Source organism: Flavimaribacter sediminis (genome assembly GCF_019492055.1).
Lineage (GTDB): Bacteria > Pseudomonadota > Alphaproteobacteria > Rhizobiales > Rhizobiaceae > Flavimaribacter > Flavimaribacter sediminis.
On sequence record NZ_JAICBX010000001.1, the window covers coordinates 1,085,800 to 1,201,142 of the forward strand.

Here is a 115,343-nt window from a genome sequence, read left to right on the forward strand (position 1 = left end):
GAGATGGAAAGACGTATCGACGAATTTACGCGCAACGCTGGCGGGACGTCGGTGCTTGAAGCGGCGGAATAGGAAAGACAGGGCGGGACACCGCGGAACTGGACTTGAGATGGCAAAGATCAAGGTCGACGGAAACGAAATAGAGGTGCCGGACCACTACACGCTTCTCCAGGCGTGTGAGGAGGCGGGCTCGCAGGTGCCGCGTTTCTGCTTCCATGAGCGGCTTTCGATTGCGGGCAACTGCCGCATGTGCCTCGTTGAGGTGAAGGGCGGTCCGCCAAAGCCTGCGGCGTCCTGCGCCATGGGCGTGCGCGATCTTCGCCCGGGCCCGGAAGGGCAGCCGCCGGAAGTCTTCACCAACACCCCGATGGTCAAGAAAGCCCGTGAAGGCGTGATGGAGTTCCTGCTCATCAATCATCCGCTGGACTGCCCGATCTGCGACCAGGGCGGCGAATGCGACCTGCAAGACCAGGCGATGGCCTTTGGCGTGGATTCCTCGCGATTCCACGAAAACAAGCGCGCCGTGGAAGACAAATATATCGGCCCGCTGGTCAAGACGATCATGAACCGTTGCATTCACTGCACGCGCTGCGTTCGCTTCACGACGGAAGTTGCGGGCATTTCAGAACTCGGGTTGATCGGCCGTGGCGAGGACGCGGAAATCACGACCTATCTCGAGCACGCCATGACGTCGGAAATGCAGGGCAATGTCGTGGATCTTTGCCCGGTCGGCGCCCTCACATCCAAGCCCTACGCCTTCATGGCGCGGCCCTGGGAGCTCACGAAAACCGAGACCATCGACGTGATGGACGCCTGCGGATCGGCCATTCGCGTGGACACGCGCGGTCGCGAGGTCATGCGCATCCTGCCGCGGATAAATGAAGCCATCAATGAAGAATGGATTTCCGACAAGACGCGATATGTCGCCGATGGTTTGCGCACGCAGCGTCTCGACCGTCCATTCGTGCGCGTGGACGGCAAATTGAAGGGTGCAAGCTGGCCCGAAGCTTTCAACGCGATCAAGCAGGCTGTAGACGCCGCGACGCCGGAGAAGATCGGCGCGATTGCCGGCGATCTTGCGGCCTGCGAGGAAATGTTCGCCCTGAAGCAATTGATGCAGTCTCTGGGATCGGCCAATATCGATTGCCGCCAGGACGGCGCAAAGCTCGATCCGGCGAAGGGTCGGGCAAGCTACATCTTCAATCCCACCATTACGGGCATTGAGGACGCCGACGCGCTGCTGATCATCGGCGCCAATCCCCGTTTCGAGGCGACGGTGCTCAACGCGCGCATCCGCAAGCGCTGGCGCCTGGGCGACTTCCCGATCGGCGTGATCGGCGAGCAGACGGAGATGAGATACGAATATGAGTATCTCGGCGCCGGCCCGAAGTCGTTGGGCGAACTCGTTGCCGGAACAACAGATTTTGCTAAGACGCTGAAGGATGCGGAGCGGCCGATCATCATCGTCGGGCAGGGCGCTTTGACCCGGGCTGACGGTATGGCTGTCCTCGAACATGCAGCAAAGCTCGCCGTCGATGTCGGCGCGGTCACGGAAGACTGGAACGGTTTTGCAGTCCTGCACACTGCGGCGTCGCGCGTCGGCGGCCTCGATCTCGGTTTTGTCCCGGGCGAAGGCGGCGTCGGCGCGGCGGATATGCTCTCGGAAATGGACGTGCTCTTTCTGCTCGGCGCAGATGAAATGGACATGTCGCATCGGCAGTCCGGCTTCACCGTCTATATCGGCAGTCACGGCGATGTTGGCGCGCATCACGCCGACGTCATTCTGCCGGCTGCGACCTATACGGAAAAAGCCGGCACCTATGTCAATACGGAAGGCCGCGTTCAGATGGGCGTTCGCGCCGGATTTGCGCCGGGTGAGGCAAAGGAAGACTGGGCCATCCTGCGCGCGCTTTCCGATGTGCTGGGCAAGACGCTTCCGTTCAATTCGCTTGGTGAATTGCGGCTCCAGCTTTATGCGGCGCACCCGCATCTGGCGGTGGAGGACGCCGTAGAACCCGGATCGAACGAAGATATCGCCGCGCTCGCCTCAACATCGGGTGATTTCGAGACGGCCGGCTTCGAATCGCCTATTGCGGATTTTTATCTGACCAATCCGATCGCCAGGGCTTCCGCCGTAATGGCGGAATGTTCGGCGCTGGCCCGAAGTGAAAGCGCCGTGGCGGCGGAATAGGACTAGAACAGGACAATGGAATCGTTTCTGACAAATTACGTGGTTCCGGCGCTGATCATGATCGGTCAGTCGCTGTTGCTGCTTGTCGTCCTTCTCATATTTATCGCCTATGTGCTCTACGCCGACCGCAAGGTCTGGGCGGCGGTGCAGATGCGTCGCGGCCCCAACGTCGTGGGCCCGTTTGGACTGCTCCAGTCCTTCGCCGACCTGTTGAAGTTCGTCTTCAAGGAGCCGGTCATTCCAGCCGGCGCCAACAAGGGCGTTTTTCTGCTTGCGCCGCTGGTTTCGGTAACGCTGGCGCTCGCCGCCTGGGCGGTCATTCCGGTCGCCGACGGCTGGGCGATCGCCTCGATCAATGTCGGCATTCTCTACGTCTTCGCGATCTCGTCGCTTGAAGTCTACGGCGTGATCATGGGCGGCTGGGCCTCCAACTCGAAATATCCGTTCCTCGGAGCGCTGCGCTCCGCCGCGCAAATGGTTTCCTACGAAGTGTCGATCGGCTTCGTCATCATCACGGTGCTCCTGTGCGTCGGTTCCCTGAACCTGACCGACATCGTGCTGTCGCAGCAGGACGGCCTCGGCACGATGCTGGGTTTGCCCAATACGTTCCTGGACTGGCACTGGCTCGCGCTGTTCCCGATGTTCATCGTGTTTTTCATTTCGGCTCTGGCTGAAACCAACCGTCCGCCGTTCGACCTGCCTGAGGCCGAATCCGAGCTGGTGGCCGGTTTCATGGTCGAGTACGGCTCGACGCCGTACATGATGTTCATGCTCGGCGAATACGCCGCCATCGTTCTTATGTGTGCGCTGACGACGATCCTGTTCCTCGGTGGATGGCTGCCCCCTGTCGATTTCTGGCTGATCAACTGGATCCCGGGCGTCTTCTGGTTCGTCCTCAAGGTGTGCCTGGTGTTCTTCATGTTCGCCATGGTCAAAGCCTTCGTCCCGCGATACCGCTATGACCAGCTCATGCGCCTTGGCTGGAAGGTCTTCCTCCCCATCTCGCTTGCCATGGTCGTTATCGTCGCCGCTGTTCTGAAACTCACCGGCTGGTCGGCCTGAATCGGGAGAATTGAAAAATGTCACTCGCCCAAGCCGCCAAATCCCTGTTCCTGAAGGAATTTGTAGAGGCGTTCTTCCTGTCGATGCGGTATTTCTTTGCGCCCAAGTCGACGTTGAACTATCCGTTCGAAAAGGGGCCGGTCAGTCCGCGTTTTCGCGGCGAACATGCGCTGCGCCGCTATCCGAACGGCGAAGAACGGTGTATTGCCTGCAAACTGTGCGAGGCCATCTGCCCGGCGCAGGCCATCACCATCGAGGCCGGTCCGCGCCGCAACGACGGCACCCGCCGCACGGTGCGCTACGACATCGACATGGTGAAATGTATTTATTGCGGTTTCTGCCAGGAGGCCTGTCCCGTTGACGCCATCGTCGAGGGGCCGAATTTCGAGTTTGCGACCGAAACGCGCGAGGAACTCTACTATGACAAGGAGAGGCTTCTTGCGAACGGCGACCGTTGGGAGCGCGAGATCGCGCGCAACATCGCCATGGATGCGCCCTACCGGTAAGCGTCCGCACATGGACTGTCCGCGTCGCGGCTGTCCGAAACGACAATTCTGAGGCCGGCGGGAACCGGCGAATTCGGGGATCCGGCGCATCACGCGCCGCGCACTCCGGGGGAAAGACAAAAAGGCACGGCTCATGGGTCTACAGGCTCTGTTTTTCTATCTGTTCTCTGCGATCATGATAGCGGCCGCATTGATGGTGGTGTTTTCACGCAACCCGGTGCATTCCGTGCTGTTTCTGATCCTGACGTTCTTCAACGCGGCCGCGCTCTTCCTTTTGACCGGCGCGGAATTTCTCGCGCTGATACTGGTCGTGGTCTATGTCGGCGCAGTGGCCGTGCTGTTCCTGTTCGTGGTCATGATGCTCGATATCGACTTCACCGAGTTGCGTTCGGGCGTCATGCGCTACGCCCCGGTCGGAACCTTGATTGGCATTGTGCTGTCGGCCGAACTGATCTTCGTCCTGGGCGGGAACGCCTTCAAGGTGGAGCCGGAGGCGGATCCCGTACAACCCATTCCCGATCTGAACGCGGTGTCGAACACACAGGCGCTGGGCGACGTCCTGTACACCGACTTTGTGCACCTGTTTCAGATTGCGGGCATGGTTTTGCTCGTCGCCATGATCGGCGCAATCGTGCTGACATTGCGACACAAGGAAGGCATAAAGCGGCAGGATATCGCCGCGCAGGTCGCGCGCTCTCCGGAAACCGCGGTTGAAGTTATTGACGTCAAGCCCGGACAGGGCGTCTAGGGGAGGGAACGAGGCAGCATGGAAATCGGACTTTCCCATTATCTGACGGTTGCGGCGGTCATGTTCACGATCGGCATTTTCGGCATTTTTCTCAATCGCCGGAACGTCATCATCATCCTGATGTCGATCGAACTCATCCTGCTTGCCGTCAATATCAATTTCGTGGCGTTTTCCGCCTATCTCAACGATCTGATGGGGCAGGTCTTCGCCCTGTTCGTCCTGACGGTCGCTGCTGCTGAAGCGGCTATCGGGCTCGCCATACTCGTCGTCTTCTACAGGAACCGGGGTTCCATCGCCGTGGAAGACGTCAACATGATGAAGGGCTGACCCCTAATGTATCACGCCATCGTTTTCCTGCCTCTAGTTGGTGCGATCATTGCCGGATTCTTCGGGCGATCCATAGGCGCCAAGGCCTCGGAATACATAACTTCCGGCATCATGATCTTCGTCGCTTTCCTGTCCTGGATCGCATTCTTCCAGGTGGCGCTCGGCCATGGGGAAATGATCCAGATCGATGTGCTGCAATGGATCCGCTCGGGAACCCTGTCCGTCGATTGGGCGCTGCGCGTCGACACGCTGACCGCCGTCATGCTCGTGGTCGTCAATACGGTGTCGTGCCTCGTGCATATCTATTCGATCGGCTACATGCACCACGATCCGCATCGGCCGCGCTTTTTCGCCTATCTCTCGCTCTTCACCTTCGCAATGCTCATGCTGGTCACGTCCGACAACCTGCTGCAGATGTTCTTCGGCTGGGAAGGCGTGGGGCTCGCGTCCTACCTGCTGATCGGCTTCTGGTTCAAGAAGCCGTCCGCCAACGCAGCCGCCATGAAAGCCTTCATCGTCAACCGCGTCGGCGACTTCGGCTTCGCGCTTGGCATCTTCGGCGTCTTTGTGATCTTCGGCTCGATTTCGTTCGACACGATTTTCGCCGGAGCGGCGCAATTCATGCCGGGCGAGGCGAGCGACACCGATCAGATCGTGCTTGAGTTCCTCGGCACGGGCTGGGACCGCGGTTCGGCGCTGACGGTCGTTTGTCTGCTTCTCTTTGTCGGCGCGATGGGTAAATCGGCGCAGTTCCTGCTCCATACGTGGTTGCCTGACGCCATGGAAGGCCCGACTCCGGTTTCGGCGCTCATCCACGCGGCAACGATGGTCACGGCGGGCGTTTTCATGGTGGCGCGCATGTCGCCGATCTTCGAGCTTTCCGTCACGGCCCTCACGTTCGTCACCATCATCGGCGCAATCACCGCCTTCTTCGCGGCGACGATCGGTCTCGTTCAGAACGACATCAAGCGCGTGATCGCCTACTCAACCTGTTCGCAGCTTGGCTACATGTTCGTCGCGCTCGGAATGGGGGCTTTCGGGGCGGGCATCTTCCACCTGTTCACCCACGCCTTCTTCAAGGCGCTGCTGTTTCTTGGCGCCGGTTCGGTCATTCACGCCGTGTCGGACGAGCAGGACATGCGCCGCATGGGCGGCTTGCGCAAACACATTCCGATCACCTACTGGATGATGATCATCGGAACGCTCGCGCTGACCGGCTTCGGCATTCCGTTCACGCCAATCGGCACATCGGGCTTCATATCCAAGGACATCATCATCGAGACCGCCTATGTCGGAACCAATCCAGCCGCCGGATTCGCCTTCATCATGGTTGTCGTCGCGGCGCTCTTTACGAGCTTCTACTCCTGGCGGCTGATCTTCCTGACGTTCCACGGCAAGCCGCGCGCCTCGGCCGATGTCATGCACCATGTGCACGAGTCGCCAATGGTCATGCTCGCGCCGCTGTTCGTGCTTGGTCTCGGCGCATTGTTCGCGGGCGTCATTTTCCAGGGCGATTTCTTCGGCCATCACTATGATGAGTTCTGGAAAGGGGCGCTGTTCACCTTGCCGGAAAACCACATCCTCGAGGAATTCCACCACGTTCCGGGCTGGGTGAAGTTCAGCCCGTTCCTGGCCATGGCGATCGGCTTTGGCATCGCCTGGTACTTCTATCTGCGCTCGCCGGAGACGCCGAAGCAACTCGCTTCGCAGTTCGAGATTCTCTACAAGTTCCTGCTCAACAAGTGGTACTTCGACGAAATCTACGATTTCCTCTTTGTCCGCTCGATCAAGAAACTCGGATATTTCCTCTGGAAGAAGGGCGACGGCTGGCTGATTGACGGCTTCGGGCCGGACGGCATCGCCGCCCGCGTTCAGGACATCACTCGGCGAACCGTGCGTCTGCAGACCGGTTATGTTTACCACTACGCCTTCGCCATGCTGCTCGGCGTGGCCGCGCTGTTGACTTGGATGATGCTCGGAGGAGCAGCGTGATGTTGACCGACTGGCCGATTCTTTCCATCACCACCTTCCTTCCGCTCGTTGGCGCGATCATCATTCTGCTGACGCCGGAAGATTCCGACTTCGGTCGACGCAATATCCGCAACGTTGCGCTGGTGACAACGGTCTTCACCTTCGTGTTCTCGGTGATTTTCGTCTGGGGCTCGTTCGACAGCAGCAGCGCCGATTTTCAGCTCGTCGAGAAGACGCCATGGCTTGGAACCGGCATCTCCTATTACATGGGCGTCGACGGTATTTCGATGCTGTTCGTCATCCTCACGACCTTCCTGATGCCGCTCTGCGTTCTGGCGAGCTGGAAGACGATCAATGTTCGCGTCAAGGCGTACATGGTTGCGTTCCTGCTTCTGGAGACGCTGGTCATCGGCGCGTTCTGCGCCCTCGACATCATCCTGTTCTACGTCTTCTTTGAAGGCGGCCTGATTCCGATGTTCATCATCATCGGCGTCTGGGGCGGTCCGCGCCGGATCTATGCGAGCTTCAAGTTTTTCCTGTACACGCTGGCCGGATCGGTGCTGATGCTGGTCGCCATCATGTACATGTACTGGAACGCCGGCACCACGGCGATCCCGGAAATGCTGGCGCATGATTTCCCACCGGAGGCGCAAACATGGCTATGGCTGGCTTTCTTCGCGTCCTTCGCGGTGAAGCTGCCGCTGTGGCCGGTCCACACCTGGCTTCCCGACGCCCACGTTGAGGCGCCCACCGCAGGCTCGGTGGTGCTCGCCGGCATCCTGCTGAAACTGGGTGGCTACGGGTTCATCCGCTTTTCGCTGGCGATGTTCCCGCTTGCTTCCGTCGACCTCTATCCGCTGATCTTCACGCTCTCGGTCATCGCCGTGATCTACGGCTCGCTCGTGGCGCTCATGCAGGACGACGTGAAGAAGTTGATCGCCTATTCCTCCGTCGCCCATATGGGCTACGTCAAGATGGGCATCTTTTCGGCCAACGAGCAGGGCCTTCAGGGCGCGCTCTTCACCATGCTCTCGCACGGCCTGGTGTCCGGCGCGCTGTTCCTGTGCGTCGGTGTGATCTACGACAGGCTGCACACACGCGAGATCGCCGCCTATGGCGGACTGGTCAACAACATGCCGAAATACGCCGCAGTGTTTATGGTTTTCACCATGGCCAACGTCGGCCTGCCGGGCACATCCGGCTTTATCGGGGAATTCCTCGTTCTGGTCGGCGTGTTCCAGGTCAACAGCTATATTGCGATCTTCGCGACCACAGGCGTCATCCTCTCGGCCGCCTATGCCCTGTGGCTCTATCGGCGAGTCATATTCGGCGCGCTGGAGAAGGAAAACCTGAAATCCATGCTCGACCTGTCCACCCGGGAGAAGATCATTCTCTACCCGATGGTCGCGTTGATCATCTTCTTCGGCGTATATCCGATGCCGGTGTTCGATATCACCGCTGCGTCGGTGGACGCCTTGCTCAACAATTATAATGCTGCGATCGAGGCCAGAAACGGCCTTGCGCTGGCGAACTGATCGACCGGGATTGACTCCATGACCGCAGACCTAATCACGGCAAGCCTGGAACTCTCGATACCGGAAATCATTCTGGCCGTGGGCTCGATGGTGCTCCTGATGATCGGCGTCTTCTCCCGTGGCCGGTCCGCGTCGCTGGTAAGCGGACTTGCCGTGGCGTTGCTGATTGTCGCCGGCCTGTGGCTGGTCACGTTGTCCGGCGAAGGCGAGGCGTTTGGCGGCGCCTTCCGTGACGACTCCTTCGCCAAGTTCATGAAGGTGCTGACGCTGATCGGATCGATCAGCGCCCTGGTCATGGCTGTCGGCTCGACCCCGGAAGAACAGATGGACCGGTTCGAGTTTCCGGTTCTGGTTGTGCTCGCGACGCTCGGCATGATGCTGATGATTTCAGCGAACGACCTGATCACGATGTATCTTGGTCTGGAGTTGCAGTCGCTTGCGCTTTACGTGGTTGCGGCGATCAACCGCGACAGCGTGCGTTCGACAGAAGCCGGCCTGAAGTATTTCGTGCTTGGCGCGCTGTCGTCCGGCATGCTGCTCTACGGCGCATCGCTGATATACGGCTTTACCGGGCATTTGGGCTTTCCGGGAATTTCCGAAGCGCTGGCGAGCGGCGACCGGACGCTCGGCATCGTGTTCGGACTGGTGTTTTTGCTCGTGGGCGTCGCTTTCAAGATATCGGCCGTGCCCTTCCACATGTGGACGCCGGACGTTTATGAAGGCGCGCCGACACCGGTCACGGCTTTTTTCGCGGCCGCTCCAAAGGTCGCCGCCATGGCGATGCTTATCCGTATCGTCATCGAAGCTTTTGATCCGATTGTCGCGGATTGGCGCCAGATCATCGTCTTCCTCGCCGTAGCGTCCATGGCGCTGGGGGCCTTCGCGGCCATCGGGCAGCGAAACATCAAGCGACTGATGGCCTATTCCTCGATCAGCCATATGGGATTTGCGCTCGTTGGTCTGTCGGCCGGCTCGATGATCGGCGTGCAGAGCGTGTCGCTTTACATGCTGATCTACATGGTCACCACGCTGGGAACATTCGCCTGTATCCTTGCCATGCGCCGCAAGGAAGAAGGCAATGTGGAGCAGATCGACGATCTGTCGGGCCTCGCCACCACCAATCCGGTCATGGCGACGATGCTGACGATCTTCATGTTCTCGCTTGCCGGAATACCGTTTCTGGCAGGCTTCTTCGCCAAGTATTTCGTGTTCCTGGCGGCGATCGAGGCCGGTCTCTATATTCTCGCTGTCATCGGCGTCCTCACCTCCGTTGTCGGCGCCTATTACTATCTGCGGATCGTCAAGATCATGTGGTTCGACGAGGCGGCTGAAGGCTTCATGCCGATCGGCGGAGAATTGCGGCTGGTGATGATCGTTTCCGGCGTCTTCGTCTTGCTCTACGCCTTTTTCGGCGGGCCGGTCATGCGGGCGGCGGAGATAGCGGCGAAGTCGTTTTTCTGATTGTGATCAAAGCCGAAGACTACCGTCATATCGCGCTGGATGACGTTCAATCGACAAATACGGAATGTCTGGAGAAGGCGCAGGCGGGGGATCCGGGCAACCTGTGGATCACGGCGCGGCGTCAGCTTGGCGGGCGCGGTCGGCGTGGTCGGCCATGGGTGTCCGAAGCAGGCAATCTCTATGCATCGCTGCTGTTGATCGATCCTGCGCCGGTCCATGCGCTTGCTTCACTGCCGCTTGTCGCCGCGCTTGCCGTGCATGGCGCCATCGCGCGCGCGCTGCCTGATCCGGAATCGTCGCTGAAGATCAAATGGCCGAACGATGTGCTGCTGAATGGCGGAAAGATTTCCGGCATCCTGCTCGAATCGGGCATAGTGCCGGATGGGCGGCGCGCCGTGGTTATCGGTTGCGGCGTCAATGTAGCGCATGCGCCGAAGGAGGCTATGTACGCCACGGCGACGCTGCGCGATGCAGGCGCCGCTGTTTCGGCAGAGGAGTTGTTCGCCTATCTCTGTCAATCCATGGCCCGGGAACTGGCGAGATGGGGGGAGGGAGCCAACATGTCGGAAACACGGGAATTGTGGCTGCGTTGGGCCACGGGCGTAGGAAAACAGATCACAGTCAATATGCCGAACGCCTCGATTGAAGGAATATTCAGGGATATCGACGACACAGGTTGTCTGATACTGGAGAAGCCCGACGGCTCCCTGCAGTCGATCGCCGCGGGCGATCTTTTTTTCCTGTAGGGCAAGCGCTATCTCCTGGGTCAAGACACGGCTGGAATACAATGACAGAAAAAGACGAACTAATATTTCTTCCGCTCGGCGGTGTTGGCGAGATCGGCATGAATCTCGCGCTTTACGGCTACGGCAAGCCGGACAAGCGGGAATGGATCATGGTCGATTGCGGCGTCACCTTTCCCGGGCCTGATCTGCCGGGTGTCGACCTTGTTCTGCCCGACATCCGCTTCATCGAGTCGGAAAAGATCAATCTGAAAGCGATCGTGATCACGCATTCGCACGAGGATCACTACGGCGCGATCGCCGATCTCTGGCCGACCCTCAAGGCGCCTGTCTATGTCTCGCCCTTCACCGCAGGCATGCTGGAATCGAAGCGCGCCTACGAGGGCGACGCCGAAGCCGTGCCGGTCAACCTGTTCAAGGCCGGCGACATTTTCGAAATCGGGCCATTCAAGATCGAGGCCATTCCCGTCAACCACTCGATCCCCGAGCCCTTTTCCCTTGCGATCACGACGCCCTTGGGCGTGGTCGTCCATACCGGCGACTGGAAGATCGATCATGCGCCGTCCATGGGGCCGCTCACCGACGAGAAACGTTTTCGCGAAATAGGCGACAATGGAGTTCTCGCGCTGATTTGCGATTCCACCAATGCAATGCGCGACGGCGTATCTCCCTCTGAACAGGAAGTCAGCGACAGTCTGGAAAAGATCATCGAAGCTGCGGAAGGCCGCGTCGCGATCACTACCTTTTCCTCTAATGTCGGGCGTATCCGCTCCGTTGCGAAAGCGGCCGAAGAGGCAGGCCGCAAGGTTTTGCTGCTTGGCAGTTCCATCAAGCGCGTGGTCAATGTCGCCGGCGATCTCGGCTATATGGAAGGCTTTTCCGAATTCATCAGCGAGGACGAGTTCGCCTCGACCCCGCGCGATCGCATAGTGATCATTCTGACCGGCAGCCAGGGCGAATCGCGGGCGGCGCTCGCAAAACTCTCCCGCGACGAGATGCGCAATATTTCCCTGTCGAAGGGAGACACCGTCGTGTTTTCCTCGCGCACGATACCGGGCAACGAAAAGGCGGTCCTCGATATCATGAACGGTCTGATCGACCAGGGCGTTCACATCGTCACTGACAGCGATGCGCTGGTCCACGTCTCCGGACATCCGCGCCGCAATGAACTGCAGCAGATGTATCAATGGGTGCGGCCGGAGTTCCTCATACCCGTCCATGGAGAAGCCGCGCATCTCACCGCCCAGGCAGAGCTCGGCGAACAGTCGGGCCTCAAGGTCGTGCCGCATGTCCGCAACGGCGATGTCGTGCGGCTGGCGCCGGGCGAAGCTCAGGTGATCGACGAAGCGCCGCACGGGCGACTCTTCAAGGATGGCGACCTGATCGGCGATTTCGATGAAATGGCAATCGGCGAGCGGCGCAAGTTGTCGTATGTCGGCCATATCGCCGTCAATGTGCTGGTCGACGCAAAGAATGTGCTGATCGATGATCCGGATGTCGTTTGTCGCGGCGTGCCGGAGATCGATGATACGGGCGCCTATATCGAGGAAACGCTTCGCGACGCGGCGATAGCAGCCGTGGAAAGCATTCCCCGCGTGCGTCGCCGCGATCTCGAACTGGTGCAGGAATCGGTGCGCAGGGCCGTGCGCGCAGCAGCGCGGAACGCCTGGGGCAAGAAGCCGGTCATGACCGTCTTCGTTACGCGAATCCGCTAGGAGGAAAACCTATGATCGGCAGACTGAACCATGTCGCGATAGCTGTCCCTGATCTGGAAGCCGCGGCGAAGACATACCGCGACACGCTGGGCGCTCACGTCTCGCAACCGCAGCCGCTGCCCGACCACGGCGTGACCGTTGTGTTCATAGAATTGCCCAACACGAAAGTGGAGTTGCTGGAGCCTCTGGGCGAGGGGTCTCCGATCGCGAAGTTTCTTGAAAGCAACCCGGCGGGCGGCATGCACCACATCTGCTACGAGGTCGATGACATTATCGCGGCGCGCAACGCGCTCGCCGCGGGCGGCGCCCGGGTGCTGGGCGACGGGGAGCCGAAAACCGGCGCCCACGGAAAGCCCGTGCTCTTCCTGCATCCGAAGGATTTCTGCGGCGCATTGGTTGAACTTGAAGAGGTCTGACCGATGTCGCCTGTCACCGGTATCGCGATCTATGTCGTCATATGGTGGATCACGCTGTTCGCCATCCTGCCGATCGGCGTGAAAACACAGGCCGATGAAGAGGATATAACGCTCGGCACGACCGAAAGCGCGCCTCACCGGCACAGGATGGGTTTCAAGCTGATCCTGACCAGCCTGGTCGCTGCGGCGATCTTCGCGCTCTATTATTTTCTTGTCGTCGTCTTTGAGCTGTCGGTGGATTCCATCCCGAGGATCGTTCCGGATTTCTCTGGTCGCGGTTGACGTCGGGCTGTTCAGTCGCGAAAGGATTCGAAGCGGTCCTGCAGCTCTCGCATGACCCCGATCCGTTCAGCGACATCGTCTCCCAGACGCGCGATCAGATCATCAAGCAGCAGTCCGTTAAGGCTCAGAAACGGTGTTTGCAGATCCCAGAACAGGTGCGAATCCGTGCTCACGCTCAGAACTGCGTCGGTATAGTCGCGCGCCCAGTAGCAGTGATTGTCGCAGATAATGACGACTGACAGCCCCTTTTCACTGGCGATCTGGGCGAGCTGATAGCTGAACCGCGTATAGCGGCGCATTTCGTAAAGAACGAGACAGGTGTTGCTGCAGTCCTCCGCGAGCATCTCGCTGAAGGTGCCGTTGCGGCCGTCCAGATAGCGCACCTCCGGCCGCACATAATCCAGCCGTCCTGCAAAATCCGAAGCAATGCCGGCGATTGTCTGGAAGCCGGTCACGAAAACCCTTGATGACGTGGCGAGAGCCTCGATTGCCTGTTGCCAGGGCGCGGTTTCGCGCATCTCGTAGACCCCGAGGATCGCGGCCATTTCCAGGTCGAAGTTTTCCCACAGGCGGCTGCCTGCCGCAGCGTTCTGTCGGATCCGGTCCACGCGATCGGATATCAGGAGCGGCGTCGCATCGATATCTGTGCGCATCTCTGCTTTTAGATCGCTCAGCCGCTGATATCCGAGCGATCGCAGGAAACGTCCGACCGTCATCTGGCTGACCCCGACCTGCTTGGCGATGGACGCTGCGGTCTCGTATGGCAGGGAGTTCATATTGGCGAGCATGTAGCTCGCGATCGACTTTTCCGATTTTGTCAGCTTGGCGAAATCGACCGTCAGGCGGTCCGCCAGGGGGGTGCTCATGAAACCTCTCCCGGTGTTTTGCCAAACCATGGTTTGGCTTTCTCCAACTGCCCGGCAAGACGCAGGAGCGTCGCCTCGTCGCCGAAGGCCGCAGAAAACATTACGCCGACGGGCAGGCCATCGGATGTCCAGTGCAGCGGCGTCGACATGCTCGGCTGGCCTGTCAGGTTGAAGAGTTGGGTAAACGGCGTAAAGGCCTGCAGGGCTGCCGCATAGGCGGCCTGATCCGGATTGTTCGTGTGCTGCACGCCGAGCGGCGCAGGTGGTTGGGCGAGCGTCGGGCTCATCACGACGTCATGGCGCCTATGGAAGTCAGCCATCCGTCGCCCCTGCATGTGGATGCGCGCCAACGCGTCCGGATAGGCCTCGACCGGAAGCGTGCTCGCAAATTCGACGGCGCTCCAGGTCGCCCGGTCGATGTCGTCGGGTTTGATGTCGCGGCCGAGTTCGGCGGCCCTGTTCTTGACGGCGCGCGAGACATTGGAGGCGACCAGCACCCAGAGCGCGTGTCCGAGTTCTTCCCAGTCTCCCGGCGGCTGTTCGTCAATCACAGTATGGCCAAGCTGTTCGAGCAGGCTTGCGGCGTCCTCTGCGGCCCGGGCGCACTCGGGATCGACAGCTGCTCCCGAAAGCGGCGCGCGCTGAAAGGCTATTCTGAGTCGGCCAGGGTTCGTCTTCACCTCATTGAGGAAACGCCCTCCATAGTAAGGCGCGCAATAGGGGTCGCCAGGCGCCGGGCCGTGCGTGGCGTCGAGCATGGCGGCTGAATCCCTGACCGTGCGCGTAACGACGTGTGACGCGGAAAGGCTTCCCCACCCTTCGCCTGCCAGCGGTCCGTTTGGTGTTCGCGCCCGACTGGGCTTGAGCCCGAAGAGCCCGCAGCACGAGGCGGGAATACGAATGGAACCGCCGCCGTCGCTTGCATGGGCGATCGGTACGATGCCCGCAGCGACGGCGGCGGCCGCGCCACCCGACGAACCGCCTGCGGTTCGGTCGAGGCTCCATGGATTGCGGGTTGTCCCGCAGAAGGTGCTCTCCGTTGATGCGGCGAGCGCCATTTCCGGCGAAGTGGTCTTGCCGAAAATGACCACGCCGGCGTGCTTGTAGCGCTCTACGAGCGTGGTGTCGGCCTTTGCCATGTTGTCCGCGAACAATTTGGAGCCGTGGGTCGTCAGGGTCCCGGACAGCATTGCCGAAACGTCCTTGAGGAGAAACGGCACGCCCGCGAAGGGGGCGTTGGCCGGCAGGTCTTTCAGCATGTTTTCGCCGAACGCGTACAGTTTTTGCGATAGCGCGTTGATGGCCGGATTGACGTCTTCCGCGCGTTCGATAGCTGCTTCCAGGAGTTCGTGCTGGCTGATCTCGCCCTTGCGCACAAGATCCGCAAGACCCAGACCATCATGGTCGCGATAGTCGCTGAAACCGGCCATTCGCCCCTCATTGTATTAATAAGATAACATCTATTGACTTTATGTGATACTTATAACACGATCGTCAACAGTTAGTTATTGCTCCCGAGTAAGAAGAGACGGAGCAGCAGGGTGAACAGCAACAGAAGTGAGATCATAATCATGAAATTTCCACCATCGATCAGCAGGGCGTCCGCAACCGTCGCGCTCGGACTGGGCGTCGCAGCCATGGCTTCGCTGCCGTCTCTGGCGCAGGAAAAGACCATCATCTGGGGCAAGCCGGCCGAAATTACCGGCTTTGACGCCCATGTGGCGGGCACCGTCGCATCCTGGGAAATGTACCAGATGATTTACGAGACACTGCTCGAGGCCGATGAAACACTTTCGCTGAAAGGCGCGCTGGCCGAGAGCTGGGAGCAGACGTCTCCGACAAGCTACACCTTCACGATACGCGATGGCGCGACTTTCTCGAACGGACGTCCGGTGACGGCCGACGATGTCATCGGAAGTCTGGAACGCATCAAGAATCCGGAAACAGCCTCCTACTGGTCGGCGCAACTCGGCGACATCGCAAAGATGGAAGCGGTCGATGACCGCACGGTCACGGTCGAGCTGGCTGAGCCGCATCCCGCCTTTCTGCCGGCGCTCGCCCATATCACGGCGGCGATCCTTCCGATCAAGGAACTCAAGGAGGGCAGTTTCGATCCTACGTCGCAGATGCTTGGCTCCGGCCCGTTCATGGTCGAGGAGCACAAACAGGACGAAGCATGGACGCTCGTGCGTAATCCCCATTACTGGCGCGAGGGGTATCCGCTCGCAGATCGCCTGGAAGTGCCGATCATTCCCGACCAGTCGGCCCGCATTGCCGCGCTTCGCAACGGGCGCGTCGATTTCTCAACGTTCGCCGATCCCGACTCGCCGCAAATGCTCGCCAAGGACGATAATATAAAGTCCAGTGCCCAGCAGACGACCAACTACTATCGCGTGGACGTCAATGCGCTCAGTGAAGACTCCGCGTTTCATGACAGAAAGGTGCGGCAGGCCATGAACCTGGCGCTGGACCGCCAGGCGATCGACGACTTCGTGTTCGCCGGCACGTCCGAGGTCGACTATCCTGTTCCGGGCGCCTTCGGAAAGGACGCCTGTCGTTCGCTTGACGCCTACGCGCTGCCTCGCGAAGAGCGTATTGAAAAGGCGAAAGCGCTGCTCAAGGAAGCCGGCAACGAAAACCCGGAAGTCGGATTGATCGCGGCGTCTTCCAATCCGGTCCTCGGGCGCATTGCGCAGGTCGCGCAGCAGAGCCTGGGAGAGGCGGGCTTCAACGTCACGATCGAATCGATCCCGACGGCGGAATATCTCCAGCGCGTGTTCACGGACGGCGATTTCGACTTCTCGGTCTCTTGGCTCGCAGGCTACACGGATCCGACCATGGTCATCGCCTGGTGGAACCCGGAATTCGCTATCTGGAACCAGGTCTTCCAGGAAAGCGTGCCGGAACTTTCAGCCGCTCTCGACGAAGTCAAGACCATGCAGGACAGCCCCGAGCGGGACGCCAAGCTCGCTGAAATCTGCGGCATGATCGATGAGAGCGCCAACCTGCTGGCGCTGGTTTCCAAGACCGACTATGTCGTCTACCGTGACGACAAGATCGAAGTGAAGGTTCCGGAGAAATCCGGATCGTCCGACACTTTCCAGTACATCGAGGAATTCAAACCCCTCGATTGATCTGGGCGCGTGTGGGGGGCGGGATTATCGCGATCCCGCCTCCTGCAGCCATCGCTTCATTCTTGTTTGAAATCGCCCTGTCCTGAAAACGGAAAGTTTGGTGGATGCGCCTGATCGGCTACCTTTTGCCCCGGATTGCCATAGCGCTCGTAACCACGCTCGGCGTCTCGATCCTCGTGTTTCTGGCTCTGCGCTTCATTCCGGGCGGGTACGCGGATATTCTGCTCGGACCGTTCGTAACGCCTGAAGCCCGCGCCGCGATCGCCCAGCGCTATGGACTTGACCAGCCTGTCGTCTTCCAGTTCGCTCATTGGCTTTTCTCGCTTCTGCAAGGCGATTTTGGCGTGTCGATGGTCACCCAAAAGCCGGTGATCGACGAGTTCCTGAGGCGCGCGCCGGTCACGCTCGAACTTGCGATGATAGCCCTCTTCGTCGCGCTCGCCTTCGGCGTTCCTCTTGGCGTCGCTTCCGGTGTCGCCGGTCGCGCTCGCGGCGGCTTCGGCCGCGTCATCGGCGCGGTTGGCGCCAGCGTGCCGGATGTCGTGCTGGGCAGCGCCCTCATCTTTGTGTTTTCCGTATGGTCGCTCTGGTTCCGGGTCGGCGGCTATGTTCCCTTCAGCGAAGCTCCGGTCGAGAACATGCGGGTTATGCTGCTGCCGGGCCTCACGCTCTCGGTATTTGGCGTCGCCCTTATCCTGCGCACCACGCGCGATGCGGTGATGCAGGTCATGACGGAGGGCCACATCACCACCGCCGTCGCGCGCGGCGAACGCCCGCGCGATATCATCCGGCTGCATGTATTGCGCAACGCGGCTATCCCGGTCGTCACGGTGGTGACGACCTATTTCGGTTTCCTGCTCAGCGGCGCGGTCGTGGTCGAAGTCTTGTTCTCTATCCCCGGCATCGGGCTTTACACATTCAACGGTCTCCTCAACCGGGACTACGCAATCGTACAGGCCGGCGTGCTGATTGCGGCTCTGGTCTTCATTTCCATCAACATGGTGTCCGATATTCTGTATGCGGCGATTGACCCGCGGGTCGGAACGGGGACCAGGCGATGAGCGCGTTGCGATTGACCGGAGCGGCGCTCGGCCGTCTGATGCGTGAAGACAAGCTGTCTTTTCTCGGCCTTGTCATACTCGTGTTGCTGATTCTCGTCGGGCTCCTTGGGCCCTGGCTGCCGTTGGGCGATCCGACAAGGATCGCCGCAGGTCCGCGGCTCGGTCCGCCCTCCTGGGCTTTTCCCTTCGGCACCGACGAACTCGGGCGCTCCTATCTGCCGCGCGTCGTTGAGGGTATTCGCGCCACGTTTTTGCTTTCCATCGTCGCAGTATCGATTACCGCCGTGATCGGCTCTTTCTTCGGGATGCTGGCAGGCTATTTTCGCGGTATGACGGACCATCTCGTCGCCCGCGGCGCCGATATCCTGTTTGCCTTTCCGGCCATCATCGTTGGCCTTCTTGTCGCGGCCCTGATGGGGCCAGGCCAGATTTCCGCGGTCGCTGTCATTTCCATTGCAACGATACCGCTGTTTATCCGCGTTGTGCGCTCGGTGACGCTCAGCGTCGCCGGCCGCGGATTCGTGACCGCGTCCGAGGTTGCGGGCGCAACGCCGTGGCGGGTGATGATCGTGCATATCCTGCCCAACATTATTGGAGCGGTCATCGTCCAGCTCACCTACGCCATGTCGATCGGCATGATCATCGAGAGCACGCTCAGCTATCTCGGCCTCGGCGTTCAGCCGCCGCAGGCGTCGCTCGGATCGCTGCTTCGCGAAGGCAGCGCCTATCTCACGATTGCGCCTTGGCTCGTCCTGTCCGCCGGAATTGTCCTGTCTCTCGCCATCATGTCCGTCAACCTGGTCGGCGATGCGATTCGCGACGCCATCGAGCCGTTGAAGGGCAGGGCGCTGTCATGAGCGCGCTTGTAGAAATCCGCGATCTCGTCATCGCCTATGACGGGGCAGGCGCAATGACCCTTGGTCTCGATAGCGCCGAGCTTACCGTCGCCCGCGGAGAAACGCTGGCGATCGTCGGCGAGAGCGGCTCCGGAAAGACCACGATCGGAATGTCGATCGGGCGTCTGCTTCCTCCGGAAGCGCGGATCGAGAGCGGAACGATCACGGTCGACGGCGTTTCCGTGGTCAACGCCGACGCCGAAGCGTTGCGCCAGCTTCGCCGCGACCACCTCGGTTTTGTTTTCCAGAATCCGATGACGGCGCTCGATCCGACCATGCGCATAGAACGTCAGATGGTCCGGGCGATCGGCGGGAAACCCTCGCGCGACGCCATCGCTGCACTGCTTCGCAGGGCGGAACTCGACGATCCGGACCGGGTGATGCGCTCGTTTCCGCACGAACTCTCCGGAGGCATGGCGCAGCGCGTGATCATCGCCATGGCGATCGCACGGTCTCCAAAACTGATCATCGCGGACGAACCGACCGCTTCGCTGGACGCCTCGATCCGGGAAAAGGTCATGGAAACGCTCGGGCGGCTGCGCGAGGAGAATGGCGCGAGCATGGTGATCCTGTCCCATGACTTGCGGCTCATATCCCGCCATGCAGACCGTGTCGCGGTCATGTATGGCGGTCGCGTCGTCGAGATCGGACAAAGCGCAACCGTGCTGGAGCGGCCGGCCCATCCCTATACGCGCGCGCTCATCGCCGCGGCTGCGGGCAACGAGAAACCCGGCGAGCGCCTGGAGCCCATACTTGGCGCGCCGCCTGTTCTTAGAGGCCCAGGCCTGAAATGCGCCTACGAGCCACGTTGCGGCATTGCGCGACCCGAATGCGCAAACAACCGGCCCGAGGCGCGTCCCGTGGCGGCGCGCACCGTTTGCTGTCACTTTGCGGAGGAGGTGGCTGCAGCAACGAGCGATACGGAGGAGGCGCGAACAGAATGACCGAAACCGTCGTCGATCTGCAGCATATCGTCGTGACCTATCGCGCCGGATTTCTCGGCGGCGAGGCCTTTGACGCTGTTCGCAAGGTGAATCTGTCGATCAGAGCGGGAGAGACGCTCGGGCTCGTCGGAGAGTCCGGTTCGGGCAAGACGACGCTTGGTCGTGTCTGCCTTGGTCTTCTTGCCCCGACGCAAGGCGTCATGAGTTTTGGCGGCGCTCCGTTCGGCACGCTGCGGCAGCGTCGCGGACAGCTTTCCGTCGTCCTGCAACATTCCGAATGGGCGCTCAATCCGCGGCTGCGTTGCGGCGTCTCCGTGGAAGAACCGCTGATCATTCTCGGCGTAACGGCGGAAGAACGCAGGCGGCGCGTGGCGGCCATTTTCGACAGCGTCGGTCTCGGCGACGGGTATGTCGACCGTTTTCCGGGTCAGTTGTCGGGCGGTCAGCGCCAGCGCGTCTCCATCGCCAGAGCCCTGGTGACCGAGCCACGTTTCATCGTGTTCGACGAGGCTGTGAGCGCGCTCGACGTGTCGGTTCAGGCCCAGGTGCTCAATCTCATCATGGACCTTCAGCACAAATACGGTTTCGGCGCGCTCTTCATCTCCCATGATCTGGCTGCGACGCGCTATGTCAGCCATCGCATTGCGGTGATGTACCGGGGGGAGATTGTCGAGGACGCGCCCTCCGAGCGGTTCTACGGAACGCCCGACCATCCCTACAGTCAAATGCTGATGAGTAGCCTGGCGTGATGCGCAGATTCTTCTCCCATTGTCGAATTGCGATGAAGCTGGTTCTCGCCATGCTGGTTTCGGTTTCTTTCGCCCGCGCCGACGAAGCAGAATTGCAGCGCACCTGGGACGCCGCACGGGTCTATTTGCCGGCCGCAACGCCGGCGGGTTTCGTCGAGTCCGGCGTCGGCGATATCGATGCTCGGATTGATCCGGAATCTCCACCCGTCGCAGTGATCGTCTATGCGCATGGCTGCAGCGGTCTGAGCCGGATCACCGATACGACCGGGCGGTTTCTGGCGCAGGCGGGTTACGCGGTTGTTGCTCCTGACAGCTTCGCGCGGATCGACAAGCCGAAAAGCTGCGATCCGGCGACCCATCGCGGCGGATTGCATCGCGCTGTTCTTGGCTGGCGCCAGGACGAGATCCGTCATGCGGTCGAGCAGGCGTCGCTTCTTCAGTCGTTCAATGATCTGCCAGTGGTGATCATGGGGCATTCGCAGGGAGCGATCACCGTCGCCACGATAGTAGATGTCCCGGCGGCTGCCCGCATTGTCGAGGGCTGGACGTGCCATGCAGGCTGGCCGGAATATCACGGTCTCAACAGCGATCCGGACCAGCCGGTTCTGGCGCTGGTCGGCACGCTTGATCCCTGGTTCAAATCGCAGGTTCTCAGTGGCGACTGCGGCGCCTTCATGAGCCAAGACAATGGCTCACGATCGATCGTTTATCAAAAACCGGATTACCTTGCCGACAAGCACTGGCTGTCCGTGGACCGGGCGGTTCAAGCCGAGATACTCGAATTTCTCAACCGTTCGCTGACGATATGGAGGAACGAAAATGCTGGATGACAAGACGGCGAACGCGCTAATGGATGCAGTCGAGGCGGGGTTCGAGGCGCAGATTTCGCAAACTGCGGATCTGGTGCGCTTTCCGTCCACCCGAGGCGCTGAGGCGCCTGCCCAGGACTATATGGCCCGGCAGATGCGCGAACGCGGCCTCGATGTCGACCGGTTCAAGGTCGATATCGATGAGATCAGACACTGGCCCGGTTTCTCACCTGTTCATGTCGATTATGATAACGCCTGGAACGTTGTCGGGTCGCGACGCGTCGAAAATCCGAAAGGCAGGTCGCTTATTCTCAACGGACATGTCGACGTTGTGCCGACGGGACCGCTCGATATGTGGAGCACTCCGCCGTTCGAGCCGCGGATCGAAAACGGCTGGATGTACGGTCGCGGCGCAGGCGATATGAAAGCCGGCCTCATCGCTTGCCTGGCGGCTATGGATGCGGTTGAGCGGGCGGGCTTCGGTTTTACTGCGGATGTGTTTGTCCAGAGCGTCATCGAGGAGGAATGCACCGGCAACGGCGCGCTCGCCTGCCTTGCCCGCGGCTACAAGGCCGATGCGGCGCTCATCCCCGAACCTCAGAACCAGAGCATGATCCGGGCGCAGATCGGGGTCATCTGGTTCCAGGTTAACGTTCGCGGCATACCGGTTCACGTCGCAGACGCGGGAGAGGGCGCCAACGCCATCGAGGCGGCCTACACGGTCATGCAGGCGCTGCATGAACTGGAGCACGACTGGAACAGCCGCAAGGATCATTATCCGCCCTATGAGACGGTGGATCATCCGATCAATCTGAATGTCGGCCGCATCGAAGGCGGCGACTGGGCGTCCAGCGTGCCGGCGTGGTGCACGTTCGATGTCCGTGTGGCGATTTATCCGGGTCAGGATATCGCCGAGGCGAAGCGCGAAATCGAGGAAACGGTCCGGCTCGCTTCGCGCAGGAACGCCTTCCTGCAGAACAATCCGCCGCAAATCACCTACAATGGCTTCGAAGCAGAGGGCTATATCCTCAAGGACGCCGAAGAGCCGGTCGGACTGCTCGCAAGGTCCCACAGAAAAGTGTTTGGTGAGACGCTCATGGAAACGGCGTGCACGGCGACAACCGACGCCCGTTTCTTCGGGCTGTACGCGGATACGCCGGCGCTCGTCTATGGGCCGATCTCCGAAATGATCCACGGTTTCGATGAGCGTGTCAGCCTCGATTCGCTGCTTGGCGTCACGAAGGCCATGACCCTGTTCCTGGCCGACTGGTGCGGCGTGGAACAAGCGTGAACGGCAAAAAGGCCTGCCGGGCAGGCCTTTTTGCATCAATGTATATCTTGGTCTGAATGCGAGCTTGAAGCTCATCTGAAAATCAAAAAAAAACAAGGCGTTGAGCCTTGTAAATTTGTCGCGTGATCTAGAAACCGGACTGCTCCGGTGGCTGCGAGTCAATTCGCGCCTTAGATCCATCCTCCCAAGACTTTGACCGCGAAACGTGCGGGGATCTTTTCTCCCTGCCTCATTGGATCGGCAACCTAACGGATTGCGAAGCTGATGTCACCCGAAAAGTGACAATAATGTCGCTGTCCAGAATTTTTTTGGGCAAATTCCGAATCATCAGGGAAATATTCCCGTTTTTTGTTTGTCGCCGCTGGTCGGGCTGGACTGGCAGTGTCGAAACACCGGACCTCATGCTCGTTTTGCGCGTCTTTTCATCCGCATTGGAAGTGTTTATGAAAGCGGCTGATTTTCACAGAGACGGCGCGCCTGATTCCAATGCGGCGCTCCGTCGGCAACGGACCAGGCCATGCGTTTATCCCGTTATTTTCTCCCCATACTGAAGGAAAACCCCAAGGAAGCGGAAATCGTTTCGCACCGGCTGATGCTGCGCGCAGGCATGATCCGCCAGCAGTCGGCCGGCATTTATTCCTGGTTGCCGCTTGGAAAGCGCGTTCTGGAAAAGGTCAACACGATTATCCGGGAAGAACAGAACCGGACCGGCGCGATGGAAGTCATGATGCCGACCATCCAGTCCGCGGAACTGTGGCAGGAGAGCGGTCGCTACGACGACTACGGCAAGGAGATGCTGCGGATCGAGGACCGCCAGAAGCGCCCCATGCTCTACGGTCCCACCAATGAGGAGATGATCACCGACATCTTTCGCGGCTATGTGCGATCCTACAAGGATCTTCCGATCAATCTGTATCATATCCAGTGGAAGTTCAGGGACGAGATCCGTCCGCGCTTCGGCACGATGCGCTCGCGCGAGTTTCTCATGAAAGACGCGTATTCCTTCGATATCGACCGTGAGGCTGCCCGGCACTCCTACAACAAGATGTTCGTTGCCTATCTGCGCACTTTCGCGCGGCTTGGATTGAAGGCGATCCCCATGCGGGCGGAGACCGGCCCGATCGGCGGCGATCTCAGCCACGAATTCATTATCCTGGCGAAGACGGGCGAGTCCGAAGTCTTCTGCCACAAGGATTTCCTGGATTTTGATATTCCCGACGAAAGCGTCGATTTCGACGATGTGTCCGGCCTGGAAGCCATCGTCGACAAATGGACGTCTCTCTACGCCGCAACGTCGGACATGCATGAGGCTTCCGTGTTCGAGAGCATCCCTGAAAGCCAGCAGGTCTCGGCGCGCGGCATCGAGGTCGGGCACATCTTCTACTTCGGCACGAAATACTCCGAACCAATGGGCGCGACCGTAACCGGACCCGACGGCAAGGAACATGCTATCCACGGCGGATCCTACGGCATCGGTCCGTCGCGTCTTGTTCCCGCCATCATTGAGGCATTCCATGACGATAATGGAATCATTTGGCCGGAAAGCGTGTCCCCCTTCGACCTCTGCATCATCAACATGAAGGCCGGCGACGGGATATGCGACGACTATTGCCAGAAGCTCTACGACGCGACACAGATGGCGGGCCTGGATCCGCTGTATGATGACCGTGACGAAAGGGCAGGGGTCAAGTTCGCGACCGCCGACCTCGTCGGCGTGCCGACCCAGGTGATCGTCGGTCCGCGCTCCGCCGCTAATGGCGAAGTCGAAATCAAGGATCGAAAGACCGGCGAGCGTGTGACCGTCACGGTCGAGGAAGCCGTCAACCGGCTGACCTCCGGCAGACAGGAATAATCGATGACTGGAGAGGTTGCGGACAACACAATGGCGGCGGGCGATGCGCCGAAGCCCGCGCGTCCGATCCGTCCTTTCTCGACCTTCGAGCGAATGATCGCCTGGCGCTATCTGCGTTCGCGTCGACGCGAGGCGTTTATCTCGGTCATCGCCGGGTTTTCATTCGCCGGAATTATGCTTGGCGTCGCCACGCTGATTGTGGTCATGGCCGTGATGAACGGCTTCCGCGCCCAGTTGATCGACCGCATTCTCGGCGTCAATGGTCACATGATCATCCAGCCGATGGATCAGCCTCTGACAGACTATACGGGCATTGCAGCCAGGCTCGACGCGCTCGACGGGGTGAAATCCGCGATTCCCCTGGTCGATGGCCAGGTTCTGGCAACCGGTTTCCAGGGCGCGGGCACAGGCGCCCTCGTTCGGGGCATCGGAGCCGATGATCTCGCCGATTTGGAAGGCGTCGCAGACCACATCCAGACCGGAGATCTCGTTGGCTTCGCATCGGGAGAAGCGATCGCCATCGGCGCCCGCATGGCGTCCAGTCTCGGCGTTCTTGTCGGGGATACGGTGACGCTGACCACGCCGGAAGGCGATATCACGCCGCTCGGCGTGATGCCGCGCACCAAGGCCTATCCGGTTTCAGCCATTTTCGAAGTCGGCATGTCTGAAATCGATTCCTCGATCATCTTCATGCCGCTCGCCGAATCCCAGCTCTATTTCAACACCGACGGTCTCGTACAGTCGATCGAAGTGGTGCTCGACAATCCCGATGATATCGACGTCATGCGTCCGATTGTCGAGGAGGCGATGGAGCAGCAGGTGTTCATCACCGACTGGCGTCAGCAAAACAGGACGTTTTTCTCCGCACTGCAGGTCGAGCGCAACGTCATGTTCATGATCCTGACGCTAATCGTTCTCGTCGCCGCGCTCAACATCATTTCCGGCCTCATCATGCTGGTCAAGGACAAGGGCCACGACATCGCGATCCTACGCACGATGGGCGCGTCATCCGGCTCGATCATGCGCATCTTCTTCATGACAGGCGCGGCGATCGGCATGGTGGGCACTTTGGCCGGCGTGCTTCTGGGCGTCTTCATCTGCCTGAACATCGAGTCGTTCCGGCAGTTCTTTTCCTGGATTTCCGGAACCACGATCTTCGACCCGGAACTCTACTATCTCAGCCAGTTGCCAGCGGATATGGATCCGGGCGAAACGATCGCCGTCGTCGCGATGGCGCTCGGCCTTTCCTTCCTTGCAACCCTGTTCCCGGCATGGCGCGCATCGCGCCTCGATCCAGTGGACGCCCTTCGTTACGAGTGATTTCATGAACAGCGCCGCCTACGTATTGCAACTCGACAATGTCGAGCGCCACTACCAGCAGGGAGAAAACATTCTCTCGGTTCTCGGCGGCGCGAACCTGGCTTTGCGGCCGGGCGAGACCGTTGCGCTCGTCGCGCCTTCCGGCGCCGGAAAGTCGACGCTGCTGCATATCGCCGGGCTGCTTGAAAGGCCGGATGGCGGCGAGGTCTATGTCAACGGCCGCGCGAGCGGGTCCCTGTCGGACGAGCAGCGCACGGCCATGCGACGTTCGGATATCGGGTTTGTCTACCAGTTCCATCATCTGCTGCCGGAGTTCACGGCGCTCGAAAACATCATGATGCCGCAGATGATCGCCGGTCTATCCCACGAGGAGGCGGCTGTGCGTGCGCGGCAGTTGCTCGACTACATGCGCATCGGCGCGCGGGCGGACCATCGCCCGTCGGAACTCTCCGGAGGCGAACAGCAGCGCGTCGCGATCGCCCGGTCGGTCGCCAATGCGCCGCTTGTTCTGATGGCCGACGAGCCGACCGGCAATCTTGATCCCGCGACCGCCGGCTACGTCTTCGAAGCGCTTGAGGCGCTTGTGCGCCAATCGGGCCTGGCGGCGCTGATCGCCACGCACAATCACGAGATCGCCTCGCTCATGGATCGTCGAATCACCCTGCAGGACGGGCAGGTCGTGGAGATGGTCGCAGAGCAGGCCTGATCCCGGAAGTCGGGCCTTCCCCACAATTTTATCCCGAATGTAAACCGGATATTAACCACGGTACGGTAATCGCTTGACTGTCGAACATAAAAAGAACAAACTGGAAACATATCCAGTATAAGGAGGAACATATGTTCGATCTTGCTAAAGACTGCGCCGCCTTCGCCTCGATGGTCCTCTTCGTTTCCAGCATCACCATCGTCATGATGGCGCTCTGATTGTCCCTTTCCTGACCGGGTATTTGCTGCGCGGTCAGGCGCTTCCAGAAAACTGAAGACAACGCATGCGACTTGTCGCCAGCCCATGGACATGGAAGCTCCGCCGGGTGAAAATCGACCCGATTCCAAAAGAGACGGCGGAGTTCCATGACCGACAGCGAGTCTGCACAAACAGCGCATTCAAACGGACCGGGCTTCGTGCATTTGCGCGTACATTCGGCCTATTCGCTGCTCGAAGGCGCGCTGCCTCTCAAGAAAATCGTTGCGGCGGCGGTCGCCGACCTCCAGCCAGCGATCGGCATCGCCGACACCAACAATCTGTTTGGCGCGCTTGAGTTCGCCGCAAGCGCCGGCGACGCGGGCGTGCAGCCGATCATCGGCTGCCAACTCGACATCGAGATGGGCGACGGCGATCCGTCCGCGTCCGGTGGTTCCCGCAACCGCATCGCCCGGCGGCCGTCGCTTGTCCTGATCGCGGCGACGGCTGCGGGATACAGCCGGCTTGTCGATCTGGTGAGCCGCGCCTATCTCGACGGCGAAAGCAACGACACGGCGCATATCATGCTCGAGTGGTTGCAGGAGGGCGTCGAGGGGCTGATCTGCCTCACCGGCGCGTCCGGAGGGCCGATCGACGCTGCGCTGACCGCCGGCGACGCGTCGCTGGCCCAATCCCGGCTTGAAACGCTGGCGGCGCTTTTTGGCGATCGCCTCTATGTCGAAATCCAGCGCCCCACCGATTACAGCCGGCAGCATGAAAACGCCATGCTCGACATGGCCTATCGCAACAGGCTGCCGATCGTCGCCACCAACGAGGCGTTCTTTCCCGGTCCGGACGAGTTTGACGCGCATGACGCGCTTATGGCGGTGGCGCACAACGCCGTTGTTTCGGACGACAATCGCGTCCGCGTCACGCCCGACAATTTCCTGAAGACCCGCGAGGCGATGCTCTCGCTTTTCAAGGACCTGCCCGAAGCCACTGAAAACACAGTAGAGATAGCCCGGCGCTGCTCCTACATCCTGGAAACTCGCGATCCGATCCTGCCGCGCTTCACCGGTGGCTCGACGGACGATCCGGAAGCAGCGGAACGGGCCGAGGCCCAGGAACTGCGCCGACAGGCGGAGGAGGGGCTCACGGCCCGTATCGACGCGCTCGGCTGCGCGCCCGGATTTACCGTGGACGATTACCGCGAGCGCCTGGAGACGGAACTCGGCATCATCGAGCGCATGCGGTTCCCCGGCTACTTTCTCATCGTCGCCGACTTCATCAAATGGGCCAAGGCGCATGACATCCCCGTCGGGCCCGGCCGCGGTTCCGGCGCCGGTTCGCTTGTCGCCTATGCGCTCACCGTCACCGACATAGACCCGCTGCGCTTCTCGCTTCTGTTCGAACGCTTCCTCAATCCCGAACGCGTCTCGATGCCGGACTTCGATATCGACTTCTGTCAGGATCGGCGAGACGAGGTCATCCGCTACGTTCAGAAGAAATACGGGCGCGACCAGGTCGCCCAGATCATCACCTTCGGATCGCTGCAGGCGCGCGCGGCGTTGCGCGACGTCGGCCGCGTCCTGGAAATGCCTTATGGGCAGGTGGACCGGATCTGCAAGCTGGTGCCCAACAATCCGGCCAATCCGACGCCGCTGCACAAGGCGATCGAGGAAGAGCCGAAGCTGCGGGAAGAAGCGGCGGCCGAGCCGGTTGTCGGCCAGTTGCTCGACATCGCCCAGAAACTCGAAGGCCTTTACCGGCACGCCTCGACCCACGCCGCCGGCATCGTGATTGGCGACCGCCCCCTGTCACAGCTTGTTCCGATGTATCGCGATCCGCGTTCGGACATGCCAGTCACCCAGTTCAACATGAAATGGGTGGAGAAGGCGGGTCTCGTCAAATTCGACTTTCTTGGCCTTAAAACGCTGACCGTGCTGCAGACGGCGGTGAGCTTTCTGAAGGAACGCGGTGTCGACATTCTTCTCGAAGCCCTCCCGCTCGACGACGAAGAGACCTACAAGATGCTGTCGCGCGGCGAGACTGTGGGCGTATTCCAGGTTGAAAGCGCGGGTATGCGCAAGGCGCTGATCGGCATGCAGCCGGACCGTATCGAGGACATCATCGCGCTCGTCGCGCTCTATCGACCGGGGCCGATGGAAAACATCCCGGTCTACAATGCGCGCAAGCACGGGGAGGAGGAGCTCTCCTCGGTTCATCCGAAGATCGACTATCTGCTTGAAGAAACCCAGGGTGTCATCGTCTACCAGGAACAGGTGATGCAGATTGCGCAGGTGCTTTCCGGCTACTCGCTCGGCGAGGCCGACCTTCTGCGCCGCGCCATGGGCAAGAAGATCCAGGCGGAGATGGACAAGCAGCGGGACCGCTTCGTCAGCGGCGCCGTGGAAAACGGCGTGTCGAAGCAGCAGGCCGACTTCATTTTCGATCTACTGGCCAAATTCGCCAATTACGGCTTCAACAAGTCGCACGCCGCAGCCTATGGTCTCGTGTCCTATCAGACTGCCTATCTGAAGGCGCACTACCCGGTCGAATTCCTCGCCGCCTCCATGACGCTCGACATGTCGAACACCGACAAGCTGTCGGATTTCCGGCAGGACGCCAAGCGTCTGGGCATTGATGTAATCCCGCCGTCGGTTCAAACCTCGTTCCGGATTTTCAAGACGGGAGAAAACCGGATTTATTATTCGCTCGCGGCCATCAAGGGTGTCGGCGAGGCGGCCGTGGACCACATTGCCGAGGTTCGCGGCGAGAAACAGTTTGCGAGCATCGAGGATTTCTGCCTGCGCATAGACCCGAAAGTCATCAATCGCAGGGTTCTGGAGAGCCTCGTTTGCGCCGGCGCCTTCGACTGTTTCGGTCGCGACCGGGCGGAGCTTGTCGCCGGTATGGATCGATTGCTCGGTTTTTCGCAGAAGGCGTTCGAGGATCGGGTCAGCGGGCAAAGCGACATGTTTGGCGCGGGCGCTGCTACTGGTCCGGAAGTGATTCAATTTCCCGCCGTAACGCCATGGGTTGCTTCGGAAAAACTGCATCGGGAGTTTCAGGCGCTGGGCTTTTATCTCTCCGCGCATCCGCTGGATTCCTATGCCGAACTGCTTGACCGGATGCGGGTGCAGACCTTCGCCGAATTCTCGCTGGCCGTAAAAAAAGGCGCTGCGGCCGGGCGGCTCGCCGGAACCGTCACGTCGAAGCAGGAGCGAAAGACACGCACCGGCAACAAGATGGGCATTGTCGAGTTCTCGGACTCGTCCGGTCAGTATGAAGCCGTGCTGTTTTCCGAAGCGCTGGCGCTCTATCGCGCCCAACTCGAACCCGGAAGCTCGCTGGTCATCACCGTCGACGCCGAAGAGCGGCCGGAAGGCATCAGCCTGCGGATACAGACCGTGCAGTCGCTCGAGGAAAGGGCGGTGCAGGAACAGAAGGCTCTGCGCATCTTTGTTCGCGACAGCGGCCCCTTGCGGCAGATCGCCGGCCATCTCAACACGAAAGGCGACGGTCAGGTGTCCTTTGTCGTCATCAAGGATGACGGCAAGCGCGAGATCGAGGTCGAACTACCTGAACGATACAGGATATCCCCACAAGTCGCCGCCGCACTCAAATCCGCGAACGGCGTCGTCGACGTCGAACTCGTCTGATCGAAGCTTCAATCCTTCGACGACTTGGATTACCTTTCTAGGCAGAACCGGAATATGTCAGGGAGAAAATCACGTGGCTTATTCGATCGTAGCGACAAGGCCGGGCGGACCGGAAGTCCTGCAGAAAAAGGAAACCGAAGTCCCGCAACCGGGCGCCGGCGAGGCGCTGTTGCGGCACACCGCCATCGGCGTCAATTTTCTCGACGCCTACTTTCGTTCAGGCCTCTACCCGTGGTCGGTCGAGTCCGATCTGGTGCTCGGGTCCGAAGCCGCCGGCGTGGTTGAGGCTGTCGGATCGTCCGTCGGCAATGTGTCGCCGGGCGACCGGGTCGTCTACACCGCACCGAATGGCGCTTACGCAAGCCACCGGGTGATAGACGCAAAGACCCTCGTGAAGATTCCGGACGGAATAAGCGACGAAATCGCCGCGGCTTCGTTTCTCAAGGGCCTGACAGCCTACTACCTGCTGCATGGCAGTTTCGCAGTGAAAGAAGGCGACACGGTGCTCTTCCACGCCGCCGCCGGCGGCGTCGGCCTGATCGTCGGACAGTGGCTTGCGGCAAAGGGCGTTCGTGCGATCGGCACTGCGGGCGGGCCTGAGAAATGCGCCCTTGCGCTGGATCACGGCTATTCGGACGTCATCGACTACCGCAAGGACGATTTCGTCGAGAAGGTAAAGGAATTGGCGCCTGACGGCGTCGAAGCCGTTTACGACGCCGTCGGCAAGACCACCTGGCGGGGATCGCTGAAATGTCTGAAACTGCACGGAACATTTGTCAGCTTCGGCCAGTCGTCCGGCGCCATCACCGATTTCAACATCAGCGAGCTTGCGGCTGGTTCCTTCCACGCGACGCGACCGACGCTGTTCCATTTCGTCGGATTGCCCGGCTGGCTGGACAAGGCCTCGGCGGCGCTGTTCGACCAGATCGGTTCGGGCTCGGTCAGGATCAACATCAACCAGTCCTTTGACCTTGCCGACGCGGCCTCAGCCCACACGGCGCTGGAAGGGCGTCAGACCACCGGGTGCACCATTCTCACGCCGTAAATCGCTGGCGGTGACGTCGGACTAGTCGGTTGCGTCATTGTCGCGCTGGGGCCGGGCGTTTCGGCCTTTGCCGAACGTATAGCCCGTTTCCACCGCATTGTCGCCGAAGCGATTGTGGATGCGGTCGATCGCGCGTTCGGCGATGGCGCGGCGTTGCGCCGCCTCGTCGATGAGATCGGGTGGATCCGCGAGGTCGGATTGCGTGAGATCGGACACGCCGATCCCGATGAGACGATACTTCGTGCCGTCGAGTTCCGGCGACAGCAATGACAGTCCGGTTCTGAAAATGCGATCCGCCAGACAGGTCGGGTCGTCCAGGCGGCGATTGCGGGTGCGGATGCGAAAATCGGCTGATTTCAGTTTCAGGACAACGGTCTGACCGGCCATATCGTTCTTTTTCAGACGCCGGGAGACCTTTTCCGACAGGCTTCTGAGAATCGGGACCAGGGTTTCGGCGTCTGCGTAGTCATGGTTGAAGGTGGTCTCCGACGAAACGCTCTTGGCGCTGTCGCGGGTGTGTACCTGCCGTGAATCCTGCCCCCGCGACAGATGGAAGAGACGCTGGCCGATGAGGCCGTAACGCCGCATCAGGTCGCTTTCCTCCATGGTCTGCAACTGACCGATCGTCGTGACGCCGTCCTTCTTCAACGTTGCTTCGAACGCCTTGCCCACGCCCCATATCGTCGTCACCGGCCGCTCTCTCAGGAAATCGATGGCTTCGGCCCTGCCGATTACGGAAAAACCGCGCGGCTTTTCGAGATCGGAGGCGACCTTGGCGAGGAACTTGCAGTAGGACAGCCCGACCGACACGGTAATGCCGACTTCGTTCTCGATACGACGCGCCAAAGCGGCGAGGGTGCGGGCGGGCGGATTTCGGTGCAGCGTCTGCGTGCCTGAAAGATCCAGAAAAGCCTCGTCGATCGATATCGGCTGAACCAGCGGCGTCAGCTCTTCCATCATGCTGCGGACGTCACGTCCGACGCGGCTGTATTTTTCCATGTCCGGCTTGACCACGACCGCTTCGGGGCAGGCTTCGAGCGCCTTGAACATCGGCATCGCCGATCGCACGCCCTTGATGCGCGCCAGGTAGCAGGCTGTCGAGACCACGCCGCGGCGTCCGCCGCCGATGATGAGTGGTTTGTCGGCCAGTTCCGGATTGTCGCGTTTTTCGACTGCGGCGTAGAAGGCGTCGCAATCGATATGCGCGACTGTCAGATCATAGAGCTCATCGTGTCGGACGATCCGTGGACTGCCGCATTTGCGGCAGCGCCGCGACGGCTGCCCCTGATATTCAAGACAGTCGCGGCAAAAGCCGGCTGCGGGATTGTTTGGCGCATGTTCCATGGCGATGATCGTGCGGAACAAATATTGAACATCATGGTTGTAGGCGCAATGCCTGCGGGCATCAAGCAGAAATGTGGCGCAGAATCAGCCGCGTGACCTCGGTCCAGTTGGCGGCGAGATGCACATCCTCGCCGGGATCCGGCGCCATCGCGCGAAACGTGTCGTTCGCCATAAAGTTGATCGCCATGGAATGCGGTATGTGTTTTTTCACGGAATGCAGATTGTAGATCATGTCGTCGATCAGAATGACGGGATGCTCGCTATCCGCGTGGATTTGCCTGATCAATTCGCCCTTTGAAGATTCGCTTGCGACGAGTGGATAATGCATGCCGAATTCATCCAGCAAGGCCCTGCGCGCGGCGAAGTATTTTGGCGGCATCGCCGATAGAAAAACGATGTCCGCAACGGTAGAGAGCCTTGCCAGCGATTCGACGACGCCGATGGTCGGCGTCTGCCATTTCTGTTGTGCTGCGAAGAAAGCGTCCATCAGCGTCGACACCGTCATGGACGGCGCCGCATTGCCGCCGGCAATCGACACGACATTGCCTGTCAGCTTGAAGGAGCGCGGTATCAGTTCGTAGCCGTTCTTTTGCAGAAAGGCATTGAACGGATCAAGGAAGTTCAGCGCGACTTCGTCAACATCGCTGACGATGAGAGGCCGGTTTCCGTCCAGGACTGGAATGTCGATTTTTGGGTTTTGTCGCCTCGTCACGGATTTGCCCCCGGGAGAGGGCCACCATTTTCCGAATACCATGCATTTACAATTGTTTGAGGGGAAATTTGACGATCCTCGCAATAGGCGAGAAGCGTCGGTTCATGGTTTGCCAGAAAATCGAATACACCTGCGGCGAAGCCCGGCTGGGCGGCAGCGTCGCGCAACGTTTCCGGTGTCAAACCGGACAATGCCCAAAACCTGGACATCATCTCCTCATTCGCGGAAATCCAGCTCAGGATATCCGCGCAGAGCGCCATTGTCTGTTCGTTATCCATGCACTGTGTCGACAAGTGGGCGAATTTGCATTTCCTCAACCTTATTTTTCAAAACTTTGGCGTTTCGAACAGAAATTAGTCCCGCGAGATCAAATCCTGTAGGATTATATCCTGGTGCGTAATAGAGAATACGGAGCGTTTTATGCCCAAGCGTGTCATGATTGTCGAGGACAATGAGCTCAATATGAAGCTCTTTCGCGACCTGATCGAGGCTTCCGGATACGAGACAATACAGACGCGCAACGGACTGGACGTGCTGGACCTTGCGCGCCAGCATAAACCGGATCTTATTCTTATGGATATACAACTTCCGGAGGTATCCGGACTTGAAGTGACGAAATGGCTCAAGGACGACGATGAGTTGCACACGATACCGGTTATTGCGGTGACGGCTTTCGCCATGAAAGGAGACGAAGAGCGCATAAGACAAGGCGGCTGCGAGGCCTATATGTCTAAACCGATTTCAGTACCCAGGTTTTTGGAAACGATAAAAAACTATCTCGGCGATTATTGACGACACTGCGCACGTCGCCGGATGGAACGGGAATATTGCCATGACGGCGCGAATACTTGTTGTCGACGATATAGCCGCCAATCGCAAAATGCTGGCCGCCAGGCTCCAGGCCGAATATTTCGAGGTGGAGACCGCGGCTGACGGCAGACAGGCGATCGACATTTGCACCACGTCGGCGGTCGATCTGGTGCTGCTTGATATCATGATGCCTGGTATCGACGGCTATGAGGTCTGCAGGTTCATCAAGTCGGATCCCCGGACCATGCATATTCCCGTCGTCATGATAACGGCGCTGGATCAGCTTCAGGATCGCGTGAAGGGGCTCCAGGCGGGCGCCGACGATTTTCTGAGCAAACCTGTCAATGAGACACAGCTCGTCGCGCGCGTGAAAAGCCTCGTTCGTTTGAAGACGATGACCGACGAACTCCGGGTGCGCGCCCAGACGGCGATGAATATCGGCATCGAGAAGTTCATCAACTCCAATGCGGAACTGGACTCGAGAAAAGGCGTCACCTTGCTCGTTTCGGAACGCGGTCTGTCGCGAACAAGGCTCAAGACGGCGCTACGCAGATTTGCCGATGTCACTGAAGTCGCCGATCCGGGAGAAGCGCTGTCGGCGGCGACAGGCGCGGATTTCGAGCTTGTCATAGTCGACGCACGGCTGGCTTCACACGATCCGCTGCGACTGTGCTCCCAGTTGCGCTCAAATGAAGCAACGCGTTTCATTCCTCTGCTGCTGATCTGCCAGGAAGGCGATGACGGACTTGTCCACAGGGCGCTCGACCTTGGCGTGAACGACTATCTTGTCGCTCCGGTCGATCCCAATGAGTTGATTGCGCGTTGCAGGACGCAGTTCAAACGCAAGCGGTTCAATGATCATTTGCGATCCAGCGTGCAGAATTCGATCACGCTCTCGGTCACCGATCCGTTGACCGGGCTCTATAATCGTCGCTACCTCGACAGTCATCTGGAGACGTTGGTCAAGCGGGCTCAGGAACGGGGCAGGGCGTTGTCTATCATCATGCTGGATGTCGACCGGTTCAAACTCGTCAATGACGAACATGGCCACGACGCCGGAGATGCGGTGCTTACGGAATTCGCGACACGCATACGCGGCGTCATTCGCGGCATCGATCTGTCCTGCCGGATTGGCGGCGAGGAGTTCGTAATCGTGCTTCCGGATACGTCCGCCAATGATGCGCGCATGATCGCCGAGCGTCTGAGGCAGGCGGTCGAAAACGCGCCGTTCCGGATCGGGAAGGAGATGTCGGCTCTCAATCTGACAGCTTCCTTCGGTGTTTCGGGACTTGTCGAGGGCGACAGCGCCGCCAGCCTGATCAAGCGGGCCGATACAGCGCTTCTGGCGGCGAAACGGGCGGGCCGTAACCTGGTGATTTCCAAGATGAGTTGAATGGCGCCGCGGATGTCACGGAACTTTCAGGAATTGCGCCTATTGTACCGGATGTCTTGATTTTTGATGTCGCGCGACAGGCCTGTATTCGCATCGCCGCATCCGTAAATTTACCATTTTTACGCATGCCGAAGCGAATCAGTTAAGAAATCGTTGATTTTTTTGCCGTGTTGCGCAAGAGTTGAGGCAATTGCAGTCGATGACTGATCCGCAAGCAGCAGACTGCTGAACAATTCAGTTACCCCATGGTGCTCAGGTCCGCCGCATCTCCTGGGTCGTGGGGTCGGCTGGTCGGTGTCCGGTTTGTGGCCTCCTCGTACCGCAGCCGGCGCCGATCGGCCCCCATATAAAAAGCCGCTTCTGAATTTCTGAAGCGGCTTTTTTTATCGACGTTTGGCGATGCCGCTACTTGATTTTGGCTTCTTTGAATTCGACGTGCTTTTTGACGACCGGGTCATACTTCGTCTTGACCATCTTTTCGGTCATCGTGCGGCTGTTCTTCTTTGCAACGTAGAAGTAGCCGGTGTCGGCAGTCGATACCAACTTGATCTTGATTGTGGTGGCTTTGGCCATTGTTCTGTCCGCTTTCTAAAAACGAAGCCGCAGGCAGCGTAACGCTCCGCGGCTGAAATCTGGCGGGATAACTACAAATGCCTGACGAAAAGTCAAGCTCTATTCACCGCGCAGGGCGGATTAGGATGCGACCCATCGATAGGGCAATGTAGATCAGGAAGAAGAAAGCGAGGCCATAGGCGAAGCCGTGCGGGCCCATCGCGCTGATCGAGGAGCCCAGAACCTGCGGCCCGATCATCATGCCAATTGAATAGCAAAAGATGAAAGCGGCGTTGGCGGAGGCGAGCTCGCCGCCGTGCAGGCGCGCTCCGAGGTGGGCCAGGCCGACCGTGTAAAGGCCGGCGACGACGGCGCCCCAGACGAACAGCACTGCGGCGAGCAGCCACCAGTTAATTGAAAGGACTGGCAGGAAAAGGGCTCCCGCCAGGCCGACAACCGCAAAGAGCGTCAACAGGGATCGCCGATCACGGACGCGGTCGGACAGAATGCCAATCGGGATCTGGAACAGCACATTGCCAAGACCGATCATGGTCAGGAGCAGGGCGCCGTCGCCCTCGGTGAATCCTATCCTCAGCGAATACACCGGAAAAAGCGCGAACCCGCCGGATTCGACGGCTCCGAACACAAAAACGGCCGCCGTCGCGGTTGGCACGAGATACACATATTTGAAAAATGGTCCGATAGAGCGGCGCTCCAGCCGTGGGCTTTCGTTGCGCGCCATCATCACAGGAATAGCCGAGGCGAGAATAATCGCGGAGCCGACCAGAAAAGGCACAATGCCTTCGCTTCCGAGAATGGAAAACAGCATTGGCCCAAGGGCGAAACCGAGCGACAGCACGGTTGCGTAGAGCCCGAGAATGAAGCCGCGCCTGGATGGCGGCGCTGCTGTATTGATCCAGAATTCGGAAAGCACGAACAGCAGGGTTATGGCGCCGTGGAAAGTGACGCGCAGCGGAAACCACATCCAGAAATGCGGGGCGAGATAGAAGCCGATCGCCGACAGGGCCGCAATGACAGCGCCGGCGAGCATGGTGTCGGCGACGCCGAAGCGCATGGCGATCGGCGTGCAGAATGGCGCTATCGCGAGCGAGGCTATCCCGGCGACCGCTGAATTCAGCCCGATAAGCGAGGCCGAGACGCCTTCTCTCTCCAGAATGAAACTCAAGAGCGGAAGCCCGAGCCCGAGCGCGATACCGACAGCGCTGATCGATGCGATTGCGGCGCTGACTGGCAACCAGGCTATTGGGGCTTCGGCTTCGGCGATAGTGACAGTGTCGTGGGCCCGCGAGTCCATGACGAGGCTCTAAAGAATTTCGCGGCTGCGCCGGCCATAGCGTGACTGATAGAAGGGAACAGGTCCGCCAAAGGGCAGATCGGCGTCCCGCAGCATCGCTTGCCGTAAATCCTCGATAACTGCGAGGGTAATGCGCGGCATGCTTACCTCTTCCATTTCGGAAAACCGCACCCAGCGCAAATCCACGAGTTCGTTGCTCGCCTCCGGCCTTGCATAGCCGATTTCGTCCCGAAAACAGGCGAAAAAACGAGTGTCAAACCGCCTTTTCTGCCTGGGCGGCGTAATGGCCCGGGCGATATAGCGCAATTTGGATTGCATTGGAGCAAGACCCCTGTCGGCGAAATCCTTCCAGACGCCGCGATTTATCGTGCGTCCCTCGGCGGCGATCAGAAGACCGACCTCCTCGTAGGTTTCGCGTATGGCGGCGGTCGCCAGGGCCTGGGCCCGAACGGGAGAGGCGGGGCTCGCCATCTTCTGCATCAGCTTGGCCGTCACCGTCTCCTCGAGATGGTTTGCTACCGGCACGCGTCCGTCATGCGGATCGCGGCGGCCACCGGGAAATACATAGAGATCCGGCATGAAGGCGTGCGCGACATGGCGCTTGCCCATCAGAACGGCCGGCTCGTCGCCGGACCGGTCTATGACGATCAGCGTCGCGGCGTCGGTCGGGCGCAGCAGCGGATAGTCGCCGGTCCGCTTGCTGGCGTCGGCGTCCATGTCGACCTTGTTTGCGAAACGATTGGGAAATTCTGGTGTGTCCATATTCAGGCCAAGCCCCGTCACAGGCGTATCATTCGTACCTGTCCAAATCGGCGACCTCATCCGCTTCCCCGCCGAATCCATGCATATAGTTGGCCCATTGCATGCCTATGACAGCGCCTTTTACGGGCTGCATCAGCGCAAGCGCCATGACGATCGTCATCGGAGCCCAGATCGCCAGGTGCTGCCAGGTGTTGAGAATCACGAGTTCCTCGAAGATCATGAATGCGGCGACAATGACATGGCCGGTTATGAAAATCACGAGATAGGGCGGCAGGTCGTCGGCGCGCTGGTGATGCATCTCCTCGCCGCAGCATTCGCAGCTATGAACGGGTTTGAGAAATGACTTGTACAGCCGCCCTTCGCCGCAATGCGGGCACCGTCCGAGCCAGCCTCTTTTCATCGCGCCCCAAAGGTCGCGTTTCTTCGGCGACGCTTCATCGCCATATCTGATTTCAACCGACATTCCATTTACCCCCTTCGCCGCCCGCGGCGAACCGAGCCGCGTTGCTTGCGGGAACTGCTGTTCGCCTTGTGAAAGGAACGCGTCGCCGTCGGCAACTTGCGACCCTCACTCAGCATTTCAAAACGAAGCGCGCCCGCAAGGGGTATGGCTTCGGCCAGCCGCACTTCCACGCAGTCGCCCAACCGATATCCCATGCCGGACTTTTCTCCAACCATCGCCTGATGCGATTCGTCGTAGATATAGTAGTCCAGGCCGAGCGTGGAAACGGGTACAAAGCCGTCTGCGCCAAATTGAGGCAGGCTGACAAACAAACCCGATTTTGTGACGCCGGAAATCTGGCCGTTGAATATCTCACCCACCCGGTCCGCCAGGTGATGGGCGATCAGACGGTCGACCGTGTCGCGTTCGGCGGCCATGGCGCGGCGCTCGAAGGCGGAGATTTCCGCTGCGATCTCCTCCAGATTCTCTTCTTCCCTGGCCGTCACTCCGCCCTCGCCAAGCCCGTAAGCCGCAATCAACGCGCGATGCACAATCAGATCGGCGTAGCGGCGGATCGGCGAGGTGAAATGCGCGTACTTCCGAAGATTCAGGCCGAAATGGCCGATATTGTCAGGGCTGTAGACGGCCTGGCTTTGCGAACGCAGCACCATTTCGCTGACCATCGTCTCGTAGGGCTTGTCGCGCGCGCCGGCCAGAATGCCGTTAAAACTGTTGGATCGCAGGTTTCCCTTCGACAGGGACATGTTCAGTGTTTTCAGGAAATCGCGCAGCGCTTCCTGCTTGGCGAGCGAAGGCTCGTCGTGGATGCGGTAGATCAGCGGCTGGCGTTTTCGCTCAAGGCTTTCGGCCGCGGCGACATTCGCCTGAATCATGAATTCCTCGATCAGACGGTGCGCATCCAGTCGGTCGGGAACGATCACATCGGCGACGCTGCCGTCGTCGTTCAGCCGGATCTTGCGTTCCGGCAGATCGAGATCAAGCGGCTGTCGCCGGTCGCGACCCTTTTTCAGCACGCCATAGGCATGCCAGAGCGGTTTCAGAACGCCATCGAGAAGCGTTCCGGTCTTGTCGTCCGGGTGGCCGTCGATTGCCTGCTGCGCCTGGGCGTAGGCGAGGCGCGCCGCGCTCTTCATCATGACGCGGTGAAATGTGTGTCCGATCTTTCTGCCGTCGTGATTAAAAATCATCCGCAAGGCGAGGGCGGGGCGGTCCACGCCTTCCTTCAGTGAACACAGATCGTTCGAGATGCGTTCCGGAAGCATCGGCACGACCCTGTCCGGAAAATAGACCGAATTGCCGCGCTTGAAGGCCTCCCGGTCCAGAGCCGAATCCGGGCGTACGTACCAGGCGACATCGGCGATCGCGACATAGACAATGACGCCGCCCCTGTTTTCGGGATTGTCGTCTGCTTCCGCGAAAACGGCGTCGTCGTGGTCCTTGGCGTCGGCCGGATCGATGGTGACGAGCGGGATCTTGCGCCAATCCTCGCGATTTTTCATCGTCGCGTGATCGGCTTTCGTCGCTTCGTCCAATACGGCTGGCGGGAACACGTGCGGAATGCCGTGGGCATGGAGCGCGATGGTGGATATCGCCCGTTCGCTGGCGACCGATCCGACGACGTCCTGGATCTTTCCGCGGTTGAGCCCGTGACGTCCGGTCCGCGCCGACTGCACCTCGACGAGGTCGCCGTCCTTCGCCTTGCCGACGTCATCGGGAGCAATAAGAATTTCCTTGTCGCGCCGCTCAACCGGCTCGATGCGGCCGCCGCCGCCGGGCGTCGACCGGAAGACGCCGAGTGTGAAGCCTTTCGACCGTTCGAGCACCTTCATGATGCGTCCGGTGAAAGGCGCATCCGCCGGGTCGTCGTTCTGTGCGATACGGGCAAGCACCTGGTCGCCGACGCTAGGCGCCGGTCCTCGCTTGCGGTTTTTTGCGGGGCGTTCAGCGCGAATGCGCACAGCCGGCGCCACCGAGCCGTCATGCGGCCATTCGGACGGCCGCGCCATCAGGCTCCCGTCATCTTCACGCGCGACGATTTCGAGAACCGTCCCGGGTGGAAGCGAGCCGGGGCGGACCAGGGTCTTGCGCCGTTTCTCGAGCAGTCCGTCGTTCTCGAGATCCTTCAACAGCAGCTTGAGGTCTATGCGATCCTGCCCTTTGAGGGAAAAGGCCTTGGCGATGTCGCGCTTGGACGCGCGGTTCGGATTTTCCGCGATGAAACGCAACACGGTTTCGCGATCCGGAATGGCGCCTTTTGCATCTCCTTTCCTGATCTGCTTCTTCGTCAAATTCAGCTCTCTGTCTTGGCGGCGGGTTTCTTGCGCTTGGCGGGCGCCTTCTTGCGCGTCGTCGCCTTGCCGCCGCCCTTTGCGGCTTTCGCCGCGATCAGTTCGAGCGCCTGTTCCGTGGTCACCGCGTCAGGCTTCATATCCTTTGGCAGCGTCGCATTGATCTTTCCCCAATTGACGTAGGGGCCATACCGTCCGTCGCGAACGGTGATCGCGCCGCCGTCGGGATGATCGCCGAGTTCCTTCAGGGCCGCGGCCTTGGCGCGGCGTCCGCCGCCATTGGCCTTCTTTTCGGCGATCAGCGTGACGGCGCGATTCAGGCCGACGGAGAACACGTCCTCTATGCTCTCGAGATTGGCGTAGACGCCGTCACTGTGCACGAACGGGCCGTAGCGACCAAGCCCGGCGGATATCATCTTTCCGGTTTCCGGGTGCATGCCGACATCGCGCGGAAGCGAGAGCAGGGCGAGCGCCTTTTCGTGGTCGATATCTTCTGGCTTCCATCCCTTCGGCAGGCTGGAACGCTTTGCGTCCTTGCCTTCGCCGCGCTGGACATAGGGGCCGAAGCGGCCGGTTCGAAGCGTGATCGGCTCGCCGGTATGCGGATCATTGCCCAGTTCCGCCGGCTCGTCCGATCCCGAGGCCTCTGCATCGGCGGCGTTCGCGCCCAGTTGCCGCGTATAGCCGCAATCCGGGTAATTGGAGCAGCCAACGAAGGCGCCGTAGCGCGACAGTTTCAGCGACAGGTTGCCGGTTCCGCATTTCGGGCAGATCCGGGGATTGGAGCCGTCCTCGCGTTCGGGGAAGACAAGCGGCGCCAGTTCCTCGTTCAACGCGTCCAGTACATTTGAAACCCGCAGTTCCTTGGTTTTTTCGATATGGGTCAGGAATTCCGTCCAGAAATCCTTCAGCACGTCTTTCCAGGCGAGGTCGCCGGCCGAAATCTTGTCGAGCTTTTCTTCCAGCGCGGCGGTGAAATCATATTCGACATAGCGCTCGAAGAAATTCTCGAGAAACGCGGTGACCAGGCGTCCCTTGGCTTCGGGAATGAGTTTGCGCTTGTCGATGGTCACGTATTCACGGTCGCGCAAGGTGGCGAGCGTCGCCGCATAGGTTGAAGGCCGGCCGATGCCCAGCTCTTCCATCTTCTTGATGAGGCTTGCCTCGGAGTAGCGCGGCGGCGGCTCGGTAAAGTGCTGTGAAGCGTCGATTTTCTCGCGTTCCAGCTGATCCTTCGCATCGATACGCGGCAGCCGCTTGTCGTCGTCGTCATCCGCCGGGGCGGCGTCTTCCTTTTGGTCGGTATAGGCGGCGATGAAGCCGTCGAAGCGGATAACCGATCCGGTGGCCCTGAGGCCGGCGCGGCTGTCGCCATTCACGGCGCTAATCTCCACCGTGGTCCGCTCGATCTCGGCCGAGGCCATCTGGCTGGCGATCGCGCGCTTCCAGACAAGGTCGTAGAGACGCAGCTGGTCGGAATCGAGGAACCGTTTCATCTGGTCCGGCGTGCGCGAAAAGTCGGTCGGGCGGATCGCCTCATGGGCCTCCTGCGCGTTCTTCGCCTTTGTAGCGTAGAAGCGCGGCTTTTCCGGCCGGTACCGGTCGCCGAACTGCTCGCCGATCGCCTGTCTTGCGGCGTCGATCGCCTCGCCGGCCATCTGCACCCCGTCGGTTCTCATATAGGTAATGAGACCAACGGTTTCTCCGCCGATGTCGATGCCCTCATAGAGACGCTGCGCCACCTGCATGGTGCGCGACGCGTTAAAGCCGAGCTTCGAGGAGGCCGCCTGCTGCAGCGTTGAGGTGGTGAAGGGCGGCGCCGGATTGCGCTTCGTCGGTTTCGCCTCGACGCTTTCGGCGACGAAAGCCGCGCCATCGAGCATTGTCTTCAGACGGTTGGCGTCGTCGGCGTTCGTCACCGACATCTTCTGCAGTTTCTTGCCGTCGGCCGAAACCAGACGCGCTTCGAAGCCTTCGTTGCGCGGCGTCTGCAGGTGGGCGACGATCTGCCAGTATTCCTCCGATACGAAACGCTCGATTTCCGACTCGCGGTCACAAACCAGTCTCAGAGCAACCGACTGCACGCGGCCGGCAGACCGGGCGCCCGGCAGCTTGCGCCAGAGAACCGGCGACAGGTTGAAGCCGACCAGATAGTCCAGCGCGCGCCGCGCCAGATAGGCGTCGACGAGCGAAGCGTCGATGTCGCGCGGATTGGCCATGGCGTCGAGAACCGCACGCTTAGTGATGGCGTTGAAGACCACGCGCTTGACCGGCTTGTCGCCGAGCACGCCGCGCTTCTTGCTCAACACCTGCAGAACGTGCCAGGAGATCGCTTCGCCTTCACGGTCGGGGTCGGTCGCCAGGATCAGACCGTCGGATTTCTTTACCGCCTCGGAAATTTCCTTCAGCCGCTTGTTCGACGCCGTGTCGACCTGCCAGCTCATTTCGAAGTCTTCGTCCGGGCGCACCGAGCCGTCCTTGGCGGGCAGATCGCGGACGTGCCCGAAGGATGCAAGGACCTTGTAATCGGAACCAAGGTACTTGTTTATCGTCTTGGCTTTGGCGGGGGACTCGACAACTACAACATTCATGAGAAACTCTGGAGGTGGCGTCTTTGGGGCTTGCGAAACCGGTGCAAGCGGTGAATCGAGGCTCAGCAAATGAACACCCGGCGACGAATGGTCAAGAGGGCAGAGCGACATTTTTGGGTGGAGCCATCCTCGCATATGGTGTCTTTCGAGGCGGTTTTGCAACCCGTGACCGGTGTTTGGCATCTGCCTCAGTTCGCCGAATACGGGGTGGCGAGCGACACCATTCCGCCGGCGTGTCGCTCGATCCGGCCGGCCAGATCAAGCTCCAGCAAGACCATCTGAACCTGCGATGCGGCGACGCCTGCATGGCGAATGATGTCATCGATCGCGATTGGCGTCGGTCCCATCAATCCGGCGATGCGTTCGCGGTCCGCGTCGGCCGGGGGCGGGGCGGCCGCCGGTTCGCCAAGCTGGTCGTCCGCCTGAAAATTGAATTCCTCAGGGACGGCGACGAGCGGATCGATCGCGGAGACGACATGGCCGGGTTCGGCGGCGAGAATTGCGCCGTCGCGGATCAAGTCGTTGGTCCCCTTCGCGCGCGGATCAAGCGGCGATCCGGGCACTGCGAACACCAACCGTCCGTAGTCGCCGGCAAGCCGCGCCGAGATCAGCGAGCCCGAGCGCTTGGCGGCTTCCACCACGACCAGCCCGAGACTGATCCCGGCGATGATCCGGTTGCGCCTCGGGAAATCGCGCGCCCGGGGCTCGTGTCCGAACGGCGTTTCGCTCAACACGATTCCGGTTTCGGCGATCCTGTTCATCAGCGGAATGTTTTGCGGCGGATAGGGCCTGTCCAGTCCGCCGGCGAGCACGGCGATGGTTCCCGTCGGCACAGACGCCTCATGCGCCGCGGCGTCTATGCCGCGCGCCAGCCCTGAAGTCACCGAGAATCCGGCTTCGCCGATGCCGCGGGCCAGCATCCCGGCGATCTTGCATCCGGCGATCGAGGCGTTGCGTGATCCGACAATCGCCGCCGACGGCCTGGCGAAGAGGCTCGCGTCGCCCTTGATCGTGATGATCGGCGGCGCGGAATCAATGGCGCGCAGCGCTGGCGGATAACCGGGCTCGCACGAAGCGATCAACCGGCAGCCTGCGCGGTTTGCTTTCTCCAACTCGCGTTCACCGACATCCCGGCCGGCGATCCGGAAGGGCTTCGACAATCCGCCGCGTTGCGCCAGTTCCGGCAGCGCGTCGAGGGCTGCGCCGGCGTCGCCGAAGCGCATGATCAGCTTGTGGAACGTCACGGGGCCGACATTCGGGCTGCGGATCAGCCTTATTGTGTCGATCAGTTCGATTTCGCCGAGGGATCGCAGGCCGCCCGCCGCGATCTTGGCCATCAGAGCATCCTGCTCTTGTCCGGGTCAGATGGCGCGACCCGTTCAATATAAATGAGTAACATTCCTTATCCCTTGTCTCCGATTCTGCTTTCCTCACCGGAAACGAGCCGTGCAATATTGGCCCTGTGCTTGAAAATGGCGATTGCGCTCATGAGTGTCAGCAATTGCGCGATATGGGCGTGACCGAGCAGAAAGACCGCGACCGGCACGACGATGACCGCGACCAGCGCAGCCAGCGAAGAGTAGCGGCTTAAGAAAGCCGTTGCGAGCCAGACAACGGCGAAGATGGCGCAGCCGAGAGGCAGCAGCGCCAGCAGCACGCCAAGATAGGTCGATATGCCCTTGCCGCCGCGGAACTTCAGCCACACCGGAAAACAGTGACCGACGAAAGCGCCTAATCCGGCGATGATCGCGGCATCCAGTCCGTAGGTCTTCGCAATCAGCACGGCCGCCAGGCCCTTCAGCGCGTCAAGGATCAGGGTCGCCGCCGCCAGCCCCTTGTTGCCCGTGCGCAGCACGTTTGTCGCGCCAATATTGCCGGAGCCGATTGACCGGATATCGCCCAGGCCCGCCATGCGGGTCAAGAGCAGCCCGAAGGGAATGGAGCCGAGGAGGTAGCCGAAGGCCAGGGCTCCAAGAAAAAGAGGCAGGCTCAATTGCCAGCTCATCGGATCAGGCATGGTCGCAACCACCCGTTGTCATTATCACTGGGCTCACCTTGTTCGAAAGCATGCACCTGGAAAGAGTCCTAGCCGGATCGCGGGCGCATCGCAACACGGCTATGGGAAGGGAGACAACGAAGCGTCATCCTTTACCGACAATTGGACGAGGTTTATCTCAGCCCTTCATTGATGCTGTTCAGCACACGGCTGCCGGGGCAAAGCTCGTCCTTGCCCAGACTGTTCAAGGGCCTGGTTGCGAGCTCGATGGTGTGGTTGAGATCCTGTGTGTTCGGGTCGAGATAGAGAAGCCCGGTCAGGATTTTGTTCTCCTCACGCGCTGCCTGCATCGTCATCAGCGCCTTGTTGCGGTCGTCGGTCTGGTGACTGTCGCTGGCCTTGTGCAGATGGATGACGGATCCGTCGTGCAATGTGATCGCCTGGGTCGTTCCGGGGTCGTATTGCGTGCGAATCTCTTCGCGCATCGGTACGAAATCGATCGGCATTGCTTCGAGATGCGCCCTGGTCGCGGCGTAGCTCTTGGTTGACCCAACGTGGTTGGCGAAGGTGACGCAAGGCGACACGATGTCGATGAAGGCAAATCCCTGATGCGCCATGGCGGCGCGTATGAGGGGTTCCAGTTGTTCCTTGTCGCCGGAGAAGCTTCTCGCAACGAAACTGGCGCCTTGAAGCAGCGCGAGGCTGGCCAGATCGATCCCCTCGAACGGTGTTGGAGATCCGTATTTGCTGATCGAACCAAGATCGGCCGTGGCGCTGTCCTGACCTTTGGTCAGGCCATAGCAGCCGTTGTTGGCCACAATGTACGTCATGTTTACGTTGCGGCGTATCAGATGGATGAACTGGCCCATTCCGATGGAGGCGGTGTCTCCGTCGCCCGACACGCCGATGTAGATCAGGTCCCGGTTGGCGACGCTCGCGCCGGTCGCGACCGACGGCATTCGCCCGTGCACGGAGTTGAAGCCGTGACTGCGGCCGAGAAAATAGGTGGGCGTTTTGGACGAACAGCCGATCCCGGAGAGCTTGGCGATCCGGTGCGGCTGGATCGAGGATAAAAAACAGGCGTTGCGGATCGCCGTCGAGATACTGTCGTGGCCGCAGCCCGCGCACAGCGTCGAGATCGCGCCGTCATAGTCTGCGACCGTATAGCCCAGCGCATTGACGGGGAGACGGGGATGGCGAAATTTCGGCTTGAAATAGGACATCAGACACTCTCCGGATGCAGTTTGACGACATTGGCGCTTTCAATATCCAGCGCCTGCCTGATCTGGCTGGCGATGGTGCGCGCAGTGATCGGAATGCCGGAATAGTTCAGCACCGACGTCAATTTGTCGGGCGAGACGTGGCATTCGTTCATGATGAGCTGTCGCATCTGACCGTCCCTGTTCTGTTCGATCACGAAAACCGCGTCGTGCTCGTGGATAAAATCGTCGAGGCTTTTGTGGAAGGGAAAGGCGCGTATGCGCATCGTGTCGATCGGATAACCTTCCTCCGCCAGCGTCTCGACGGCTTCGTAGGCGGGCGAAGCCGATGTGCCAAAAAACAGCGCGCCGAGTTTCTTGCGCGTTTTCGGCTTTTTTACCTCGATCGGCGGATGCGTCTTGGGCTCCGGCACGTAGGATTTCGCGGTTTCGAACTTGCGCAGCAGGCGGTCGACGTTCTGCACGTAGTCCTCGCCGCGCTCCGAGTATATCGCCATCTCGTTCTTGGACGAGCCGCGGGTGAAGAAGGCGCCCTTGTCCGGATGTGTGCCGGGCAGGGTGCGATAGCAGATCCCGTCGCCGTCGACGTCCAGGTACCGGCCGAACTTTTCGACAGTGTCCAGAGCTTCTGCGTCCAGAACCTTGCCGCGGTCCATCTCGTAGTCGTCATCCCATTCGAGTGGCGGCGACATTACGTCGTTCATGCCGAGATCCAGATCGGACATGATGATGATCGGCGTCTGAAACCGCTCTGCAAGATCGAAGGCCTGAACGGTCATGTCGAAACACTCGCGCGGCGTCGCCGGAAACAGAAGCATATGCTTGGTGTCGCCGTGACTTGCATAGGCGGCGGCCAGGATGTCGGACTGCTGGCTGCGGGTAGGCATGCCGGTCGAGGGGCCGGACCGCTGAACGTCGATCAGGACAACGGGCACCTCGGCGAAGTAGGCGAGACCCAGAAACTCGCTCATCAGGGACAGGCCGGGGCCGGATGTGGCGGTGAAGGCGCGGGCGCCGTTCCAGCCGGCGCCGACGACGATGCCCATGGCGGCGATCTCGTCTTCGGCCTGCAGGATGGCGAAGTTCTTCTTGCCGGTTCCCGGATCGATCCGCATTCGTTGCGCGTATTTGGAAAAGGCGTCGATGACGGACGTCGACGGCGTAATCGGGTACCACGCCGCCACTGTCGCGCCGCCATAGATTGCGCCCAGAGCCGCGGCGGTGTTGCCGTTCATCAGGATGTGATTGCTTTCCTTGATGTGCGGCGCGTCATTGCCGCCCATTTCCAGCCGAATGGGCAGGGGGCAGGAGAAGTTTTCTGTGGCGTATTGAAAGCCCATTTCCAGGGCTCTCACATTCGGATGGATCAGCTTTTCCTTTCCCTTGAACTGATCGTTCAGCAGGTCTTTCAGGATGGAGAAACGGATATCCAGAAGCGCCGCCATGGCGCCGACATAAACCACGTTCTTCAGGAGCTGCTGCAGGCGAGGGACCTTGAATTCCCGCATGCACATCTCTGTCAAAGGAATGCCAAGATAGGTGATGTCGTCCCGCTTCAGGTGCGGCGCAAGAGGTTTGGTGTCGTCGTAGACGAAGTAGCCGCCAGGCTCGATTTCCGCGATATCCTGCTCCATCGTTTGCGGGTTGACGCAGACCATCAGGTCCACGCCGCCGCGCCGGCCGAGATACCCCTTGGAACTCACCCGCACCTCGTACCAGGTCGGCAGGCCCTGAATATTCGACGGAAAGATGTTGCGTGGACTGACCGGAATGCCCATCCGGAAGATCGCCTTGGCGAAGAGGTGATTGGCCGAGGCCGAGCCGCTGCCGTTCACGTTGGCGAATTTGACGACGAAGTCGTTGGTGCCCTTGATCTGTTTCATTTCACGCGAACCATGTCCGGCGTCGCCTTGGCGACATTGTAGAAAAACATCTGCATGTCCCAGGCTGCGGTCGGGCAGCGCTCGGCGCACAGTCCGCAGTGCAGGCACAGATCCTCATCCTTGACCATCACCTTTCCGGTCTGGAGCGCGCCGGAGACGTAAAGGTCCTGCTCCCTGTTTTCAGCCGGAACCAGCAGCCGCTGGCGCAAATCGTCCTCGGGCCCGTTCTGCACAAAATTGATACAGCTGGTCGGGCAGATATCGGTGCATGCGTCGCACTCGATGCAGTCGCCCGCAGAAAACACCGTCTGCGCGTCGCAGTTCAGGCAACGCTCTGCTTCGACGAAGGCTGAGTCTTCGGAAAACCCGAGCTCAACCTCGACCGACCGGTCCTTCAGCGCTTTCTTGAGGTCGACCAGGGGCACGATCTTGCGTTTGTCGTTAATGGGAATGGAATCGTAGCTCCATTCGTGGATGCCCATCTTCTGGCTCATCAGATTGACATGCGGCGGAGGCCGTTTCGAAAGGCTCTTTCCCTGACAATAGAGGTCGATGGACACCGCCGCCTTGTGGCCATGGGCTACCGCGGTGATGATGTTTGCGGGACCGAAGGCGGCGTCCCCGCCAAAAAAGACCTCCTTGCGAGTGGACTGGAAGGTCTCGTCGTCATTGATGATCGGCGTGCCCCAGCTGGTGAAGCGGATGCCGGTGTCTTTCTCGATCCAGGGAAAGGCGTTTTCCTGGCCGATGGCGATCAGGACGTCATCGCACGGGAAAAACTCCGGCTCTTCTCCGGTGGAGACCAGTTCGCGACGGCCGTCATTGTGGTAGACGGCCTTGACCTTGTCGAAGGTCATGCCGGTCAGCTTTCCGTTTTCGACAACAAATTCCAGCGGTACGTGGTTTTCGAGGATAGGGATGCCCTCATGCATCGCGTCCTCTTTTTCCCATGGGCTCGCTTTCATGTCCGCGAAAGGGCTGCGCACGATCACCTTGACGTCCTCGCCGCCAAGGCGGCGGGACGTGCGGCAGCAATCCATCGCCGTATTGCCGCCGCCAAGCACGATCACACGCTTGCCGATCTTCTTCGTGTGCTCGAAGGCGACGCTCGACAGCCAGTTGATGCCGATATGAATATTGGCGTCCGCTTCCTTGCGGTTCGGCAGTTTGGGCAGGTCCCGTCCGCGGGGCGCGCCGCTGCCGACGAACACGGCGTCGTAGCCCTTGCCGAGCATTTCAGCCATGCTGTCGACATAGGTGTCGAATTTCGTGACGACGCCCATATCGAGAATGTACCCGATTTCCTCGTCCAGCACGGTTTCCGGGAGTCTGAAGGACGGAATTTGCGAGCGCATGAAGCCGCCGCCCTTGGCCTGTCCGTCATAGAGATGCAATTCGTAGCCCAGCGGAGCCAGATCGCGCGCGACCGTCAGCGAGGCCGGCCCTGCTCCGATGAGGGCGATCTTCTTTCCGTTGGCGGGCCCCGCCTTGGGCAGACTGCCTGCAACATCGTCCTTGAAATCCGCGGCCACCCGTTTCAGCCGGCAGATCGCCACGGGTTCATCCTCGACACGGCCGCGGCGGCAGGCGGGTTCGCAAGGCCTGTCGCACGTCCGCCCGAGCACGCCGGGAAAGACGTTGCTTTCCCAGTTGATGAGATAGGCGTCGGTGTAGCGCTTCTGCGCGATCAATCGAATATATGCGGGGACTGGCGTATGCGCAGGACACGCATACTGGCAGTCGACGACCTTGTGGAAATATTCAGGGTCGCTTGTATCAGTCGGTTTCAGGTCTGCCTCTCCCTACGCAAACACAAAACGGAGCGCTGCATCCCTGTGCGGCGTCTACAGTGCACGTCTGTGATACCCCTCCGACGATCCCTCCCGGATCGTTGTGCATAAAGTCCATTTTAACCTGAAATCCACTTGCGTTCCACCCGTCATTTACTGTGCCGATGCGCGTAGTAACTTGATTGTGTTCAGCAATGGCCGGATCGCGGCCTGGTTGCGTGGTTTGTCGTTCGGAGATACGCGCCTGATCCGGAGGCTGAAAACAACGTGGTTTTTTGCGCTCAAATTGCGCGTTTGGGCTTGCAACCCGCGCTTATTTAAAATAATTCTAAATTAGAAATTCGTTATCCCGTTTTGATGGGAATTTCGAATGGGGAGGAAAAAGACCTGTCAGACAGGTGATCGTGTAAAAGCGTCGTCTTTTGCGAAGATCAATGACAGGCGCAGTCCCTTGAATGCGGAGCGCTCGACCCCTTGGCTCGCCTGGGCGTCGAAACCGCATACCAGAAACCGGCTTGCAAAACGCGCCCTTGCAAGCCGGTTTTTCATTTTCGGCAGGCCGCGTGAATGTAATTCAAGCGTAAAGCTCTTTTGACAGGTTGGGCGTCGAACTCTACAGGTCGGCACATATCCCCTGAACATCTTCGCATTGACGAACAACGGCATGATCCCGGCAAACAATCGCTGCCCGAAGCGCACACAAGATGATATTCAGCGACTCGCAGAGATGGTGACCATGACGCTCAATACAGACTTAAACAGCACATCCCCGATCACCGGCATACATCCGGCCCTCGCTTTCGCCCTTGAGGCGAAAGGCTACACACAGCTCACTCCGGTTCAATTGGCGATGGCGAATGAGGAGCATGGCGAAGCCGATTTGCTGGTCTCGGCGCAGACCGGCTCGGGAAAAACGGTCGCCTTCGGCATTGCAATTGCGCCGACACTTCTTGGAAGCGGCGAACGCTTTGACGCGGCTGCCGCGCCATTAGGCCTGATAATCGCTCCGACGCGCGAACTTGCCATTCAGGTCCAGCGGGAACTCGACTGGCTCTACGCGGAGGCGCAGATCAGGATCGCAACCTGCGTCGGCGGGATGGACATGCGTAACGAACGCCGTGCGCTCGAACGCGGCGCCCATCTTGTCGTCGGCACGCCAGGGCGCCTGCGCGACCACATCACGCGGGGAGCGCTCGACCTGAGCGCCATTCGCGCGGTGGTGCTCGATGAAGCCGACGAGATGCTGGACCTCGGTTTTCGCGACGACCTGGAATTCATCCTCGGCGCGGCGCCGAGAGACCGCCGGACACTGCTGTTTTCGGCGACCGTAGGACGCGGCATCGCCGAGCTGGCCAAGACCGTGCAGACAAATGCGGTGCGCGTTGCGACAACCGCCTCTGCCGAACAGCATGCGGACATCGATTACCAGCTGATGCTGGTGCGGCGCGACGAGCGGGAACACGCCATCATCAATACGCTGCTGGATTCCGACAGCACGAGCGCTCTGGTGTTCTGCCACACGCGTGAAGCGGTTCGCCATCTCACGGCGCGCCTCGCCAATCGCGGCTTCTCGGTGGTCTCACTTTCTGGCGAGATGGCGCAATCGGAGCGTTCAAATGCGCTGCAATCCATGCGCGACGGACGATCGCGCGTCTGCGTGGCGACTGATGTCGCGGCGCGTGGCATCGACCTTCCCAACCTGGACCTTGTGGTCCACGCTGACGTGCCGGGCAACCCGGAGACTCTGCTGCATCGTTCCGGCCGGACCGGCCGCGCCGGTCGAAAGGGCGTCTGCGTGCTTATCGTGCCGGAAAACAGGCGTGGCGCGGCGCAGCGCGTGCTCGCATTGGCGAAGCTGACAGCGACCGTGCGCGCCGCGCCCGGCATTTCCGAGATCGAGGCGCGCTACCGCCGGCGGATACTCGATGCCGCCGTTTCGGCCGCGGAGCCTGACGAGCTGGAGGCGGATTTCGTGTCCGATTTGCTGGAACAGGCGGGGCCGCGGCGCATCGCAGCGGCGTTTCTTCGCGAGCAACTGGCCGCTCACCCCGTTCCCGAGGAACTTTTACCGCTCCCCGCCGAGGCCCTGAAGAACAGGAGTTCCAGGCGCGACCGCCAGTCCGCGGAGGGACACGCGCCGGTTCGCGAGCCGCGCGGTCCGGATATGCAGGGCGGCGTCTGGTTCACAATTTCAATAGGGCGAAAGCAGCGCGCCGATCCGAAATTCCTGTTGCCGATGATCTGTAACGCCGGCGGCGTGACAAGACGCGATGTCGGCGCGATCAGGATCGACGATGCCGAAACACGTTTCGAGATTTCCGCCGACAAGGCCGCCAGCTACGCGGAGCAGCTCAAGCGGCCTGGCGGGCTTGAGAAAGGCGTTATCATCGCGCCGGCCGGTGAAGTGCGCGGGAAGCCGAGGCATGCGAAACGAAAATTCAAGGAGGGTGGAAAGCCAGTCCACAAACACAAGGGCCCGGCGGCCGATCGCAGCAAAACGCGGAAACCCAAGGGCCGTAAACCAAAACGCCCAGCCTGATTGGCGCATCACGCGCCGCAATTATCGCGACTTACGTTCGCAAGTTCTTGACGCGGACCGCAAAAGCAGCCGCGAGTATGCTTTGTGAAAAGGCAGGAGAGCCTTGCTCAAACGGCTTTGCATCAACACTGCGGACCCAAAATAAAGACGCGTTCCCGGGGTAGCCCCTGGCAGCTTCGAAACCATCAGCCACGTGAGCGTGGCAATGTCTGGCACGGACAACAGCAATTGATCCGGGTCTCTCTTCTCAACGCGCCACCATGCCAGAGAGTCGCAGCCACCATTGGCGAGTAATCGCACATCGTCGTCATTCGATGGTTTTGAGCCCAAGCCGATCAACTTGCGTTCCAGTCTCATCAGCCAGGTGTTGAAGAAGCTTTCTGTGTAGGCGCTCAACTCGATTTTGCCTTTCACGTCCACTGTGTAGCAATCGGCGTAAGAGCCGGCGCGTTGAGCGCAGGTTGCGAGCGATGCGTTCTCCGGCAAGGGGATTTTTCTGATCGAAGCCAAACTATTCTCCTGCGCAAAATCCGCGAGATCCTTCTCCGGCATCCTGTGTCTCGCCGCCGCGAGGATCTTGTCGCCCTCCTTTGTTAGCAGGCCTGGATATTGCCGTCTCGATGAATTGCCGCCACGCCAGCCTCCAGCTATTGCTGTTGTGAGACAAAAGCATGGGCAAGGCAGGCATGGACGACAAACCGGCGAAAAGAATTGCAGTCGTGGGCTGCGGGCCGAGGGGACTTGGCGCGCTTGAGGCGCTTGCCGCGCGACTTTCGCGCGAGGGTTCGCCCATGTCTGTGGACGTCTACGATCCATTTCGCATGCTCGGCGCGGGGCCGAATTTCGATCCGAACGAAAGCGAGGTCTGCCGGCTGAACATTCCGATCCGCGACATCGAGATCGATCCTCCGGGGTTAACCCGCTGCCCGCCGTTCGTCGAGTGGCTCTCCGACGCGCCGGACCCGGATGATTTTCCGCAGCGCGCGGAGTTGGGGCGTTATTTGGAGATGCGCTATGCGGATCTCGCTGAGCTTGGCGTCTTCGCGATCACCCATCAAATAATGTCGGTCGAGCGCGCGCGGCGGGACGAAAACGGCTGGTGGCTGCTGGCGGCCCGCAAATGGCGTGGACCCTACGCTGAAGTGTTGCTGACCCTCGGTCAACCGGAGACCGCGCCGGACGATCAGCTTGCCGAGTGGCGGCGTCATGCGGAGACATCCTCCGGGACCCTGGCGCAGGCCTATCCTGCGAAACAACTGCAGGCGCAGGGGGCTGATTGGGCGGGCAAAACCATCGCGATACGTGGTTTTGCACTATCCGCCTTTGACATTCTGCGGGTCCTGACGACGGCGCAGGGAGGCAGCTTCGATAGTGGGCGTTATTATCGGTCCGGGCGTGAGCCCGAGCGCATCCTGCCGTTTTCGTTCGATGGCAGACCGCCTTTCCCGAAGCCGGAAACCGAGGCGCTGGACGCACGTTTTGAGCCAACGGCGCAGGAAACCGAAACCTTTGCCGAAGCCATTGCGCAAGCCGCAGCCGCCACGTCGCAACAGGCGCGAGACCTCGTTGACGCCGCCTTGACGCCGGCCGTCGCGCGCATCTTGCGCCACTGCGGCGCCGATGCCGGCGCGCAAGCCGTTGCAGACTGGCTCGGCACGGAATGGGAAGACCCGGGATCGCAGGAAGTATCCGGATCGCGCGAGACGCTCGATGACGGGATCGCAATGGCCGAAGGCGCCCGCGCGCCATCCATCGGGTTCGCCGTCGGCCAGGTCTGGCGCAAATGGCAGAACGAATTCAGAAGCGGTTTCAACCCGACCGACACCCCTCCCGAAACGGCGCAAACGTTGATCGGCTTCGACGAAGGCTTGAAACGCTACTCCTACGGTCCGCCGGTCGCGTCGAGCCGTGAGCTGCAAGCGCTTATCGAGGCTGGCGTCGTCAGCCTGGCCTTCTCAGCCGATCCCGAAATCGCGCTGACCTCCGCCGGCTGGACCCTGAAGAAGTCGGATAACACCGCCGAGGCTTCCGTGATGATCGATTCCGTCCTGCCGAATCCCGATCTCGAAGCAGTGCGTTCACCGCTGCTATCCGGCCTGCAGGAGGACGGCCTGCTTACGCCCTTTGCAAATGGGTACGGCGCGCACACCGACGCTGATGGAAGCCTGATAGGCAAGAACGGCCAAAGCGCGCCGGGACTTTGCCTGCTGGGGCGCCTTGCGCTCGGCAGCGTCGCAGCCGCCGACTCCCTGCATGATTGCTTCGGCGCAGCGTCCAATCGCTGGGCCGAGGGCGTTGTTGACCGCCTGGGGTAGGCGGGGCGCCTGAAGAGCCACTGACATCTTCTACTGTCGACACTATTCAGCGGCCTCGGAAGGAGCCGCTGCGAAATGCATGGCATGCACAAGTTTGTATGGACATTATCCGATAATTTGTACGGACATATTGCATAATCGGAAAGTTCATATAACCTGACTTATCTGGTTTTGAGCATGGGGAACAGCCGGTTACCGGCCTGCACAGTACAGAACAGGGAGATCCTTTATGATCATGTTAAATAGAAGAACCGCAATCGGACTCGTAGCCGGCATCGGCTTGAGCCTTCAGGCCGGCGCCGCCTTGGCGGATACGTTTGTTCGCGTTGGCGGAGGACTTGCCGGAACGTATCCGGTCTTCGCTGCAAAGCTTGTGGAGTTGATCAACGAGAACATTGACGGCGTGACCGCGAACGTGGTGTCCGGAAATGTCGAAAAATCGCAAATCGGCATCCAGACGGGCGATCTGACGCTGAACATCGCACCGACATTCGACGCCAAGAAGATCGCCGACGGCAAGGGTTCTCTCGGCATTCCGACGCCGGATGTCCGCCACATAATCACGCTTTACGGAGCAGCGATCCAGCCGGTTGCCGCAAAAGATGGCGTCAGTTCACTTGAAGAACTCGACGATGGCCCAAGCCGGGTCTGGATGGGCGAGAAGGCCGGATTCTTCTATCAGGTCTTCGAACCCATGCTTCAGGCTGCGGGAACTTCCTCGGAGGATATCGAGGCCGCCGGCGGCGTCATCGAGGAATACGGCTATCTCGACGAAGTGCAGGGTTTCCAGGACGGTCGGCTCGACGCCGGCATATTCGCCGGCCCTGCGCCTTACGGATTGCTCGTCCAGATCCAGGACAATCCAGGGTTCAAGCTTATTCCGATGACGGAGGAGCAGCTCGACAAGCTCGCCGAGATTCTTCCCGGAATGGGTCGCACCGTGCTTCCGGCAGGCACCTATGCCGGACAGGATGAGGACGTGCTGCTTCCGTATTATGTCAATCAGCTGGTGGTGAATGCGAACACCGACGACGAACTTGTCTACCAGATCACGAAGCTGATGTATGAAAAGTTCGGCGACTTCCACGGCCTCTTTTCCGGGTCGGAGCAAATCGACGACAAAGACGTGTTTCAATACAACGAGATCCCCGTCCATCCGGGCGCCGAAAAATTCTACAAGGAAGTCGGCGCGATGTAAGCCTGTACCGCCCGTTCGCAACACATGTGAACGGGCGGGCATTCCTGTCATGGATAATTCTCAACGGCTCCTGTCATGACCGAAAAAACCGCGCTCGCGAGAGTGACAGGTGGAACAGAAGGCAGGCTTGTCGATTCCTGGGCTATATTGACACTCAGCACCTTGTTCGTGCTGATCCATCTTTACGCCGGCATCTACGGATCGCCCAACGCCCTGCTGTTCAGGTCGCTGCACGTCAATATTGCACTGGTGCTTGTCTTTCTGACCAGGCCGCTCGGTCGCGGACTGCCGCGTCTCGCGGACCTCGCCATGATCGCAGGAACCCTCTGGGTCCAGGCCTATTTCATGATCGAACTGGAAACCTGGAGCATTCGCACCATTATTTTCCGGCCGATCGATTATTTCACTTCGATCCTCTTTATCGTGCTGATCCTTGAAGCGACCAGGCGCGTCGTTGGGCCGATCCTTGTATTCATTTGCCTGTTTTTCATGGCGCACGCCATCTACGCGAACTATTTTCCGGGCATTTTCTATGGCCCGCCCACAACGTTGAAAAACTTGCTGCAAAGCGTCTTCCTGGATTCCAATGGCATCTTCGGCACCGCGGTCGCGGTCATGGCCAACTTCGTCGTCTTGTTCATTCTGTTCGGCACACTGTTGAACGCCTGCGGCGGAGGCGCGTTCTTCACGAAACTGGCCTTCGCCCTGTTCGGACATCGCACGGGAGGGCCGGCAAAAGCCGCAGTGGTTTCGTCGGCTATGATGGGTTCGCTGTCCGGCTCATCGATCGGCAACGTCCTGACAACGGGCGTCTTCACGATCCCGCTGATGATCCGGCTTGGCTACAAGCGGGCGTTCGCTGGCGGCGTCGAAGCCGCGGCCTCCAATGGCGGCATCATCATGCCGCCGGTCATGGGCGCCGTCGCATTCATCATGGCCGAGTTCCTCGACCGCCCCTATCTCGATATCATCATGGCGGCCGCCATTCCCGCCATCCTTTATTTCCTGGTGATCTTCGTTTCGGTGCATACTGAGGCGAGACGCCTGAACCTGCCGCAAATGCCGAAGGCGTTGCTGCCGAGCGCCTGGGCGCTGTTCAAACGGGAAGGCTATCTGCTGCTCCCGATCGTGTTGATCATCGTGGCTCTCGTCGCCGGCCGGTCGATCGTCTATGTCGCCGTCATGATTACCGGGATCACCTTCCTGATCGGTATTCTCCAGCCGCGCCGCAGGCTCAACCCGCGCACCTTGCTCGCCGTGATTGAGGAAACCGCGACCTCCACCGTGGGGCTGTCGGTCGCCGCGGCCTCCGCCGGCATCATTCTCGGCGCCATTTTCTCCGTAGGCCTGAGCTTCCAGATCGCCCAGGCGGCAGCGCACGCCGCCGGCGATCACCTCTGGGCCTTGCTCATCCTCGCCGCGGTTCTGTCGGTCATCATGGGAATGGGCATGACGGCGGTGGCCATCTATCTCACCCTGGTCGCAACCATCATTCCGATCCTCAAGGTCGCCGGCGTTCCGGCGATGGCGGCGCATTTCTTCGCCTTCTACTACGGCATCATTTCAAACATTACGCCGCCGGTGGCGCTGACGGCCTTCGCCGCGGCGCCCATCGCGCGCGCGAACCCGATAGCGGTCGGAGTGTCGGCTTCGCGCCTCGGGATCGCCTGCTTCCTTCTGCCGATCCTGTTCATTTATTCGCCGGGGCTGCTGCTTGAAAGCTCCTGGCAGGAGACGGTCTATGTCACGGTCATGGCGACGCTGGGCCTCTGCGCCTTCGCAACAGGGACGACAGGCTATGCTTTCGCGCCCATGCCGTTGTGGCAGCGCGTCGGCGCCATCGGCGTGTTCCTGCTCGCCGTCACACCGGAATGGAAACTCGACATCGCCGCCATAGCGCTGGCGGTTGTGGTGTTCGGGAGCAACTTCCTCGCGCGTCCGCGCGATCGGGCAACGGACAATCGCGACTTGTCCGATATAAAGGAAGAAGAGCAGCGTATCCTGAGCGACATCATGGAAGACCAGGACACGGTCGTCGAGGCGGGGCGCGGGGCCTGGTATTGGGGCGCTTGGGGCGTGGTGGTTCTGGTGGCGATCGCCTTCCAGTGGTCGAGCAGCGTCTATCTGCAGGCGCGGGAGCCGCTTCTTTGGGCGCTGGTCATGGTCGTGGTGTCCGTGCTGGCTTCTGCGGGCATCGTCTGGACCTGCAACGCGGCTACGCGGACTGCGGCGCCAGACCCAGTACGCCAGGATTGAGAATGCCGTCGGGATCGAGAGCGGTTTTCAGCGCCGTCAGCATCCCGTCCATGCCAGGCAGAAGATCTTCCCGGTAGCGATAGCTTCGTCCGATCTGCATGCTGGCGCCGCCACGCTGCGCGAAGAGATCCATGAATTCCCGGCGTATTTCGAGAGCCAGCGCGCGGGTTTGCGGGCGCGGTTCATTGCGGTCATGCGCTTTGACCTGATCGTCGGTCGCATGGGATCTCTGGAAACCCGAAAGTGAGTCCGGCCACATCAGCTGCGGTTCGATGATGAATTCGTCGCCCACGCTCGCCAGCAGTATCGGCGCCCGGATTGAATGATCTTCCAGGTCGGCTTCGCGGTTCTTCAGAATATCTTCCACCGACTGTAAGGCCGCCGGATAGGCGTCGCCGGAAAATATCCCGTGACACGGCAGCCAGCGCTCTCCGTCCTGCCCGACCAGCGCCTTTATCTTGCGGAAGGGACGGGCGCGGGTCACGCGGGGTATCGTGTCGGGTATCGGCGAACCGCCCGCAGCCGCGCAGGTTTTTGACGCGGCGTCCGCGATCTCGCCCAGCAGGGATTTGAGCGGCGGCTCGACGACGATGTGCAGCGACCATGTCAGCTTGTCGAGCCTGGCGCTGCGCATTCCTGCTGCATTGACGAGGTTGCGGGCAGCACTCAGAACTGATCCCGACTTGCCGGCGATATCGGAGGCAATGCCGACCGATTCCAGCACGGAGAAGCCGCTGCGCGCTAGATTGCGATGCGCGGCCTTGTCGAAAGCCCAGACTTCGGCCAGGTGCGGAATGTCGCGCAGCGTCATCATCGCGGCGACGATCTGCTGCGACGTGTCGAATGAAAACGACAGGAAGGCGGGCGTCGGTGGTTTTTTAATCAACCGCAGCAGGGCTTTCGTCTTGACGCCGAAAGCTCCGCAATCGCCCAGAAAAGCTCCGACCATGTCCGGTCCGAACCGCGGCAGCGCGGGGAGGCGCCGAGCGCCCCACGATCCGATGCGATGGAGGGCGCCGGTTCCGTCGGCGATCTCCAGGCCGATCACGGACTCTGCGGCATAGCCGTAACTCCCCGATCCAAAGAACGAACCGTTCTGGCTCAGCGAGCCGCCGATGGTCGCCGCCATCCCCGACAGGGGGCCGAAAAATGGCGTTCGCAAGTCGCGTTCATCCAGCGCGTCATACAGCTTCGCCCATGTGCATCCCGCTTCCACGGTCACGCATCGCGCCTCTTCGTTGATCTCGATGACTCTGCTCAGATCCCTCAGATCGAACGCGAGCGCTTCGGCGTCGTGCAGGTATCCGCACGAATAGGACATGCCGCCGCCGCGAGGCAGGATCGCAATGCCCCGTTTGCGCGCCAGGGCTACGATTTCTCCAACGTCTTCCGCGCTGGCGGGTTGGACGATGGCCTGAACCGGCGCGGCCGCCTCGCCGGAAATGTCCTCGGAGAACATCCGGCGCGCCCCGGGATCGTCGAGAACCCGCTCCGCGCCGATAATGCCGCCGAGACTGTCGATCAGGCTTGTCACGCCAGAAGGCCTTTCAGCATTTGCGCCAGCGGAACGGTTTGCCGTGAGACCCGGTGCACATGATCCTCGCCCACGCAACCGATCGCCCACGAAGCGAGCGCGTCGCAGTCCGGATCGCCGTCGAACACCACGATATCGATCCCGCCGCCTGACGCCTCCAGATTTCCGGCAGCGTCACACCGGTAGAGATTGCGGGCCATCTTGAGGCCATGATCGCCTGCGACGACAATCGACCGAAAGCGGTTGTGCAGGCGTTCTGCGCTCAGATCGTTGCCGATCGCCCGGCCTTTTTGATTTTCCCGGTCGTGCCAGGGCTTGAAGAGGTCATAGTCGCGCGCCCACCAGAAGGCGGCGGAGAGATGCGCGCCGTCCCATCTCGGGGAAATGTCAGGAACCATGTCGGACGATGCGGCAGAGATCTGCGTCCAGGGGTCGACCACAATCAGTTTGCTCACGCCCGGAAGCTCGGTCGCGATTGCAACGCTAGCTCCGATAGCGATAACGGGCGCGTCCTGCACTCCGAGTTTACCGATTACTTCGGCTATGATTGCGGCGAGATCCCGGACAGTGTCAAGCGTATTGGGCGCCGCCGGATAGACGTCGACGCCGGGAAGCGAAATTCTCACGGCCCTGTGCGATCTGCCGAGCCGCGCCGCCACGCCTCGCAGCTCGTCGGACCCGCCAGGCATGTCATGCAACAGCACGACCGGCGAACCATCGCCGTCGATCCGGACCGCGACCGGCCCCGCGGATGTTTCGATCAGGCGTTTCGATCCCTGCAGCGACGACGCGCGATCGATGATTGCGCGGGCGTCCAGAAGCGTGTAGCCGGCGTTCTCGGAGACCAGCCGTTTCATGGTCGACGCCCATTCGCCGCGGTCGGAGGTCATTGCCGTCAGCGAGACGTGTTCGCTCAGTCCTCTTGCACGCTCCATATGCTCGAACAGCATGTCGTCTTCGCGCGTCGCGATAAAGACCGGGCGCTGCACCCGTTCCAGCGGCTCGAAGTGATTGTAGCGGAACGCAGCCGCATAGGCCGCCCGGTAGGCGTCGCCGGCAAGCAGGAAGTCCGTCACCACTGCATGGTGATGATCGAGTTTCGGCGGGCCGTATCCCAGCCGCGATCCGTCGCCAAGCTGGTTCCAGGGAAACACGGTGAACTGGTCCCGGACCCTCGACCAGAGCCAGGCCACATGCGTTCCGTCGAGCGTCGGCAGGAATGGCGGGAGGTAATGCGCAAGTAGAGCGTCGCGCTCGGTTTCGTTGAAGATCGCATAGCCGTCGAGAATGACGGCGGAAACGCTGTCGGGCGACTGGACGGCGGCTTCCACGGCGATGGCGGCGCCGGTGTGGGCGCCGTAAATCGGAACCGGTCCGAGGTCGAGACGGTCCACAAGCTCCAGAACGACCAATGCAAAATCCGCGATTTCGGGTTGCGCCAGCGGCAACGGGTCGGAATAGCCGAAACCCGGCGTATCCATCATCACACAGGTGAAGTTTTGCGCCAGATGCCCCGCCAGGCGAAGCAGCGCCGCCGAAGAGCGCGGCGACTCGTGACAAAGCACCACCACCGGGCCCGAACCCTGAACCTGCAGACGGATGTGCCCGCCATGCGACAGGCGAACGATGGTCTGCAGGACCTCGCTCATGCCTTGGCTTCCCACTGGGCGCGGAGATCCTTTTTCAGCACCTTGCCGGCGGCGTTTCGCGGAATGGCCTCTACAAATTGCACCGATTTCGGCACCTTGTGCGGCGCCATCCGGTCGCGGCACTGGGATATGACCCATTCCGGATCGGGCGGGTCGCCGGACGGCCGCAGAAACGCGCACACCGCTTCGCCCCAGCGCGGATCCGGCACGCCGACGACGGCCGCCTCGGCGACGCCCGGCAGGGCGTAGAGGATTTCCTCGATGTCGCGCGGATAGATATTGACCCCGCCGGACAGGATCATGTCCTTTTTCCGGTCGACGATGTGGAAAAAGCCTTCTTCGTCGGCCCAGGCGAGATCGCCGGCAGAGAACCAACCGTCGCGCATGCTTGCTTCGGTTTCCTCGGGTCGGTTGAGATAGCCGTTGAAGAGGGTAGGGCCGGTCGAGAAAAGCTCTCCGATCTCGCCGGGCGCCACAGCGGCGCCGCTGTCGTCGAGAAGCTTCACCTGCTGGCCTGGAATCGGCCGTCCGGCGCAATTCTGCTTGAGCCGCATTTCGTGTGGATAGAGATTGGTTATGACGCCGCCCTCTGTCGACCCGTAGGTTTCGTGCAGACTGGTTTCGCCGAACCAGCGCAGCGTGGCGAGCTTGGTTTCTTCCGGCAGCGGCGCGGCGTTGCAGATCATCGACGTCAATCGGTGGTTGGAGAGTTTCTCCAGCCGCGATTCGGGCATCTCGAACATGCTGTGCAACTGGGTCGGCACCACGAAAGTCCCCGTATGGCGGCCATCGGCAAAACACTCGTACAGCAGTTCGGGCGTGTATTTCTCCATCAATTCGACGCTGCCGCCGAGAAACAGGCTGGCCATCGGATAGGCGAAGCCGCCGCCATGAAACAGCGGAGTCGTAACGAGGAAATTGTCACCCTCTCCAAAGCATCGATAGACCGCGGCGGAAACGAGGAACACCATCACGCGGCTGCGGTGCGGCAGACAGACGCCCTTCGGCCTGCCGGTGGTTCCGGACGTATAGGGAATGGCGAAGGTTTGCCATTCGTCGGGCAATTGCGATGGCGGCGCAGCGGAGGCTTTCGATATCCAGTTGTCGTGCTCGTCTCCGATCACGATCACGGGCGCCTGGCTCGCCGATTTCACCTTCTCGGCGTTCGCCTGGTCGGTGAACACCAGCCGGGCGTCACAGTCCTCAAGTATCGCCGAAAGTTCGCTTTCCGTCTGCCGGGGATTGATGGTGGCGATCGCCGCGCCCGTCGCGGAAACGCCGCCGACGATCTCGAAATATTCGGGCTCGTTGCCGGCGATGATCGCCGCGTTGGCGCCTGTTTCCAGGCCGGCGGCGGCGGCAGCGTTGGTGACGCGGTTCAGTCGATCGCCAAGTTCACCATAGGTGATCTTGCGGTCGCCAATCGTGATTGCCGTGCGTCCGGGCACGCGCGCCGCGTTGGTGCGCAGGCCGGCCGAGATGTCCAGGGATCGATAATTTGCGGGAAACTCGGTCATCCGCCATCAGCTCCGTGTCATCCGGATACCGGCGCGAAACTGGCGCTCGATAATGTCGTCCGGCGCATCCGGCTTTGATTGCTGCTGCGGCTTGCCGCTCTCCGGCAGGCGGAAAATCCGCAATGCGTTCTCGCGCATCAGCAAGTCCTTGCTTTCCGGACGAAGGTTCAACGCGTCGACCTCCTTGACGGCTCTTTCAGGGTCGATCACAGGCCAGTCCGTCCCGAACAGCACTTTCTCACGCCCATAGGTGTTCAGGTAGTGGACAAGCTGCGATGGCCAGTGCTTGGGCGCATAGGCGTCGACTCCGATGAAGATGTTTTCATGCTTCCAGGCCATGGAAATCATCTCGTCAGTCCAGGGAATTCCGATGTGAATACCAATCAGTTTCAACTCGGGAAAATCGATCGCGACCTCGTCGAGCGTAATCGGCCGGCCAACGGAAGGCAGTCGGCGTTCTCTCGAATAGATGAGATTGTGGCCGACCTGCATCATGATCGGAATATCGAGCTCGCAGCACTTGGAATAGTAGGGATAGTAGCGCCGGTCATTGGGCGCCAGACCGAACCAGTGCGGATAGAGGTGCGCGCCGACGAATCCCAGTTCCTTCACGCCGCGCTCCAGGTCGTAAATGCCCTGCATTCCCCGAAACGGATCCACCCCGGCGAGCCCTGAAAACCGGTCCGGCTTGGCGCGACATACTTCGGCGACGCGCTCATAGGTGATCTCAAACGACCCGCGGACCGCCATGTCGCCTGCGCGCACGGCGATCAGAAGCGCCCGGTCGATATCCGCGCGATCCATCTTTGCAAGGTAATCGTCGATCGTGACGCCGCCTCGCATCTCCGGGGACATCCGCACCTGCTGCTTGAAGCTTTCGTCGATGCCGGTGCGCCCTTCGGCAACCTCCTGCGGCGTGAAGAGATTGCACACGATATCAATAGCACCCATCGACGACTCCATAATTCGCAGTGTTACGCGGGAAATATGCTGCCAATCATGGCGGCTCCCGATAATTTGTCCGGACCAATACTAGACGCAATGATCTCTCTACGGAAGCATCTGCAGGAGAGAAATTTCTGATGCGGTTCAAAGGCGTTGTCGCCCGCATGGGGCAGGCGGGGCGGCGCCCTCCGGATGCGAACCTGTCAGGCGATACCGTTACGACAGTGCTCCGCAAACCCGGGCCGTTTCGACATTCGGTCCATCCAGGCGCTGACCGCCGGCAATTGGGGGCGGTCCATCGGCGTGTTCTCCCATCGATTGGTCGACAGCGCCAGAACGATGCCAGTAAGCGTAAATTTCTCGCCGCAAATATAGGCGTCTGTGGACGCAAGGCGCCTGTCGAGCAGGTGCATTGCGCTGTTCCAGGCCTGGATGCTTGCTGCTTGCGCGTCCGCATCGCCGAACGCCGGATGTTTTCGAACAAGCCCCATGAAAGCGGAACGCCATGCATTGTTCAGCTCGCTGAGTTGCCAATCCATCCATGCTTCGACTTCAGCCCGTTCCGCCGCGCTTTCGGGCAGCAGATCGGAGCGTCCTTCGCGCGCTGCGAGATAGCGACAGATCGTGTTGGATTCGCTGAGGCGAACATCGCCGTCAACGAGGACTGGAACCAGCCCCTTGGGATTGATCGCAAGGAATTCCGGAGACGATGTCGAGCGTGTGTTTCCTCCCCAGTCTTCGCGGTCCGGCGCAATCCCCAGTTCCACGCAGGTCCAAAGCACTTTTCTGACATTGATCGAATGCGGTTGGCCCAAAAGTTTCATGGCGGCTGAATTCTCCGACGCGTCATCGCCGGAAAAGCTACCGCTGGAACGGACTTTTGCATGGCGACCGGCAAATCCGCTCCGATGAGCCTATTCGACCGTTTGCGCCGCCCGATCGATGACGTCGGCGACCGATTTCGGTTGCGTCATGAAGACCGCATGGCTGGCCTTTACCTCGGTGACATTGGCGCCGATGCGCTCCGCCATCCAGTAGAGCATCTTCATGTCGAACGCCTTGTCATCCGTGGCGATGACCGCCCAGCTTGGCTTGACACGCCAGGCGGCGTTTTCAAGCGTGGTTTCAAAGGAGCTCATGTTGATCGCGACCTGCGAATCCCGGAGGAACGCGGCGTCCGCGTCGCTGGCGTCGGCGGCGAATCCGGCCTTGAAATTCTCCGCCTTTACAAATCCGTAGCCGTCTTCTCCGATGTCGAGCACGAACTCCGGCGGACCGGTAAACCCTGCATATTGCTGCGCGGTCGTCTCGCCGGCGTCCGGCGACAGCGCAGAGATGTAAACGAGACCCGCCACGTTCGGATGGACGCCCGCCTCGGTGATGACGGTTCCGCCCCATGAGTGGCCGACGAGTATGGTTTGTCCCTGTTGCCGATCCAGAACCCGCTTCGTCGCGGCGACGTCGTCGGCAAGCGACGTCAGCGGGTTCTGAACGATGCTCACCCTGTATCCGCGTTCCGTCAGTTCTTCGTAGACCTTGCGCCAGCCCGAGCCGTCGACAAAGGCGCCGTGCACCAGAACGACGTTTCTGACCATCGTGTCGTCGGCGGAATGCGCAGGCGTAGCGGATGCGAGACTTGCCGCGACGGATGCAGCCAAAATACTCTTCTTCATATCGGTTTTCCTTGTTGGAGTTTTGAGCGGGGCCGCGGCAAGAGCGTCGCGGTCCTGCTGAGTGTTGACGGGTCACACGGTCGGTACTGCGCCGCCATCGATCAGGTGCTCCGAGCCGGTGATCGTGGCGGCGCGATCGGACGCCAGAAAGGCGATCAGACTGGCGACTTCGACCGGGTTCGATGGGCGGCCGATGGGAATGCCGCCGAGTGAATCCATGATGATTTTCCGGCCGCCATCGATATTCGTGCCTGCCTGTTTGGCAATCCGCGTCGCCAGATCGACGGAGGCTTCCGTGTCGATCCAGCCCGGTGATACCCGCGTTACGCGGACGCCCTTGGGCGAGATCTCCTTAGACAGGCACTTGCTGTAGGTCGAAAGGGCCGCCTTCGCGGCCGCATAGGCGGTCGTGGCGTCGGGCAGGGGCATGAGCCGCTGAATAGACGACACATGGATGATCACGCCGCTGCCCGCTGCAACCATGTCCGGCGCGAGCAGCCTGTCGAGGCGGACGGCGGGAAACAGGTTGAGGTCCAGTTCCGTTCGCCATTCATCGTCGGACAGGGCTTCGAAGCCGCCTGCGGGCGCGGACGAGCCGCCAAGCATGTGAACGATGATGTCCACCCCGCCCAGCCGCTCGCGAACCGCCTGCGCAACGCTGACGCAGCCCTCCGCGGTGGTGAGATCGGCCGCCACGAACTCTTCGTCCGGCATGTCTTCCGGCTTCGACCTGGCGGTCGTCAGAACCTGCGCGCCGAGTTCGCGAAAGAGGCAAACCGTCGCCGCGCCCGCGCCGCGGGTGCCCGAGGTGACGAGCGCCCGTTTGCCCTGGAGGGAGAGAAACGCGTTCATGCGCAAATCTCCAGGCTCCTGATCCGGTCGTCTTTCAGCCGGAAGGCGAAGGTCAGTACTGCGGGACTGCCCAGAAACTCGCCCGTCACTCGGGCGCGAACCTTGGAGAGGCCGTCTTCCTCGCGATACTCCAGCGGTTCGGCCACGTGGTGATATTTCTCCTTGGAGACGCGCCACCATTTTTCGATGTCCGCATGGCCGGAATGGGTGCGCCCTTCGTCCATGACCGTGGCGTCGGACAGGAAGTTTCGGATCGGCGTCTCGCCGTTGTTTTGCTTGTCGGCGTCAAAAAACGCCTGAACCGGAATTGGCAGATTCATATCGCTGCTCCTTGTGGTCGGATTGGTCTTGTCGACAGCAAAAATAGGCGTAGACGTGCGTCCCGATAAGCAGGATAATATTGGATGTCGCATTTCGGAAAGCGGGACAATGTATCGACCGGGACTGAACGATCTCGATGCTGTGATCGCCATCGTGCGCCGGGGGTCCTTCCGCGCCGCCGCGCTCGATCTCGGCATGTCGACGACCGCCCTCAGCAATGCCGTCGGCAAGCTTGAAACGAACCTTGGCGTCCGTCTTTTCAATCGCACGACCCGAAGCGTTTCGCTGACGGACGCCGGGCAGGCTTTCGTTGACCGGATCGGCGCTCCATTGCAGGACATCCACGGCGCAATCGAGGCCGCGCGTTCGCAGCAGACCACCCCTTCGGGAACGATCCGGATCAATGCCTTCGGAACGGCGGCAAGAGCGATCATCTCACCCCTGATCCTCGAGTTTCTCGATCGCTATCCGCAGACGCATGTCGTTCTGGCGACGGAAGACCGGCTGGTCGACATCGTTGCGGACGGCTTTGATCTCGGCGTGCGGTTTGCAGGACTCGTTCCAAGCGACATGATCGCGGTGTCGCTTCGCCGCAAGCAGCGCTACGCGGTCGTCGGTTCGCCGGAACATATAGAGAAATACGGGAGGCCGCTCGTTCCGCCGGATATTCTCAATCATCCGTGCATCCGCGTCAGGCTTCCCAACGGCGCGCTTTATCGCTGGCAATTCGAAAAGGGCGGTCAAAGCGCCCAGATCGAAGTCAGCGGCCGGATTACCCTGGGCGAGACCAGCATTGCGCGTATTGCCGCGCTGGAAGGCATCGGTCTCGGCTTCTTCATGGAGCAGGATGTGGAGGCGGATATCGCAGCCGGGCGGCTCTTTCGCGTGCTGGAGGACTGGACTCCTCCATTTCCCGGGCTTTGCCTCTATTATCCCGGCCGGCGCAACCCGTCCGCCGCCTTCAAGGCGTTCATCGAGCTTGCGCGCGAATTGAGCGCGAAACGCATCGAGAGTGTCCAGAGCCGCCCGTTATCTGGCGATCCGGGACGATAGCGGTTTCGGCAATCCCGATTTGGGTCGAGGGAGGGTTCGCGAAACTGACGACAGTCGAACCTTCAAGCGCCATGCGACAAAGGCGGCAGGCTCGTTATCGGGCCGGGGGCATCCTGTCGAATTTCTGCAAGGAAGGGGCAAGGTGGTTCCAGTCATATCCGGCTGCGGTCAAGGTCGCCAGCTGCGGTTTGTAACGGCTCGGATCGTCGAGGCTTGCCGGCGTCACGATGAACACATCGGGCATATCGGGAAAGGTCATGTAGACGGACGAACCGCATATGGGGCAGAAGCCGCGCCGCTTCAGCGTGCCGCCGTCGCCTTGTGACTGCCAGAAGAATCACGCGAAAGGACCGCTCCCCAGCGACCGATGCCGGGGAGCGTTCATGCCGATCAGTTGATCACCACAGCCCGGCAACCTTCGTTGCCAGCAGAACGAGAACGATGACGACGGAAGCAGCGATGGCGAACTTGCCGTCGGCTGAAATTTCAATGCCCGGTACTTTGAACCGGAATTTGTCTTGAGGTTCCATGAGCCCTCCTTTGGCGATCGGAGAGGCTCGGGCTTCAATTACCGAGGAACCTCTCACGATCGTGAGTATTGTTCCTCAGCAACTTCCCGTTCATTTGCCGAGAGGGTGGGGTTGGCAAGAATGCCATAAAAACATGTAAGGCCGTCAAAGCGCCAACGGGACAGGCGCCTTTCTGGCTCGGATTCAATCGAACCCGACATAACCCGTATATAGTGCGCGCCTCGAAAAAATGCAACCGGCGCGGACAGCCTTTGCTGATCCTTGCGGCCCGGACAAATTGACCGCTTTGCGCCCTCATTTCGGACGTTCGCGATTGTGGCCTCAGCTCCCGTAAGCAGCCATTCGCTGCGCTCTGGTCCAAGGACCGGACAGGGCGGATTTTGATGAAAAAGTCGCCTTGATTAGGCCTTTGTCGATTGATTCAGTTTCTCAAGTGATTTGGGAGGCTGATTGCGATGATGGGCAAGCGAAAGGAATGTCAGGCGGCACTGTTCTATGAGTTCAGCCTTGAGGACCACGTACCATCGGGTCATCTGTTGCGGTCGATAGATCGATTTGTGGATTTGACCGACATCCGAACACACCTGCGCGCTTTCTACAGCGATATCGGGCGTCCGTCGGTTGATCCCGAACTGATGATCCGCATGCTTCTGGTCGGATACATCATGGGTATTCGATCCGAGCGGCGGCTGTGTGAAGAGGTCCATCTGAACCTTGCCTATCGCTGGTTTTGTCGTCTCGATCTGGGCGATCCAGTGCCCGATCAGTCGACCTTTTCGAAGAACCGTCATGGCCGGTTCCGGGAAAGCGATCTGTTGCGGCAGCTGTTTGAGAGTGTCGTTGCCCGCTGCATTGAAGAAGGATTGGTGGGTGGCGATGTGTTCGCCGCCGATGCCAGCATCATCCGAGCCGATGCGAACAAGCAGAACTCGACTGCGAAGGAAGAATGGGACCCGTCCTCACTCGATCCGGAAGCCGTACCACGGGCAGTCAAGGAATATCTGGATACGCTGGACGATGCCGCCTTTGGCGCCGCCAGTGATGTCGAACCGAAGTTCACTTCCCACAGTGATCCGGCTTCCCAATGGACCGGCGCACTCAAAGGTCCCGCCTTCTTCGCCTACGCCAACAACTACCTGATCGATACCGACAACGCGATCATCGTCGATGTGGAGGCAAGCAGGGCGATCCGGCAAGCCGAAGTCGGTGCAACCCGAACGATGATCCGGCGGACCCGCGACCGGTTCGGCCTCAACCCGGAGGTCCTTGCCGCCGACCAGGCCTATGGGTCAGCTGGGAACCTCAACTGGCTGCTGCATGAAGAAGGCATTCAGCCGCACATTCCCGTTTTCGATAAATCGAAACGCATGGATGGTTCTTTCCCGAACACCGCTTTCGTCTTCAACCATGAGGCCAACGAATATGTCTGTCCCGGCGGCAAACGGCTGAAGAAGTACTGGCGCAAGATGACAAAGCCCCGATCCGGGATCAGCAAGGATGGTTTCATCCGCTACTATGCCCGAAAGGGCGATTGTTCATCCTGTGCGCTCAAGGCCCGATGCACACCGAACCAACCAGCCCGGAAGATCGCCCGACATATCTACGAGGAGGCACGGGATCTTGCACGCGAGATCGCAACCACCGATGCCTATGTCGATGCCCAGCGACGGCGAAAGAAGGTGGAGATGCTGTTCGCCCATCTTAAACGCATCCTCAAACTCGACCGCTTGCGTCTTCGGGGACCCAACGGAGCGAAAGACGAATTCCACCTCGCCGCAACAGCCCAAAATCTTCGCAAGCTCGCAAAGCTGATCCCGCAGCCAGCGTGACAACCGAACCCGATGCTGTTCGGCAAGCCACCAGAAGCTAAATCAACTAAGCCTTTTTCATCAAAATCGGCGGGAAGCAGACTTTCGCCGCAAGTGCCTAACAAGACAAACTCAGACAAAAAAAGCAGACCTTGGCAGGCAATCAGGAGACTGCTCTAGGGACATGACTCTCCTCTAGCACCAATGAATGTGACCATCTCTCAGCCAGAAATGTGCTTTGCATCCTGTTTTTCGCCAGACGGAGGGACGAAGTGTGGGCGGTTTGTCATCCTCCGGTTTCAACGACCAGTTCGGCTTGACTTCCTTTAGGAGCATCAATTCCAAGTCGTCCCCGCAACCGCACGGGCACCGCATTGCGACCGACCAATCGTCTCCGCCATCACGACAGAGGTAAATATGCCTCGACCGAATGGGAGTCGGTGGAGTGTCGCCATCAACAATGATCAATTTCCGTCGCGGGCCATATCTCTGCCAAAGCGACCGAACACAAAAACGCACCGTCATGCCGCGTCCCTCACTTTGATGGGCGCGAGGCTGGGCAACCCCAGAAGAGGCTCGACCAAACCAAACGCCAGATCTCCCGTTGCCTCAGTCTTGAACTCCTCTTCAGGTATCAGTTCCAGTTCGCCGGCAGCATGCGAGAAAAGCGTACGCGCGCACCCAGAGTTGCCTCCTATACGGTAGGGAAACTGACGTGCGATCCATTCGAGAACGGCATCCGCTGCCGCCTTCATATTCAATGCCATGACCGACGGGGCTTCTTCATGAACGCTTTGGATGTATCCAGCTTCGATCTCTTGCGCAGCTGCGTCGGGCGCGTTGGCCAACAGATACTCGGCGCGCAATCCTTCCGATGTGACGACTTCCCGATCTGACAGGTTGGGTCCGTCTGGCCTCACAAAATCGATGCGACCGCATACATCAGCGACGTGGGCCATGTCTGCGTTATCACGCCGTGTTGGGATCGTAACACCGAGGTCTATCAGCGGGATTAGGCAGCGACGGCAGATCAGTTCTGCGATGCTTCGGCCTGTCATGCCGTCTACGCATGAAAAGAGGATGTCGGCCGCAGACGCAGCAATCACTGCATCACGGGTGTCTAGGCCGGCGGAAATGATCGTGACTTTAGTGTTGGGCGCGTATTGCTTGATAGCAGCGGCCATCATGCGAGTCTTGAGCTGTCTCGCTTCTGCATCTTCGACAGTCGAATTGACGATACGATTGAGGTTCTTGTGCTTGACGATATCAAAATCGACCAAAACGAGATGGCCGACGCCTTTGCGGGCGAGCAGTTCCGCCACGATCGAGCCTGTCCCCGACACACCAATAACACAGGCCGTGCAACCGGCGAGTTTGTCGGTCATCTGGTGCCCAAAGGGCAGGGCCGGCGCCAGACCGTTTTTGGTAAGATCAACGATGTTCAGACCGACGCGCCAGACCTTATCGACATCGTGGCTCTCGCCCGTTTGACAATAGAGGCGCACCTTAATCGCCCCGCTTGGAGTCATGATCGCTGATCCGTGAAAAAATCCCTCGGCCTCGATGGCCGCGAACAAACCGGGGATCGTGATGCGATCGCTCGTGTTGTCTGTCTTTGAGAACCCGTAGAAGCCGCCTGGATGACTGTGGATCAGTATGATGGCATCGCCATCGGATTCAGCCTGGTCGATGGCGTCTTCGATGCTCTCGCCTGGCCAACTGATGTAATTGCATTTCCGTTGGGGGCATAACGCGTCAGGTACGTTAACGACGGCGCGCACGATCATGCGTTCCTTGGCCGGTCCCACGAACCTGCAGATCATTATGGCCGCGGACTCCAACTCGTCGCCGGGAAAGAGAAAACCACGAAGCTCCGCATGCTGGTTCTCAGTGAGCGTGAGGCTTGCGGTCATTCCCCGACCTCCTTCAAGATTGCGGCTTCGACGACCGCGATATGCGTCATCACGCTATCCGTGGCCGGGTTCCAGCGTGTCTGACCGTTCAAGTGACGGGACCACCGCTGAAAGCTTCGACCACCGATCGAAGTCCGCACAGACGTCTGCGGAATCTCATGCCCTGTTTTCAGGGCCAGGTGCGGATAACAATGGAACATGTCGATCTCAGATCTCGGATAGGTTGGTGGCACCTCAATCGCGATGTCGACCACCTGTGCGTTGTATCCGTCTGGGAGGACGAAGTCGCGAAGCAGCAACCACCGCCGACCGGCGTCCATGAAGGTTTCCCAGTAGAGGCCACGCTCCTCGAGATAGGTTTCGTCATTCTCGAGAAGGGCGAACTCACGACGAGGCACATTGTGTGCCTCGCCATTGTTGATCTGCGCCGGCGTCAGCCGAAGCTTCTCGATCCCGGGAAGGGTCAGATCGATTGTATCGGTCAGGGCCACCTGAAGTTTGGCTTCGCCCTTCCGTTTGAGGATAGCGATCCACCCCTTGTCCGGATCGAAGCCTGCCTGCGCCAATGCGTCTTTGACCACGACGAGCGGTGAAGTCAGTGTCAGCAGGACACCCTGAACATTGAGCTGCCAGGACGGTTGGCGCGAGACGAGGCGCTCGAGCTCTTTGCTTGAAAGCCGCACCGTATCGCTGTCACCAAGTTCTTTATCAGGTTCATCCATCCGCTCGAGAAACAGAGTCTCGTTTGGGGGAATGCGAGCGACAAAGCGAATCATCTCGACGGAGATCGTCTGAGCACCCCAACTGAAGCGACGACCATTCACCATGAATTTCAGCAGCCGGTCGGTCTTGAACGCAAAGAAGCGTTCTGGCCCTTGCGCTCGAAGATCGAGCGTTTCGTCGATCTCGATTTCACGCAGTTTGTCGTTGCGAGGAAGGTAGAGCAGAACATGCTCATCGGCAGGCGTGCGATCAAACGCCTCGAGCACCTGCCGCCCGGTTGGCTCAGCATCACCGAGCGAGCGTTTCTCATCGAAGCTATCACTGTCCCAAAGGCGGACACGATAGGTTTCTGCGTCGGGAATTTGCGCGATTGGCTGGTCGCGCACCCAGTCTTCAATATCGACAATGCCTTTCATGGCTATGTCTCCTACGGTTGTGCGACGGCACCGTGCCAATGCTTGATCATCATTTAATAGCTAAAATATAGCTAGTCAATAGCTGTGCAGAGAATGTTTTTTGTTGACTTTTGCCCATGAAAAGCGCATATGGTGCTCTGAAGGAGTGCCCAGATGTCCAAGAAAACAATGACATTGAACCTCACTGAGGCTGAAATGGCCGTGCTGGAGGAGCTGTGCGACAAGAAGGATTTGAGCAAGACCGTTCTGCTCAGACAGGCCCTGCGGCTCTACCAACGCGTCGAGGAGCGCCTTGAAAGAGGGGATAAGCTCTTCTTCGAAGACGAAGCGTCAAAAGAGAAGGCGGAGATCATGATGCTATGATCGCCACCACACCTTCTGCTGTGACGCCCGTCTGGCTGACAAACAGAAGCACCAAAGAATCCGTGGATGCGGAACTTTGGCACAGTATCGTCGACAAGAACCTGGCGGATTGGGAAGCCGAATGGATTCCTGATCTCCAACGTCGGCTCAAGCTTCTGAACCAGCAAAAAGTCGAACGCCGGTTCTGGCCCCAAAGCCGCCATTGGGACTGGCGTGACAAGCTGCGCGAGATCGAGCGTCGCCTGGCCAATCTCTCCTTCGCCATCGTGGCTGAGGACATGACTCAGGCCATGATGACGATCGATCTGACAAAGCGCGCCCGCATGCCGGGCCACGACGGCCAGCATCTTGTCTACATCGACTTTCTGGAGGCCGCGCCCTGGAACCGAAATGATGTCGCTGAAGAGCCTGCGCGCTTTGGCGGTTGCGGGTCCATACTTATCAACGCGGCCATCCAGCAGAGTATGCTGGAGGGCTTCAAGGGTCGGATCGGCCTGCACTCTCTGCCACAGGCAAACAGCTTCTATGCCAATGCCTGCGGAATGACCGATCTAGGACAAGACGCAACCTATGAAAATCTGCGCTACTTCGAACTGGACCCTGACAGTGCGTGCAGTTTCATTGAGAAAGGAAAAGGAGAATGACATTCGACATCAGCAAAGCATGGTGCCGCAATGCCGGTGCCCGAGAGGATGGCCTCGATATCGGAGCAGGCGTGATCGCTGCCGATCCGATGTTCACACACGAGGCCAGTGCCGATGAAAGCCCAGAAGCGTCCCGGCTTGCACTGGGACGCTTCATCAACCTGATGCGCCGAGATCAAGGTTTGTCGATAGAAGCGTTGGCCGACAAGGCGGATATCGAGATTGGAGAGCTTCTCAGTCTCGAGAACAATGCTGCCCATCTGCCGGATGTGCGGACGCTCTACCAGCTTTCCGAGATTTTCGGCGTGTCACAAGAAAAGCTCATGGGATTGTCAGGACTTACACATGCAAACGACGATGATTATGTCGAGGAGGCAGTTCGATACGCGGCCAAATCGGCATCCGTGGAGGTTCTGACCGAGGATGAGCATGCGATCCTGAATGGATTGATCTCAGTTCTGAGTGAGAACGCAAAGCAAAAGTGACAAGAAGGCGATCGTCAGGTGGCGAAAAACGTAATTATCAAAACGAAAAACGCGCTTGATATCGATCGCAAGGTTGAGCGGGTTCTCAAAGATTTGGGCAACCCAGAGCCACCGCTCGATCTCGAAGTGGTCCGCGAGCTCTTAAAGCTCGATCTGGACTTCTACACCGCGAAAGACCCCGGTGTTCTCCAAGAGGTCGTCTCAAAAATGACGATGGCGGGCAAGCAGATGCTTGCCCGCCCATCCCGCATTCTGGATGCCGTACGGAAGTGGGATCTGCGCGCACTCTACATTCCTGACCGGAAGAAAATCCTTCTCGATAAGGATCAACCTCAGCTGAAACATCGCTGGCACGAGGCCCACGAAGTCGGTCATAGCCTTCTCCCCTGGCACGCGGGTGCCATGATGGGGGACAACGAGCACACACTGATCCCATCTTGCCACGAAAAGCTTGAAGCAGAAGCGAATTTTGCCGCTGGCCGCTTGCTGTTTCTTCGAGATCGCTTCGCGGAGGAATGTCTTGCTCAAGATCCTTCTTTCGATGCCCTGAAGGAACTGAAGCAAACCTATGGCAACACGCACACGACGACGTTCTGGCGGGGAGTGGAGACGTGGGGCAGGGAGCGGCCCATCGTTGGTCTCGTCACGGATCATCCGCATGCTATCCACCGCAAACCAGACTTTGATCCACACGAACCCTGCAAACACTTCGTGCAATCCTCAGCATTTGCCGAACGGTTCTCAGCCATTCGTGAAACCGATGTGTTCGATCAGGTTGTCGAATACTGCAAGGGAAACAAGGCCGGACCGCTTGGCGAGGCAGATGTTGTCCTGAGCGACGATAATGGGGAAGAGCATCTGTTCCACTTCGAGAGCTTCTCTTTCTATCATCAGACCCTGACATTGGGCGTCTACCAAGGCCCCTACAAGCGCTTCGTCGCAGTTGCCTAGTGAACGGCGGGAACGCGGGCTGCGACCGCAGCATCTTGAAGATTGGTCGAAGGTCCGGAAAGGGCCGAAAGCGCCAAAGCGTCCGGCGAGTGCGAATTTCCGTATAGCCCGATCTTCAGCCGTAACCAGAAAGTCTCATGTCGGCCCCATTTCACCCATTCATCCCGCACAGGCGACTTGTACGGCCAGTGGAAGATTCTCGAAGTCCAGGCCAACTCACGCTCACGGGCAATCCACCCTGCGCCGCCTTCAAGGCGTTCATCGAGCTTGCGCGAATTGAGCGCGAAACGCAGTGAGAAGACGGACGGCGGCGGCATCCTGCCGGAGTAGAGCCGCCGCCGGCCTGTCTTCGTGTCAACGTCGCAGCACATCCTGCCATTCGGGACGGCGGTCGATCTGCGCCTTCGCAAACGGACACAACGGAATAATCGAGACGCCGTCGCGTCGGGCGTCCTCGACGGCGCGCTGCACCAGTTTCTCGCCGACTTTGCGGCCACGCAGGGCGGCGGGAACCTCCGTATGGTCGATGATGATCAGAGCGTCGCCGGCCCGGCTGTAGGTCATCTCGGCCTCGTAGCCATCGACAACAATCCGGTAACGCCCCTTGGACGGGCCGTCCTCCCGCTCGACGTCCGTGTCGGCCAATGCGGGCGCAGTCGCTTGCGGCCTTGCGTCCGGTCGCCGCGCCTTGCGCGGCTCGCCCGGCGCGCATTCCAGCAGATCGCGATCCCATCTTCCGAATTCGGCGGCCGCCTCGTATGTCGAGACAAGAAAAGCCATCAAGGCCGCATCCGGGTCATCCGCAGCCTGCACTGCGTCGTAAGGAAGGAGGAACTCGGACAGCCCTTCGCTCCAGAACGCGGCGTCCGGCCGCACGGAGGCGCTGCGGAACCCGTTCGGTTCCGGGTAGGCGTAGGCGTAGAACGCCGGATAGTCGACGCCGCCGCCGCCTGGCCAGAATCCGGCCGAGGAAACCTCGCGGTCATAGGCTTCCTGCGCCACGTCGTCGGGCAGGGCGGGAACGCCGCCTGGATGCAGCGGCGCGCGTCGACCCGAAAACCGGGTGACAGCCAGGTCAAAACTGCCCCAGAACAGGTGAACAGGACTGGACTTCCCCAGGAAGGCGGACCGGAAACGGTTGAAGACCCTGTCGATTGCGACGAGCGCCTGGTGAAAACGCTGGACTGCGTCGCGGTCATAGGGCCGGTCGCGGTGATCCTCGACGAAGGGGACAGGGTTCGGCACTTCGTTGGGACTGCCGTTGAAGGTCGGCGCGCCGCCAAGATCGGAAACAAGCCGTACGAAACGAGCGTGGAATTCGGCGACCGTCATCGGCTCGAGCGCAAACGAAGCCTTGCGTCCATTGCCGCACACGCCCAGAACCATGTGATCTTGGAAATCGAACTGAATCTCGATGCCGGGGCCATCGGGAATCGCCGAAGTCGTCAGTCCGCGCGGCGTGACATAAAATGTTGCGTGCCAGGAATGATTGAGCCACGGGCTGTGCGCCAGCCGGTACTTGCCGACAATCTGAAGGTAGAGATGCAAGGCGGAACACGTCTCGCGCCAGCCAAGGTAGTCGAGAGAAGGCCAGGAGTTGCTCATGTCATATGTTCCGTTCGGCAGGCGTGGTTGATGTAAATGGGCTCTCGGTAGGAGCGAAGTCCCGGGTTGCGGCGGGAAGTCGCTTTCGCGCGTCAATCCGGAAGAGGAATGTGCTCCTCACGATCATCGACAGGAAGATCGAAACGTCCCGCGCCCCAGTTCTCGGCGCGCCATTCAGCCTTGGCGGCTTCGATGCGCTCCTTCGAGGAGGCCACGAAGTTCCACCATATGTAGCGCGGACCTGACATCGTCGCGCCGCCCAGGATCATCAGTCGCGCGCCCCTGTCGCCGGCTGCGACCGTGATCCGGTCGCCCGGACGGAACACCATCATCTGCCCCGCCTGATAGTCATTGCCGGCGATCGAGATCGAGCCGTCGACGATATAGATGCCGCGGTCTTCGTGGTCGTCCGGCATCGGCAGCAGGCTTCCTGCCTCGAGCGTCACATCCGCGTAGAACGTTGCGGAGTACATCATGGCCGGAGCGGTTTTGCCGTAGGCGTTTCCGAGAATGAGCCGGACGGACACGCCGTCGTCCTCGATCACCGGCAGCGTGTCCTTGCCGTGATGCTCGAACAGCGGCGCCATGTCCTCGTGGCTGTCGGGCAGGGCGAGCCAGGTCTGGATGCCGAACAGGCTGTTCGGGCCGGATCGCGCCTCGGCGCTCGTGCGTTCCGAATGCGTGACGCCGCGCCCGGCCACCATCCAGTTCAATGCGCCGGGGCGGATGATCTGGTCGGCCCCGGTGCTGTCGCGGTGGTGAAAGTCGCCCTGAAAAAGATAGGTGACAGTGCCGAGGCCGATATGCGGGTGTGGACGAACATCGACGCCCTGTCCGGTCAGCAGCTCGGCCGGACCGGCCTGATCGAAAAAGATGAACGGCCCGACCATCTGACGCTTCGGCGCCGGAAGGGCGCGCCTGACTTCGAACCCGCCGAGATCGCGGCTGCGCGGGATGATGAGTGTCTCGATTGCGTCCAAATCGACCGTGTCGGGACAGCCTGGTTCGAGCGCCGGGTTCCAGCTCATGCCTGTGGTCCTTTCAAGTGCTAGCGGGCGATCGCGCCCTGATCGGTTGCGTTGTTCGTCGTCACTGGATGTAATCTATGTGGCCGGAAACGGGAACGCTAGCTGCGTCATGCGCACAACGGCGTCGCTCCAAGTGGAACGCAGATGCAGCATTTCACGCCTTGACGCCCCAAAGTTGCGGGTTCTGTTCGAAGTTCTCGATCAGCAAATCGGTGAGCACCCGAATCTTGCGAGCGGGATGGCGCCCCGGCGGACGAACGACATAGGCGCCGCCCGGAGGAGGCGGGTAACGCGTCATGACGGGAACCAGCGCCCCGGCCGCGATATGGTCGTGCGTGATGCAGTCCGGCAACCAGCCGATGCCGAGGCCGGCCACTGCCGCCGCCGCGAGCGCAACCGCGTTGTCGGCCTTGAAGCGCCCTTGCGGCTGAACGGCGACGACCTTGTCGCCGTCCATCATCTGCCAGCTTTCCGTGCCCTGCATGACGGCCTGATGGGAAACGAGTTCTTCCGGCGTCTCGGGCGCGCCATGCTTGCGAATGTAATCCGGGCTCGCGACGAATTTCCCGTGGATCGGCCCGACGCGTTTCGCCATCAGATTGGAGTCCTGAAGATAGCCGACCCGGATCGCGCAATCGTACCCTTCCGCGATGAGATCGACATAGCGGTCGCTGTAGGAGGTATGGATATGCAGCTGCGGGTGACGCTTCGCCAATTCCGCGAGCACGGGCGCAAAATGCGTCGGACCAAAGGTCAGCGGCGCGGTGATCCTCAGCCGGCCCCGCAGCTCGCCGGCGGGCAGGATCGTTTCCCTGGCAGTGTCGATTTCTGCGCTCGCTCGCACCGCATGGTCCCGGAAGGTGGCGCCAGCTTCCGTAAGCGCCGCGCCGCGGGTCGTGCGCGCAATCAGCTGGACGCCAAGCTCTGCTTCAAGCCGGAAGAGCCGCCGGCTGACGATCGACTTCGAGACGCCGAGCCGGCGCGCGGCCGCGGTAACGCCGCCCGTATCGGCGACCGTCACGAATGTTTCCAGTTCTTCGATGTCCATTTGGCGTTCCTGATTGCGCGACAGAGAATAGCGATTTCGAAGACTAGCGCATCCGGCGTCGGAACCACATATCCTAATTTCAAACCCGGCCTTCTCCCGGGTTTCACCTCCCACTCACGATAGCGCTTCCCGCGGGAATTGCTTTCGCGATAGTCCGAAAGGAGACAACGACATGGGTTATGTTACAACCGAAGATGGCGTGCAGATCTATTACAAGGACTGGGGACCCAGGGACGCCCGGCCGATCGTTTTCCATCACGGCTGGCCGCTCAGCGCCGACGACTGGGATGCGCAGATGCTATTCTTCCTGTCCAAGGGCTACCGGGTCGTGGCGCACGACAGGCGCGGCCACGGACGCTCGGATCAGGTCGCCGACGGACACAACATGGACCACTACGCGGCGGACGCCTTCGCCGTCGTCGAGGCGCTGGACCTGAAGAACGCAGTCCATATCGGCCATTCCACCGGCGGCGGGGAGGTGGCGCGCTATGTAGCGAAGTTCGGCGAACCCGCCGGCCGCGTGTCGAAGGCCATTCTGGTGGCGGCCGTTCCGCCTTTGATGCTCAAGACGGATGACAATCCCGAAGGCACGCCGCGGGAGGTCTTCGACGGCTTTCGAAAGGCGCTCGCCGACAGCCGCGCGCAGTTTTTCCGCGATGTTCCGGCCGGTCCGTTCTACGGTTTCAACCGCGACGGAGCGACGGTTCATGAAGGGGTGATCCAGAACTGGTGGCGGCAGGGCATGATGGGCGGCGCCAAGGCGCACTACGACGGGATTGCGGCCTTCTCCGAAACCGACCAGACGGAGGATCTCAAGACGATCACCGTTCCGACGCTGGTGTTGCACGGCGAGGACGATCAGATCGTCCCGATCGCGGCATCGGCTTTGAAGTCGGTCAAGCTGCTGCAGAACGGAACGCTGAAAACCTATCCCGGTTTCTCACACGGGATGCTGACGGTGAACGCCGATGTGCTGAACGCCGACATTCTGGAGTTCATTGAAAACTGAAGCGGCGGCGAGGCGCAACTTTCAGCGCTTCGTCGACTTCATCTCTTCCTACCGAACACGCCTTTCTGCAAGGAAAGATCGTTCAAGACTGCATCAGCCGGCCGGATGGGCGGCAAGGCCGCAAAACTGCCCGCAGGGTCGGCAGGCCTTGGCGCTCCTGAAACAGGTTCGTCAGGCTCTCGTCATGTCTATAGCGGCGGTGTCAGGCACTGTGTCGTCTCCCGTCAAAAGTCAGCGTAGGCTCAGAACGCGCGCCGTGCCGGCGCGGGAGAGGTAATCACCCCCGGAATATAAACTTCCCCGAAACCATCGTCGCCGTGACCCGGCCCTGGAACCGCGCGTCCTCGAACGGCGTGTTCTTCGAGCGCGAGCGAAGGTCGTCCTTCGCGAGAACCCAGGGCGCGTCCAGGTCGATCACTGCGATATCCGCCTTCCGGCCAGGTTCCAGCGAGCCGCCCGGCAATCCGAAGATCTGCGCCGGCCGGGTCGAAAGCGCATCGATCAGCCGCGTCAGCGGCACGTCGCCGTTGTGATGCAGCCGCAGCGCCGCCGGCAGCAGCGTTTCCAGTCCCACGGCGCCTTCCGCCGCGTCGGAAAAGGGCAGGCGCTTGGTGTCGACGTCCTGCGGATCGTGCGACGAGACGATGATGTCGATGTCGCCGTCGGCGAGCGCCTGCACCATCGCCCGCCGGTCGTCCTCGTCGCGCAGCGGCGGAGAGAGTTTGAAGAAGGTGCGGTATTCGCCGATGTCGTTTTCGTTCAGCGACAAATGGTTGATTGAAACCGCGCAGGTGATCTTCGCGCCGCGACGCCTGGCCTGGCGGATCGCCTCGATGGAATCCGGCGTCGAAATCTTGGCGGCGTGGTAGCGCGCGCCGGTGAGACCCGCGACCCTGAGATCGCGTTCCAGCATGATGATCTCCGCCTCGCGCGGAATGCCGGGCAGGCCGAGCCAGCTCGCAAACAACCCCTCGTTCATCACGCCGTCGGCGGCCAGATCCTCGTCCTGGGTCTCCAGCGCCACCACGAGGTCGAAATCACGGGCGTAGGTCATCGCCCGGCGCATGACTAGCGCGTTCGACACCATGCGCCTGCCGTTGGTCAGCACCACGGCGCCGGCCTTCTTCAAGAGGCCGAATTCGGTGAGTTCCCTTCCGTCGAGCCCCTTCGTCAGCGCGGCGGACGGATAGATGCGCACCATCGATTGTTCGCGCGCAGTACGCAGCACGAATTCGACCAGGGCCACATCGTCGATCACCGGGCTGGTGTCCGGCATCATGATCAGCGAGGTCACCCCGCCGGCGGCGGCTGCGGCGCTAGCCGACGCGATCGTTTCGCGATGTTCGGCGCCCGGTTCGCCGACAAACACCCGCGCGTCCACCAGGCCGGGCGTGATCGTTCGCCCCGTGCAGTCGACCGTTTCCGCATCCTCGGGGATTGCGATCCCCGGTCCGATGGCGGCGATCCGGTCATTCTCGATCAGAACGGCGCCGGTTGCGTCCATATCCTGCGAAGGGTCGACGATGCGCCCGTTGACAAGTGCGGTGCGGCTCACGAGTGCGTCTCCCCGTCTGCGGATTGCATCAGGGTCTCCATCACCGCCATGCGCACCGCCACGCCCATTTCGACCTGCGTGTCGATGACGCTTTGCGGGCCGTCGGCGATTTCGGAGGCGATTTCCACGCCGCGGTTCATGGGCCCCGGATGCATGACGAGCGCGTCGTCCCGGGCAAGCGCCAGCTTGCGCGCGTCGAGGCCGAAATAGTGGAAATATTCCCGCACGGAGGGCACGAACAGCCCCGCCATGCGCTCGCGCTGCAGGCGCAGCATCATCACCACGTCGGCGTCCTTCAATCCCTCCTCCATGGTTTGGAACACTTCCACACCCATGCGTTCGGCGCCTGCCGGCAAAAGGGTCGAGGGAGCGACGGCGCGCACCCGCGCGCCAAGCGCGTTCAGAAGAATGATGTTCGAGCGGGCCACGCGGCTGTGCAGAACGTCGCCGCAGATCGCCACCGTCAGACCGGCTATCCTGCCCTTGGCGCGTCGGATGGTCAGCGCATCCAGCAGCGCTTGTGTCGGGTGCTCGTGCGCGCCGTCGCCGGCGTTGACGACGGAGCAGCCCACCTTCTGGGCAAGCAGGGCGGCGGCGCCGGCCGAACCATGCCGAACGATCAGGATGTCCGGGTGCATGGCGTTCAGCGTCATCGCCGTGTCGATCAGCGTTTCGCCTTTCTTTACCGACGAATTGCCGACGGACATGTTCATCACATCGGCGCCCAGCCGCTTGCCGGCGAGCTCGAACGAAGCCTGGGTGCGCGTCGAAGCCTCGAAAAACAGGTTGATCTGGGTCAGCCCGCGCAGCGTGGAGGTTTTTTTCTCCCGCTGTCTGCTCAGTTGAACAGCTTCGTCGGAGCGGTCGAGAAGGAATTGAATGTCCATCTCGGTCAACCCGTTTATGCCAAGCAGATGGCGATGGGAGAAAGCCATGGACAAAACCCGCGAATTTTGACAATTGGCGTCTCTATAGGCGCGATGAAACCGCCGGGCAAGAACGGGCGCCTGGTATGCGCCAGTCATCCCCATGCATTTATCGAACGCGCGCTTGCTCGTGCGCCGCGACAACAGGTATAAGCCCGATATGACGAAATCCATGACATTTGGCTCCACCCATGAAGTGACGAATCAGCCGTCGCTCTACAGCGGGATTAACGCCTACACGGCCGATCCGATGCTCTGCGAGATCGCGGCGGACATGCCGAAGGCGTTTCGCGACGAGTTCTCGCAGATCGGCCGATTCGCAACCACGCCGGAGGCGCAGGAACTGGCGCGACTCGCCAATCAGTCGACGCCGGAGCTGAAACCCTATGACCCGCGCGGAAACCGGGTCGATGTCGTGGAATTCCATCCGGCCTATCACGCGCTGATGCGCCGGTCCTTCAGTATCGGGCTACATTCCTCTGTCTGGGAAAACCGGCCGGAAGAAAAGGGGATCGCCCATCGCGCCCGCGCTGTCCGCTTTTTCCTGACCGCAGGTCTGGAATGCGGCCATCTCTGCCCGATCACGATGACAAACGCATCGCTGGCGTCGATCAGCGCTACGCCCGCTGTCTACAAGATGTGGGCGCCCAAGGTGCTGTCGCGCAGCTATGACGCCGCCAACCGGCCGGTCGTCAGCAAGAAGAGCGCGACCATCGGCATGGGCATGACCGAAAAGCAGGGCGGAACCGATGTGCGCGCCAACACCAGTTCGGCCGAGCGCGCGGGCGAGGGGGTCTATCGCCTGACGGGCCACAAATGGTTCATGTCGGCGCCGATGAGCGACGCCTTCCTGATGCTCGCACAGACGACGGAAGGCCTGAGCTGCTTCCTCGTGCCGCGCTATCTGGAAGACGGCAATCCCAACGGACTGCGATTCCAGCGCCTGAAAGACAAGATCGGCAACCGCTCGAACGCTTCAAGTGAAGTCGAGTTCGTCAATTCCTACGGGTTTCTTCTCGGTGAGTCGGGCAGGGGCGTGCGCACCATCCTCGAAATGGTCACCTTGACCCGTCTCGACTGCGCGCTGGCCTCCGCCGGCATCATGCGCGCGGCCGTGGCCGAGGCCGTGCATCATTGCCGGCAGCGCAAGGTGTTCGGCAAGCACCTGCTTGAGCAACCGCTGATGACGCGGGTGATCGCGGACATGGCGCTGGACGTCGCGGCGGCCACAGCGCTCGCCATCCGGCTTGCCCGCGCCTTCGATCTGGCGGACTCCGATCCAAATGAGGCGGCTTACGTGCGCATCATGACGCCAGTCGTCAAATACTGGATCTGCAAGCTGGCGCCATCGCTGACTTACGAGGCCATGGAGTGTCTCGGCGGCAGCGGCTATGTGGAGGAGCGGCCCATGGCCCGCCACTATCGCGAAGCGCCGATCAATGCGATCTGGGAAGGCTCCGGAAACGTCATGGCGCTCGATCTGATGCGCGCCATCGGTCAGGACCCGTCGAAATTCGAAACCGTTATCGGCATGGTCGCCGGCGATCTCGGCGCATTTTCCAAGCGCACTGTCGATGTGCTGACGGCCGCGACGGCTCTGGTCCAGCGCGATGAGGGCGCGGCGCGCCTGCTTGTCGAGCAACTGGCCCTGTCGGCGGCCGCCGCAGAGCTCTACAACATGGGCGCCGGCCGCATCGCCGACGCCTTCGCCGAATCCCGTCTCGCCGGCGCATGGCGGTCGACCTATGGTATGCTCGATTCGCGCTTCGATTCCACGCAGATCGTATCGCTGCTCTATCCGGAGGCGATATAGGTCGCGAGATAAAGAACAAGCGGTATCGTCAGGAAAGACGCCACTGTCTGTAGCGTTGCGATTGTCGCGTAAAGGCGGGCGTCGCTGCCCATCTGCTTGGCCAGCAGATAGCCGTTCATCGCCGTCGGCACGCTGCCTATCAGCGCCAGCAAAATCAGCTCGTTGCCGCGCAACCCGGCCGCAAGGCATGTTGCGATCATCACCAGCGGATAAACAAGTAGCTTGGCCGCAACCGCAATAAGCGTCATTGGCCGTGGTCGCACCGTGTCGCGGATGCGCAGCGCCGCGCCGACCAGGATCAGGCCCATGCCGAGCGCGGATGCGGACACCATTTCCAGGGACTTTTCCACCGGCCCGTAAATGCGCAACCCGATATATTGCAATGTTACGCCGGCAAGGGCTGCGATGATGAGCGGATTGGTGATCAGTCGGCGAAGAAATGTCGCAAAGTTGCGGTTCGACGCGTTGAACCAGACAAGCGTCGCTACGTTGACGCAGTTGATCGGCAGGATGATCAGCGCCATCACAAGCGCTGTCAGCGCCAGTCCTTCCTGGCCGAACAGCTTGTCTGAAATGGCGAGAGCCACAAAGCTGTTCCACCGCGTCGTGGTCTGGAAGATCGCCGTATATTTTGCGGACGATACGCCCCTGATCCGCAGCGCCGGCCACAGCGCATAGGCCAGCACAAACATCACGGTTATGCAAGACAGCGCGCCGATGGCTACCTTCGTTAGCTCCATGCCGCTGAAGTCGGCGCGATAGAGCGTCAGGAACAGCAGGCAGGGAAACAGCACGAAATAGCCGATTTCCTCAAGGCCGTGCCACACGCCGCGATCGACCAGCGGCGTGCGCTTGAGCACGATGCCGAGGACGATCAGCAGGAATATGGGCAGACTGCTTTCGAAAATCGCGATCATGACGGAACGTCAGTTTGAAGACGTTTTGGTGATAGACTTTCGGTGAACCGGCGGCAAGCGGAGGCGCCCGCAGATCTGAAATCCGCGGCGCGGCCATGTGGATATTAACCTTAACAAATGGTTTACATTGCTTTCGCCGCTGAAAATTCCGAGGTTGTCTGTGACGAGACTAGGGAAGGGTGCGGACCGGCGATTGCGATGAAGTGGTTTCTTATATTGTGGTTTGTGCCAGTGTCGCTGATTTCGGCCTGGTACGGGTTATCCTACTACGATCTGAATTTTGGCGTGTTCATGTTGACGCGGGACGTGCATGACCTCGTTTTCAAGATCTATGGCGAAATACTTGGCATTCCACCCACAGACATTCCGCCGCTCCTGTTGCGCGCGCTTATCGTCGATTCGATGATCGTCATGGCGATCGTCGCGTTTCGCTACCGCAAGAAAATCATCGTCTGGGTTCGCGCGCGCCGCGCCGCCTGGGCCGCTCAGCCGCGCAAGGCGGAAGAAAGCCTGTCCAGCGCACCCTGAAGGATGAAAGCTGCGGCGGCGGAATCGATCCGCTCGCTGCGTTTGCGGCGCGACACATCCATCTCGATAAGCGCGCGTTCAGCGGCCACCGTCGACAGCCGCTCGTCCCAGAAGGCGAACGGCGTGTCGGTCACGCCGGCCATGTTGCGCACGAAGGCGCGGGTCGCCTGGGCGCGCGGTCCCTCCGAACCATCCATGTTGACCGGCAGGCCGATCACGCAGCCGCCGACACTTTCCCTTGTCAGCCGCTCCATCAGCGCGTCGGCGTCGATCGTGAATTTCTTGCGCCGCAGCACGTCGCGCGGCGTCGCGAGCGTCAGGCCCAGATCGCTGATCGCGACGCCGATCGTTTTCGTTCCGAGGTCGAGTCCGGCGAGCACTTTGCCTTTTTCAAGGCCTGCGGCCAGTTCTTCCAATGTTAAAACGGGCATGTCCGCGCCGATCAAAAAACTTTTGCAAACGGTCCTTTTCAGGACGCGGGACAATCCATAAGCTGCTTCGCAGAATAATGCGACCAAAACCCTATGGGAGGCGACAGACATGAAACTGCAATGGTTCGGACATTCCGCGTTTCGCATCGAAATCGGAGGCGCGACGATCCTCATCGATCCGTTCTTTACGGGCAATCCCTCCTTCGAGGGACAGAGTGCGGCGGCCGCTGCCGAAGGCGTCACCCATATCGTGCTGACCCACGGCCATGGCGACCATATCGGCGATACGCCGTCGATCGCCCGGGAAACCGGCGCGACCGTGATCGCCAACTACGATCTGTGCATGTGGCTCGGCAAGCATCACGGGCTCGAAAAGATCGATCCGACCAACACCGGCGGAACGGTCCACCATGACGGTTTCACCGTCACCTATGTCAACGCGCTGCATTCGTCCGCGATGATCACCGAAGACGGCGTCTCCCATGCGCTCGGCAATCCCAACGGCGTGGTGCTGCATTTCGACGATGCGCCGACCCTCTATCACATGGGCGACACCGACATTTTCTCCGACATGGCGCTCATCAACGAACTGCATAAGCCGGAAATCGGCATCGTGCCGGTTGGCGACCGCTTCACCATGGGCGGCGCGGTGGCGGCGCTCGCCTGCCGGCGCTATTTCGATTTTTCAACCATCATTCCATGCCATTTCGGCACGTTCCCGATCCTCGACCAGAACGCAGGGGAGTTTCTTGCGGCGATGGAGGAGGACGACGACAAGGTCAAGACGCCGGCGGTCGGCGACGTTCTCGATCTTTAGCGATGCGCTATGTCATCGCCAATGACAGCGAGGAAGAGCGGACCCGCCTTCGGCTGCTGGCGGAGCTGACCGACCCTTACACCTGCTACCGGCTGGAGGAGATCGGCGTCGAGCCTGGCTGGCGCTGTCTGGAAATCGGCGCGGGCCTCGGCACGGTCTCGACCTGGCTCGCCGACAAGGTCGGCAGCGAAGGCGAGGTTGTCTGCACCGATATGCAGACGAAGTTTCTCGAGGATATCGACCATCCGCGCATCCGTGTGGAGCAGCTCGATATCCTGCAGGAACCGCAGCGCCACGGCGCCTTCGATCTCGCGGTCGCGCGGAACGTCCATCACCACATTCCAGACAGGCTGGCGGCGATGCGCAATCTCGTCGAAATGGTCAGGCCCGGCGGCCACATCCTCTATGTCGAGCCGGATCTGCATCCGGCCATGGCCGATTTCCACCCCGTCTGGCGGCGCGCCTTCGAGGCGTTCCGGCAATGGGGTGAGCAGCATGATATCGACCTCTTCACCGGCCGCCGCCTGCCGCATCAGCTTGCCGTCGCAGGCCTCGACATCGTGTCGTCGCGCGGCGAGACGGCGCTGTTTTCAGGCAAGGGCGGCGATCCCGCCGTCGAGCTCTACCGCCGCAGCTTCGGCCTCATTATGGATGATCTCGTCGCGATGGGCTTCCTGTCGCAGGCCGACGGCGACGAGGTCGATCGCCTGCTCGACAGCGAGCAGGCCTGGCTGATGAATTTCTGCTTCTTCGCCACCCATGCCCGCAAGCCGGTGTAGGCGTTCTCGTCAAGGTCCGTTGACGAGCGCGAGGATCAGCTGCTGGATATTGCCGCCGTTGGCCATCTCCGCATCCTCGAAGGCGCGGTTGCGCGCTTTGTAGCGGACGAAAGCGGCCTTCAGCGGCGTCTGGATGGCGTCGCGGATCGCCTTGCAGTCCGGATCGTTCGGCTGGCGGAAGCCGACGGTCGTGTCGTAGATCTCCTGCGCCATTTCGGCCACGTATTGGCCGTGCACGGCCTCGTGCGCGCGAATCCCGTCGATGAAGACGCGCCAGCGCGCCGCCAGGTCAGCCGGCAGTGTCTGCGACGGCTTGGGCAGTGTGTAAGTGATCGTCAGGAAGGAGCGCGCTGCCTTCAGCACGCAGTCGTTTCCGTCGCGCACATAGTCGCGGCCCCATTTGAGATCAAAATCGGTCTTGGCGATTGCGCTCGACGCGCCGCCGCGCAACAGCGGCCCGTTTGCGCCCATCGACTGGTAGAGCGCGATGCCGGTCGCGCCCGAAACCGCGTAGGCCTTTTCCACGAATTTCGGCTTGACCTCGCCGGCGAACGCCGATGCTGCCAGAGCCAGGAGCGCTGCGGCGAGCGCGAAAAGACGCATCATTTCCATTTCCCTGTTCACCGCGCACTTCCAACGTTTAGGCCGCCCCTGTCAATCCGGCGCAACAATGCTAGGCTGCGGTCGAATCCGCAACTTTGGCATATCCAGCGGCGCAGGGAGCACCGGAGTGATCGACGCCGAAAGGCCTACCTTCTACGAGTTTTTCGCTGGCGGCGGCATGGTCCGCGCGGGTCTCGGCGATGGCTGGCGCTGCCTTTTCGCCAATGATTTCGACGCCAGAAAGGCCGCCGCCTACCGGGCCAATTGGGATCGCGCCGCGCCGTCCGCGCTCACAGTCGGCGACATCCGCGCGGTTGATGCACGCGATCTGCCTGGCGTCGCCGATCTTGCCTGGGCGTCCTTTCCCTGCCAGGACCTGTCGCTCGCCGGCGGCGGCGCCGGTCTTGACGGTGCGCGCTCCGGCGCGTTCTACCCGTTATGGAGCATCATGAAACGCCTGGCGGCGGACGGTCGCGCGCCCCGCATCGTGGCGCTGGAGAACGTCACCGGCGCGCTCACCAGCCATGGCGGCGCGGATTTCGACGCAATCTGCCGGGCCTTCGCCGACAATGGCTATCGCTACGGCGCACTTGTCATCGACGCCGCCCTGTTCGTGCCGCAGTCCCGTCCGCGCCTGTTTGTCATTGGCGTCCGCGATGATATCCCGCTGGAGTCGACGCCTGTCTCGGCAAACCCTGTGGAGCCATTCCACACCCGCGCCCTTCAGGCGGCGCACGCCCGCATCAGCGCGCCCGCGAGAGCCAGCTGGCATTGGTGGAATGTGCCTGCGCCTCCACGCCGCAACACTGTCTTTGCAGATCTCGTCGAAGATGACCCGCAAAGCGTGCGCTGGCACGACACGTCCGAAACAACAAGGATTCTCGGCCAGATGTCGCCCGCCAACCGCGCCAAGGTGGATGCCGCGCAAAAGGTGGGGCGGCGCATGGTTGGCGCAGTCTACCGGCGCACCCGCGTAGAAAACGGAGAAAAGCGCCAGCGCGCCGAGGTCCGCTTCGACGATCTGGCGGGTTGTCTGCGCACGCCGGCCGGCGGCTCGTCGCGCCAGCTCATCCTGGTCGTCGACGGCGATCGCATTCGCTCGCGGCTTATATCCGCGCGCGAGACCGCGCGCCTTATGGGGCTCGACGAGGCCTACGCGCTTCCGCAAAACTACAACGAGGCCTATCACCTGACGGGCGACGGCGTCGCGGCGCCCGTGGTGCGGCATCTGGCGCAGCATCTCTTCGAGCCGATCCTGAAGCGCCGCGCGTTGCGCGCCGTTGAAGCAGCGTGAAAACGGCGCAAACTACGGATCCCGCGCGCAGCGCCGTCATGCGCGCCGTCAAATCCCGCGACACCGCGCCGGAAATGGTCGTGCGCCGGCTCGTCCATGCGCTGGGTTACCGCTACCGCCTGCACCGGCGCGACCTGCCCGGCGTCCCGGACCTCGTCTTTCCCGGCCGCCGCAAGGTGGTGTTCGTGCATGGCTGCTTCTGGCACGGGCACGATTGCCCGCGCGGCGCCCGCGCGCCAAAGACCAACGCCGACTACTGGCGCGCCAAGATCGCCCGCAATACAGCCCGCGACGCCCGCAACGCCCAGGCGCTGACCGATGCCGGCTGGCGCGTCCTCACCGTATGGGAATGCGAAACCGCGAAAACCAAACGCGCCGACCTTGAGGCGAAGCTCAAGGCGTTTCTTGAATGACGGGCGCGTCCTTGCGCGGATAGTGTTTCGATTGTTTCCGACGTTCCGCCGCTCCGATACAATTGAGACATTCGGCGACATCGAACCCATACAAGCCTCAGTCAGATTTCCTCCCATAGGAAACAGCCGGCCGTGGTGGTCGGACACTCCTCTAAATCCCGATTGGAAAGGAAACCTGACAATGAGAAACCTGACTCGAAGCGCCGGCGTCGCCGGCTTGTTTGCCGCAGCCGCCATCGCCGCAACGGCGCTGGGCGCCGCCCCGGCTTCAGCCTATCAGTGCAAGAACAGCCACCACTACCAGTCCGGGGCTGGCAACCATCCGCAGGTGGCTGTCGCCCAGATGATCGCCAAGAAGAGCTGGGCGGGCAAGATCAAGAGCGAGTACGGCCTGCCATGGTCGGTATGGGACATCGCCAAGGGCAAGCAGGTTAGCTGCACGCCTGCCGGCGGTGGAATGACGATCTGCGTCGCCCGTGCGCGGCCCTGCAAATACGTCGCCGGTTAATAATGATCAGTGGCTGAAAGCAATTACAAGGCGCATATTGCCGGCAGCCGGAGAGCATCCGGTTTGCCGGCTTTGCCTGTTTGTCTGCGCGGGGATGCGCAGGTCTGATACAATTGATACATTCGGCGATACCGAACAGATATACTCGCAATACAATATGGAATGCGCCGCGGCGTAGGGCCTGCGGATGTCGGAAGATGAAGGGAGCCATCCATTGTCCGCGAATACGCACGACCGGGACAATTCCTTTTCGGCCGACGATAGGGCGCAACTTGTTCTCGAGGGGCTGCGTGCGCCCGAAAGCGTCGACCGGCTGTGTGAAGAGGCCGGGCTTTCAAGACACACCTTCGCCAAATGGCGCGACGCCTTTATCGAGGGAGGCCGGAGCCAACTGGCGCGCGAGGCCGAGACGCCGTCCGGCGCGTCCGGTCTGGACGACGCCCTGCTCAGGAAAATCGTCGAGTCCTTTCCCGCAAATCTCCTCATATCGAGACTGGACGACGGCGACATCATTTTCCGATCCGCCTCGACTGAAGCCGTTTACGGCCTCCGGGATCGGACGAGCGAACACTGGATGGACCATAACGAACGGCGCAGGTTCGTCGAGGAAATGCGGACAACGGGCCGGGTCGACAAGATGCTGTTCAGGGCCCGCGGCTTCGACGGGACAGAGTTTCCCGCCCAGCTGTCCAGCCGGCTGATCGAACACGGCGATCAAACCATCAGCGTCACGACCTCCACCGACCTCGGCGCCTTCTACGAGATGAGCGAGAAGCTGGAGCAGAACATCGCCCGTTTCCAGGAGGCTCTGGAGGCGCTCGACGAGGGGATCATGCTTTATGATTCCGATCTCAGGCTCGAACTTTTCAACGGGCGGGCGAACGAGATGTTCTTCCAGGGCGAGGGCAGGTTCGAACTCGGCAAGACGTTCTATGAGCTTTGCGAACATTTCGCCGTTTCGGGATTGCTCGTGATGCCTCCCGGGCTTGCAAAGGACGACTGGGCGCGGTTCGCCGAGGAGGATGTCCGCGGCCTGGCGAAGAATACGGAGATTACGACCGCCAGCGGGCGCCTCCTGCTCGGATCGTCCCACCGCACCGATCAGGGCGGCTATCTTCTGACGTTCAGGGACATCACCGGGCAGCGTCAGGCGGAAAACGCCCAACGGGAATCGGACACCCTGCTCAGACTGATCGTCGAGACATGCCCGGTCAATTTCATGGTCTCGCGTCTGGATGACGGTAAGATCATATATTCCTCGCATGACATGAAGGCCCGCTTCGGGGAAGTCGATTCGACGAACTCGTACTACGCGACGCCGGAAGGCCGCCTGAAATACCTCGACAGACTGCTGCCGACGGGCGCGGTCGACGACTATCCCCTCAAGCTGCGCAAGAGCGACGGCGCGATCATGGACGCCGTGACGTCCGCGCGCATGACGGTCTACAAGGGCGAGGACGTGATCGTCTCCTCGACCCGCGACGTCACGGATTTCCTGAACCTGCAGGAAGAACTGCGCCACCAGCGCGAGATCGCCCACCAGAACGAGAAGCTTTCGGCGCTTGGCGAATTGCTCGCAGGCGTCGCCCATGAGCTGAACAATCCCCTTTCCGTGGTGGTCGGCTACTCTCTCATGCTGAAGGAAAAGGTCGAGAATCCCGTTCACCGGGAGCGGATCGACAGGATCGGACAGGCGGCGGAGCGCTGCGCCCGCATCGTGAAGGTGTTTCTGGCCATGGCCCGGCAGAGGCCCGTCAATCCCGAGCCCCTGTCTCTCAACGATATCGTGGAGGCGGCCGCCGCCGGCGCGGCCATCTCCGTGCGCTCGAAGGGGGCCCGCATCGTCTTCGATCTGGACGCGACCCTGCCGCTGGTCGACGCCGACGAGGACCAGCTTATTCAGGTCTTCACCAATCTCATCTCCAACGCCGGACATGCGCTCGCCGGGAAGAAGAAGGACGGCGTCCTGACATTGAGAACCTATTTCGACGACAGGCTGAACCGGGTCGTGGCCGAAGTCGCGGACAACGGGCCAGGCGTTCCCAAAGAACTCCAGTCGCGGATCTTCGAACCGTTCTTCACGACGAAGGAAGCGGGCGAGGGCACCGGGATCGGTCTCGCCTTCTGTCACCGCATCATCGCGACCTATGGCGGGCGCCTGTCCCTGAAATCCTCTCCCTCGAAAGGCGCGCGTTTCATCGTGCGGCTGCCGGAATCCGCGCAGCGGACCGGATACCGGTCGATGGCGGTCGATATCCGGGAAAAGGCCCGCGATGTGTGCCGGGTTCTCGTGGTCGACGACGAGATCAACGTCACCGACATGCTCGTCGATCTTCTCGAGGAACGCGGATGCGAGGTCGTGGCCAGAAATGACGTCGAGTCCGCGCTTCAACTGCTCGAAAGCAGGACGTTTGACATCATCATCAGCGACATCCGGATGCCCGGGCTCGACGGCGAGGCCTTTTTGAAGCGGCTGAAAGCCTCGTTTCCACACTATGAGGGCCGGCTGGCCTTCGTGACCGGCGATATGCTCAGCCCGGACGTGGCGGATTTCCTGGCCCGCGCCAATGTTCCCTTCCTCGAAAAACCGGTCGTTCCGGAAGATCTGCAGGCCCTGATCACGGATATCTGCAAAACGAACAGAGATGTCTCATCATGAGTTCCAAGCCGTTCCACATTCTTGTCTGCGACGATGAAATCCATCTGCGGGAGATGGTCGGCGAATATCTGTCCGATCGCGGCTATCGCATCACGGAGGCGCAAGACGCATCATGCCTGCACGAGGCCATGAAGAAAGACCCGGCGGACCTGATCGTGCTCGATATCAACATGCCGGGCGAGGACGGGCTTACGGCCCTGCGCACGCTGCGCAAGGAATCGACAGTGCCGGTCATCATGCTCACCGCCGCGGCCGACGTCGTGGATCGCGTGGTCGGCCTCGAAATGGGCGCCGACGATTATGTCGGCAAGCCCGTGGATCTGCGCGAGCTCGAGGCCCGCATCAAAGCCACCCTGCGCCGTCAGGTCGTCAACGAAGAAGAGGCCAGGCGCCGGGACATCCTGTCCGGCACGGTGCCGTTCGGCGATTGCCGTCTCGATCTCGACGCGGCGAAACTCTACGGATCCGGCGGCGACGAGATCGCGCTCACGGCCATGGAGTTCAGCCTCCTGCGCGTCTTCGCCTCCAATCGCGGCCGCATCCTCAACCGCGATCAGCTGCTGGAACAGGCGCACGACAAGGGATGGGAGCCGTTCGACCGTTCGATCGACCTGCGCATTTCGCGCATAAGAAAAAAGGTGGAAAAGAACCCCGCCAAGCCGGAATATATCCGCACCGTCAGGGGCATCGGCTACATCTTCGACTGAGAGAGAGAGGAATGCGCGCATGGCCGATCGGGACCGGCTTCCCCGCGCCGTATTGTGGCGGCGCTTCGATCCGGAAGGCATGGACGCCTGCCGCTACGCGCGATCGGGCGACGGCTATGAAATTTCCGGAACAGCGCTCTACCACGACCGTCACGGCCCGGCGAAGCTCGACTATCAGGTTCTCTGCAACGCCGACTGGTCAAGCCGGTCCGCGCGCGTGAGCGGTTGGCGTGGATCCATCCGGACAGATCTCCTGCTGTCGCGATCCGCCGAAGGCTCGTGGACGACGGGCGGCGCGGCGATCCCCGGGGTCGACGGCCTTGCCGACATCGATCTCGGGTTCACGCCGGCGACCAACGCCAACGCCATCCGGCGGCTCGGCCTTGAGACCGGGGCCGAGGCGGAGACGACCGCCGTCTGGCTCGATGTCGATGACTGGCGGTTCAAGCCTCTGCGGCAGATCTATTCGCGCCTGTCGGAAACCCGTTTCGCCTACAGCTCTCCGCAGCATGGCTACGACGCCGTCATCGTCACCGACGATTTCGGCGTCGTCCGGTCATACCCGGAGCTCTGGGAAGCGGTTGCATAGCCGCGCCCTCAATCGATAATGGCGGCTGCAAGGATCGGATGCGTCAACGAAGGCGCTGTGCCTCCGCCGCCCAAGTCTGCTAAAAGCCCTACCCGAACAGGAGCTCTGCCATGTCCGACGACTTCAAGATCTGCCGCGCCTGCGGCGTCGAGCATCCGCTTTCCGCCGTTGTCTGCGACATCTGCCTGGACGAGCGGCAATACGTGCCGCGCGGCGGCCAGGCCTGGGCGACGCACGCCGAGCTTGCCGCGGAGGGCGTGCGCACGCAGATCCGCGAGATCGAGGAAAACCTCCATGAAATCTCCACCGCGCCGTCCATCGCCATCGGCCACCGCGCCCTTCTGGTTGTCACACCGGAAGGCAATCTCCTGTGGGAGCCGGTCGGTTTCCTCGACGAGGCGGCGGTGAGCGGCCTTCAGGCGCTCGGCGGCGTGCGCTACATTGCGGCGAGCCACCCGCACATGTTCGGCGCGCAGGTCGCCTGGAGCCGCGCGTTGGGCGGCGCGCCGGTGCTGGTGTCCAGCTATGACCGCGAATGGCTGGCGCGGCCTGATCCGGTGATCGAATTCTGGGAGGACGACGCCGAGATCCTGCCGGGCGTCACGCTCGCGCGCGTCGGCGGGCATTTTCCGGGCAGCGCCGTGGTGCACTTTGCGGCCGGCGCGACTGGCGCCGGCGCGCTGCTTTCCGGCGATTCCATCATGGCGAACCCGGACGGCAAGACCGTCTCCTTCATGCGCAGCTTTCCAAACCGCATCCCGCTGTCGGTCAGGGCGGTAGAGACGATCCTGCAGCGGATTGACCGCTTCGCCTACGATCGGCTTTATTCCAACGTCGCCAGCTCGGTGGAGGAAGGCGCGGACGCCGCCGTGCGCGCCTCGGCACAGCGCCATATCGACTGGATTACCGGCGCGCATGACGACCTGATCTGAGCTTCGGCCCCGAGGTGGCTTGCGTCAGTTTCCGGGCGCGCCCGGCAGCGGGGCTTCCCAGCAGCCGCATGCGGGCTCAGTCGCATGCTCCCTGCATTCGGGCAATTCCAGGCGGGCGAGGCTCAGGGTTTTACCGTTGAATTCCGTCAGCACGCCGGCGTTCGCCCAGCACCATGCGCCCTGGCCGAGCGTTTTCGCGTAGGCGTCGCAACTGACGCCCAGATACACGGTCGACTGCGCCAGCCTGTCGTCCGGGTTTTGCCGCTGATACGCCGGATCATGCGTCAGCACGTAGCCATTGGCGTTGCAGCCGACATGGGGCATGCCCCCGGCCTCCTGCGCGTTCGCGCCCGGCGCTCCGTTCAAGGCAGGGCTGCAGAAAAGCGCGCAGGCAAAAACCGGGCCAGGGAATTTTTTCATGTCAGTCTCTCTCCAGATACAACAGGGTAGGGCGGGGCGACCCGCGCCGCTCAGTCTTCGAGCCCCGCCAGGGCGTATCCTTCCCTGATCCGCTCCCGGTCCGCCGGATCCTGGAACGGCAGGCGTCCGATGTGCTCCGCAAAGGAGTAATCGGGCTTGAGCCTGCTCAACTCATCCCGCACCTGTCGCGCCTCTTCCACACGGCCGAGGCGCCCGAGCGCCGCAATCATCAGCCCGCGGCTCAGATCCGTGGTCGGCGAGGCCTCTATACGCTGCCTGAAACTCGTCACGGCGTTTTCGTAGTCGCCCGCGATCAGGTAGGCCGTGCCGATGAAATGCCGGAACTGGTGCCCCATGATAGGTTCCAGGCGCAGCGCCAGTTTCAGGTCCGGAATGCCCTCCAGCGGCCTGCCGGCGTAGATCTTCTCGAGCGCGCGCATGCCGATCGCCGGCGCGAAGTTCGGATTGAGCGACAGCGCCCGCTCGATCGACGCGGCCGACGCCGCCATATCCCCCGCCCAGAACTTGTTGAGGCCGGCCACGTAGTGCGCATAGGGAAGGTCGGGGTCCTTTTCCAGCGCCAGGCTGCAATAGCGTTGCGACAGCGCCATGCTGTCGTCCCGGCCGAGCCATTTGTTCTGGAAGTCGCGGTTGTAGGCATGCGCGAGACCCACATAGGGATCGGCGTAGTCCGGGTCGAGTTCGATCGCCCGGTTGAAAGACTGAAGCGCCACGTCGAACATGTCCCTTGTGTTGGCGCTGCTCAAAAGCGCTTCCCGGCCGCGCAGGAAAAGGTCATGCGCCTCGATGCTGCGGGTCGGAACCTGGCCGATGCGGCCGTCTTCCGCCGGCGTCAGCTTCACCTTCAGCGCGTCCACGATGCGCCGGGTCACGTCGTCCTGAACGGCGAAGATGTCCGTCAGTTCGCGGTCGTACCGCTCCGCCCACAGGTGCGCGCCGTCGCCGGCGTCGATCAGCTGCGCGGTGATGCGCAGGCGGGCGCCGGCCCGGCGGACGGAGCCTTCCAGCACATGCGCCACGCCCAGCTCGCGGCCGACCGCCCGGATGTCCGGCGTCTTGCCCTTGTAGGCGAAACTCGAATTGCGGGCGATCACCAGCAGGCCGCCGATCTTCGACAGGTCGGTGATGATGTCCTCGGTCATGCCGTCGGAAAAATACTCCTGTTCGGGGTCGCCGGACAGATTGTCGAACGCCAGCACGGCGATCGACGCCTTTTCGGGCCGGCGCGGCTGTTCGTCGGGCGTTGCGCGCGGCGCCGCCGCGTCGTCGGCCGGGCGCCATTTCCAGATCCTGATCGGCTGATCGATATTCTTCACCGTCACGTTCCCGCCGTCCGTGAAGACAACATCGGCCCGCGCGCCCACGCTGTCGTTGACGATCGACGACACGCACACGCCGCCGGGCTCCGCCACGGCCTCCAGGCGCGCGGCGATATTCACCCCGTCGCCGTAGATGTCGTCGCCGTCTATGATGACGTCGCCTATGTTGACGCCGATCCGCAGCGTCAGGCCGGGGCCGTCGGCCGCGTCCTCGTGCGTCATGCGCTGCACGGCGACCGCGCAGTTCACGGCGTCGACAGCGCTTGCGAATTCCACCAGCGCGCCGTCGCCCATCAGTTTCACGATCCTGCCGCGATGCGTTTCCACCGCCGGGTCGAAGATCTCCCGCCGGTGCCGTTTCAGCGCCGACAGCGTGCCGGACTCGTCATCGCGCATCATGCGGGAGTATCCCACCACATCCGCGGCCAGAATCGCTGCCAGTCGTCTTGTTTCTGCGGGGGCGGCCATGGGTGTCCTCGGGGCGTGATGGGGCGTCGCGGCGGACCTTACAGCGTTTCGCCTCGCAAGAGGAGATCAAAGCCGGCGCGCGGAGAGGATATCCTCACCACGGCGGCGGCGTCGCCACCGCCGCGTATCCAATTCCCTCTCTCCCTCATTGCGGGCTCGACCCGCAATCCAGCAGCGCCGCGTCGGCGGCGCGCAAGGAGGAGACGCTGCGCAAACCGCGCGCTACAATCACCGTGATCCGCCCGCGCCCATTTCCCTCTCTCCCTCATTGCGGGCTCGACCCGCAATCCAGCAGCGCCGCGTCGGCGGCGCGCAAGGAGGAAAAGCTGCGCAAACCGCGTGCTACAACGACCGTGATCCGCTCGCGCCCATTTCCCTCTCTCCCTCATCCCGGGCTTGACCCGGGATCCATACGGCGGCACCTCCCGGGAGGAAGGAGAAGAATTCGTGGTCGAAATCGTCAAACAGACAGCCGTCGAAACGGAACTGGGCGGCGTCGCTGCTTCGGCGCAGGTCGTCTCGCCAGACCTAGTCGAGAAGGCCGTTTCCCTGAAGGTCGTTCCGTTCAAACCGAAATTGCCTCCCGGCATGAGCGTGCGCGCATGCACGGCGATCCTGCTTCTGATCGACGGCTCCGTGGAGATCGAACGCCTGTCCTTCGGCGTGACGCTCGACAGCGATCTGGAGGGGAGTCGCGCGACCGGGGAGCGTCTCGATGCCCAGGAATGGTCGGACGGCGCAAATCTGGTGATGATCGGCGCTGAAGACGGCGAAGCCCTGGACCTTCGGTTGCCGAATTCGGGTTTCGACCGCGTACCCGGCGTCATCTACACGGCGGACGCCATGACTCTGGAACTTTCCGGATTGCCGAAACTCGACAATCCGTCCTTTCACTTCGTGATCGCGGAAAAAGAAGACCGGGATCCGGTTGATGCCTCTGCGTGGTTCGCCGTCGATCAGGACCACCGGTTCCTTCTGGGGCAATGACGCACGGTACTGCCCCTGGAAAGCGGTTCGCTGATCCGCATGAGACGTGGTTGACTGTGCGGTAGCCTTTCCCCCAATCCCTCATTACGGGCTCGACCCGCAATCCAGCAGCGCCGCGTCGGCGGCGCGCAAGGAGGAGAGCCGGGGCGGACTGGATCACCGGCGCGCATGCCTGATTTTACCGTAGGCGTACTCATGGAGAAGATGGTCAGCGAGAGGGACGAGTTGATGCTCGGCAGACATTTCCCACTCCCGTCGCACGGCACAGTGCGTATGGACGGTGAGGCGTTCTGGCTGGTCGAAGGGTGAGGTAAAATCAAGCTGTAAGCGGAGTGCAAATGCAGATGGGTTTATCTTATTCTGCTACCGGTGCTCCAGTGGTTCGGAACAATTTGAGATGCTAACGCAGCGCCTCAGGTAGTAGGTATAGAAGGCGGCGTGCGGCCGGCCATCCGGCATCGACGAAAACCTCTAGTACCTCGACCAGAGCTATCCGCCGGGCTTCGTCCTCGAAGAGCTCGCGGTGATCAGCAATCGTTCGGCCGATCATCTTGACGAGTTGATCTGCTCCGAGTTGCTCAAACTGATAGCCGTGAATCCTCCCAGCTTTAAGAAGCGCATGCGAGGAGAGATCGAAAACGGTAGCTGGATCGGCCGGCTCAAGGAACTCAAGAAGTTTTAGCAAGTGGTAGATCGCCCTTGGCATTGCGGTGTCGCCGATCCGCGCGAAGGTACGCCTATTTTCATCTAGAAAGCGCTTTTTGTGATCGACCTCTTTCAAAACCTTCGGCTCTTGCCCTCGACGGATATCTAGAGCACCAACTGCAAAGAAGAACTGATCTGACATCTGTTCCTGCAGGTGTGCGTCCTCTGAAGCCTCTCGGTTTCTTAACTCTGTCTGTTCTTCAGGGGTGAGCGAAAAGAAAGTTTCGATTCCAGCCGCCGTGAGGTCGATGATTTTAAAAGCGAGCGCATGCGCACGACCTCGTGTCGCCGCATCTGCTGGCTCATCGTTGTCGTATCCAATAACAAGTTTGCTCTGTAAGGAGAAAACAGCATGGCCAAGTTCTATTTTGTACTTGCTACGGCTCCTGAGCCATTCATTGATTACATCGCGCGCGCCGGTCTGCTCATATCGGACCCAAAGTTGAGAGACGAGCGTGCCCAAACCCTCTTGCAATCGGTGCAGATCATCCGAATCGTCAATATCTCCCCGGTTCAAAAGAACCTGCGCGAGTATGCCAATGCGGTCGGGCTCAAATTTAAGCGCCGATCGAACGTTACTTAAGAGATATCCGAGAATTCGAGCGTCCTTATCGACACGCGCAATGAGCTCCGAAAGGGTCCAGAAGAATTCCTGGTCGTGCATCCATAGATAGCCGAGCTTCCTGACTATCTCGGCACGGACTTCGGGCGAAGAGTCCACCGCAAATGTTTCAATGGAGCTTCTTAAATGCGATATCGTCTCAGGACCGGCTCTAACCATGTTCATCATGGCGCCAGCGGCGTCCGCACGCGCACGATTCAGCATGTCGGCGATTGAAGGATTAGTAACCTCGACAAGCGCGGACATCGCGGTTACCAGAGTTTCCTCGATTGCTTTTCTCTGTGTAGCTGTCAGTGTAAGGACAATCTTCTTTTGGTGGGTAATACGCTCAATCGCCCATATAATCCTTTCCCACCCATGCGCGACGACTAAATCGTCGGCTCTTAGACCTAAGTTTAAAAGAAGTCGTCGCAACTCAAAGACAATGGGCAAATCTGTCGACGAAGCGCTCTCCACATTAGATAATGCTTTTTCGCATGCCGAGGTCGTACTGAGAATGAGCGCATTATCCGGTGCGTCAACATCAACGCCTTTGTCGCGGAGTATCGAGAAGTCATCGCATTTAATCCCGCTTGAACGGTAGTAATGCACATCATTCTCATTCGCCACAGCGAGGACAGTTTTATCTGCCTCTTCGATCACTCTCCTCGCCTCAGAGGTTTCCAATGCGTCGATGCCAATTGCACCGAAGATATTTCGCTGAAATCGTAGGCGGGTTTCGTCAGGCCTATACGATTCAGGAAAGTTTGCCTCAAGCACCTGCTTTTCAAAGGCGGATCTCTCCTTCTGGGGCAGTAGTTTGTATTGGGATGCGGTGAGATCGATTGCCGGCTTAACCGTATCTTCCGACTTCAAAAACTCAATTTGGCATGCCCAAGGTTGCATGGCAGCGGCAAGCGCGCGCCCCCGTTCTTTCGCGACCATGAACAGCCGATTCCACAACCATGCGAATTCATTCTGCGCAATGATCCGCTCAGCGATTGCGACAACGTCATCCTCGGATGTTTCCCGCATCATATCAACAAAGGAATCCACAATCTGATGTACATCATCAGCATGGGGCTCCTTGTGCTCCGCGGCCCAAATATAGCTATAATCATCGATCAATTTCGCCTGATTACCGTTGGTTCGAACGGTTATTGTTTCGACCGATTCCGTGTGCGAATGCTCACTGACTGTGTAGCCTCTCGAAACCTTAACAACCGCGTCTGCAGCTTCCAACGGGTGTTCCAGCGCGAATGTCGAGAACGAATCCTTCAATTGACTCTGCGCGCCTTCGAAGTCTTGGCGACGGTTGCTCGTTAGCGACAAAATACGGCTTTGACCGAGGCTTGTCGGCTCATTCTCTTCGATTTTGTGAGAAAATATGCGATCGTAAATCTCTACGACAAGTTCCGGATCGACGGTAGATATTCGTCCAACCTCCGCTGCCAGCCAATACATGTCGATATGTGCGTGCTCTGCCATCCGCTCTTCTGTAAGAAGCTCTTCAACAAGCCTTCGCGAAGCTATAGGATCTGTTCCGAAGGTCTTACCCACAAAACCAATTGCGAGTGGCATAAGTTTGTCGCCGCCCTCGGCTGTTAAAGAGTACCCTATCAGCGCTCGCGCTGCTGTACCGAGTTGGTCTTTGAGGCCCGCATCATTGACGCGGTCTATCAAGATATGAATTAGGGTGCGAAGCGGCCAGGCGGCAAACTTGACATACGGTGCCACACCTGCCGCCATCAAACACCAAGGTTCAGGCGGTGCGCTGTTGTCGTCTTCCAGTCGCACAACCAGGGAACTGACGAGTTGGCCAAACGTGGAAAATGCCTTTTCGTGCTGTTGGGGCCTTGCCATCATTCCAAGAAGACCATCAATGTCTCCTGTGGTCGAAGGAAAGTCACTACCGGCCCGCGCAGCGACAATACGCGCGACCGGATCAGCGGAAGAATCTCCCACGATTTCTGTTATAGCTTCCCAGAAATGTATGCGCTCTCGTCCAGAAGTTTCCCATAGTTGTTGAAAAGCAAATGAGAGTGCCGGAGCAAGGAGCAAGCCGGTACCCTTTGCCTGAAAAATCTCTTTTGTTTTGGATACATTGTTGAGGTCAATCAAAACGCGGCTTGCTGTGTAATCAAAAAGAATGTGGTGACTAAAGGCTACTCCCCGATCATTGTTGACGGCAATCAAAACGCCGGCTCGCTGCAATTGATCGAGCACATTTCCTGTTCCAGCGCCTGCCGCAATCCTACTGGCCTCCATCCGACGTCTTTCGATCATCGCGCTTACAGTGTTATAAAGGCACTGTTCTGCCACTGCGCCCAAAGGCCGGATCCGATTGTTCCAGTACATATCTAGCAGTTGAACTTGAGAGGCGAGATGCTTGAACTTTTCCGGCGCCACGCCGGTCGACAAAAGATCAGCAAGAAGTCGGGTGTTGAATGGAACACGCGCCAGCTCGGCAAGTTTAGCTCCTCCTTTGTCAACTGCTATCCGTAGCGCAGGTATTTTAGACAGTAGCTCCTCAAATTCAGTGTTTGACCACTCTGTAATGTTAATATGGCGAACAGACTGAAAGCGCTTATCGATGAAAGGTGTATCCGGGGGAGCCCCTCGAAACAGTCTTGCGAACTCCTGACCCATCATTAGGTCAAAGGTGCGAATGGATGCGACGACGCGCCACCGATTGCCTTCAAGCTTGAAGACTTCTTCCATAATGTTTCGGTAGAGGGCCTCACTTTTCGCGAAGCGACAGGCGTCAAGAGCATCGAAAATTAGATAACCCGGTCCTTTGCCCGGCCAGTTTGCTAGAACCTGCGGCAGTGGATGTGAAAGCCCGAGTGCTCTTGATAGTCCTTCGATCGACTCGACTTGCAACCTATCTACGGCGAGCAGAACAACCTCGTTGCCCTCGGCGTGTAGAATACGTGCGGTCTGGTTTATTATAGCGCTCTTCCCCGTGCCTGGCTCGCCGACCAAGACTAACGACCCGTTCTTTGCTGAGCTGACACAAGCCTTCGTACAGGCCCTTGAAATTGAGACGTTTGTTTCGCCGACCTGCGTCTGCTCGAATTCTCGCAGAGCCTTAGCAACCTGCTGCGTCTTCACTCTCAGTGCATCGACATCTTTTCGATAGTCTTGCGGTGCGCTGATTGGCACTCCGCTTCTGGCAAGTTCGTTGCGAAGACAGGAGATGGTGACACCATTACGGTCGGCCATGCGCCGCTCGCACTCCATTTCAAGCGCGGCAAAGGCGGCGGCGGAAACGGAATGATCCTCTAACGCATTAGCCAATAGCGCTTCTGCAGCTGTTCGGTGGGCACCACCAAAATCAAATTCGATCACGTGAACGAATTTCAGTATGATGTCAGGATCGACTGCCGCCATTGCTCCGCCGCGCGCAGTGAGTGCTGCGCCTACAAGCTTTCGAAAGCTGTCAAATGCTGTTTTCTGATTATTGGTAAGAGTTTCAGGTGAGCCTGACCGGAATATGTTGAGAGCGTGGGTAAGATGGTCCTTGATTGTGGCTGATGATGTGGGTCCAATGGCGATAACCATGACGTCTATACCGGCAATTAGCGGTCGGTCCCAGCCTCGTTGGCCCGTACCGGATACTGTTGCTTCCCAGAGGCGAGCAAACTCGTCGCATGTCTTCCCAAGTTCACTCGTCAAAGACGACGAATTGCTCAAGCGGTTCTTGCTTTGAATGAATGCCCATCCGTCCGAATCCAACGAAACTAAAATATCATCGACGGGAGCTTCGGTTTCGAACCTCAACGCAATTGGCTTAGCGGCGCCGAGCGAAAGTCGAGGGTCGACTGGTGTCTCAGCAAGTCCCTGTGCGGCTAGAAACGCTGCTACTGAAGCTTGAAAACTTACTCCGGATGCGGTTGCATTGCCGCCGCCTCTCGCCATTAAACTATGTTTTTTTGTCTTTCTTGTTGATTTTGCCATCAAGAAACCGATGTTGTTTGCCCGTGAAAGACAGATCCTCAAGCTTTTACCACTGCAACAATATAATAGCCGATTGCTGAAAGTCAGAGCCGGACTTTCAGCCCGCTCCACACATTTCGACAGTTAATTACGTCCACGTTTTTAGGTGATGCGGATCTGCTTGTCTCGCCCACACTTGCCCTCGCGCATCCCGGCGGCTATAGCCAGCAGCATCAATCACCGATCACCCGGAGCCGATCCCGATGTCCGTCGATCTTGCCACCGTCAAGCGTGTCGCCCATCTCGCCCGCATTGCCGTCACCGATGAGGAGGCGGCGAAAATGGAAGGCGAGCTCAATGCGATTCTCGGCTTCGTGGAGCAGCTCAACGAGGTCGATATTACCGGCGTCGAGCCGATGACCTCGGTCACGCCCATGCAGATGAAAAAGCGCCAGGATGTGGTGACCGACGGCGACAAGGCCGCCGATATCGTCGCCAACGCGCCGCTCAGCGACGAGAATTTCTTCCTCGTGCCCAAGGTCGTCGAATAGCAGCCCGCCGTTCCGCTCCCGCTCACACCGACAAACGATAATAAAATGACCGAACTCACAAGCCTCACCATCGCCGAAGCGCGCGAAAAGCTGCGCAGCCGCGACATCACCTCAACAGAGCTCACAGACGCCTATCTCGCGGCCATTGAAGCGGCCAACGATCAGCTCAACGCCTATGTGGCCGTCACGCCGGAGATCGCGCGCAAACAGGCGGCCGCGTCCGACGAGCGGCTGGCGAAAGGTGAGGGCGGGGCGCTGGAGGGCATCCCGCTCGGCATCAAGGATCTGTTCGGCACCGAAGGCGTCCACACCCAGGCCTGCAGCCATATCCTCGACGGCTTCAAGCCGCGCTATGAATCCACCGTCACGGCGAACCTCTTCGCCGACGGCGCCGTCATGCTCGGCAAGCTCAACATGGACGAGTTCGCCATGGGCTCGTCCAACGAGACGTCCTATTACGGGCCGGTGACAAACCCCTGGCGGCGCAAGGGCGACAACAAGGCGCTGGTGCCGGGCGGCTCGTCCGGCGGCTCGGCCGCGTCCGTCGCCGCGCACTTGTGCGCCGGCGCCACGGCCACGGACACCGGCGGCTCCATCCGCCAGCCGGCGGCCTTCACCGGCACTGTGGGCGTCAAGCCCACCTATGGCCGCTGCTCGCGCTGGGGCGTCGTGGCGTTCGCCTCCTCGCTCGACCAGGCGGGCCCGATCACGCGCGACGTGCGCGACGCCGCCATCATGCTCAAATCCATGGCCTCGGTCGACGCGAAGGACACCACCTCGGCCGATATCCCTGTGCCGGATTACGAGGCCAGCATCGGCCAGTCTGTCAAGGGCATGAAGATCGGCATCCCGAAGGAATACCGCGTCGAAGGCATGCCGCAGGAGATCGAGGACCTCTGGCATCAGGGCGTGGAATGGCTGCGCGACGCCGGCGCCGAGATCGTCGACATCACCCTGCCGCACACCAAATATGCGCTGCCTGCCTATTACATCGTCGCGCCGGCGGAAGCCTCGTCCAACCTCGCGCGCTATGACGGCGTGCGCTACGGCCTGCGCGAAGAGGGCAAAAACATCATCGAGATGTACGAAAAGACCCGCGCCGCCGGCTTCGGGCCGGAGGTCAAGCGCCGCGTGATGATCGGCACCTATGTGCTGTCGGCCGGCTATTACGACGCCTATTATCTGCGCGCCCAGAAGGTGCGCACCCTCATCAAGCGCGATTTCGAGACCGTGTTCCACGAAGGCGTCGACGCGATCCTGACGCCTGCGACGCCTTCCGCCGCCTTTGGCGTCGCGGATCAGGACATGGCCGCCGATCCGGTCAAAATGTATCTCAACGACATCTTCACCGTCACCGTCAACATGGCCGGCCTGCCGGGCATCGCGGTGCCGGCGGGGCTCGACGGGCAGGGCCTGCCGCTCGGCCTGCAGCTCATCGGCAAGCCCTTCGACGAGGAAACCCTTTTCCGCACAGGCCACATCATCGAGCAGGCCGCCGGCCGCTTCACGCCCCAAAAGTGGTGGAATTAATTCAAATTCTTCTTAAGAATTGCTGGATAACTATTTGGTGTGTTGAAGAAAATATCGATAGCGCACCAGAATTGCGAAGTATATAGTTCCTCTGCTTGAAAGCCGTTACTCTTCGAGTAATCGTAAAGTCGGCCTGCGAACCGGGTGTCTGACGTAAAATCGCATATTACCCGGTCGCACAATGGTGAGGTTAATATGTGTCAGGAATGCAATAATACATCGATCAGCCGTCGCGGCCTGCTGGGCGGCGGGCTTGCTCTTTCCATGGCGGCGACGGCGGTCTCCGCGTCTCCGGCCATGGCCCAGACCAGCGATGCGCCGCCGGCCACGCCCGAAGAGGCGCTGCAGCGCCTGAAAGACGGCAACGCGCGCTACGTGGCGAACACGCCGCGCTATTCAGATCACTCCGCCGGCCGGCTCAGCCGGGCGGAAGGGCAGGCGCCCTTCGCCGCGATCGTCGCCTGCGCCGATTCCCGCGTGGTGCCCGAGCTTGTGTTCGATCAGGGGCCGGGCGATCTCTTCATCGTGCGGGTGGCCGGCAATTTCATCAGCGAATACGGCCTCGCGAGCCTGGAGTTCGGCGCCGCCGTACTCGGCGTCAAGACCATCGTGGTCCTCGGTCACGGCAATTGCGGCGCGGTGTACGCCACGATCGATTCCATCAAGGACAGGGTGCTGCCGCCCGGCCATCTGCCGAGCCTGGTCAACGCCATCCGCCCCGCCGTCTACGACGTCATGGCGGACAATCCGGACAACCTGCTGGAAGCCGCCACCGCCCGCAACGCCCAGCTCAACGCCCAGAAGGCAGCCGCGGCTGACCCGATCCTCTCGGAAATGCACGAAGCCGGCAAAATCAGCTCCGTCGCCGCCGTCTACGAGATCTCCACCGGCAAGGTGAACTTCCTGTAGGCGACAGGCAAAGGCCGGCGCCAGCGATCCCCGCTGCGCCGGCTTTTTCAATCCCGCCCCATCGTCACCCACCGCGGCCGCACCTCCGCTTTTTATGCGGACACGCCACTGCGTGGCGTGACATCATTTACTGAGGGCAAGGGCGTTTGAGCACTACCTTTCCCCCTCATCGCGGACGAAGATCCGCGATCCATACGGCTTTTCAACGAAACCACCGCTTCTACTTGAAATTGTATTTCCGCCAATGCAATTTCAAACACGATGAAAGGCTATGTCTACATCCTTGCCTCCAAACCAAAGGGAACGCTCTACACAGGCGTTACCCGCGACTTGCCCGGACGGCTCTTCGAGCATCAAAACAATCTGACGCCCGGCTTTACCTCCAGATACGGCGTCAAAACGCTGGTCTGGTTCGAGGAGCATGACCTGCTGGTCGCGGCAATCGCCAGGGAAAAGGCGATCAAGAAATGGAGAAGACCATGGAAATTTGCGTTGATCGAGGAGATAAATCCTGAATGGGAGGACATATCCCACTGGTTGCATGGTATCTGATGCGAATTGCCAGGCACGGCCGGCTAAATGACGTATTCCGGGAACTTGGCATTTGCCGTGAGACCGAATAGATCCCGGCTCGGAGGCCGGGATGAGGGTAGTTTGAGAGGGCCGTAGAAACAACCAGCGTGTTGACTGGCCTCACATTCTGCGTAGGTCACGCAAGCACCGCCTCTCCCCCTCATCGCGGACAAAGATCCGCGATCCATACGGCGGCGCCATTCGTGACTGGAGATCATTTCGTGAAAGTAAGAAAGCCGGAACAAAACACGATCATTCCTGCTGCATTCCGGGTCCGGATGTGCTATAAAAGGGGTGGCGGAATCCGCACGCCACCGGATCCCTGCGGCCTGAAATCCAAATTCCCGAAACAAAGCCAGAGTGTCAAATAAATTCCCCACCACCCCTCATGCCGGACCTGATCCGGCATCCAGCAGCCACGCGTCCGCGTGGCGGAAGATGAAGCAGCGAATGCCCGAAACCCGGATTCCCGAAACAAAGCCAAACACGCGAAACGGCCATTTCCCGAAACAAAGCCAGAGTGTCAAACAAACTCCCCACCACCCCTCATGCCGGACCTGATCCGGCATCCAGCAGCCACGCGTCTGCGTGGCGGAAGATGAAACAGCGAACCCTCGAAACCCGGATTCCCGAAACAAACCCAAACAGGCGAAACGGCCATTTCCCGAAACAAAGCCAGATCATGAAACAAGCCCTGCCACCACCCCTCATGCCGGACTTGATCCGGCATCCAGCAGCCACGCGTCCGCGTGGCGGAAGATGATGCAGCGAACGCCTGAAATCCGGATTCCCGAAACAAAGCCAGATGCGACGCAGAGCTGAATCCTGTTTCGAGAATCGTTTAAGTTGTCGTTCTAACGAGCAGAAATGATTGCCTATTCCTCTCCATACCCGTCAAAGAGAGCCGTGGAGATATACCGTTCCGAGCTGCTGGCGAGCACCGTCACCACCGTCTTGCCGGCCATGTCGTCGCGGGCGGCGAGGCGCATCGCGCAGGCCAGCGCGGCTCCGGAAGAGATGCCGCCGGCAATGCCTTCTTCGGCCGCCAGCCTGCGCGCGGTGGTCATCGCCTCCTCGTTGCTCACCAGCATCACCTCGTCGATGATGTCGGTGTTGAGGATCGGCGGGACGAAGCCCGCGCCAATGCCCTGGATCATGTGCGGCGAGTGGGTTCCGCCGGAAAGCACGGGGCTGTTTTCCGGCTCCACGGCGACGACCTTCATCCCCGGCTTGCGGGCCTTCAAAACCTCGCCGACGCCGGTCAGCGTGCCGCCGGTTCCGACGCCCAGCACCACCGCGTCGACCTTGCCGTCGGTGTCGCGCCAGATTTCCTCGGCCGTCGTCCGGCGGTGGATTTCCGGGTTCGCCGGGTTGCCGAACTGCCAGGGCATGGCCGCGCCGGGCGTCGCGTCGATGATCTCCTGCGCCTTGTCGATCGCGCCCCTGATGCCCTTTTCCTTCGGCGTCAGCACCAGCTCCGCGCCCAGGAATTTCATCAGCTTGCGGCGTTCGATCGAGAAGCTGTCGGGCATGGTGAGGATGCAGCGATACCCCTTGGCCGCGCACACGAAGGCGAGCGCAATGCCGGTGTTGCCCGACGTCGGCTCCACCACCGTTCCGCCGGGCTTCAGCGTGCCGTCGGCCTCCATCGCCTCCACCATGGCGACGCCGATGCGGTCCTTGACGCTCGACAACGGGTTGAAGAATTCGAGCTTGGCGAGCACGTCCGCCTTGCAGCCGGCCTCCGCCGTCAGCTTTTTTATCCGGACCAGCGGCGTGTTGCCGATCGTCTCCGGCGCGCCGTCATACACCCGGCCGCGGCCGGGTTCGTCCAGTTTCGATGCGGATGATGTCTGGTCCATGTCGAACTCCTCCTTGATCTCGGCCGAAACGTACCAGCAATTTGTGATGTCTGTACAGAATGATAGTAGTAGGTCGGAAATCTATGTTTGACGGAGGAAAGTATAAAATGCGCGTTTCATTTCTTTTGGTTCTCGCGGCGCTGTTGTTCGGAAGCGGTTCGGCATGGGCCGATTGCGGCGATCCGGCCGGGCCCTGCGACGGCGTCGACGAGCGGCTCGACATGGCGGAGATCGGCTCGCCGGCCGAGGCCCGGGCGTTTCTCACAGACCTCAAGCAGGCGGCGAAGGCCGACGACAAGGCGAAGCTCGTCGCCATGGTCCGCTATCCGTTCAGCCTCTACGAGACGGGCAAGCTCGTGAAGACCTACGACGACGCGGCGGCGCTGCAGGCGGATTTTTCGAAGGTGTTCACGCCGGCGGTGCTGGCGGCCATCGAAAAGGCGACCTACGGTTCGCTCTTCATCCGCGACCAGGGCGCGATGATCGGCGACGGCGAGGTCTGGTTCACCGGCGGGCCGGACGGCGTGAAGATCTCCGCCATCAACCCGTAAAAAAATCTCCGGGCGCTTGCGCGTCCGGAGACCTGATTTCAGCCAGAAGTGAGGTCGGTCAGCTGCAGCCGCTGGTCGATCCGCAGGTGTCGCACTTCAGGCAGGTGCCATTGCGCACCATGGTGAAGTTCGAGCACTCGGAGCAGGCGTCGCCGGTGTATCCCTGCATGATCGCCTTGGCGCGGCGGCTCGCCTCGATCTTCTCCTCATGCGCCTCGATCTTGGCTTCGGCGTTGTCGAACAGCGTGTCGGTGACCGTGACCGATGCCTCGACCTCGATCTCCTCGCTCAGCTCCCGGGCGCGCTCCTCGTAGTCGCGCTTGAAGGCCTGGGCCTCTTCCGGGTCTATTGCCGGCGCTGAGCGGGCGACAGCCGCGCCGCCGGCGATCGCCGTCACGTTGTGCGAGACGCCGCCGCCCTGGGGCTTCGCGCCCATCGGCTGGCCGCCCGGAGCGACGAGCTCCAGCTTGTGGCCGCGGGTCCAGCCCTTGGAAACCGGCACAGTCTTGCCTTCCTGGATGCCCTTGCCAAGGGCCGTGTTGGAGAAGTCCGACGTGTCGACATGCGACAGGTCGTGGCGCTCCAGATAGGAGACCGCAAGCTCGCGGAACACGTAGTCGAGGATCGACGTCGCGTTCTTGATCGCGTCGTTGCCCGTCACGATGCCGGCCGGCTCGAACTTGGTGAAGGTGAAGGCCTCCACATATTCCTCCAGCGGCACGCCGTATTGCAGGCCGAGCGAGATGGCGATGGCGAAGTTGTTCATCATAGCGCGGAAGGCCGCGCCTTCCTTGTGCATGTCGATGAAGATCTCGCCGAGGCGTCCGTCGTCGAACTCGCCGGTCCTCAGGTACACCTTGTGTCCGCCGACGACGGCCTTCTGGGTGTAGCCCTTGCGGCGGTTCGGCAGCTTCTCGCGGTCCCGGACCACCTTCTCGATCACCCGCTCGACGATCTTCTCGGTCACCGTCACCGCGCGGGCGGCCGTCGGCGCCTCGATCAGTTCCTCGATGACGTCGTCCTCGTCGTCCTCGTCCTCGATCAGCGAGGCGTTGAGGGGTTGCGACAGTTTCGATCCGTCGCGGTAGAGGGCGTTGGCCTTCAGCGCCAGCTTCCACGACAGCATGTAGGCCGACTTGCAGTCCTCAATGCTCGCGTCGTTCGGCATGTTGATCGTCTTGGAGATCGCGCCGGAAATGAACGGCTGGGCCGCCGCCATCATCCGGATGTGGCTCTCGGTCGACAAATACCGCTTGCCGATCTTGCCGCAGGGGTTGGCGCAGTCGAACACCGGCAGGTGCTCGTCACGCAGGCCCGGCGCGCCTTCCAGCGTCATCGATCCGCAGACATGGATGTTGGCCGCCTCGATGTCCTTCTTCGAGAAGCCCAGATGCTCCAGCATATTGAACTCGAGGTCGTTCAGCTGCTCGTCGCTGACGCCCAGCGCGTCACGGCAGAACTCGGCGCCGAGCGTCCACTGGTTGAACACGAACTTCATGTCGAAGGCCGAGCCAAGCGCCGCGTTCAGCGCCTCGATCTTTTCGTCGGTGAAGCCCTTGGCCTTCAGCGAGCCGGGGTTGATCGCCGGCGCCTGGTTCAGGTTGCCGTGGCCGACCGCGTAGGCCTCGATCTCGGCGATCGCGCTTTCCGAATAGCCGAGCGTGCGAAGCGCCGCCGGCACCGCGCGGTTGATGATCTTGAAGTAGCCGCCGCCGGCCAGCTTCTTGAACTTGACGAGCGCGAAGTCCGGCTCGATGCCGGTCGTGTCGCAGTCCATCACCAGACCGATCGTCCCGGTCGGCGCAATCACCGTCGACTGGGCGTTACGATAGCCGTGCTTCTCGCCAAGTTCGACGGCGCGATCCCACGCGGCCTTGGCGTGGTCGACCAGGTCCTGGTCCGGGCAGTCGTCATGGACGAGCGCGACGGGCAGGATGGACAGGTCCTCGTAACCGGCCGTCTCGCCATATGCAGCCTGACGGTGGTTGCGCATCACGCGCAGCATGTTGTCGCGGTTGGGCTCGAAACCGGGGAAGGGGCCGAGCTCGCCCGACATCTCCGCCGAGGTGGCGTAGGCGACGCCGGTCATGATCGCGGTGATTGCGCCACAGATCGCGCGGCCGGCGTCGGAGTCGTAAGGGATGCCCGACGTCATCAGCATGCCGCCGATATTGGCGTAGCCGAGCCCGAGCGTGCGGTACTTGTAGGACAGTTCCGCAATCTGCTTCGACGGGAACTGCGCCATCATCACCGAGATTTCCAGCACCATGGTCCAAAGGCGCACGGCGTGTTCGAACTCGCCAATACGGAACTTGTTGACCTTGCCTTCCATGAACTGCAGCAGGTTCAGCGACGCGAGGTTGCAGGCCGTGTCGTCCAGGAACATGTATTCCGAGCACGGGTTGGACGCGCGGATCGGGCCGGCAGCCGGGCAGGTGTGCCAGTCGTTCATGGTCGTGTTGAAGTGCAGGCCCGGATCGGCGGACGCCCAGGCGGCGTGGCCGATGTCGTCCCACAGCTTGCGCGCCTTGATCGTTTTCATGACCTTGCCGTCGATGCGACCGGTCAGGTCCCAGTCGCCGTCGGTCTCGACAGCGTTCAGGAAGTCGTCGCGGATCGAGACCGAGTTGTTCGAGTTCTGGCCGGACACCGTCAGATAGGCTTCCGAATCCCAGTCTGTGTTGAAGGTCGGGAACGTGATGTCCTTGTATCCCTGACGGGCGAACTGGATCACGCGCTTGACGTAGTTCTCCGGAACGAACGCCTTCTTCGCCGCGCGGATTTCGCGCTTCAGCGCCGGGTTCTTCGCCGGGTCGAAGCAGTCGCCGTCCGGTCCCTCGCAGTTCACGCAGGCCTTGAGGATCGCCTTCAGGTGCTGCGAGACCGTCTTCGAACCGGTGACGAGGGCGGCGACCTTCTGCTCTTCCTTGACCTTCCAGTTGATGTAGTCCTCGATATCCGGATGGTCGATGTCGACGACCACCATCTTGGCGGCGCGGCGCGTCGTGCCGCCCGACTTGATGGCGCCGGCTGCGCGGTCGCCGATTTTCAGGAAGGACATGAGGCCCGACGACTTGCCGCCGCCGGAGAGCTTTTCGCCTTCGCCGCGAAGATGCGAGAAGTTGGAGCCGGTGCCCGATCCGTATTTGAACAGACGCGCCTCGCGCACCCACAGATCCATGATGCCGTTCTCGTTGACGAGATCGTCACCGACCGACTGGATGAAGCAGGCGTGCGGCTGCGGATGCTCGTATGAGGATTTCGAGCGGGTCAGCTTGCCGGTGAACGGATCGACATAGAAATGGCCCTGACCGGGGCCGTCGATGCCGTAGGCCCAGTGCAGGCCGGTGTTGAACCATTGCGGACTGTTGGGCGCGACGCGCTGGGTGGCCAGCATGTAGGCGATTTCATCGTGAAATGCGCGGGCGTCCTCCTCGCTGTCGAAATAGCCGCCTTTCCAGCCCCAGTATGTCCAGGTGCCGGCCAGCCGCGAGAAGACCTGGCGGGCATCGGTTTCGGAACCGTAGCGCTCATCCTCGGGCAGTTCTTTCAGCGCCTTCGCGTCGGCCTCCGAGCGCCACAGCCACGAGGGAACGGAATTTTCCTCGACCTTTTTCAGGCGCGCGGGAACACCGGCCTTGCGGAAATATTTCTGTGCAAGAATGTCGCTCGCGACCTGCGAGAACTGGGCGGGCACGTCGATGTTTTCCAGACGGAACACGATGGAGCCGTCGGGATTCCTGATCTCGCTCGTGGCCTTGCGGAATTCGATTTCCGCATAGGGAGAGTGTCCTTCTTTCGTGAATTTTCGCTCGATGCGCATTCTTTCCCTCGTTTTCTGAAAGTCCTGCCGACGCGCCGTCGCCAACAGGCAATACCCCACATTCGCAACCATTCCGAGAGGGACGGCTGCGTGTCTCGATTAGCGTTTCGGTGTTGAGTGATTCCTCACCACAAGCGCTATATCTTGTGTCATTCTCGGCCGCAAACACTAAAGATAGTATTAACAGCTTCTTTTTACCAATCACTTTTTTAGCCGGATTTCCGGAAAAAAGCGCGCAAAAACCCCGGTTGCAAAGACTGTATTCCAGTCGCCACAACCTGCAAGAACACCGCACAAACAACTGATATAGGCCCGATTGAAGAACGCCCAGGCCGCGCTGTCATCACAACGTCGGCACAGTACAACGCGACTCGTTTTGGACCGTCAAGGGCTTGTTCAAGACAGATTTATGAACACTAGATATTGTGTGTCATCATTGTGGAAAATGGGGAAAGCGAAGGCCTTGTAATCCCTGCACTTGCCGCTTCGTCAACCCCGAAAATAGCCCGTTTCGAATTTTTCCCGTTTTCGCCGGGAACCTTTCATGCGCGCCGTGAGTCGGTCGACGTCAAGGTGCTTCGGGCGTTCTTTTTCGCGAATCAGAACCTGCCTGTAGCTCAAGTCGAGGAGAT

101 protein-coding genes and 1 pseudogene (2 of these 102 only partly in view) are annotated in these 115,343 nt (G+C 60.6%); 56 read left to right on the top strand and 46 right to left on the bottom strand.

Features of this window, described 5'->3' with window-relative positions; genetic code table 11:
- The 13 genes from nuoF to K1W69_RS05205 form a co-directional block, all read left to right on the top strand.
- Window positions 1-72: the 3' portion of an NADH-quinone oxidoreductase subunit NuoF gene (gene nuoF, locus K1W69_RS05145; RefSeq protein ID WP_220227242.1), read on the top strand. It extends 1,230 nt beyond the left edge of the window; 72 of the gene's 1,302 nt are visible here — the last part of the coding sequence; its start codon lies beyond the left edge, outside the window; its stop codon occupies window positions 70-72.
- 37 nt (window positions 73-109) lie between these two features.
- The gene (nuoG, locus tag K1W69_RS05150; RefSeq protein ID WP_220227243.1) at window positions 110-2,191 is read left to right on the top strand and encodes an NADH-quinone oxidoreductase subunit NuoG; all 2,082 of its coding nucleotides are present in this window, start codon (window positions 110-112) and stop codon (window positions 2,189-2,191) included.
- Between the two features lie 15 nt (window positions 2,192-2,206).
- On the top strand, window positions 2,207-3,253 hold the full coding sequence (gene nuoH / locus K1W69_RS05155) for an NADH-quinone oxidoreductase subunit NuoH (RefSeq protein ID WP_220227244.1): 1,047 nt from the start codon (window positions 2,207-2,209) through the stop codon (window positions 3,251-3,253).
- Between the two features lie 17 nt (window positions 3,254-3,270).
- Window positions 3,271-3,759, top strand: coding sequence for an NADH-quinone oxidoreductase subunit NuoI (gene nuoI / locus K1W69_RS05160; RefSeq protein ID WP_220227245.1), 489 nt, complete (start codon window positions 3,271-3,273; stop codon window positions 3,757-3,759).
- Between the two features lie 133 nt (window positions 3,760-3,892).
- Complete coding sequence (locus K1W69_RS05165) at window positions 3,893-4,507, top strand: NADH-quinone oxidoreductase subunit J (protein ID WP_220227246.1); 615 nt, start codon at window positions 3,893-3,895, stop codon at window positions 4,505-4,507.
- 18 nt (window positions 4,508-4,525) lie between these two features.
- Entirely contained in the window at window positions 4,526-4,834 is a 309-nt protein-coding gene (gene nuoK, locus K1W69_RS05170) for an NADH-quinone oxidoreductase subunit NuoK (RefSeq protein WP_220227247.1), read from the top strand.
- A gap of 6 nt (window positions 4,835-4,840) precedes the next feature.
- Window positions 4,841-6,826, top strand: coding sequence for an NADH-quinone oxidoreductase subunit L (nuoL, locus tag K1W69_RS05175; RefSeq protein WP_220227248.1), 1,986 nt, complete (start codon window positions 4,841-4,843; stop codon window positions 6,824-6,826).
- 2 nt (window positions 6,827-6,828) lie between these two features.
- Window positions 6,829-8,340 carry an NADH-quinone oxidoreductase subunit M gene (locus K1W69_RS05180; protein ID WP_220227845.1) on the top strand — a complete coding sequence of 504 codons (1,512 nt, stop codon included), beginning with the start codon at window positions 6,829-6,831 and terminating at the stop codon, window positions 8,338-8,340.
- Window positions 8,341-8,358: 18 nt separating this feature from the next.
- A complete protein-coding gene (gene nuoN, locus K1W69_RS05185) occupies window positions 8,359-9,801 on the top strand; it encodes an NADH-quinone oxidoreductase subunit NuoN (protein ID WP_220227249.1) in 1,443 nt (480 codons plus the stop codon).
- Between the two features lie 5 nt (window positions 9,802-9,806).
- Window positions 9,807-10,547 carry a biotin--[acetyl-CoA-carboxylase] ligase gene (locus tag K1W69_RS05190; protein ID WP_220227846.1) on the top strand — a complete coding sequence of 247 codons (741 nt, stop codon included), beginning with the start codon at window positions 9,807-9,809 and terminating at the stop codon, window positions 10,545-10,547.
- Between the two features lie 41 nt (window positions 10,548-10,588).
- The gene (locus tag K1W69_RS05195; protein ID WP_220227250.1) at window positions 10,589-12,259 is read left to right on the top strand and encodes a ribonuclease J; all 1,671 of its coding nucleotides are present in this window, start codon (window positions 10,589-10,591) and stop codon (window positions 12,257-12,259) included.
- Between the two features lie 11 nt (window positions 12,260-12,270).
- A complete protein-coding gene (mce, locus tag K1W69_RS05200) occupies window positions 12,271-12,675 on the top strand; it encodes a methylmalonyl-CoA epimerase (protein WP_220227251.1) in 405 nt (134 codons plus the stop codon).
- A gap of 3 nt (window positions 12,676-12,678) precedes the next feature.
- A complete protein-coding gene (locus tag K1W69_RS05205) occupies window positions 12,679-12,957 on the top strand; it encodes a DUF1467 family protein (protein WP_220227252.1) in 279 nt (92 codons plus the stop codon).
- Between the two features lie 11 nt (window positions 12,958-12,968).
- Here the strand turns inward: K1W69_RS05205 and K1W69_RS05210 are convergent, their stop codons facing one another.
- On the bottom strand, window positions 12,969-13,823 hold the full coding sequence (locus K1W69_RS05210) for a MurR/RpiR family transcriptional regulator (protein WP_220227253.1): 855 nt from the start codon (window positions 13,821-13,823) through the stop codon (window positions 12,969-12,971).
- Window positions 13,820-15,253, bottom strand: a complete 1,434-nt coding sequence (locus tag K1W69_RS05215) for an amidase (protein ID WP_220227254.1) — start codon at window positions 15,251-15,253, stop codon at window positions 13,820-13,822. The genes K1W69_RS05210 and K1W69_RS05215 overlap by 4 nt, the downstream gene beginning before the upstream one ends.
- 141 nt (window positions 15,254-15,394) lie before the next feature.
- Between K1W69_RS05215 and K1W69_RS05220 the strand changes: the two genes are divergently transcribed.
- The 12 genes from K1W69_RS05220 to K1W69_RS05275 all read left to right on the top strand — a co-directional run bounded on the left by K1W69_RS05220 (window position 15,395) and on the right by K1W69_RS05275 (window position 31,487).
- The gene (locus K1W69_RS05220) at window positions 15,395-16,957 is read left to right on the top strand and encodes an ABC transporter substrate-binding protein (RefSeq protein WP_220227255.1); all 1,563 of its coding nucleotides are present in this window, start codon (window positions 15,395-15,397) and stop codon (window positions 16,955-16,957) included.
- A gap of 104 nt (window positions 16,958-17,061) precedes the next feature.
- Window positions 17,062-18,018: an ABC transporter permease gene (locus K1W69_RS05225; RefSeq protein ID WP_220227256.1), complete on the top strand. Its 957-nt coding sequence runs from the start codon at window positions 17,062-17,064 to the stop codon at window positions 18,016-18,018.
- Complete coding sequence (locus K1W69_RS05230) at window positions 18,015-18,875, top strand: ABC transporter permease (RefSeq protein ID WP_220227257.1); 861 nt, start codon at window positions 18,015-18,017, stop codon at window positions 18,873-18,875. The genes K1W69_RS05225 and K1W69_RS05230 overlap by 4 nt, the downstream gene beginning before the upstream one ends.
- The gene (locus K1W69_RS05235) at window positions 18,872-19,858 is read left to right on the top strand and encodes an ABC transporter ATP-binding protein (RefSeq protein WP_220227258.1); all 987 of its coding nucleotides are present in this window, start codon (window positions 18,872-18,874) and stop codon (window positions 19,856-19,858) included. The genes K1W69_RS05230 and K1W69_RS05235 overlap by 4 nt, the downstream gene beginning before the upstream one ends.
- Window positions 19,855-20,607: an ATP-binding cassette domain-containing protein gene (locus tag K1W69_RS05240; protein WP_220227259.1), complete on the top strand. Its 753-nt coding sequence runs from the start codon at window positions 19,855-19,857 to the stop codon at window positions 20,605-20,607. The genes K1W69_RS05235 and K1W69_RS05240 overlap by 4 nt, the downstream gene beginning before the upstream one ends.
- Window positions 20,607-21,437, top strand: coding sequence for a dienelactone hydrolase family protein (locus tag K1W69_RS05245; RefSeq protein WP_258570902.1), 831 nt, complete (start codon window positions 20,607-20,609; stop codon window positions 21,435-21,437). Before K1W69_RS05240 ends, K1W69_RS05245 begins: the two co-directional genes overlap by 1 nt.
- Window positions 21,427-22,707: an ArgE/DapE family deacylase gene (locus tag K1W69_RS05250; RefSeq protein ID WP_220227261.1), complete on the top strand. Its 1,281-nt coding sequence runs from the start codon at window positions 21,427-21,429 to the stop codon at window positions 22,705-22,707. The genes K1W69_RS05245 and K1W69_RS05250 overlap by 11 nt, the downstream gene beginning before the upstream one ends.
- A 517-nt stretch (window positions 22,708-23,224) precedes the next feature.
- Window positions 23,225-24,559 carry a proline--tRNA ligase gene (gene proS, locus K1W69_RS05255; RefSeq protein WP_220227262.1) on the top strand — a complete coding sequence of 445 codons (1,335 nt, stop codon included), beginning with the start codon at window positions 23,225-23,227 and terminating at the stop codon, window positions 24,557-24,559.
- Between the two features lie 30 nt (window positions 24,560-24,589).
- On the top strand, window positions 24,590-25,879 hold the full coding sequence (locus tag K1W69_RS05260; protein ID WP_220227847.1) for a lipoprotein-releasing ABC transporter permease subunit: 1,290 nt from the start codon (window positions 24,590-24,592) through the stop codon (window positions 25,877-25,879).
- 4 nt (window positions 25,880-25,883) lie between these two features.
- Entirely contained in the window at window positions 25,884-26,585 is a 702-nt protein-coding gene (locus K1W69_RS05265; protein WP_220227263.1) for an ABC transporter ATP-binding protein, read from the top strand.
- A gap of 365 nt (window positions 26,586-26,950) precedes the next feature.
- Window positions 26,951-30,442 (top strand): DNA polymerase III subunit alpha, encoded by a 3,492-nt coding sequence (gene dnaE / locus K1W69_RS05270; RefSeq protein WP_220227264.1) that lies wholly within the window; start codon window positions 26,951-26,953, stop codon window positions 30,440-30,442.
- Between the two features lie 73 nt (window positions 30,443-30,515).
- Window positions 30,516-31,487, top strand: a complete 972-nt coding sequence (locus K1W69_RS05275) for a quinone oxidoreductase family protein (RefSeq protein ID WP_370688183.1) — start codon at window positions 30,516-30,518, stop codon at window positions 31,485-31,487.
- Window positions 31,488-31,508: 21 nt separating this feature from the next.
- On the opposite strand, the gene K1W69_RS05280 is transcribed toward K1W69_RS05275, so the two are convergent.
- The 3 genes from K1W69_RS05280 to K1W69_RS05290 form a co-directional block, all read right to left on the bottom strand.
- Complete coding sequence (locus tag K1W69_RS05280; RefSeq protein ID WP_220227848.1) at window positions 31,509-32,831, bottom strand: DNA polymerase IV; 1,323 nt, start codon at window positions 32,829-32,831, stop codon at window positions 31,509-31,511.
- 61 nt (window positions 32,832-32,892) lie between these two features.
- Window positions 32,893-33,543, bottom strand: a complete 651-nt coding sequence (locus tag K1W69_RS05285; RefSeq protein ID WP_370688184.1) for a hypothetical protein — start codon at window positions 33,541-33,543, stop codon at window positions 32,893-32,895.
- The gene (locus K1W69_RS05290) at window positions 33,540-33,821 is read right to left on the bottom strand and encodes a DUF3572 domain-containing protein (protein ID WP_258570813.1); all 282 of its coding nucleotides are present in this window, start codon (window positions 33,819-33,821) and stop codon (window positions 33,540-33,542) included. Before K1W69_RS05290 ends, K1W69_RS05285 begins: the two co-directional genes overlap by 4 nt.
- A gap of 142 nt (window positions 33,822-33,963) precedes the next feature.
- On the opposite strand from K1W69_RS05290, the gene K1W69_RS05295 reads away from it, so the two are divergent.
- Complete coding sequence (locus K1W69_RS05295) at window positions 33,964-34,335, top strand: response regulator (RefSeq protein ID WP_220227266.1); 372 nt, start codon at window positions 33,964-33,966, stop codon at window positions 34,333-34,335.
- 40 nt (window positions 34,336-34,375) lie between these two features.
- A complete protein-coding gene (locus K1W69_RS05300; RefSeq protein ID WP_220227267.1) occupies window positions 34,376-35,746 on the top strand; it encodes a PleD family two-component system response regulator in 1,371 nt (456 codons plus the stop codon).
- 405 nt (window positions 35,747-36,151) lie between these two features.
- On the opposite strand, the gene rpmG is transcribed toward K1W69_RS05300, so the two are convergent.
- From rpmG to K1W69_RS05360, 12 genes are all read right to left on the bottom strand, one after another.
- Complete coding sequence (gene rpmG, locus K1W69_RS05305) at window positions 36,152-36,319, bottom strand: 50S ribosomal protein L33 (protein ID WP_220227268.1); 168 nt, start codon at window positions 36,317-36,319, stop codon at window positions 36,152-36,154.
- A 103-nt stretch (window positions 36,320-36,422) separates the two neighbouring features.
- Window positions 36,423-37,613, bottom strand: a complete 1,191-nt coding sequence (locus K1W69_RS05310) for an MFS transporter (protein WP_220227269.1) — start codon at window positions 37,611-37,613, stop codon at window positions 36,423-36,425.
- A gap of 9 nt (window positions 37,614-37,622) precedes the next feature.
- Entirely contained in the window at window positions 37,623-38,375 is a 753-nt protein-coding gene (locus K1W69_RS05315) for an NUDIX hydrolase (RefSeq protein WP_220227270.1), read from the bottom strand.
- 28 nt (window positions 38,376-38,403) lie between these two features.
- Window positions 38,404-38,838 (bottom strand): DUF983 domain-containing protein, encoded by a 435-nt coding sequence (locus tag K1W69_RS05320; RefSeq protein ID WP_220227271.1) that lies wholly within the window; start codon window positions 38,836-38,838, stop codon window positions 38,404-38,406.
- A 5-nt stretch (window positions 38,839-38,843) separates the two neighbouring features.
- Entirely contained in the window at window positions 38,844-41,126 is a 2,283-nt protein-coding gene (rnr, locus tag K1W69_RS05325; protein ID WP_370688185.1) for a ribonuclease R, read from the bottom strand.
- 2 nt (window positions 41,127-41,128) lie between these two features.
- Window positions 41,129-43,717 (bottom strand): type I DNA topoisomerase, encoded by a 2,589-nt coding sequence (topA, locus tag K1W69_RS05330; protein WP_220227272.1) that lies wholly within the window; start codon window positions 43,715-43,717, stop codon window positions 41,129-41,131.
- 188 nt (window positions 43,718-43,905) lie between these two features.
- Entirely contained in the window at window positions 43,906-45,054 is a 1,149-nt protein-coding gene (gene dprA, locus K1W69_RS05335; protein WP_220227273.1) for a DNA-processing protein DprA, read from the bottom strand.
- Between the two features lie 65 nt (window positions 45,055-45,119).
- Window positions 45,120-45,734: a glycerol-3-phosphate 1-O-acyltransferase PlsY gene (plsY, locus tag K1W69_RS05340; protein WP_220227274.1), complete on the bottom strand. Its 615-nt coding sequence runs from the start codon at window positions 45,732-45,734 to the stop codon at window positions 45,120-45,122.
- Window positions 45,735-45,886: 152 nt separating this feature from the next.
- Complete coding sequence (locus tag K1W69_RS05345) at window positions 45,887-46,936, bottom strand: 2-oxoacid:ferredoxin oxidoreductase subunit beta (RefSeq protein WP_220227275.1); 1,050 nt, start codon at window positions 46,934-46,936, stop codon at window positions 45,887-45,889.
- Window positions 46,936-48,816, bottom strand: a complete 1,881-nt coding sequence (locus K1W69_RS05350) for a 2-oxoacid:acceptor oxidoreductase subunit alpha (RefSeq protein WP_220227276.1) — start codon at window positions 48,814-48,816, stop codon at window positions 46,936-46,938. The genes K1W69_RS05345 and K1W69_RS05350 overlap by 1 nt, the downstream gene beginning before the upstream one ends.
- Window positions 48,813-50,606, bottom strand: coding sequence for an FAD-dependent oxidoreductase (locus tag K1W69_RS05355; RefSeq protein ID WP_220227852.1), 1,794 nt, complete (start codon window positions 50,604-50,606; stop codon window positions 48,813-48,815). Before K1W69_RS05355 ends, K1W69_RS05350 begins: the two co-directional genes overlap by 4 nt.
- A gap of 390 nt (window positions 50,607-50,996) precedes the next feature.
- Window positions 50,997-51,155 carry a hypothetical protein gene (locus K1W69_RS05360; RefSeq protein WP_220227277.1) on the bottom strand — a complete coding sequence of 53 codons (159 nt, stop codon included), beginning with the start codon at window positions 51,153-51,155 and terminating at the stop codon, window positions 50,997-50,999.
- A gap of 187 nt (window positions 51,156-51,342) precedes the next feature.
- Between K1W69_RS05360 and K1W69_RS05365 the strand changes: the two genes are divergently transcribed.
- The gene (locus tag K1W69_RS05365) at window positions 51,343-53,145 is read left to right on the top strand and encodes a DEAD/DEAH box helicase (RefSeq protein WP_220227278.1); all 1,803 of its coding nucleotides are present in this window, start codon (window positions 51,343-51,345) and stop codon (window positions 53,143-53,145) included.
- A gap of 21 nt (window positions 53,146-53,166) precedes the next feature.
- Here K1W69_RS05365 and K1W69_RS05370 read toward each other — a convergent pair whose 3' ends face one another.
- A complete protein-coding gene (locus K1W69_RS05370; protein WP_220227279.1) occupies window positions 53,167-53,697 on the bottom strand; it encodes a hypothetical protein in 531 nt (176 codons plus the stop codon).
- A gap of 119 nt (window positions 53,698-53,816) precedes the next feature.
- Here K1W69_RS05370 and K1W69_RS05375 point away from each other — a divergent pair, with 119 nt between their 5' ends.
- The 3 genes from K1W69_RS05375 to K1W69_RS05385 all read left to right on the top strand — a co-directional run bounded on the left by K1W69_RS05375 (window position 53,817) and on the right by K1W69_RS05385 (window position 58,914).
- Window positions 53,817-55,460, top strand: a complete 1,644-nt coding sequence (locus tag K1W69_RS05375) for an FAD/NAD(P)-binding protein (protein ID WP_220227280.1) — start codon at window positions 53,817-53,819, stop codon at window positions 55,458-55,460.
- A 229-nt stretch (window positions 55,461-55,689) separates the two neighbouring features.
- Window positions 55,690-56,658 (top strand): TAXI family TRAP transporter solute-binding subunit, encoded by a 969-nt coding sequence (locus K1W69_RS05380; protein WP_220227281.1) that lies wholly within the window; start codon window positions 55,690-55,692, stop codon window positions 56,656-56,658.
- A gap of 75 nt (window positions 56,659-56,733) precedes the next feature.
- Window positions 56,734-58,914 (top strand): TRAP transporter permease, encoded by a 2,181-nt coding sequence (locus K1W69_RS05385; protein ID WP_220227282.1) that lies wholly within the window; start codon window positions 56,734-56,736, stop codon window positions 58,912-58,914.
- On the opposite strand, the gene K1W69_RS05390 is transcribed toward K1W69_RS05385, so the two are convergent.
- The 8 genes from K1W69_RS05390 to K1W69_RS05425 all read right to left on the bottom strand — a co-directional run bounded on the left by K1W69_RS05390 (window position 58,874) and on the right by K1W69_RS05425 (window position 67,404).
- Complete coding sequence (locus tag K1W69_RS05390) at window positions 58,874-60,448, bottom strand: FAD-binding oxidoreductase (protein WP_220227283.1); 1,575 nt, start codon at window positions 60,446-60,448, stop codon at window positions 58,874-58,876. The genes K1W69_RS05385 and K1W69_RS05390 overlap by 41 nt on opposite strands.
- Window positions 60,445-62,097 (bottom strand): alpha/beta fold hydrolase, encoded by a 1,653-nt coding sequence (locus tag K1W69_RS05395; protein WP_220227284.1) that lies wholly within the window; start codon window positions 62,095-62,097, stop codon window positions 60,445-60,447. The genes K1W69_RS05390 and K1W69_RS05395 overlap by 4 nt, the downstream gene beginning before the upstream one ends.
- Window positions 62,094-63,614, bottom strand: coding sequence for a class I adenylate-forming enzyme family protein (locus K1W69_RS05400; protein ID WP_220227285.1), 1,521 nt, complete (start codon window positions 63,612-63,614; stop codon window positions 62,094-62,096). The genes K1W69_RS05395 and K1W69_RS05400 overlap by 4 nt, the downstream gene beginning before the upstream one ends.
- Before the next feature lie 6 nt (window positions 63,615-63,620).
- Entirely contained in the window at window positions 63,621-64,565 is a 945-nt protein-coding gene (locus K1W69_RS05405; protein WP_220227286.1) for an amidohydrolase family protein, read from the bottom strand.
- Between the two features lie 197 nt (window positions 64,566-64,762).
- Complete coding sequence (locus K1W69_RS05410; RefSeq protein WP_220227287.1) at window positions 64,763-65,383, bottom strand: glutathione S-transferase family protein; 621 nt, start codon at window positions 65,381-65,383, stop codon at window positions 64,763-64,765.
- A 90-nt stretch (window positions 65,384-65,473) separates the two neighbouring features.
- The gene (locus K1W69_RS05415; protein WP_220227288.1) at window positions 65,474-66,232 is read right to left on the bottom strand and encodes an alpha/beta fold hydrolase; all 759 of its coding nucleotides are present in this window, start codon (window positions 66,230-66,232) and stop codon (window positions 65,474-65,476) included.
- A gap of 72 nt (window positions 66,233-66,304) precedes the next feature.
- Entirely contained in the window at window positions 66,305-67,084 is a 780-nt protein-coding gene (locus K1W69_RS05420; RefSeq protein WP_220227289.1) for an SDR family oxidoreductase, read from the bottom strand.
- Window positions 67,081-67,404, bottom strand: coding sequence for a nuclear transport factor 2 family protein (locus K1W69_RS05425; RefSeq protein ID WP_220227290.1), 324 nt, complete (start codon window positions 67,402-67,404; stop codon window positions 67,081-67,083). The genes K1W69_RS05420 and K1W69_RS05425 overlap by 4 nt, the downstream gene beginning before the upstream one ends.
- Window positions 67,405-67,513: 109 nt before the next feature.
- On the opposite strand from K1W69_RS05425, the gene K1W69_RS05430 reads away from it, so the two are divergent.
- Complete coding sequence (locus K1W69_RS05430; RefSeq protein ID WP_220227291.1) at window positions 67,514-68,458, top strand: LysR family transcriptional regulator; 945 nt, start codon at window positions 67,514-67,516, stop codon at window positions 68,456-68,458.
- 94 nt (window positions 68,459-68,552) lie between these two features.
- On the opposite strand, the pseudogene K1W69_RS05435 reads toward K1W69_RS05430, so the two are convergent.
- Together K1W69_RS05435 and K1W69_RS26950 are read right to left on the bottom strand one after the other, a co-directional pair.
- Window positions 68,553-68,774: pseudogene (locus K1W69_RS05435) on the bottom strand (GFA family protein); the annotation flags it as partial.
- 82 nt (window positions 68,775-68,856) lie between these two features.
- On the bottom strand, window positions 68,857-68,988 hold the full coding sequence (locus K1W69_RS26950; protein WP_258570814.1) for a hypothetical protein: 132 nt from the start codon (window positions 68,986-68,988) through the stop codon (window positions 68,857-68,859).
- A 455-nt stretch (window positions 68,989-69,443) separates the two neighbouring features.
- On the opposite strand from K1W69_RS26950, the gene K1W69_RS05440 reads away from it, so the two are divergent.
- Window positions 69,444-70,817 carry an IS1182 family transposase gene (locus tag K1W69_RS05440; RefSeq protein ID WP_220227292.1) on the top strand — a complete coding sequence of 458 codons (1,374 nt, stop codon included), beginning with the start codon at window positions 69,444-69,446 and terminating at the stop codon, window positions 70,815-70,817.
- 174 nt (window positions 70,818-70,991) lie between these two features.
- On the opposite strand, the gene K1W69_RS05445 is transcribed toward K1W69_RS05440, so the two are convergent.
- From K1W69_RS05445 to K1W69_RS05455, 3 genes are read right to left on the bottom strand one after another with little or no spacing between them, the layout of a single operon-like run.
- On the bottom strand, window positions 70,992-71,321 hold the full coding sequence (locus tag K1W69_RS05445; RefSeq protein WP_220227293.1) for a ubiquitination-like system serine protease family protein: 330 nt from the start codon (window positions 71,319-71,321) through the stop codon (window positions 70,992-70,994).
- Window positions 71,318-72,709 carry a ThiF family adenylyltransferase gene (locus K1W69_RS05450; RefSeq protein ID WP_220227294.1) on the bottom strand — a complete coding sequence of 464 codons (1,392 nt, stop codon included), beginning with the start codon at window positions 72,707-72,709 and terminating at the stop codon, window positions 71,318-71,320. Before K1W69_RS05450 ends, K1W69_RS05445 begins: the two co-directional genes overlap by 4 nt.
- Entirely contained in the window at window positions 72,706-73,848 is a 1,143-nt protein-coding gene (locus K1W69_RS05455; RefSeq protein WP_220227295.1) for a multiubiquitin domain-containing protein, read from the bottom strand. The genes K1W69_RS05450 and K1W69_RS05455 overlap by 4 nt, the downstream gene beginning before the upstream one ends.
- A gap of 153 nt (window positions 73,849-74,001) precedes the next feature.
- Here K1W69_RS05455 and K1W69_RS05460 point away from each other — a divergent pair, with 153 nt between their 5' ends.
- From K1W69_RS05460 to K1W69_RS05475, 4 genes are read left to right on the top strand one after another with little or no spacing between them, the layout of a single operon-like run.
- Window positions 74,002-74,211 (top strand): ribbon-helix-helix protein, CopG family, encoded by a 210-nt coding sequence (locus tag K1W69_RS05460; protein ID WP_220227296.1) that lies wholly within the window; start codon window positions 74,002-74,004, stop codon window positions 74,209-74,211.
- Window positions 74,208-74,855, top strand: a complete 648-nt coding sequence (locus tag K1W69_RS05465; protein ID WP_220227297.1) for a GNAT family N-acetyltransferase — start codon at window positions 74,208-74,210, stop codon at window positions 74,853-74,855. The genes K1W69_RS05460 and K1W69_RS05465 overlap by 4 nt, the downstream gene beginning before the upstream one ends.
- Entirely contained in the window at window positions 74,852-75,340 is a 489-nt protein-coding gene (locus K1W69_RS05470; protein ID WP_220227298.1) for a helix-turn-helix domain-containing protein, read from the top strand. The genes K1W69_RS05465 and K1W69_RS05470 overlap by 4 nt, the downstream gene beginning before the upstream one ends.
- 18 nt (window positions 75,341-75,358) lie before the next feature.
- Window positions 75,359-76,291: an ImmA/IrrE family metallo-endopeptidase gene (locus K1W69_RS05475; RefSeq protein WP_220227299.1), complete on the top strand. Its 933-nt coding sequence runs from the start codon at window positions 75,359-75,361 to the stop codon at window positions 76,289-76,291.
- Here the strand turns inward: K1W69_RS05475 and K1W69_RS05480 are convergent.
- From K1W69_RS05480 to K1W69_RS05495, 4 genes are all read right to left on the bottom strand, one after another.
- On the bottom strand, window positions 76,288-76,662 hold the full coding sequence (locus K1W69_RS05480; RefSeq protein WP_220227300.1) for a hypothetical protein: 375 nt from the start codon (window positions 76,660-76,662) through the stop codon (window positions 76,288-76,290). The two genes, K1W69_RS05475 and K1W69_RS05480, sit on opposite strands and share 4 nt — an antisense overlap.
- Window positions 76,646-77,896 carry a DUF5996 family protein gene (locus K1W69_RS05485; RefSeq protein ID WP_220227301.1) on the bottom strand — a complete coding sequence of 417 codons (1,251 nt, stop codon included), beginning with the start codon at window positions 77,894-77,896 and terminating at the stop codon, window positions 76,646-76,648. The genes K1W69_RS05480 and K1W69_RS05485 overlap by 17 nt, the downstream gene beginning before the upstream one ends.
- A 92-nt stretch (window positions 77,897-77,988) precedes the next feature.
- Entirely contained in the window at window positions 77,989-78,924 is a 936-nt protein-coding gene (locus tag K1W69_RS05490) for a pirin family protein (protein WP_220227302.1), read from the bottom strand.
- A 154-nt stretch (window positions 78,925-79,078) separates the two neighbouring features.
- A complete protein-coding gene (locus K1W69_RS05495; RefSeq protein WP_220227303.1) occupies window positions 79,079-79,972 on the bottom strand; it encodes a LysR family transcriptional regulator in 894 nt (297 codons plus the stop codon).
- 172 nt (window positions 79,973-80,144) lie between these two features.
- On the opposite strand from K1W69_RS05495, the gene K1W69_RS05500 reads away from it, so the two are divergent.
- Window positions 80,145-80,981: an alpha/beta fold hydrolase gene (locus tag K1W69_RS05500; RefSeq protein ID WP_220227304.1), complete on the top strand. Its 837-nt coding sequence runs from the start codon at window positions 80,145-80,147 to the stop codon at window positions 80,979-80,981.
- A gap of 277 nt (window positions 80,982-81,258) precedes the next feature.
- Here the strand turns inward: K1W69_RS05500 and K1W69_RS05505 are convergent, their stop codons facing one another.
- Entirely contained in the window at window positions 81,259-82,536 is a 1,278-nt protein-coding gene (locus K1W69_RS05505; protein ID WP_370688186.1) for a dihydroorotase, read from the bottom strand.
- Entirely contained in the window at window positions 82,533-83,471 is a 939-nt protein-coding gene (locus K1W69_RS05510; protein WP_220227305.1) for an aspartate carbamoyltransferase catalytic subunit, read from the bottom strand. The genes K1W69_RS05505 and K1W69_RS05510 overlap by 4 nt, the downstream gene beginning before the upstream one ends.
- Before the next feature lie 151 nt (window positions 83,472-83,622).
- Here K1W69_RS05510 and K1W69_RS05515 point away from each other — a divergent pair, with 151 nt between their 5' ends.
- Window positions 83,623-85,275: an acyl-CoA dehydrogenase family protein gene (locus tag K1W69_RS05515; protein ID WP_220227306.1), complete on the top strand. Its 1,653-nt coding sequence runs from the start codon at window positions 83,623-83,625 to the stop codon at window positions 85,273-85,275.
- Here K1W69_RS05515 and K1W69_RS05520 read toward each other — a convergent pair.
- Complete coding sequence (locus K1W69_RS05520) at window positions 85,257-86,192, bottom strand: AEC family transporter (protein ID WP_220227307.1); 936 nt, start codon at window positions 86,190-86,192, stop codon at window positions 85,257-85,259. The genes K1W69_RS05515 and K1W69_RS05520 overlap by 19 nt on opposite strands.
- Window positions 86,193-86,390: 198 nt before the next feature.
- On the opposite strand from K1W69_RS05520, the gene K1W69_RS05525 reads away from it, so the two are divergent.
- Window positions 86,391-86,720, top strand: a complete 330-nt coding sequence (locus tag K1W69_RS05525; protein WP_220227308.1) for a DUF6105 family protein — start codon at window positions 86,391-86,393, stop codon at window positions 86,718-86,720.
- On the opposite strand, the gene ruvX is transcribed toward K1W69_RS05525, so the two are convergent.
- A complete protein-coding gene (gene ruvX, locus K1W69_RS05530) occupies window positions 86,678-87,151 on the bottom strand; it encodes a Holliday junction resolvase RuvX (protein ID WP_220227309.1) in 474 nt (157 codons plus the stop codon). The two genes, K1W69_RS05525 and ruvX, sit on opposite strands and share 43 nt — an antisense overlap.
- A gap of 109 nt (window positions 87,152-87,260) precedes the next feature.
- Here ruvX and K1W69_RS05535 point away from each other — a divergent pair, with 109 nt between their 5' ends.
- Window positions 87,261-87,968: a metal-dependent hydrolase gene (locus tag K1W69_RS05535; RefSeq protein WP_220227310.1), complete on the top strand. Its 708-nt coding sequence runs from the start codon at window positions 87,261-87,263 to the stop codon at window positions 87,966-87,968.
- A gap of 2 nt (window positions 87,969-87,970) precedes the next feature.
- On the top strand, window positions 87,971-88,747 hold the full coding sequence (locus K1W69_RS05540; RefSeq protein ID WP_220227311.1) for a methyltransferase domain-containing protein: 777 nt from the start codon (window positions 87,971-87,973) through the stop codon (window positions 88,745-88,747).
- Window positions 88,748-88,756: 9 nt separating this feature from the next.
- Here K1W69_RS05540 and K1W69_RS05545 read toward each other — a convergent pair whose 3' ends face one another.
- On the bottom strand, window positions 88,757-89,353 hold the full coding sequence (locus K1W69_RS05545) for a DUF922 domain-containing protein (RefSeq protein WP_220227312.1): 597 nt from the start codon (window positions 89,351-89,353) through the stop codon (window positions 88,757-88,759).
- Window positions 89,354-89,477: 124 nt separating this feature from the next.
- Here K1W69_RS05545 and K1W69_RS05550 point away from each other — a divergent pair, with 124 nt between their 5' ends.
- The 7 genes from K1W69_RS05550 (at window position 89,478) to K1W69_RS05580 (ending at window position 96,452) form a co-directional block, all read left to right on the top strand.
- Window positions 89,478-90,644 (top strand): DNA cytosine methyltransferase, encoded by a 1,167-nt coding sequence (locus K1W69_RS05550; protein WP_370688187.1) that lies wholly within the window; start codon window positions 89,478-89,480, stop codon window positions 90,642-90,644.
- Window positions 90,641-91,057, top strand: a complete 417-nt coding sequence (locus K1W69_RS05555) for a very short patch repair endonuclease (protein WP_370688188.1) — start codon at window positions 90,641-90,643, stop codon at window positions 91,055-91,057. The genes K1W69_RS05550 and K1W69_RS05555 overlap by 4 nt, the downstream gene beginning before the upstream one ends.
- Before the next feature lie 181 nt (window positions 91,058-91,238).
- Complete coding sequence (locus K1W69_RS05560) at window positions 91,239-91,565, top strand: hypothetical protein (RefSeq protein ID WP_220227315.1); 327 nt, start codon at window positions 91,239-91,241, stop codon at window positions 91,563-91,565.
- A 214-nt stretch (window positions 91,566-91,779) separates the two neighbouring features.
- On the top strand, window positions 91,780-94,224 hold the full coding sequence (locus tag K1W69_RS05565; protein ID WP_220227316.1) for an ATP-binding protein: 2,445 nt from the start codon (window positions 91,780-91,782) through the stop codon (window positions 94,222-94,224).
- The gene (locus tag K1W69_RS05570; protein ID WP_220227317.1) at window positions 94,221-94,931 is read left to right on the top strand and encodes a response regulator; all 711 of its coding nucleotides are present in this window, start codon (window positions 94,221-94,223) and stop codon (window positions 94,929-94,931) included. Before K1W69_RS05565 ends, K1W69_RS05570 begins: the two co-directional genes overlap by 4 nt.
- Before the next feature lie 19 nt (window positions 94,932-94,950).
- Window positions 94,951-95,520, top strand: coding sequence for a putative glycolipid-binding domain-containing protein (locus tag K1W69_RS05575; protein ID WP_220227318.1), 570 nt, complete (start codon window positions 94,951-94,953; stop codon window positions 95,518-95,520).
- A 110-nt stretch (window positions 95,521-95,630) separates the two neighbouring features.
- Complete coding sequence (locus K1W69_RS05580) at window positions 95,631-96,452, top strand: MBL fold metallo-hydrolase (RefSeq protein ID WP_220227319.1); 822 nt, start codon at window positions 95,631-95,633, stop codon at window positions 96,450-96,452.
- Window positions 96,453-96,476: 24 nt separating this feature from the next.
- On the opposite strand, the gene K1W69_RS05585 is transcribed toward K1W69_RS05580, so the two are convergent.
- Together K1W69_RS05585 and K1W69_RS05590 are read right to left on the bottom strand one after the other, a co-directional pair.
- Window positions 96,477-96,872: a hypothetical protein gene (locus K1W69_RS05585; protein ID WP_220227320.1), complete on the bottom strand. Its 396-nt coding sequence runs from the start codon at window positions 96,870-96,872 to the stop codon at window positions 96,477-96,479.
- A gap of 50 nt (window positions 96,873-96,922) precedes the next feature.
- Entirely contained in the window at window positions 96,923-98,680 is a 1,758-nt protein-coding gene (locus K1W69_RS05590) for an adenylate/guanylate cyclase domain-containing protein (RefSeq protein WP_220227321.1), read from the bottom strand.
- A 447-nt stretch (window positions 98,681-99,127) separates the two neighbouring features.
- On the opposite strand from K1W69_RS05590, the gene K1W69_RS05595 reads away from it, so the two are divergent.
- A complete protein-coding gene (locus K1W69_RS05595) occupies window positions 99,128-99,667 on the top strand; it encodes a hypothetical protein (RefSeq protein WP_220227322.1) in 540 nt (179 codons plus the stop codon).
- Window positions 99,668-99,835: 168 nt separating this feature from the next.
- The gene (locus K1W69_RS05600) at window positions 99,836-99,976 is read left to right on the top strand and encodes a hypothetical protein (protein WP_220227323.1); all 141 of its coding nucleotides are present in this window, start codon (window positions 99,836-99,838) and stop codon (window positions 99,974-99,976) included.
- Between the two features lie 91 nt (window positions 99,977-100,067).
- Here the strand turns inward: K1W69_RS05600 and K1W69_RS05605 are convergent, their stop codons facing one another.
- Window positions 100,068-104,933, bottom strand: a complete 4,866-nt coding sequence (locus tag K1W69_RS05605; RefSeq protein WP_220227324.1) for an ATP-binding protein — start codon at window positions 104,931-104,933, stop codon at window positions 100,068-100,070.
- 242 nt (window positions 104,934-105,175) lie between these two features.
- Here K1W69_RS05605 and gatC point away from each other — a divergent pair, with 242 nt between their 5' ends.
- The 4 genes from gatC (at window position 105,176) to K1W69_RS05625 (ending at window position 108,454) form a co-directional block, all read left to right on the top strand.
- On the top strand, window positions 105,176-105,463 hold the full coding sequence (gatC, locus tag K1W69_RS05610) for an Asp-tRNA(Asn)/Glu-tRNA(Gln) amidotransferase subunit GatC (protein WP_220227325.1): 288 nt from the start codon (window positions 105,176-105,178) through the stop codon (window positions 105,461-105,463).
- A 45-nt stretch (window positions 105,464-105,508) separates the two neighbouring features.
- Window positions 105,509-106,993 carry an Asp-tRNA(Asn)/Glu-tRNA(Gln) amidotransferase subunit GatA gene (gene gatA / locus K1W69_RS05615; RefSeq protein ID WP_220227326.1) on the top strand — a complete coding sequence of 495 codons (1,485 nt, stop codon included), beginning with the start codon at window positions 105,509-105,511 and terminating at the stop codon, window positions 106,991-106,993.
- A 195-nt stretch (window positions 106,994-107,188) separates the two neighbouring features.
- Window positions 107,189-107,902, top strand: a complete 714-nt coding sequence (locus K1W69_RS05620; protein ID WP_220227327.1) for a carbonic anhydrase — start codon at window positions 107,189-107,191, stop codon at window positions 107,900-107,902.
- A gap of 261 nt (window positions 107,903-108,163) precedes the next feature.
- A complete protein-coding gene (locus K1W69_RS05625) occupies window positions 108,164-108,454 on the top strand; it encodes a GIY-YIG nuclease family protein (protein ID WP_220227328.1) in 291 nt (96 codons plus the stop codon).
- Window positions 108,455-109,350: 896 nt separating this feature from the next.
- On the opposite strand, the gene cysK is transcribed toward K1W69_RS05625, so the two are convergent.
- Complete coding sequence (cysK, locus tag K1W69_RS05630) at window positions 109,351-110,337, bottom strand: cysteine synthase A (RefSeq protein ID WP_220227329.1); 987 nt, start codon at window positions 110,335-110,337, stop codon at window positions 109,351-109,353.
- Window positions 110,338-110,444: 107 nt separating this feature from the next.
- Here cysK and K1W69_RS05635 point away from each other — a divergent pair, with 107 nt between their 5' ends.
- Window positions 110,445-110,888, top strand: coding sequence for a hypothetical protein (locus K1W69_RS05635; RefSeq protein WP_220227330.1), 444 nt, complete (start codon window positions 110,445-110,447; stop codon window positions 110,886-110,888).
- Between the two features lie 58 nt (window positions 110,889-110,946).
- On the opposite strand, the gene K1W69_RS05640 is transcribed toward K1W69_RS05635, so the two are convergent.
- Together K1W69_RS05640 and K1W69_RS05645 are read right to left on the bottom strand one after the other, a co-directional pair.
- A complete protein-coding gene (locus K1W69_RS05640; protein WP_220227331.1) occupies window positions 110,947-114,711 on the bottom strand; it encodes a vitamin B12-dependent ribonucleotide reductase in 3,765 nt (1,254 codons plus the stop codon).
- 617 nt (window positions 114,712-115,328) lie between these two features.
- On the bottom strand, window positions 115,329-115,343 hold the final stretch of the coding sequence (locus tag K1W69_RS05645) for a haloalkane dehalogenase (RefSeq protein WP_220227332.1). It continues 900 nt past the right edge of the window; 15 of the gene's 915 nt are visible here — the last part of the coding sequence; its start codon lies off the right edge, out of view; its stop codon occupies window positions 115,329-115,331.

Coding starts and splice junctions, on each gene's coding strand:
- nuoG (WP_220227243.1), top strand. CDS start 110: ATGGCAAAGATCAAGGTCGACGGAAACGAAATAGAGGTGCCGGACCAC.
- nuoH (WP_220227244.1), top strand. CDS start 2,207: ATGGAATCGTTTCTGACAAATTACGTGGTTCCGGCGCTGATCATGATC.
- nuoI (WP_220227245.1), top strand. CDS start 3,271: ATGTCACTCGCCCAAGCCGCCAAATCCCTGTTCCTGAAGGAATTTGTA.
- K1W69_RS05165 (WP_220227246.1), top strand. CDS start 3,893: ATGGGTCTACAGGCTCTGTTTTTCTATCTGTTCTCTGCGATCATGATA.
- nuoK (WP_220227247.1), top strand. CDS start 4,526: ATGGAAATCGGACTTTCCCATTATCTGACGGTTGCGGCGGTCATGTTC.
- nuoL (WP_220227248.1), top strand. CDS start 4,841: ATGTATCACGCCATCGTTTTCCTGCCTCTAGTTGGTGCGATCATTGCC.
- nuoN (WP_220227249.1), top strand. CDS start 8,359: ATGACCGCAGACCTAATCACGGCAAGCCTGGAACTCTCGATACCGGAA.
- K1W69_RS05195 (WP_220227250.1), top strand. CDS start 10,589: ATGACAGAAAAAGACGAACTAATATTTCTTCCGCTCGGCGGTGTTGGC.
- mce (WP_220227251.1), top strand. CDS start 12,271: ATGATCGGCAGACTGAACCATGTCGCGATAGCTGTCCCTGATCTGGAA.
- K1W69_RS05205 (WP_220227252.1), top strand. CDS start 12,679: ATGTCGCCTGTCACCGGTATCGCGATCTATGTCGTCATATGGTGGATC.
- K1W69_RS05210 (WP_220227253.1), bottom strand. CDS start 13,823: ATGAGCACCCCCCTGGCGGACCGCCTGACGGTCGATTTCGCCAAGCTG.
- K1W69_RS05215 (WP_220227254.1), bottom strand. CDS start 15,253: ATGGCCGGTTTCAGCGACTATCGCGACCATGATGGTCTGGGTCTTGCG.
- K1W69_RS05220 (WP_220227255.1), top strand. CDS start 15,395: ATGAAATTTCCACCATCGATCAGCAGGGCGTCCGCAACCGTCGCGCTC.
- K1W69_RS05225 (WP_220227256.1), top strand. CDS start 17,062: ATGCGCCTGATCGGCTACCTTTTGCCCCGGATTGCCATAGCGCTCGTA.
- K1W69_RS05230 (WP_220227257.1), top strand. CDS start 18,015: ATGAGCGCGTTGCGATTGACCGGAGCGGCGCTCGGCCGTCTGATGCGT.
- K1W69_RS05235 (WP_220227258.1), top strand. CDS start 18,872: ATGAGCGCGCTTGTAGAAATCCGCGATCTCGTCATCGCCTATGACGGG.
- K1W69_RS05240 (WP_220227259.1), top strand. CDS start 19,855: ATGACCGAAACCGTCGTCGATCTGCAGCATATCGTCGTGACCTATCGC.
- K1W69_RS05245 (WP_258570902.1), top strand. CDS start 20,607: ATGCGCAGATTCTTCTCCCATTGTCGAATTGCGATGAAGCTGGTTCTC.
- K1W69_RS05250 (WP_220227261.1), top strand. CDS start 21,427: ATGCTGGATGACAAGACGGCGAACGCGCTAATGGATGCAGTCGAGGCG.
- proS (WP_220227262.1), top strand. CDS start 23,225: ATGCGTTTATCCCGTTATTTTCTCCCCATACTGAAGGAAAACCCCAAG.
- K1W69_RS05260 (WP_220227847.1), top strand. CDS start 24,590: ATGGCGGCGGGCGATGCGCCGAAGCCCGCGCGTCCGATCCGTCCTTTC.
- K1W69_RS05265 (WP_220227263.1), top strand. CDS start 25,884: ATGAACAGCGCCGCCTACGTATTGCAACTCGACAATGTCGAGCGCCAC.
- dnaE (WP_220227264.1), top strand. CDS start 26,951: ATGACCGACAGCGAGTCTGCACAAACAGCGCATTCAAACGGACCGGGC.
- K1W69_RS05280 (WP_220227848.1), bottom strand. CDS start 32,831: ATGGAACATGCGCCAAACAATCCCGCAGCCGGCTTTTGCCGCGACTGT.
- K1W69_RS05290 (WP_258570813.1), bottom strand. CDS start 33,821: ATGGATAACGAACAGACAATGGCGCTCTGCGCGGATATCCTGAGCTGG.
- K1W69_RS05295 (WP_220227266.1), top strand. CDS start 33,964: ATGCCCAAGCGTGTCATGATTGTCGAGGACAATGAGCTCAATATGAAG.
- K1W69_RS05300 (WP_220227267.1), top strand. CDS start 34,376: ATGACGGCGCGAATACTTGTTGTCGACGATATAGCCGCCAATCGCAAA.
- rpmG (WP_220227268.1), bottom strand. CDS start 36,319: ATGGCCAAAGCCACCACAATCAAGATCAAGTTGGTATCGACTGCCGAC.
- K1W69_RS05310 (WP_220227269.1), bottom strand. CDS start 37,613: ATGGACTCGCGGGCCCACGACACTGTCACTATCGCCGAAGCCGAAGCC.
- K1W69_RS05315 (WP_220227270.1), bottom strand. CDS start 38,375: ATGGACACACCAGAATTTCCCAATCGTTTCGCAAACAAGGTCGACATG.
- K1W69_RS05320 (WP_220227271.1), bottom strand. CDS start 38,838: ATGTCGGTTGAAATCAGATATGGCGATGAAGCGTCGCCGAAGAAACGC.
- topA (WP_220227272.1), bottom strand. CDS start 43,717: ATGAATGTTGTAGTTGTCGAGTCCCCCGCCAAAGCCAAGACGATAAAC.
- dprA (WP_220227273.1), bottom strand. CDS start 45,054: ATGGCCAAGATCGCGGCGGGCGGCCTGCGATCCCTCGGCGAAATCGAA.
- plsY (WP_220227274.1), bottom strand. CDS start 45,734: ATGCCTGATCCGATGAGCTGGCAATTGAGCCTGCCTCTTTTTCTTGGA.
- K1W69_RS05345 (WP_220227275.1), bottom strand. CDS start 46,936: ATGTCCTATTTCAAGCCGAAATTTCGCCATCCCCGTCTCCCCGTCAAT.
- K1W69_RS05350 (WP_220227276.1), bottom strand. CDS start 48,816: ATGAAACAGATCAAGGGCACCAACGACTTCGTCGTCAAATTCGCCAAC.
- K1W69_RS05360 (WP_220227277.1), bottom strand. CDS start 51,155: ATGAAAAACCGGCTTGCAAGGGCGCGTTTTGCAAGCCGGTTTCTGGTA.
- K1W69_RS05365 (WP_220227278.1), top strand. CDS start 51,343: ATGACGCTCAATACAGACTTAAACAGCACATCCCCGATCACCGGCATA.
- K1W69_RS05370 (WP_220227279.1), bottom strand. CDS start 53,697: ATGCCGGAGAAGGATCTCGCGGATTTTGCGCAGGAGAATAGTTTGGCT.
- K1W69_RS05375 (WP_220227280.1), top strand. CDS start 53,817: ATGGGCAAGGCAGGCATGGACGACAAACCGGCGAAAAGAATTGCAGTC.
- K1W69_RS05380 (WP_220227281.1), top strand. CDS start 55,690: ATGATCATGTTAAATAGAAGAACCGCAATCGGACTCGTAGCCGGCATC.
- K1W69_RS05385 (WP_220227282.1), top strand. CDS start 56,734: ATGACCGAAAAAACCGCGCTCGCGAGAGTGACAGGTGGAACAGAAGGC.
- K1W69_RS05395 (WP_220227284.1), bottom strand. CDS start 62,097: ATGAGCGAGGTCCTGCAGACCATCGTTCGCCTGTCGCATGGCGGGCAC.
- K1W69_RS05400 (WP_220227285.1), bottom strand. CDS start 63,614: ATGACCGAGTTTCCCGCAAATTATCGATCCCTGGACATCTCGGCCGGC.
- K1W69_RS05405 (WP_220227286.1), bottom strand. CDS start 64,565: ATGGGTGCTATTGATATCGTGTGCAATCTCTTCACGCCGCAGGAGGTT.
- K1W69_RS05410 (WP_220227287.1), bottom strand. CDS start 65,383: ATGAAACTTTTGGGCCAACCGCATTCGATCAATGTCAGAAAAGTGCTT.
- K1W69_RS05415 (WP_220227288.1), bottom strand. CDS start 66,232: ATGAAGAAGAGTATTTTGGCTGCATCCGTCGCGGCAAGTCTCGCATCC.
- K1W69_RS05420 (WP_220227289.1), bottom strand. CDS start 67,084: ATGAACGCGTTTCTCTCCCTCCAGGGCAAACGGGCGCTCGTCACCTCG.
- K1W69_RS05425 (WP_220227290.1), bottom strand. CDS start 67,404: ATGAATCTGCCAATTCCGGTTCAGGCGTTTTTTGACGCCGACAAGCAA.
- K1W69_RS05430 (WP_220227291.1), top strand. CDS start 67,514: ATGTATCGACCGGGACTGAACGATCTCGATGCTGTGATCGCCATCGTG.
- K1W69_RS26950 (WP_258570814.1), bottom strand. CDS start 68,988: ATGGAACCTCAAGACAAATTCCGGTTCAAAGTACCGGGCATTGAAATT.
- K1W69_RS05440 (WP_220227292.1), top strand. CDS start 69,444: ATGATGGGCAAGCGAAAGGAATGTCAGGCGGCACTGTTCTATGAGTTC.
- K1W69_RS05445 (WP_220227293.1), bottom strand. CDS start 71,321: ATGACGGTGCGTTTTTGTGTTCGGTCGCTTTGGCAGAGATATGGCCCG.
- K1W69_RS05450 (WP_220227294.1), bottom strand. CDS start 72,709: ATGACCGCAAGCCTCACGCTCACTGAGAACCAGCATGCGGAGCTTCGT.
- K1W69_RS05455 (WP_220227295.1), bottom strand. CDS start 73,848: ATGAAAGGCATTGTCGATATTGAAGACTGGGTGCGCGACCAGCCAATC.
- K1W69_RS05460 (WP_220227296.1), top strand. CDS start 74,002: ATGTCCAAGAAAACAATGACATTGAACCTCACTGAGGCTGAAATGGCC.
- K1W69_RS05465 (WP_220227297.1), top strand. CDS start 74,208: ATGATCGCCACCACACCTTCTGCTGTGACGCCCGTCTGGCTGACAAAC.
- K1W69_RS05470 (WP_220227298.1), top strand. CDS start 74,852: ATGACATTCGACATCAGCAAAGCATGGTGCCGCAATGCCGGTGCCCGA.
- K1W69_RS05480 (WP_220227300.1), bottom strand. CDS start 76,662: ATGTGCTGCGACGTTGACACGAAGACAGGCCGGCGGCGGCTCTACTCC.
- K1W69_RS05485 (WP_220227301.1), bottom strand. CDS start 77,896: ATGAGCAACTCCTGGCCTTCTCTCGACTACCTTGGCTGGCGCGAGACG.
- K1W69_RS05490 (WP_220227302.1), bottom strand. CDS start 78,924: ATGAGCTGGAACCCGGCGCTCGAACCAGGCTGTCCCGACACGGTCGAT.
- K1W69_RS05495 (WP_220227303.1), bottom strand. CDS start 79,972: ATGGACATCGAAGAACTGGAAACATTCGTGACGGTCGCCGATACGGGC.
- K1W69_RS05500 (WP_220227304.1), top strand. CDS start 80,145: ATGGGTTATGTTACAACCGAAGATGGCGTGCAGATCTATTACAAGGAC.
- K1W69_RS05510 (WP_220227305.1), bottom strand. CDS start 83,471: ATGGCTTTCTCCCATCGCCATCTGCTTGGCATAAACGGGTTGACCGAG.
- K1W69_RS05515 (WP_220227306.1), top strand. CDS start 83,623: ATGACGAAATCCATGACATTTGGCTCCACCCATGAAGTGACGAATCAG.
- K1W69_RS05520 (WP_220227307.1), bottom strand. CDS start 86,192: ATGATCGCGATTTTCGAAAGCAGTCTGCCCATATTCCTGCTGATCGTC.
- K1W69_RS05525 (WP_220227308.1), top strand. CDS start 86,391: ATGAAGTGGTTTCTTATATTGTGGTTTGTGCCAGTGTCGCTGATTTCG.
- ruvX (WP_220227309.1), bottom strand. CDS start 87,151: ATGCCCGTTTTAACATTGGAAGAACTGGCCGCAGGCCTTGAAAAAGGC.
- K1W69_RS05535 (WP_220227310.1), top strand. CDS start 87,261: ATGAAACTGCAATGGTTCGGACATTCCGCGTTTCGCATCGAAATCGGA.
- K1W69_RS05540 (WP_220227311.1), top strand. CDS start 87,971: ATGCGCTATGTCATCGCCAATGACAGCGAGGAAGAGCGGACCCGCCTT.
- K1W69_RS05545 (WP_220227312.1), bottom strand. CDS start 89,353: ATGATGCGTCTTTTCGCGCTCGCCGCAGCGCTCCTGGCTCTGGCAGCA.
- K1W69_RS05560 (WP_220227315.1), top strand. CDS start 91,239: ATGAGAAACCTGACTCGAAGCGCCGGCGTCGCCGGCTTGTTTGCCGCA.
- K1W69_RS05570 (WP_220227317.1), top strand. CDS start 94,221: ATGAGTTCCAAGCCGTTCCACATTCTTGTCTGCGACGATGAAATCCAT.
- K1W69_RS05575 (WP_220227318.1), top strand. CDS start 94,951: ATGGCCGATCGGGACCGGCTTCCCCGCGCCGTATTGTGGCGGCGCTTC.
- K1W69_RS05580 (WP_220227319.1), top strand. CDS start 95,631: ATGTCCGACGACTTCAAGATCTGCCGCGCCTGCGGCGTCGAGCATCCG.
- K1W69_RS05585 (WP_220227320.1), bottom strand. CDS start 96,872: ATGAAAAAATTCCCTGGCCCGGTTTTTGCCTGCGCGCTTTTCTGCAGC.
- K1W69_RS05590 (WP_220227321.1), bottom strand. CDS start 98,680: ATGGCCGCCCCCGCAGAAACAAGACGACTGGCAGCGATTCTGGCCGCG.
- K1W69_RS05600 (WP_220227323.1), top strand. CDS start 99,836: ATGCCTGATTTTACCGTAGGCGTACTCATGGAGAAGATGGTCAGCGAG.
- K1W69_RS05605 (WP_220227324.1), bottom strand. CDS start 104,933: ATGGCAAAATCAACAAGAAAGACAAAAAAACATAGTTTAATGGCGAGA.
- gatC (WP_220227325.1), top strand. CDS start 105,176: ATGTCCGTCGATCTTGCCACCGTCAAGCGTGTCGCCCATCTCGCCCGC.
- gatA (WP_220227326.1), top strand. CDS start 105,509: ATGACCGAACTCACAAGCCTCACCATCGCCGAAGCGCGCGAAAAGCTG.
- K1W69_RS05620 (WP_220227327.1), top strand. CDS start 107,189: ATGTGTCAGGAATGCAATAATACATCGATCAGCCGTCGCGGCCTGCTG.
- K1W69_RS05625 (WP_220227328.1), top strand. CDS start 108,164: ATGAAAGGCTATGTCTACATCCTTGCCTCCAAACCAAAGGGAACGCTC.
- cysK (WP_220227329.1), bottom strand. CDS start 110,337: ATGGACCAGACATCATCCGCATCGAAACTGGACGAACCCGGCCGCGGC.
- K1W69_RS05635 (WP_220227330.1), top strand. CDS start 110,445: ATGCGCGTTTCATTTCTTTTGGTTCTCGCGGCGCTGTTGTTCGGAAGC.
- K1W69_RS05640 (WP_220227331.1), bottom strand. CDS start 114,711: ATGCGCATCGAGCGAAAATTCACGAAAGAAGGACACTCTCCCTATGCG.